Here is a 91,949-nt window from a genome sequence, read left to right as displayed (position 1 = left end):
GATCGACTGGTTGGCGATGCGGTCGCCTTCGGAGGCGCCCTCGTCGGCCATCGACTTCTTCGGGGCGGCCTTCTCCTTGGCGGGCTTGGCCGCTTCCTTCGCAGCGGGCGCAGGAGCCGGGGCTTCGGCGGCCGGCGCCGGCGCAGCCTCGGCCTTGGCAACAGGCGCGGGCGCTTCGATCGCGGTCTCGCGGAAGGCGCGCTCGAGCTCGTCGAGCGAGACTTCGCCGGGGCGCAGCGGACGCTCCAGGGTCTGGTCGATCAGCGTGCCCGTGGTCAGGTCTTTGGCGGGCGCGGCAGCGGCAATAGGTGCCTCCGGCACCAGCGGCGGGGCCTCGGCAACAGGAGCAGCAGCACCCGCCGCCATTGCGGCCATGCCCTGCTCGACCATCGCTTCCAGCTTGTCGATGAGATCGCGGTCGTTCCCCTCGGGCTCGGCCTCGGTTGCCTCCAGGCCTGCCAAAATCTCCTTGATGCGGTCGATCGAGGACAGGATCACCGTCACCGCCTGGCCCGTCACCGGCATGCCGTCGCGGAATTTGCCCATCAAGGTCTCGCCGGCATGGGCCAGCGCTTCGAGCCGGGGCAGTCCGAGGAAGCCGCACGTGCCCTTGATGGTGTGGACCAGGCGGAAGATGTTATCCAGGATCTTGGCGTTGTTCGGCTCCTGCTCGAACTTCACCAACTGATTGTCCACGGTGTCCAGGCTCTCGCTGGTCTCCGTCAGAAACTCCCGCAACAGATCATCCATGAGCTACGCCTTACTGACCTGAACCCTGGGACCTCGACGCCTGAACCACCCCTGGCACGGACGGAAGCCCTCCTCTGGATCGTTAGACATCCCCTTTCACAGTCCCGTTAATTTCATCCTCCGTGCTAATACGGATATTGAAGAGAAGTTTGCGGTTCGGCGGCATGCGGCAGCGCTTTTCGGCAAACCCGGCTCCGTGCCGCCGCAGCTTGGAGGCGCGCAGTAAACGCGCCGATAACAGGGAGACGGCGCGCGCGGGAAAGCCCTGCCCATGAAGGGCGATAGGCACGGCCTGCGGGACGTCGGCCCGAGCCGTCCGCAATCGGGAGCGCACCCGGGCCCCCTGTTTCGCGTGGTCGCCGCGACCTGCGAGGTCCGCACATGCGGTAAACGAACGGTTACCCTGTCGCCATGGCGGCCCGCGCCGCGCTAACCCAACCGCGCGGCCGAGGTCATGCCGCCGTCGGGACGACGCTCCGCCAGGCAATCGTTGATGGCGGCGAGCAGCGCATGCGGCGTGAACGGCTTGCGCAGGCAGCGTGCGGCACCGAGCTCAAGCGCCATCCGGAGAAAATCCGGTGCAGGCGAATTCAGGTTGGCGAAAGCGTAGCCGGACATCGCGATCAACGGAACGACCGGCGCACGCTCGTGGAAGATCCGGATCGATTCGAACCCGCGCATGTTCGGCATGAAGATATCGATGATCATCAGATCGAATTGTCCATGTTCGAGGGCACGCAGGCCGGCTTCGCCTCCCTCGGCAATCGTCACTCGAAAATTGTTGCGCTGAAGATAGACATCGATGGCCATGCATACCATCGGGTCGTCGTCGACAACGAGAATATGGCGTAGACTTTCGGTCCCCGTATGAGCTTCCGGTTTCGGCGATTCAATAATTGAACCGTGGGACACGCCGTTCTCCTTTGCTTTCGATCAAGAGAGGGATGGTCGCAAACGTCATTGGCGGAACGAGCAAGACGGAGACGACGGAGATAAAATCCGCGGTCGTCAGGCGCCAAGGTTCAAGGCAATGCCGGATGATCGTAAGCGCTCGTCCGGCGGACGAGACGGGGCGGGTGACCGGCATCCGATGCCAGCACGGGTGCAATGCTTCCGGCTCATGAAGGCCCCCTTACCGCTCTTTCCTGCATGCCCTTGCAGGACACGCGCACCGTCGCGAGCGAATCAGCGCGCCATTCTTATTTCCGTCGCAAATGAAACAGGCTGTCTGCCCGCTAACGGGTATATGGACGACACCACAACCTTTACAATAGTATTTATTCGCCGTGCAACTGAACGACGAACGGACGCCGCGCCGATGTCGATCGAACCCGTCGGATTGACCTGCATGACCGCAAGCGGGCGCCCGCCCAATCAGCTCCTGCAATTGCTCGACGTGGCGGGTTTCGATCTGCTGCGTCCGCATCTCGCGACGATCGAAATGGTCAGGAAGTCTGTCTTGGGCGAAGCCGGGACTGCGCTGAGATATGTGTACTTTCCGCATGGCGGATCGGTTTCGATCACGGTGGGCCTGTCCGAGGGACAGATTATCGAGGTTGCGATGCTGGGCCGCGACAGCGTCGTGGGCGGAGGTGCGGCGCTTGCCGACGGCATCGCGCCGACGGACGCGGTCGTGCTGTTCCCCGGCGCGGCTTCCACCCTTGAAATAGCGGCTTGCCGCGCGGTCGCCGCCGCAAGCGCGCCGTTCCGCGAGCTGATAGTCCGGCACGAGCAGTCGTTGCTCGCGCATGCGCAGCAGTCGCTGCTCTGCAATACGTTGCACCCGGTCGAAGCGCGGCTCGCACGCTGGCTGTTGCGTGCACGCGACCTGTCCGACAGTGAAGTCCTGCCGCTGACCCAGGAGGCGCTGGCGCAGATGATGGGCGTACGGCGCAATGCCGTATCACTGGTCGCGCACGCGCTGCAGCGCGCCGGCATCATCCATTACAGCCGGGGCCAGATCGAAATCCTCGATCTGCGGGCATTGGAGAAGACGTCCTGCGACTGCTATGCGGCGGTAAAGGCCCAACATCTGCGCCTGGTGGGAGCCGTGCCGTGGGGATGACTCCAGCCCTCTATCGTGTGCCGGCGTGAATGCAGCATCCGGGGAACGGTCGCCGGGGCGGACATCTTGTCCCAATTGCCAATATATCCCGACGAGAACATGATGGAACCTACCCGTGCAGGACGTGATGTCGCTTGTCGCGAAACGAGCACGCGGGAAACGGGAGGCAGCTTTGGAAACGATGGTGCGCTCGTCCAACGGTTTCCTGTCCGCACTGCCGGCAGACGACTACGAATTGATCCGCCCGCATCTGCGAACAGTCGATCTGCCCCATGAAGCGGTGCTGGTCGAGACCGGCGAGACGCTGAAGCGCGCTTATTTTCCCCACCGCGGCGTCATCTCGCTGGTGGTGAAACTCGCCAAGGGCGAACATGTCCAGGTCGCCATGATCGGCCGCGACAGCCTGCTCGGGGCGCTCTCGACCATGGGCGATGCATGTGCGTTGAGCACCGCCATCGTGCTGGTGCCGGGCCTTGCGTCGGTGATGGACCTCGACCGGCTGCGGATCGCCGCCGATCAGAGCAGCACCCTGCGCACCTCGCTGACGCGCCACGGACTGGCGGTCTACGTCCAGGTCCAGCAGACCGCGGGCTGCAACGCGGCCCATCCGGTGGAGTCGCGGCTGTCGCGCTGCCTGTTGCACACGCACGACCTGTCGGGCGACTACCGCCTGCTGCTGACCCAGGAGGCCATGGCGCAGATGATCGGGGCGCGGCGCAACAGCGTGTCGCTGGTGGCCAATACCTTGCAGCAGGCCAATTTCATCCATTACAGCCGCGGACACATCCAGCTCGTCAACCTCGACGGCCTGCGCCAGACGGCGTGCGAGTGCTACGCCACCGTCAAGGCCCAGTACGACCGGCTGCTCGGCGCGCGCTGACCGCAGCCCGCATGGTGAACCGCCGGCTAATGCCGGCCTGCAAACACCTGATGTCCCGCTACCGGAACTGAAATTCGAATGTCGTAGACACGGCGAGGTGCCCTCGCGCCGGGACGTGCCGCGCGACAACGACCAATGATCAAGGCAAGGCCATGTTTGACGTCACCATCGCGCCCGCGCAGCAAGTGCTCGATGCCGAACCCGCACGCGAGCCGCGCGCCTACGAAGCATTGGTGCGCGAGATCGGCGAGGACGGTGCGAGTGAAGTGCGCGACGTGTTCTGGAGCGAGACCTGCGCGCGCCTGCGGCTCTTCCGCACGCTCTCGCTCGCCCAGCACCACGCCAGGATCGCGCGCGAAGCGCATTCGCTGAAGAGCGCGGCCGGAACGTTCGGCTATGTCAGGCTCGCGGCGCTGGCGCTCGCGCTGGAGAAGACCGCGGACAGGCTCGGCGATGTCGAATTCCGCGACCTGCTGGACCTGATGGATGCCGCCTATGCCGCCGCGCGCGCACAGGAGCCGCCGCGCTAACCACTCGGGCGTGCATTCCCGCCGTACTTCTACGGCGTGCGATTTTTAGAGATGGCTAATCATAGGTGGCGATAGTCCCGGAAAACCAGGAGGGTTTTCCATGTTCACCTACGAGACCGCGGACCAGAAAGAGGTTCGCCGCTTCCGCATCGCTCAGTTCAACGGCCGCATGGCGACGGTGAAGGCTGGCGAGTCGACGGTGACCGGCTTCGTGCGTTCGGTGCTGGAGCAAGAATCGACCATGCCTCCCCGCTGGACCATCACGATCATCCCGAACGGACCGAGGGAAGAGATCAAGCCGCTGCGCCCCGCCTCGCGCGCGCGTCCCTTCGCCGAGGACTATTTCTGAGCGCGATCGGGCTTTCCGGACTTCCGGGGAGAGATCTCGGGTCTTGCCGGCGCCGCCTGCCGGCAATGCAACACGCCAGCCTCAGTCGATTGAATGCAGCAGCGCCGCACGGACGAGGTCCGCGGTGTTGCGCGCACCGAGCTTGCGCATCGCCTCGGCCCGATGGCTCTCGAAGGTGCGCGGACTGATCTGCATCCGAAGCGCGCCCTGCTTGTTCGAGTAACCTTCGCTGATCAGCCTCAGCACCTCGCGCTCGCGCTTGGTCAGGCGCTTCTGGCCCGCCAGGCCGAGCAGCTCGGCGCTCGGCACGCGCTGGGCGGGCTGTGCGCGCATCGCCTTGGTGTCCGCGTCCTCGACGCTGGACGGGATCGGCAAGCCGCCCTTGCCAGGGCCGGCAAGCTGCTTGACCAGGCCGCAGACGCGCTCGGTCTGCGCCAGCGCATTCTCGACCACCCGCTGCAGATAGGCACGGTCGCCGGTCACAGGCGCGAGCTGATCGCTGTGATGCTTGATCTCGCCCATGTAGAGCAGCAGCGCGGTCAGGGGGCCGTTGAGCTCGCGGGCGATGGCAGCGGCCATTTCGTCGGCCGCCTTGGCCCGGGCGGCGCTCAGGCGGACGAAATCGAGCTCTTCAGTTGGAGCAGCGCTGCTTTCGTACCATTCCGACGGCCGCGAATCGGTGGCCGTATCATTCTGTGACCCCATGTCACTCATTTAGCGGAACCCGGGGCGCTCTGTGGTTAACTTTTTGCTCCGTAAGACTACGGTGATTTTGACGGTTTTGCGCTAAAACGGCGGCGGCGGCACAATTTGTGCTTGAGTCATGTTGCCCTCGACCGCGCAGAGGTTGAGTTTCCCGCCGAGTTCCTGGCTAATTCTTAGGCAGTCAGGCGAAAACTCCTTAACCGCGGCCTTCGCCGCGAGGGCGCCCCCCGGTTTTTACGGAATAATTAACGGCGACTTGCTTCTCTTGGGGTTGAGAGCGCGCAAATGCCTCCACGCATTGGGCCCGCACGCCCGCGGGAAACGCTGCGAAAGATTGCGTGCCATGAACGAGATCGATCGGCTGTCGGAATTCCTGCAGAGGCTGACGCCGCTGTCGCGCAGCTGTCTGCTCAGCGAACTCGAGCGGCTCGAGCTTTGCGGCATCGACATGCCGGGCTCGGCGGAGATCCAGTCGCGACTGCGCGCCGAATTTCGCAAGGACGGATCGACCCAGGCGCGCGCCACCAGCCCTTCGCGCTACTTCTTCGCGCCGCTCGAGCTGCTGCTGATCGACGGCGCGCCCGAGCACGCCAACATGGGGCGGATCTCGCGCAACACCCTCACGCCGATCTGGGAGTGGATCTGCCGCGATCTGCTGCCGACCATGGCACGCGACTACATCAAGGCGATCGGCGACCAGGTCGTCGCCAACAACCCGAAGGAAGTCCTGAAGATCGCGTCGACCTTCCAGACCAAGGTCGTCAAGGTTCTCGAGAGCACGTTCGCTTCGGCGGAGAGCACCGAATTCGCTCGCGGCAAGCTCGCGCAATACACGGCCTCACGCAGCGCCTTCGACGACGTCAAGAAGATGCTGCATGTGCTGCGCGCCGGCAATGCGCTGCCGAAATTCAACGAGAAACTGCCCGAGAAGATCGCGAAGTTCGGCGACGGCCAGGTCGTCCAGATCACCGCGCAACTCGACGCCTTCAAGAAGGCCCATCCGGAAGCACTGCCCTTCGCGCTGGCGCTGGTGGCGCGGCGCCTCGCGACGTCCTGGCAATTGGCGCGCCTCGCCACCAAGGCTGCCGCGAGCAAGAGCGCCGCTGACGTCGCCGCCACGCCCTATGCCTGCGTCATCCCCATGGTGCTCGACCGGCTCGACGACAAGCGCCTCGCGCTTCGTGTCGCGCTCCGGCACAACCGGGTGCTGGTGGCGCGCGATCTGCTCGCCGAGATCTACGACACCGAATATGCGCTCAAGGTGCGCATCGACGGCATCGAGAATTGCGAATGGGGCGTCCGCCTTCAACAATTGATGGACGCGATCGCGGCCCTGGTGTCCGCCGAGGTCAGCCGCTTCCCGTCCAATGTCGGCCATATTCTCGGCTCGCGCCGGCTGCGCAGCCACGACACGATCGGCGGCAAGCTGACTTATCTGGCCTGGAAGGGGCGCGACGCGATGCAGGACGGCGCCGCAGCGTTTCGCAAATTGATCGGGCAGAGCTGATATCGCACGTCGCGCTTAATTCGCGCGAGGCAGGCACAGGAAGCGATCGAGAAATCGCCCTGACATCACGACCCTAAACCACCAATACATCAACCGCCGCGTCGTCATTGTCGCAAATCCTCGACAGCCCACCACCGGCTACGCGGAGCAATAGCGCAAGTGCAGCAATACGCGTGTGATGCGTTTCACATTCGCGGCGGCACGCGCGGCCGCGTTGTCGCAGCACCTCCGCGCGCGCTGGCGAAACATGCCCGCACCGCGCGAACGCGAACCGTCCCCTGCCCACCCTCGCTCGTTGGTTAGGGTGGACGACTGACACACTGTCCGCGGACGGCGCTCCGTTCACCATCGTCGTCGCGCATGGTCGGTCGCGCATCGCAAAATGGCGCCTTAAATTAATCTTCCGATGGTGTTGCAGGTGCTTCGAAAGGATACATCACGTCATCGCTCACCAGCGTCCGCCGGCGCGCAGGTCGCGCCCATGTTGCGCGATCGAAGATCTGCATGCGCGTGCAGCGGTTGCGCGTGAGGTGCTGGGGTATGCGAGTTGTTTTCGAAGAATTCGTCGAAAAATTAGCTCGAGTTGCAGGGTTTAACGTTACTCAAATAATTCAACAACGATGTGAAGCTCACCTTATTTGGACCCACGCTCGCCGTTTAAGAAACCGTCACGGAACGGGAGTGGTATACGATGAACGATGGGATGGTTGAGCTCGTCGGACGAAGGCCTGTGACCTTCGGACGGCGAAAGGTGACCCCGCGCGCCTGCGTGGCCGACAGCAAGCGTCACTTGCGCGCCTTCCTCAGCGAAGTGCTGGAGGATCTCGGCTTCGTCACCAGCGAATGCGCCAGCGCGGACGAGCTGCAGACCGTGCTCGCCACCGAATTGCCGGATCTGATCCTGCTCGGCGTCGCCACCGACGGCATCGAGCCGGGACGGTTTCTGGAGATATTGGTGCGTGAAGCCTTCGCCGGGAAAGTTTTGGCGGTCGGCGCGCGCGAATCCATCATCGTCAGGGCCGTGCGGCAGGTCGGCGAAGAATATGGCCTTGCCATGCTGCCGCCGCTGACCACGCCCTTTGCCGCGGAGACGCTGCGCGAGCGTGTCGCGATGCTGCTGCCGGACGAACCGGCGCCGAGCCCAGCCGTGCATGTCGGCGAAGCCCTGCATGCCGGCTGGCTGGAGCTCTGGTACCAGCCCAAGATCGATGCGCGTACGCTGGTCCGCAGCGGCGCCGAAGCGCTGGTGCGGATGCGGCATCCGACCTGGGGCGTGGTGCCGCCGGCCTATTTCATTCCGGAGCCGCACGATCCGCATTTGCGCGACCTGTCGGAGTTCGTGATCGATCGCGCCATGCAGGACTGGCACTATCTTCTGGAGCATCAAAGCCCGGTCGATCTGTCGATCAATCTTCCCGCCTCCTACCTCAGGGAGCCGCAGGCGGTGCGCGATCTCTGTCGCCGCGTTCCGACGCATCCGGCCTTCGGCGGGCTGACGGTCGAGATCGACAGCGAGGAGGCGATCCGCGACCTCGATCTCCTGACCGAGGTCGCGCGCGAGGTGGGCCTGCACAACATCGGCCTGTCGGTCGACAATCTCGGCGCCAACTGGCCGGCGCTGATGGAGCTCGACAGAATTCCCTTCGTGAAGCTGAAGGCCGACCGGCAATTCGTCACCGGCAGCGGCAATGACCGGCTCAAGCGCACGGTGTGCCGCCACATCGTCGAGCTCGCGCAGGGCTATGGCGCGCGCAGCGTGGCGCAAGGCGTCGAGAGCCGCGCCGACCTCGTCGTGGCCAACGAGCTCGGCTTCGACCTCGTGCAGGGCTTCCTGTTCGGCAAGCCGATGCCGCTGAAGAAGTTCGCCCGTTCGACGCTGACGAAAACGGTGATGGAGTAAGCTCGCCTGCGGCTCACGTCGTTGAAGGCGCGCGAGACTTGTCGATCGCGCGCGCCTTCGCCGGCCTGCCCTTGCAATCTTCGCGTTCAGGCTTTCGCGGCGCAGGCATCCACCGGCAAGTGAGCACGCGCCTCTCTCGTCGAGTCTCTCGGCGAGATGCTGGCCTCGGGCGCGAGGTGGATCGCAAAGCCGCTCGCCGCGGGAGGCTCGAGCCCGGCGCGCAGCTGCATGCTTGGAATCAGGTAGTCACCGCCGTTTTGGCGCCGATACGGAATGGGCAAGGCCGTCGCAAGCGTCCTGATCCTCTCCCGCAAACGTTCGGCCATCGCGTCGAAACCGGCTTCGTCGAGCTTGTCGGCCTTGTAGACGACGAACGGCGGAAGGACATCGTATCCCGGGTAGTAGAGAATGCCGTGATGGATCGGAAACAGGAGGTCGTCGATCGGGCCGTTGATTCCGCGAGCCGAGTAATGCTCCTGCCAGCCGCCGGTCGTCACGATCAGCATCGCCCGTTTGCCCGCCAACTTGCCTTCGCCATAGCGATCGCCCCACCGCCTGTCGCTGTGCTCGCCGACACCATATGCGAAGCCATAGGCGAACACGCGATCGACCCATCCCTTGAGGATCGCAGGCATGCTGAACCACCACAGCGGGAATTGCAGAATCAGCGTGTCTGCCCATAGCAACTTCTCGATCTCGCCCCTGACGTCGGGGGTGAGCGTGCCGCTTTCGAAAGCCTGCTTGGATGCAGCAGCGGGCGCAAGCCGCGCATCCGTCGGCAGCGCCGGGAAGTCGGCGCGGCCGATGGCCGAGGTCCAGCCCTGCGCATAAAGGTCCGACACTCGCACGTCGTGGCCCTGCGCCTCGAGCTCTCGGACCGCAACATCCCGCAGCGAGCCGTTGAGCGAACGCGGCTCCGGATGCGCAAAAACTATCAATACCTTCATGATCGGCACCATTCGTTGAGGATGTCCCGCAGCTAGCGCGGCCCCCTGCAATCCGCTAGATGACGGTAATGGATAGGATCATGCCGAAAAATGGATAGATCGGAGGTCAGCCTCGAGCGCATGCGCAGCTTCGTGAGGGTCGCCGAGCGGGGAAACCTGTCGGCCGTCGCGCGCGAGCTCGGTGTTGGGCAGTCCAGCGTGACGCGGCACATTCGGGAACTGGAGCAGGCCGTGGGCGTGCCGCTGCTCACGCGGACCACGCGCAGCGTGACGATGACCGAGGAGGGGCGCCGCTATTATGCCGATTGCGTGCAGATCCTGCGCCTGGTCGAGCACGCCGGCGACGAGGCGCGCAGCGCCCGCGGCGCGCCCGCCGGAACGATACGGATATCCTGCACCGCGGCGTTCGGCGTGCTCCATGTCAGCCGTCTCATCTTCGCTTTCCAGGACCGCTATCCCGATGTGTCGGTGGATCTCAACCTGACGGACGAACGGGTCGACCTCGTGAGGGAAGGTGTCGATGTCGCGCTCCGCCTGGGGCCGCTCGCCGAGAGCTCGATGAAGCTCAGATCCCTAGGGCAGTCGCGGCGGCTGCTTGTTGCCGCGCCCGACTATCTGGCGAGGTGCGGCACGCCCGCGCGTCCGCAGGACCTCGCAAGCCACCAGGGAATCAGAATGTCCAACGTCGCCGGCAGTGATGTGCTCGTGCTGCAAGGCCGCCGCGGCGGACGCCAAGAGGTCCCGTTCACGGGGCGATTGCGCGTGGATCACGGACTTGCCGCGCGAGAGGCGTTAGCGGCCGGCCGCGGGATCGGACCCACGCATCTCTGGCTCGTCCACGATCTTCTCGCGGCCGGCAAGCTCGAACGCGTGCTCGCAGACTATTCGCCGCCTCCCGTCCCGCTGAGCCTACTGATCGTACCGGAGCGCTCCGGCGTCGCACGGGTACGGCTGCTGGTCGATTTCCTCGCCGAGCAGATCGCGCGAATTCCCGGAATCGAAAAGGCTCAATCGGGCAGGCGACAGAGCTGACGTTGCCGTCAGGCAAACCGCCGCGCGAAGAACACGCAGGCGACCACGAGCACGGTCGCGGCGATCATGCTCCAGGCGACGGGCTCGTGCAGCAGAAGCCCCGCGAGCGCGAGGCCGAAGAACGGCTGGAGCTGTTGCAACTGGCCGACCCGCGCGATGCCGCCGAGCGCGAGGCCGCGGTACCAGAAGATAAAGCCGACGAACATGCTGAAGATCGAGACATAAGCGAGCCCGATCCAGGCGGGCACGCTGATGCCGCTCCAGGCGGACGGCCAGGTGAGAAGCGCGACCGGCAGCATCAGCGGCAGCGCAAGCAGCAGCGCCCAGGAGATCACCTGCCAGCCGCCGAGCCGGCGCGACAGCGCCGCACCTTCGGCATAGCCGAGGCCGCACAGCACGATCGCCGCCACCATCAGGAGATCGCCGGTGAACGAAGCCGATCCGTCACCGGACAAGGCAAAGCCGGCCACCGTGGCACTGCCGAGACCGGCGAACAGCCAGAACAGCGGCTGCGGTCGCTCGCCGCCGCGCACGACGGCGAAGACCGCTGTCGACAATGGCAACAGGCCGATGAAGACGATCGAATGCGCGGAGGTGATGTGCTGGAGCGCGAGCGCGGTCAGCAGGGGAAAGCCGACCACGACACCGGCGGCGACGATCGTGAGTGAGACGAGATCCTTGCGCTGCGGCCGCGCCTGACGGAGCAGACCGAGCACGGCAAGACCAATCAACGCCGCGATGACCGCGCGCACCGAGGTCAGGAACAGCGCGGAGAAGCCGCCGACCGCGACGCGCGTCGCCGGCAAGGAGCCGCTGAAGATGATGACGCCGAGAAGTCCATTGCCCCAGCCGCTGCCCGCAGATTGCATCGCCGTCCCATTCTCCTGTGTCGCGACACTGAGCCCTCGGCGGTGGCGAGACCAGCGACAATCCAGTACAATCCGGCAAAACTGTGTGGGTATGGAAGGTCATACACTTTGGACAGCGACGCGCAAACCAGGGGACGCGGCGGCACGCGGACCATCGACGTGATGAGCGCGATCCGCGCCAAGGTCGCCGGCCGCGCGCTCGGTGCCGGCGACCGACTGCCGTCGATCCGCAGCTTCGCCGCAGCGATGAACGTCTCGCCCTCCACGGTGGTGGAAGCCTATGACCGCCTCGCCGCCGAAGGCCTGATCCGCGCCCGCCGCGGCTCGGGCTTCTATGTTGCGCCGGCGATCATGCCGCCGCTTGCGCTTGCCGAAGCCGGGCCGCGGCGCGACCGGGAGGTCGATCCGTTCTGGGTCTCCCGGCAATCGCTCGATGCCGAAGCTGGCGTGCCAAAGCCCGGCTGCGGCTGGCTGCCGGCGAGCTGGATGCCGGAGGCTGGCTTGCGCCGCGCGATCCGTGCGCTGGCGCGGACCGATGCGGATCTGTTGACCGACTATGGCAGCACGCGCGGCGGACTTGTGCTGCGCCGGCTGCTGCTCGCGCGCCTCGCCGAGGATGCGATTCACGCGTCCGTCGATCAGCTCATGCTGACGGGCTCGGGGACGCAAGCCACCGACCTCGTCTGCCGCTTCCTGCTGCGTCCCGGCGACACGGTGCTGGTCGACGATCCCTGCTACTTCAATTTCCGTGCGCTGCTGCGGGCGCATCAGGCCAGGATCGTCAGCGTGCCCATGACGCCGACGGGCCCGGACATCGCGCGCTTCGAGCAGATCCTCGCCACTGAGCGTCCCAGGCTCTACATCACCAATTCGGCCCTGCACAATCCGACCGGCGCGACGCTGTCGCTTCAGACGGCGCACCGGCTGCTGACGGCCGCCGCCGCGCACGACCTCACCATCATCGAGGACGACATTTTCGGCGACCTCGAGCCGGAGCGCTCGCCACGGCTTGCCGCGCTCGACGGGCTCAATCGCGTGATCCGCATCGGCAGCTTCTCCAAGACGCTGTCGGCCTCGGTCCGCTCGGGCTACATCGCCGCGCGGGCCGATTGGATCGAGCATCTCGTCGACCTCCAGGTCGCAACCAGCTTTGGCGGTCCCAGCCCGGTCGCGACGGACATCATCGCAAAAGTGCTGGCCGGCGGCGGCTATCGCAAGCACATGGACGAGCTCCGGCAAAAGCTCGCGAGCACCCGCCGTGACGTCGCGCGAAAACTTGGCGCGATCGGCATCGAACCCTGGCTGATGCCGCGCGGCGGCTTCTTCCTGTGGTGCCGCCTCACGGGCGGGCAGGACGCCGCACAACTCGCGCGCGCGGCGCTCGAGGACGATGTGGTGCTGGCACCGGGCAACGTGTTCAGCGTGGCGCAGACCGCCTCGCATTTCATGCGCTTCAACGTGGCGCAGATGAACGATCCCCTGGTGTGGGACGTGCTGCGGCGGGCGTTGAAAAAGCAGGCCCGGAACAATGGCGCCTGATCCGCGGAAACGGAATTAAGCAAACTGAAAGGCCGATAGTCGCCAATTGGACAGAAAGAGGTTGCGGCACAGTTGCGCTGGTTTAAGCTGCGAACTGCAAATTTTTAGCCGGCCACGGGTCCGGTCCCATCATTAGTTAAACGACGTTCATGCGCACCTTCATTCTCGCGGCGATTGCCGTTCTTGGACTCTGCTATTTTCCGGCCCAGGCCGAGACCCTGCAGAAGAAGCACGGTCCCGGATGGAACTGCAGCTACATCTCCGTCGAACTGCAGGGCCTGTATAAGAAATGCATGGACTGCGACAGAGAGGGGAAGTACGTCGCGCGCACCGGCTACGATGAAGGAGAATGCATTCACAAGAACTCGTTGAGAGAAAATCTCACGACCCGGCCGGACTACGAAAGTCCCCAGGAGGAGAGGATGCGGCTGAACAGCGCTGCCGCCGCCGCTCGCGAGTTGCAGGAGTTTCAGCGCTGGCGAAATCAGCGCACGCCGCTTGAATCGGACGTGTCAGGTGACGGTGGCGGGCGCGTGGCTCCCAGTGCCAGGAAGCCAAATTCCTCCCCGAGCGGACATTCCTTCCCAACCAGAGAGTCGGGCGTCAGCGGCTCCGGCGAGCCGGCTGGCTCGAGCTCGAATTCACCTGGAATCGGTTCGAAGCCATCCGGGGCAAACGTCGGCGGCCCAGCTCATCCGTCAGCCTCGGCGCCCGTCGGCGGTGTGCACATCGGAGCGGCTCCGACGGGGACGGAAAGCGACCTGAGCGAGCTCAGACGCAAGGTCCTCAATTTGCGGAAGCCGGATACTTAACCTCAACATTTGTCGAGCGGGGGAAACAGAGCTCCATGATGCACAGGGTGCTTGTCGATCGGCGCGGTTTTCTGGCGTCAGGAGTGAGCGCGTTAGTCCTGCAAAAGCCCCTGGCTGCGATGGCGGCGGACAAGACCTGCAGCGTTCCCGCCACGGTTTCGAAAACGGACATAAGGGCGGAGGTCGCCGTCTCGCTGCGCGAAGCCTTGAAGCGGGCGAAAGCGGGCGGGTCGAAGCGGCTCACCGGATTGACCCGGATCGATACCGTCTGCCAGGACGACGATTACGACATCCTGCTCTGCGGCGTTGCCGAGAAGGGCCAGCCGGATCTTTATCTCGACGATCTCATCGTCGCGATCAGGTCGGCCGCCAGGAAGTACGGCAACATCGAGCCGGGAATCTCGCTGGATCCGGACAGAGATCAAACGCCGAATCTCGACCAGATTTCGGGGCGGGATGCAGCCGCGAAGCAACAATATTTGCGGATGTGCTCTCAACAGCCGCAAAAGGTTCGCGTCGACTCCCTACCCAGGCATTGTCGCGTGACGAAGGTGCTGGTCGAAGCCGACTATCGCATGAAGCAAGTCTCGCAGGGCACGCTGCAATTGCCTGTCGATCCGCCCCTGCCCGGCACCTTCGCGCGCCGGCTCAATCAGTCGCGGCAGATGCTGCGGGCCGGCACGTCCATGGGCGATTGGAGCAGCCGGCGCCGGTTCTGGTTCGAGCCCGGCAAGTTCGAATATGCACACGACTATCAAGTCGCGTCGCTGCAATCAGCCCAGGTGATCCTCAGCGACGCCGATGCCAACGCGGATGCAGGTGCCAAGAACGGCAACGAAGATCCCATCGCCAGGGAGTTCGCCTGCGACTGGACCGCCCGCATGGAGGAGACCATCCGGGCCGAGCCGATCTGGCGCGACATGTACAATATCTACCGGCATTTCGCGATCGCACACATGCTGAAGGAGCGGAGCCTCCACCACTATGAACTCACGCGGCTGATCGACGCTCATCAGATCGATCACGTCGAATTGCCCGACACACTTCCGGGCCTTGGGCGTTGGGAAACCATCGAGGAGACCAAGGGCAACCGTCGGATGACGCTGGTCTCATCGGTGTGCGGCGGGGTGTCGCTCGGACTCGCATCGCGCGTGACGGCAACCCGGGTCAGCTCTGAAAGCAATTCGCCGTCGCAGATGGCGTTGCTGTCGCGGGCGGTCATGCTCTCACGGCCGGAAAAGACATCGGTGAGCTGGACCGTTCCGACGACGGCCCTTCAAGCCGCCGCGAAATGGTATGTGGAGCGAGAAGAGCAGCGCCAGCAGGCGGCCAGAGAGTCCGAGGAGCGGGACCGCAAGCAGGCTAACGACACCAAGATGGGAATAGCGATGCTGGGCGGTTTCGTGGTGACCGCATTATTCGTCGGGTGGCTGTTGAACCGCCGAAACGCACCGACCCCGGCAATGGCGACCGCGGGTTCGGACGCCTCATCGGCTTCGCTCTCGAAGATGCCCGAGGAAGCCGAGACGTCGGGGGAGTTTGCAGGCTTGCGACGCAACGATCCTTGCCCGTGCAATTCAGGAAAGCGCTACAAGCATTGCCACGGCGCGCACGAGGCGACCTAATACAGCGGCTCCTCGTACACCGGCTGCCCGTCGAGCAGCAGGCGCTTGATGGCGGCGCGGCCTGAGGGCAGCACGGCGGCGACGATGCGCAGCTTCTGCTGGTTGCGGGCCTGCTCGAGCTTGCCGCCCTCGCCTTCCGGCACGAAATAGCTTTCGAGACCGTATTTGATCGTCAGCTTGTCGCAGAAGGTGCGGATGTTCGATCCGCAGGAATAGCTGACGCGGCCGCGGATGAGCACCTCGGGCGCGGTGACCGGCACCGGCTCGGCATGCGCGGAAACGGCGGCGTAAACGCCCTCGGCATTGGGCGCGAGCTTGACGAACACGGCGGGGGTGCGCGACTCCGCCGGCTTGCCGGCGAGCGCGCCGGCCGCGACCTGCGAGATGTCGTAGCGCAGCACGACATAATCGCCGCGCAAGAGATCGCGCGGATCGACCGGCTGGGTCTGCAGCGTGACCTCGGTGCCTTCGCGCAGGATCTGCACGCGGTCGACGACCATCAGCACCAGCAGCAGGCATTGCAGCAGCACAGCGACGCCGAACAGCACGGGCTTCGGGATACGCTGCCAGAGCGCGGATATGGATGTGACCAGCTGGTTCATCGTGCACTCCTCGGCAGCGCGCGGTTGAGCGCCGTTGCGAAGACGACGGCGACGATGCCGGCCGCCGCAAGGAACGCCGAGCGGGCGAGCAGCGAGCCCTTCACCGCCCAGGTGATGCCGGCGATGACGCCGGCAATGCCGAGCCAGCCGGCCACGATGCGCGGCCGCACGTCGTCGAGCACGCCGGAGACGACGAGACACAGCATGGCGCACAGCAGCGCGGCATAAGCGAGCCACGGCTCGCCGCCTGTCGAGACCGGCCAGAGCGGCGCGGCGAGCAAGACGAGCCCGATCGCGCAGGCTGCGAGGATCTCACCTTTGCGCCTGGTGAGCGTGGCGGAGACGAGCGCGAGGACCACGCCGGCCGCTCCGCACAGGATCGCCCACGGCGGCTGGGCGGATCCCGCGCCGGTGCGGAAGCGGATGATGTCGTCGACCGTCGTGACCTCCAGGATTGCGGCCGCGGCGAGCGAGAACGCGCCATAGATCGACAGCACGCTCCCGAGCTGCAGCGCCCGCGGCGAGGACCTGGCGGCGATCGCAAGCCCGGCGCCGAACAGCAGGGCCGCGCCGTTCGCGAGCACGAAGGACGGCTGCGGCCCGTCGAAATCGAAGCGCAGCGAGGTGGCGATCCACCACGGCAGCGCCGCGAGCGCGACGAGGTGGGCCGCGACGCGGGAATTCCACGCGAACGCAAGCCCCGCGGCAATCAGCCAGACCGCCAGATACGGAAGATGCAGGATGTCGGGCGAATCTTGGATTCGCATGCAGGTCCAGATGCCGGCGGCGACGAGGCCGACCGCGAGCGCCCCGCGCGAGCCGGTGAGCAGCGCCGCGACCAACGCGCCGATCGACCACAGCAGCATGCCGCCGGCAAAGTCGTCGCCGAGATGATACATCTGGCCGACCAGCGCGATGCCCGCGCCGAAGATGATCGCACCGATGCTGGCGCAGAGATCGGCGAGAACCTCGCGCCCCCGCGCAGCGAACCAGGCGCCGAGGGCAGAGGTCACGACCATGCCGGCGATCAGGATCGCAAACCGCAGCAGCCGCGCGATCTCCGTCCAGTGCGCGGCGACGAAGGCGAGGAACGCCGCCGCGATCAACAGCCCGCCGACGATGCCGACCACCATTGCGATGTTGATGCCCGCCGGCAGCGGCGGCAGCGCATGGCGGATCGCGGCGGCAGCCGCCGGCGCAATCACGCCGTCGGCCTCCCATCGCGCAAGATCGGCGTTGAGGCGGTCGCGGTAGGTCTTCTCGAACATCGGGGTGGGTTACCTCGGGGCCGCCTGATGGCGGGGCATTGCTGGGTCGGTGCGGGCGGGGAGTGGGTTCAAGGGGATGGGGCGGCCGGGGTCTTATGCCCCGGACAATAAAAAATGCAAAAAACAACCCCATGCACAGTAGGCGGGGGCTGTGAGATCAATGGGTTACGGGGGGCCGATTTGCTGTCCCGTCGGGCAAATTTTGGGGAAGCGATGCGCGCGGCGTCTTCGCCGAAGGCAACTCATCGACCGCCGGCATCAAGCTGACCCACGTGCCCTACAAGTCTGGCGCGAGCCAGATGACCGACATGATGTCGGGCATCCCTCAACGTTTCCTTCGACGACCTCACCGTGCTGAGGCCGCTGATCGACACCGGCAAGGTCAAGGTGCTCGGCACCACCGGCGCGGCGCGGATGGCCGCGCTGCCCGACGCACCGACGGTGCTCGAGGCCGGCTCGCCCGACGCCATCAATGCCGGTGCGACCTGGGTCTCGCTTCCCGCCGGCACCGACCCGAAAATCGTGAGCAAGCCCTCCGACGCGCTCGCCGCCGTGCTCGCCGACCCCGGCATCGCCGCCGACCTCGCCGCCAACGGCCAGGTCTCGATCGCCGACAAGGGGCAAGCCGAGCTGGTGCCGTTCATTGTGGAGGAGACGGCGCGAAACAAGCGGGTGGTTGAGAGGGCGGGGATTGGGGAACGGTAGTGGGGGCGCTTGCCTTCGACCCCGAAGTAATTTGCACGACGATAGGCGGGTTGCGGCCAGTCCTCTCGAAGGCGCGACGGAGTTGCGCGGTCGACGCTAGCTCGGGCTTTTATGTGCCCCGAGGTTCGCCATCGAGACAGTGCGCGCGGTTCGACTGTTATGGAACATCTCGCGCAACTGTTAGGATGTGCAGCCAAATTTTATCAGCTGGCCGATTTCTTCAGCCGGCTCAAAGTCAATCAATGGCGCGCTAGGCTCTTCCTTAGAAGCGGCACAGTTTGTCCCGCCTCCCCGTTCCAGCAAACCAGCGATGGCACGCAAGATCGGTCGCAATGAGCCTTGTCCGTGCGGTAGCGAGCTGAAGTACAAAATGTGCTGCTTGGCGCGCTAGGCCGGCTACATTGCCGCTTTACCAATTAACCGCTTCCGAACTTTTGAAGTCGGATCAACCCACGCACTAGTGCACCATTCGGGCAGGTAAACGTCATGACGACTATTCATAAATGGGCCTCCATCAAGGAGCAGTTCACGCAAGGGGTTCTCATCGGGAATGGGGCCAGCATAGCGGTGAGCGGCAGCTTCAATTACGGATCCCTCTACCAGGCCGCAAAAGACGCCAAATTTCTCACTGATGACACGCAAGAGGTCTTCTCCTCGTTCAAGTCTCAGGATTTCGAGCTGGTGCTTAGGCGACTTTGGCAGGCCACCCTTGTCAACAAAGCCCTGCAGATTGACAACAAGCGCGTCGATGCAGCCTACGTTGAAGTGCGCAAATCCCTCATCTCAACAGTCCATGCGATCCATCCGGCCTACGAGGACGTCAAAAAGCACTTCTCCGCGATCGGGGCCTTCTTGATGGAATTTCAGACGGTGGCATCGGCGAACTATGATCTGCTGCTCTATTGGGCCGCAATGTGGAACAACGACAATGGCTTCGGCTCGTGGTTCAAAGACGGCTTCGGCAACGCGACCTTTCGGGACGACTGGCAGACCCTCAGGGAACCCTACAGGGCCGAGGGCGCTACCCTTTACTTTTACCCGCATGGCAACCTCTGCCTGGGCACCCAGGCCGAAGGCGGCGAGATAAAGATCGCGGCCGGCGGTGAGAACCTGCTCCAGACAATTACCGAGCAGTGGGAGCAAGGGGTGGTCACCCCGTTGTTTGTGAGCGAGGGGACCACCGAGCAAAAGCTGACAGCGATCCGCCGATCGAATTACCTATCTCGGGTGCACATCGAGGTGCTTGGCGCTCTCGGCGATGCCGTTGTCTTCTACGGGTTGGGATTCTGGCCTCAGGATGAGCACCTGATCCAGCGCGTCGCGACGAAAGCCAAGAGCGCAGCGGTGAGCGTCTACAAGGGTGAGCAGAAGATGATCGATAGAGCGTCAAGCATGCTCGAAAAAGCAGGCATTAAGAACGTCGCTTTCTTTGATGCGGAAAGTTCCGGCGCTTGGATTTACACTTAGCGCCCCATCTGTTCACCGAAGCGTCAAAGTACGGACAGCGGCGCAGAATTCGAAGGTCTGATAATAGCAACCCGCTGGCGTGCGCGGGTAATCGCAACGCGCAGCAATCGTCGGCTCTGCGGGAATGGCGGTTTTTCGCTGCGGTCGTCGAAGAAGAACGACTTGAACGCCCCTTCGACGAGGATCACACCGTCAAACTCCTTCCCCTTCGACTTGTGAATGTTCATAACTAACACGCCTTGGGGATCTTGCTCAGCTGATATGAGCCGTTCCTTGTCAAGCACTTTCTTCACCAGCACGGTCGTGCCCGCGTAGCCACCGGTGGCGACCCATGAGTCAGCCAAGCCTTGCCCGAGCGCGTCCGTAGCACGGAACAGCCGAATGAGCCGGACTTGACGCTGTATCTCGACAAGCGCTGGCGTCTGCGCAAGCACCCGGCTCGCCGCCCGCCAGTCGGTGACCGGATCGCCGACTAGATGGACGCCAGCCTCGACCGCTGCGGCGACTTCTTTTGTCTTCTTTGTCCTGAGCTTACCGCCGATCGATATTGCAGTTGCGGCCTCACCGAATTGGCGCCCGAGGTTCTTGGCCAACAGAGTGCCATCAGTCGCCGCCTTTAACCGGTAATAAGCTGAAACGAGCCTGAGCGTCTGCGCCTGAGCGTCCCTTACATTTTGGCGTGGCCACTCTAGGATAGAGGCGAGCACCACAGCCGCTGCAGCCGACAGTTCGGCGTCCCAAATCACCTCGTGCGAGATCGGCTTGAGGGTCTGGTCCTTGTAGGTGTGCTGTTGCCCCAGGATTATCGAAATGTCTGCCACGAGTGGGTTACTGCGTGTCAGTACGGCGATGGTCGGATTGGTGATCTTTGCCTTTGCCAACTTACTGAACATCCAGATCACTGCGGCATGCACCGTGGCGCCGAACCCTCTGGGCGGGTAACTGTGCTGGGTGACCTCACCACATGGCGACGGCAGAGCCGTGTTATTCATCACCGCGTCGGCGAAGGCCAGAATTCCCCCGTTCGGGCTGCGATGATTGTCCCCAGCCAAATCGACTGCTTTCGGTTTCAAAAACGCCTGCGCTTTCTTCAACCGCAGCGGATCTACCTTTGGGTCATACTGAAAAATGCTTTGATCAGGATCCGCAAGGCAGAAGATATTCGTTACCTGCGACAGTGCGGCGACGATGCGCCATTGGTCATCATTGGTATCTTGGAATTCGTCAACGATGACCAGAGGATATTTGCGACCCAGCAGTGCCCGAACAGCAGCGCAGCCCTCGACGATATCGGCCATCGCCCCAGCAAACTGGTCAAAGACGAAAATCCCCTCGGCCTCCGCCCGGCGCGCTAGTTCCTGAGACCAATCGCCATCGAACTCGGCGCGTTCGAGCCGCTCGACATCAGGATAAATGATACGCGTCTGCAGGCCGTTCAATAGGCGCCCATAGGACCGAAGGCATTCCAGGCAGAACGAATGATAGGTTTGTACTTCGATAACCTGGCGCTCATTGCGGGTCAGGATTGACTTGCAACGCGTCAACACCTGCCGGACGGCGGCTCGGGAGAAGCTCAGGAAGAGGACTTCCTGACCGGCCGAAAGTGTCGGAATAATCTTCTGAGCCTTCAGCAGCGCAATCGTCGTCTTTCCAGAACCTGGCCCGCCCATGACGAGCAAATGTCCTGGCTCCGCAAGAATATCAAGCCGCTTCTGGTCAAGATCGATCTTCAGAGCATATCACCGAACAAATCGTTATCATCTTTAAGCGAAGGCGACTTCATCGCCGCATCGATGCTCAGCAATACCTTCTTGATGGTCGCTGGAAGCTGGTCGCCCGACTCACACTGCCGGATGAATAGAGCCGTATATCCATAGGCGTCTCCCTTGCGGGCCTTAAGAACGGCGGTCGCTAACGCGCGCACAGCGTCATCACTATCGACCGTTGGCTTGTAAACGCCGCATTGGCTCGGATAATCGTCTCGTGCGCCTGCTGCTTCTAGAAAACGACGATGAACTTTCGACTCAGTCTCAGAAACGAGCAGAGCCTCAATGCCTTTGGTTGGCGACTGCCAATGTGCAGCATAGTCGCCAAGCTTGGAATCGGCCTCTGCGCCAAAGGGCTTATTCGGGGTGTCGTAGAAGGCGTAGGCGGGCTTGTTGAGCGCCTTAAACACCGGTCCATACTTTGGCACTGCATTGTCGCCATCGGCGCTGAAAAGGCTGATGCCTGCGAAATCGAGATGCATGTAAGCATCGGGGCCGAGCGTCCTTTCCAGGATAGTTGAGGCCTCAGGAAATAGTGCCGCTTCAGAAGCACCTTCAACTACGAGCACAGCGCGCCCTAGGATTGCTTCTGCGAATTGCCTGCGTTCGGTCTTGAAACTTTTGGTCTTGAAGTCGCCAAGGTCAATGGGCTCACCATCCAGCACACCGTTCGACTGGCGAGAAAGGATCACGATGTCCTGCGGCTCAAACTGCTCGATCACATAGGGCGAATGCGACGTGACGATCGCCTGCCCCATCTCCGTGAGCACAAAGCGGCTTACCCTTCTTTGCGTATGGGGCGGCAGCGCGATTTCCGGCTCCTCCATTGCAAAGATGACTGATTGCTTTTCCTTCAGCTCGGCGATCACCGTTAGCAGCGCGAATACCAGCAGGTTTATCGAGCCGGTGCCCAGGCGCGCAAACGGTACGCTGTGACCGACAGGGTCGGCGGCGATGAACAACCGCACGACCTCACGCAAATTTTCCCGCGTGAGTTCTGACGCGAAAAAGGCGGTGGCATTATCACCTGGCGCCAGGGACACGAAGCGCGCCATACGCTCCCTGATGTCGGCTCGGATTTGCTTTAGCTGGGGCACTTCCCCAATCGCCGGTGTTAGCCCGTGCAGTCTGTCGAGCGTATCTTGCCACATGTCCGCCAACCCGGTTCCACCGAGGCGGAGCACTGTATCGAGCAAAGACCCACGTTGGAGGCTCAGCGCGCGCGCTCCAGTGCGCAGCGTGCGCAGGAAGACGAACCCGCAAAGCCGCTTGTGTTCTCGCCCGAACAGTCTGCGGCCAGTACCCAGCGCTGGCTCGGCAGGTTCATCGTCCTCGATAAGCTCGATTGGATGATCAAAGAACGTGTTACCGACGAAATCGTCTTCCGCCTTATCGTAGCGGCCAATGAACACTACGGGTAGAGCCCAGCGCTTCTGGCCGCCGTCGCCAGCAGCCGGGCCGCCCTCCCCTTGATCCGCAAAGTCTCGAGCATCGTCGTCCCATCGCCGAAGATGACGATGGAAGCGAAGTTCAGCCTCTTGTGGAAGATCGATGAGAACCGCTTCGATGCGGACTTCGATTGGTTCTTTCTCGTTATCAAGATATCGGCCGCAATGGAAATCGTGTTCGTCGATGACAGGCCGCCGATAAAGGCGCTCCGGCCCCAGAACGAGATCAAGGGCCTCGCACACAGTCGATTTTCCGACGTTGTTTCCACCGACCAGAAGTGTGTGCCCTGCCAGGTGCACAACGCCGCGGGCCACACCTCTGAAATTTGATATCGTCAGACGACTTACTTTCACCTCGCCCCCCAACAAGCCGGCCCTGCTTCCCCCGGTTGCGGCGCCACCACTGTCAGCATACATCAAGCTGAACGACACGGATAGATTGCGCTGCAGCACACCCGATGCTTCTCCCGCGAAATTCGCCGTAGGCTGGGGTCAACGTTGAGAACCTGCGGGTCATCGTGGATAGCGCTGATTGCACTGAGACCACCGGAAGCTCTTACGCTAAGTCTTGCACGCTAGATGGTACGAGGTGGGCCGTGGAATCTATCGCATCACTGATCCGCATGCTGATTGATAGCAGCTGGCGTCTCGGCATCCCGATGGCGATTGCGGGAGCAGCAATCGTCCTATTGCACAGGTTCTCGTTGCCCGAGCAGGGCGTGCTCACGTCATATCTTGGATGGGCTACCCTCGGTATCGCTGCCGGCGCGAGCTTCACAATCGTCTCGATTGTTGCTGGCATCATCAACGCGATCAAGCGAGCCCGGCATCGGCGACGTGCCGGCGCTCGGGAGATGGAGGAGCTGAGAGCTAACATCAGCTCCCTGTCGCCCCGCGAGTTCGAACTTCTCTGCGAAATTCTACAGAGCGGAGTGACCCGATTGAAGATCCACATCCTCAGCGATGCTCACTCGCTTCTGGACAAGGGGGTTCTTTATCGGGTCGACCACTCACTCACCGAACCGATGTGCGAGATTCCGGCCCCATTGCGCGAACATAAAAACGCGATCTTGTCCGGACTGCCCAAGGCCCAAAGACTGCAAGCAGAGCGGTCTGGCGCAAACTACTGAGGCTGTGCATGTCCTTGGGGTTACCAAGCTCGACCGCCTTGGCCGAAACGCGATGGATGTGCGCCAGTCAGGCAAGCCAACTCAAATACTGGCGGAGAGGGAGGGATTCGAACCCCCGATAGGCTTGCACCTATGCCGCATTTCGAGTGCGGTGCATTCAACCACTCTGCCACCTCTCCTGAAGGCGCCATGTAGAGGCAGGGCCCCTGTGGTTGGGGGCGTTAATAGGCGAGGATGGCGGGCCAGACAAGGCGCGAAAGGGGAAAATCCGCTGCCTGTTTCGGCCGCGGCCCGGGCTTCCCGGCACGAATGCTCCGGAAAGGTGGTGCGGATTGCCGGGTTGAGGCGTTTTGTCGGGCGAATCGGAGGCCCACTTGAGCGACAACGCTTCTGCCTTGGGGGAGGAACTGCGAGGGAGCATCGGACGATCTCGGCCAATGGGGCAAATGCCATCGGCAATCCCAGCGCAGAAGAGACCCTCTCCCCAGCCCTCCCCCGCAGGCGGGGGAGGGGGCGCAGCGCCGGTGGGGCGGAGGCCGGATTCAGAACATGCTTGGAAAAAACGGGGTGGGACCGCCAGACGCGGTAAACACTGGCGGTCCCGGTGCCGCTCATTGAAATTCTGGCTGGGAAGGGCGGCTTCGCCGGCCAGGTGGAAGCGACGGTTCGACCCTAGCGTGCGGCGGGCGCGCCGCAACGCAATCCGGTCCTTAACCTAACCGGTCAAGGTTACTCGGGGGGACGGTTCGGCGGTCGCGCCGACGGCGCGGCGGGCGCTTTTGTCCGGAGGGGGCCCCAACGCGGAGGCACCCTCTCCCCGGCCCTCTCCCGCAGGCGGGAGAGGGAGTGGACCTCCGCCGTGGCGGCGATCGCACCCAGGGAGAAGGAGCGGCTAGTCGCCCTTCTTGCTGTCCTTGTCCTTTTTCTTCCCGTTGTCCGCGTCCTTGCCGTTCTCCTTGCGGCGGTTGGTGAAGCGGGCATTGCCGAGGCCGGTGCCGATGGTGAGCACGCCCCAGCGATCGACGTCCTGCATGAACGGCACCTCGGAGAGGCCCTGCACCACGCCGTCATTGTGCATCAGGATCGCGGTGTCGTGCTCGCCGATCTGCGGGATGCCCTCGAGCAGGCTCGCCGGCAGGTTGAACTTGCTGCTCTCCCAATTGCCCGGCAGGTTCTGCGCGCCCTTCTCGATCGAGCCGTCCGCGTTGATCACGCCGGGACAGGCGATGCCGATGAAGGGCGCGAGCTTGAAGCCGTCCTTCTCGGCCTCCGTGATCAGCCCCTTCAGCATCTTGGTGAGCCGCTTCACCGCGCCTTCGCGCGTCGGCTCGTCGTCGGCATGACGCCACAGCTCGGATTTCACCACCTTGGCCTTCGACAGGTCCTTTGCCTTCTTCCAGGCCGTTTCGACCAGGCCGCAGCGGATATTGGTGCCGCCGATGTCGACGGCGAGGATGCTGTCATGGGCCTCGAAGATCCAGGACGGCGCCAGATGCAGCGCGCCGATCAGGCCGGCTTCATCCGGGTGATGGCGGATCGGCATCATGTCGATCTTGAAGTCCTCGGATTTGAGGATGATCTCGGTGCGCGCGATCGCGAGCTCGCCGAGCCGGGAATCGCGGAAACCGCCGCCGACCACGATGCGCTCGGTCTTGGCCCAGGCTTTTGTCTTCAGGAAGCGGCGGGTGACGTAAGCGAGCTCCTGGGCGAAATCCTCGATGGCGCTATGCACCAGCGCGGAGGCCTCGGTGTCGTCACCGACCAGGATCGCATCCAGCGTCTTCTTGCTGATGTTCTCCGACGGCTCCTTGCCGAACGGGTCCTCGCCGGTCTTGCGCAGCGGCTTGCGCCAGCGGTCGAGGATGTCGCGGAACGCGCCCTTGCTGGCGCGGTCGCCGAGAAAGCCGTCCTCGTCCTTCATCTCGATGTTGAAGCTGTCGATGTCCACCGACGGCAGCCGCTCGGCGCCGTGATGGGCGATGCCCGTCGTCGTCTTGACCAGTTCGTCCGTTGCCATTGAAGAGCCCTTGCCCGCTGACCTGTTCCGGCCTGACTAACGGCGCGGGAACCGGTTTGTTGCAAAGCCAAATCGAGATTCGGCTGAAGGCCGCGAGAGAGCCAAATCCTTCAAATCCGGGCGCTTTTCGCCCGCTTTTCCCTGACTCTTGCTTGACTCTTGGCTGATCGCGGCTATAAGTCCCACAACCGGCGCGGGGCGTTTCTCGCGCCGCTTGTTTTTGCGTGGGTTTTCAAAGGGATAAACCTGCCCGCACAAAACTCGTATAAACCCCTAGCGACTGACAAAAAGCCGGCCCCGACGTAGCAGTCGCGAGGCCGGGATTGAACACGGAGAAAAAAACGATGTTCGCAGTCATCAAAACCGGCGGCAAGCAATACCGCGTCGTGCCGGATGATGTTCTCGAAGTAGGCAAGATCGAAGGCGAAGTCGGCTCGATCGTGCAGCTGAATGAAGTTCTGGTGGTCGGCGGCGACTCGCCGGTGCTGGGCGTTCCGACGGTGGCAGGCGCCTCCGTTGCGGTCGAGGTGCTCGACCACAAGCGCGGCCCCAAGGTCATCGCGTTCAAGAAGCGCCGCCGCAAGAATTCGCGCCGCAAGCGCGGCTATCGCGACGAGATCACTGTCTTGCGCATCAGCGAGATCCTGACCGACGGCGCCAAGCCCACCAAGGGCCCGCGTCCGAAGAAGGAAAAAGTGGCGAAGGAGCCGGCAGCGGAAGCCGCCGAATAGCTGAAATCGATCACGCCAATTCACGAATTGATGCGTGAGAAATTTTGAAATGATTCCGTCAAGGAATTGACCTAGAACTACGCAGGATTTCGGAGACGAGCCATGGCTCACAAAAAAGCAGGCGGTTCATCGCGTAACGGACGCGATTCCAAGGGCAAGCGCCTCGGTATCAAGGCGTTCGGCGGGGAGGTCGTCACTCCCGGCAACATCATTGCGCGTCAGCGCGGCACCACCTGGCACCCCGGCCTTAATGTCGGCATGGGCACGGACCATACTCTGTTCGCCAAGATCGAGGGTCGTGTTGCGTTCCAGGCCAAAGCCAACGGCCGCACCTTCGTATCGGTACTCCCGATCGCAGAGGCTGCTGAATAGACGGTGGATCAAATTGGAGTCCGCCGGTCCCGACTGAACCGGCGGAGTCCAGATCATAGAGATCGAAGGCTCCAGGGGGAGGCGGGAAACCGGCCTCCCCTTTTCTTTTGACTTGCTCACTTTGACTTAGTGACTTTCTAGCGGAGCCGGACATGTTGCAGGATTTCTCGAGCGTGACCTTGGCTGAGGCGAGACCTGGCGTCGTCGCCACCGAACGGCTGACCTTGCGGCGGCCGACGCTTGCCGATGTCAGGACCATCGCCCGGCTCGCCAACGACCGCCGCGTCGCGGAAAACACCCGCCGCCTGCCGCATCCCTATTCGCAGGACGACGCCGTCGCATTCATCCGCGCCACCGCCGCGCTCGGAGCTGAGACCGTGTTCCTGATCGAGCACGATACCAATCCGGTCGGCATGGTCGGCATCGACTGCTCCACGCCCGGCAATGCCGAGCTCGGCTATTGGCTCGGCGTCGAGCATTGGGGCCAGGGCTTTGCCACCGAGGCCGCGCGCGGCGCGATCGACTTCTTCTTCGAGGAATTCGAGGACGAGCATCTCTATGCCGGCGCGCGCGTCACCAACCCGGCCTCGCGCAAGGTGCTGGAGAAGTGCGGCTTCCAATGGAGCGGCGTGCAGCTGCATCGCTTCCTGGCGCTGGGCTCCTCGACGCCGGTCGACTGCTTCCGCCTGTCCCGCGGCGTGTGGGCCTCGCTGAAGAGCTGGAGCAGCGCGCGGCGGATGAGATAGGCAGGGCGGCGCTTACCCTCCCCGTCCAGGGGAGGGTGGGCATCACGCCGGCGGATTCACTTCGGCGCTCTCGCGCCCGAGATCCCTCTCGCGCAGATAGATGTAGAACCCGGCGCCGATGATGATCGCCGCGCCGATCAGCGTGGCGACCGAGGGCACGTCGCCGAACACGACGAAGCCGAAGATCACAGCCCAGACGATCATCGAATATTGATAGGGCACGACGACGCTGGCCGGCGCCAGCTTGAGCGAGCGGTTGACGCAGAACAATGCCGTCACCGAGACGACCCCCGCCAGCGCGAAGAACACCAGGCTGCCTGGGGTCGGCGGCACCCAGTTGAACGCCGACAACACGGCGCCGAGCGAGAACGTGCCGACGAATTGCGAGGACGCCATCACGATGTCGGGCGTCTTGCGCAGGCTGCGCGTGATCAGCATCAAGGTCGCGAACGACAGGCTGCCGCCGAGCGCGATCAGCGCCGGCAGGCTGACGGTCTGCGCCGACGGCCGCAGCGCGATCAGGACGCCGCAGAAGCCGATCAGGATCGCGGTCCAGCGCCGCCAGCCGACCTTCTCGCCCAGAAAGATCGCCGACATCGCGGTGACGAAGATCGGGCCGGCGAGATAATAGGTGATGACGTCGGCGAGCGGCAGATAGACGGTCGCAAGGAAGAAGGCGGCAACCTCCAGCGTCGACAGCACGACGCGAAACAGCTGCAGGCGCGGTCGCTCCAGATGCAGGAACTGGTGACGCTGCGTCCAGATCAGCGGCGACAACAGCAGCAGCGCCGCGCAGGCGCGCAGGAACAGCAGCTGCCCCACCGAATAAGTCCCGACCAGGAACTTGCCCATGGCGTCGCCGAACGAGAACATGAAGATCGACAGCACCATGAGCGCAATGCCGGCGAGGCGCGCGGAGCGATCGTCATAGGCGGAGAGGTTCTTGAAGATGGGCATTGGCGCCGTTGTAATGGCATGAGCAATACGGACAAGCCCGCCACGCTGAATTGAACGGATTGTCGCACTCTTCGCATCGCAGTAGCGATAAACGCCACATCGACAAAACGAGCTTTGACATGACCGATTTCGACCCGACCCGGCATCGCATGATCCCCACGCAACGCTGGTTTGAGGATTTCGTCGTCGGCGAACGCTTCGTGCTGCCGAGCCGCACCCAGACCTCGGCGATCTTCGCGGCGTTCCAGACCGCGAGCGGCGACACCCATCCGGTGCATTATGACGTGGAATATTGCCGCAGCCGCGGCATGCCGCATCTGCTCGCCCACGGCTTCCAAACCCTGATCCACACCGCGCCCGGCGCCGGCCTGTTTCCGTTCATGGTCGAGGACTCCCTGGTCGGCTTCCTCGAGCAGTCGAGCCGGTTTCTCAAGCCGGTCTTCGCCGACGACACGATCTATCCGGCGCTCGAAGTCATCGAGCTGGTGCCGGGCCGCACGACCGGCGCGGTGACGCTGCGCAGCACCGTGTTCAACCAGCGCAAGGAGCTGGTGCTGGAGGGAACGCAGAAATTCCTGATCCGGAAGCGACCGGCGGGTTAAGCAAGGGCCGCAATTCGCGGAATTTCGGCCGATTTGCGGGTCTATCCGGGTTGCCGCAGGGGGCCGGCTGGCCTACCTATGGCCCATGAAATTCCTCGACGAAGCAAAGGTCTATATCCGCTCCGGTGACGGCGGGAACGGCTGCGTGGCGTTCCGCCGCGAGAAGTTCATCGAATTCGGCGGCCCCTCCGGCGGCAATGGCGGGCGCGGCGGCAATGTCATCATCGAGGTCGCCGACGGCCTCAACACGCTGATCGACTACCGCTATCAGCAGCACTTCAAGGCCCAGAAGGGCGAGAACGGCTCGGGCTCGGACCGTCACGGCGCCAACGGCAAGAACATCGTGCTGAAGGTGCCCATGGGCACGCAGATCTTCGACGAGGATCGCGAGACGCTGATCCACGACTTCACCAAGGTCGGTGAGAAGTTCGTGCTGGCCGAGGGCGGCAATGGCGGCTTCGGCAATGCGCATTTCAAGTCCTCGACCAACCGCGCGCCGCGCAACGCCAATCCCGGCCAGCCGGGCGAAGAGCGCTGGATCTGGCTGCGGCTGAAATTGATTGCGGATGCCGGCCTCGTCGGCCTGCCCAATGCCGGCAAGTCGACCTTCCTCGCCAAGGTCAGCGCGGCCAAGCCGAAGATCGCCGACTATCCCTTCACCACGCTGCATCCGCAACTCGGCGTCGTGAATGCCGACGGCCGCGAATTCGTGCTGGCCGACATTCCCGGCCTGATCGAGGGCGCGCATGAAGGCGCCGGCCTCGGCGACCGCTTCCTCGGCCATGTCGAGCGCTGCCGCGTGCTGCTGCATCTGGTCGATGCGACCTGCGAGCATGCCGGCAAGGCCTACAAGACCGTGCGCACGGAGCTCGACGCCTATGCCGGGCAGCTCACCGACAAGATCGAGATCGTCGCGCTGAACAAGATCGACGCGGTCGAGCCGGACGAGCTCAAGAAGCAGAAGGACCGGCTGAAGCGCGCGGCGAAGAAGACGCCGCTCTTGATCTCCGGCGTGACAGGCCAGGGCGTGACGGAAGCGTTGCGCGCGCTGGCCGAGGTGATCGGCGAGGCCCCGGTATCGGCCAAGGCGAAGAGCGCGGCCGAAGCGGAGCCGTGGTCGGCGTAGTCTCATTGTCGTCCCTGCGAACGCAGGGACCCATACCGCGTGATCTCTCGATTGCGGATGGTCGCAGTACCGAACGACAAGTCTTCGCCAAACTACTCCCTGGGGTTATGGGTCGCTGCGTTCGCAGGGACGACAGCGGTGCGTGCGGCTGGGGCATGCACCTCACTGTCTTGTCTTCGCGCCTCCAATATCGCAGCATCACACCATCAAGAAACGGCAGGGATGACGCATGGCGCGCGCGAAGAACGTTCTCTGGATCATGTGCGACCAGCTTCGCTATGACTATCTCGGCTGCACCGGCCATCCCACGCTGAAGACGCCGAACATCGACGCCATGGCCAAGCGTGGCGTGCTGTTCAGCAAGGCCTATGTGCAATCACCGATCTGCGGGCCCTCGCGGATGTCGTTCTACACCGGCCGCTACATGCGCTCGCACGGCTCGCACTGGAACGGCTGGCCGCTGCGTGTCGGCGAACCCACGCTCGGTGATCACCTCAACAAGATCGGCGTGCGCAACGTGCTGGTCGGCAAGACCCACATGGCGCCCGATATCGAAGGCATGAAGGCGCTCGGCATTCCCCCGGAATCGATCATCGGCGTGCACGTCGCCGAATGCGGCTTCGAGCCTTATGAGCGCGACGACGGCCTGCATCCCACGGGGCGGCCGCGCCCGAAATATGACGAGTATCTGCGTCAGCACGGCTTTGAAGCCACCAATCCCTGGGAGCACTGGGCCAATTCAGGCGCGGCTGAAGATGGCTCATTGCAGAACGGCTGGCTGCTGGTGCATGCCGACAAGGCCGCGCGCGTGCCGGAGGAGCATTCCGAGACGCCCTATATGACGCGGCGCGCGATGGACTTCATCAGCGAAGCCGAGACCGACGGCAAGCCGTGGTGCCTGCATCTGTCCTACATCAAGCCGCACTGGCCCTATATCGCGCCGGAGCCCTATGCCAGCATGTATTCGACGGATGACATGATTCCGGCGACCCGCTCCGAGCGCGAGCGGCAAAATCCGCATCCGGTGTTCGGCGCCTATATGGACATGCGCTACTCCCGCAACATGGCGCGCGACGATGCCCGCGAGAAGGTGATCCCGACCTATATGGGCCTGATCACCCAGATCGACGACCAGATGGGCGTGCTGATGAAGTTTCTGGAGGCGCGCGGCCTGCTGGATACCACCATGATCGTGTTCACGTCGGACCACGGCGATTATCTCGGCGATCACTGGATGGGCGAGAAGGATCTATTCCACGAGCAGTCGGCGAAGATCCCGCTGATCATCATCGATCCCTCCAGGGAAGCCGACGCCACGCGCGGCACACGCAGCGACGCGCTGGTGGAAGGCATCGATCTCGCGCCGACCTTCGTCGATTATTTCGGCGGCAAGGTGCCGGGCCACATCCTCGAGGGGCGCTCGCTGCTGCCGCTGCTGCGCGGCGAGAAGCCGTCAGACTGGCGCAAGGTCGCGTTCTCCGAATACGACTATGCCATGCAGGACGTCAGGTTGAAGCTGAACCAGCCGATCGAACGCTGCCGCCTGTTCATGGTGTTCGACGGCCGCTGGAAATACATCCATGCCTCCGGCTTCCGTCCGATGCTGTACGACCTCGAAACCGATCCGAAAGAATATCTGGATCGCGGCGACGACCCCGAATGTGCCGGCATCATCGCGCGGCTACAGGCCGAGCTGTTCGACTGGGCGCTGCATCCGAACGACCACATCACCACGCCGCGCGAGAAGATCGCGGCTTATGCCGACAACCAGCTCCAGGTGAAGAACGGCGTTTTGATCGGCATCTGGGATGAAGCCGAGCTCGCGGCGATCAAGGACGGCATCGCGCAGCGCGGGAAGATGTGAGCGAGCGGAACGAGGCCCTCTCCATTCGCCAAGCCCGGCCATGACGGCTGAGTGTGTGGCGCCGCAGGAGACTCAATTCTCGATCTTGTAGCCCGTCGCCTTCACGATCGGCTGCCACAGCGCGATGTTCGCGGCGAGCTCCTTGGTCAATCCATCCGGGGTCGACCCGACCGGGATCAGCCCGATCGCCGTGAGCTTCTCCTTCACCTCGGGCTTGGCGAGCGCCGCGCTCGCGGCCGCACCGAGCTTGCTGGCGAATTCCGGCGGGCTGCCGGCGGGAAGCCACATGCCGTACCAGGCGTCCGCGACGAGATCGATGCCGTTCTCCTTCAGCGTCGGGACTTCAGGCGCGAACGGCGAACGTTCCGCGCTCGAGGCCGCGATGATCTTCACACCCTTGGCACGATGCTGCGGCAGCGCGTCGGCCAATGTCACGATGCCGAACGAGATATGGCCGCCGACGAGATCGTTGAGGATCGGCGCGCTGCCGCGATAGGGCACGCGGGTCAGGGGGATGCCGAGGTCCTTTTCGAGCTTGGAGCCCATGAAGTGCGGAATGGTGCCGTTGCTCGGCACGCCGAACGAGGTCTTGTCCGGATGCGCCTTCAGCCAGGCCACGAAGCTCCTGAAATCGGAGGCCTCGACCGCCGCATTGATCACCAGCGCGAATTCGAACCGCGCCAGCAGCGACACCGGCATGAAATCCTTCGCCGTGTCGAAGCTCGGCGTCGTCTCCACCATCGGCAGCAGGTACATGGTGGGGCCTGTCGTCACCAGCACCATGCTGCCGTCGGGGCTTGCGCCCTTCACCGCCTTGATGCCGATCAGTCCGTCGCCGCCGGTGCGGTTCTCGACCACGATGGTCCGCTGCAGCGCCGGCGCCATCTCTTGCGCGATCAAGCGGCACAGCGTGTCGCCGCCGGCCCCCGCGGCGAACGGGAAGATGATCTTGCTCAGCCCGGCCTGCGCGTGCACGTCGCCGGCCTGCGCCAGCAGCGGCAGAGCGACACATCCGGCCATGAATTCGCGGCGATCCATGCGTTTCCCCTTTTGGCCCCATTTTAGTTGGCATCAATTAGAACCAGAGCAGCGTCCCGGACAAGGCCGACCTTCGCCGTTTACCATCCGTTGCCATCTCGGCCGCCTTGCGCCGGCCATCGTCCTGCTGCAAAAGCAGGCCCATCGGCGCCGCTTTCTCGCTCCGCCGTCTCCAATGCAGAGCAGATCGTCCAGGCGCCCTAGTACACATAGACACATGGCCAGCCCCGAACTCAGTCAATTCCGCCGCATCGTCGTCAAGGTCGGCTCAGCGCTGCTGGTCGATTCCGACAAGGGCGAGGTGCGGGCGTCCTGGCTCGCCGCGCTGGCCGACGACATGGCCAAGCTGCATAGGGAAGGCCGCGACGTCCTCGTCGTCTCCTCCGGCTCGATCGCGCTCGGCCGCAGCCGCCTCAAGCTGCCGCGCGGCCCGCTGAAGCTGGAAGAGAGCCAGGCCGCCGCCGCCGTCGGCCAGATCGCGCTGGCGCGGATCTGGTCGGAGGTGCTCGGGGCGCACGGCATCGGTGCCGGCCAGATCCTGGTGACCTTGCAGGACACGGAGGAGCGCCGCCGCTATCTCAACGCGCGCTCCACCATCGGCAAGCTGCTGGAATGGCGCGCCATTCCCGTGATCAACGAGAACGACACGGTGGCGACCAACGAGATCCGCTACGGCGACAACGATCGCCTCGCCGCGCGCGTCGCCACCATGGCGAGCGCCGACCTGCTCGTGCTGCTGTCCGACATCGACGGGCTTTACGACGCGCCGCCGAAGAACAACCCGAACGCCAAGCTCATTCCGGTGGTCGAGAGCATCTCCTCGGAGATCGAGGCGGTGGCTGGCGACGCCGAATCCGAGCTGTCGCGCGGCGGCATGCGCACCAAGGTCGAGGCCGCCAAGATCGCCACGACAGGCGGCACCCATATGCTGATCGCCTCCGGCAAGATCGAGCATCCGCTGCAGGCGATCGCCGATGGCGGCCGCTGCACCTGGTTCCTGACGCCCGCCAATCCCATCACGTCGCGCAAACGCTGGATTGCCGGCACGCTGGAGCCTAAGGGCACGCTGACCATCGATGCCGGCGCCGTGACGGCACTGCGCGCCGGTGCCAGCCTGCTGCCGGCCGGCGTGATCAAGGTCGAGGGCCAGTTCGCCCGCGGCGATGCCGTGATCGTGCGCGGCCCCGACACCAGCGAGATCGGCCGCGGCCTGATCGCCTACGATGCCGACGAGGCCGAGCGGATCAAGGGTCGCTCCTCCCCCGACGTGATGACCATTCTCGGCATCAGTGGCCGCGCCGAGATGATCCACCGCGACGATCTGGTGGTGGGCGGGTAAGAGCGGGCAGGCCGCTAACTATTGTATGTCGTCAGCGCCGATATCCTGCCGGCCATGCATGACCCGGACGACCTCAACACCGTCGGGTGTGGGTACGTAGAAAACCAGGTAGTTGCCGACCGGAAAGCTACGTAACTCGGCGCGCAATTCGCTGCGATCACGGCCGGCAAACGGCGTCTCTGCCAGCATATCGAATGTTGCATCGATGCGATCGATCAGCGTATCGGCCGCTCTCAAACTTTCCGCGGCGATGTAGTCCCAGATCGCCGTAAAGTCGACTTCTGTCTGCGGACTCTTAAGTGGTCTTTTTGGCATTTTTAGCCGCCAGACGCTTCCGACCCTCTGACTTGATCCGCTCGAACATGTCGCCGATCTCCTCCATCGGCCCGCTGTCAAAGCCCTTCTGGATTTCCTCCCGCAGCGCTTGCAGCTTGAGCTTGCGCTGTTCTTCGCGCTCCTCAATCAAGCGAAGACCTTCGCGCATCACCTCGCTCGCACTGGCATAGCGCCCGCTCTCGACCAGACCATCGATCAGGTCCTCGAAATGCTTGCCGATGCTGTAGCTGCTGGCCATAGGGGGCTCCGATATCAAATAATGATAATTGTTGATATTTTGAATATTCGCAAGGATCGATCGAGCATTCGGTGCACAACCCGGCCACTGGCCGACCGGCGGCGAACCGAGGCCCTGCCATACCCGCCCCGCCCTTCGCAGGCCCGGGATTTCCGTGCTAGGACACCGCCTTAGCAGAAGGTTGAAACTCCCATGGCCGCCCCCCTCAAAGCCGTTGACGGCACTGCCGATCTTCAGGCGCTGATGTCCGATCTCGGAACCCGTGCCCGCGCTGCCGCGCGCGTGCTGGCGCTGGCGCCGCCGGAGCAGAAGAACCTGGCGCTGGAGGCCATGGAGCGGGCGATCCGCGGCAACGCGGCCGCCATTCTCGCCGCCAATGCCGAGGACGTGGCGGAGGCCCGCGCCTCCGGCAATGCCACCTCCGCCTTCATCGACCGCCTGACGCTGACCCCGGCGCGCATCGAGGGCATGGCCGAGGGCATCGGCATCGTGCGCGGCATCGCCGACCCCGTCGGCATCGTCACCGAGAGCTGGCAGCGGCCGAACGGCATGACCATCGAACGCGTGCGCGTGCCGCTCGGCGTCGTCGGCGTGATCTTCGAGAGCCGGCCGAACGTCGCGGCGGACGCCGGCGTGCTGTGCCTGAAATCCGGCAATGCCGTGATCCTGCGCGGCGGCTCCGACAGCTTTCGTTCGTGCCGCGCGATCCATGAATGCCTGGTGCAGGGCCTGCGCGAAGCCGGCCTGCCCGAAGCTGCGATCACGCTGGTGCCGACGCGCGACCGCGCGGCGGTCGGCATGATGCTGTCGGGGCTGAACGGCGCGGTCGACGTGATCGTGCCTCGCGGAGGAAAAAGCCTCGTCGCGCGCGTCGAGCAGGAAGCGCGCGTGCCTGTCTTCGCGCATCTCGAAGGCGTCAATCACGTCTATGTTGACGCCAGCGCCGACCTCGCCATGGCGAAGTCGATCGTGCTCAACGCTAAAATGCGCCGCACCGGTGTCTGCGGCGCAGCCGAGACGCTGCTGGTCGATCGCGCCGCTGCCGGCAAGAATCTCAAGCCGCTGGTCGAGATGCTGCTCGAGGCGGGCTGCGAAGTGCGCGGCGACGACGCCGTGCAGAAGGCCGACGCGCGCGTAAAACCTGCCAGCGACGACGATTGGGACACCGAATATCTCGATGCGATCATCGCGGCGAAGGTGGTGGACGGCGTCGACGGCGCGATCGCGCACATCCAGAACCACGGCTCGCATCACACCGATGCGATCGTGAGCGCGGATGAGGCGGCTGCGAACAAATTCCTGAGCGAAGTCGATTCCGCAATCGTGCTGCACAATGCCTCGACGCAGTTCGCCGATGGCGGCGAGTTCGGCTTTGGCGCCGAGATCGGCATCGCCACCGGCCGCTTCCACGCCCGCGGACCTGTCGGCGCCGAGCAATTGACGAGCTTCAAATATCGCGTTCGCGGCACCGGGCAGACGCGGCCGTAACCGACGCAAGGCGCGGGGCATTGAGCAACAATTTCGTCGCGCCACGCTTCTTCGCGCAGGCCATACCAGCCCACACGTCGGGCATGCGTATCGGCTTGCTCGGCGGTTCGTTCAATCCGCCGCACCAGGCCCATCGCGCCATCAGCCAGTTCGCGCTGAAGCGGCTTCAGCTCGATCGCGTGTGGTGGCTGGTGACGCCAGGCAATCCGCTGAAGGAGAACGGCACGCTGTATGAGCTCGGCGAGCGCATGCAGGCGGCGCGCGACGTCGCCGACGACCCGCGGATCGAGGTGAGCTGTCTCGAATCCGTCATTCGCACCCGCTATACTATCGACACGATCAACACCTTGCGCCGCCGCCTCTCGGACTTGCGCTTTGTCTGGATCATGGGCGCCGACAACCTCGCTCAATTCCATCGATGGCAGGACTGGCGGCGCATCGCCGGCCAGGTGCCGATGGCGGTCATCGACCGTCCGCCGCAGAGTTTTCGCGCCCTCGCCTCGCCTGCCGCCAAAGCCCTAGCGCGTTACCGCCTGCCCGAGAACAAGGCAGCGCTGCTCGCGGATGAACCGGCGCCGGCCTGGGTGTTCCTGACCGGATTGAAGCTGAATCTGTCCTCCACGGGCCTGCGGAACCCGGACGGGAGCTGGAAAGGTACGAAGTGAGACAGAGTGTGCGGACGGGGGTGTCTCCGCCTCTCTGGCATATTGAAACCCTTAACCCCACATGATGTAGTGTAACCGGTGGGCGCCGGATTCGGCGTTCGCGATACAGTGAAAGGAATGGTCCCTGACCACATCTGTATTGTCCAAGTCAACTTCAGCGAAGTCAGCTTCAACGAAGTCTGTTTTACCCAAGGCAAAACCGGCGCGTAAAACACCGACCAAAGCTGCGGCCTTGAAGGCGCAACCCGACGCCGACAAGACGCTGAGCCTGATCCTCTCCCGCCTCGACGACATGAAGGCGGAAGAGACGGTCACCATCGACCTTCGCGGCAAATCGGCCTACTCCGACTACATGATCGTCACCACCGGCCGGGTGAACCGGCACGTCGGCGCGATCGCGGAGAACGTCGCCAAGGGCCTCAAGGAAAACGGCATCAAGAACATCCACGTCGAGGGCTTGCCCAATTGCGACTGGGTGCTGATCGATTCCGGCGATGTGATCGTGCACGTGTTCAGACCCGAGGTCCGCGAGTTCTACAATCTCGAGCGGTTGTACACGCAGGGCCCAGGGGCGGCGAAGGCGATCTAGGCTCATCGGGCCGATTTCGAATCGGCTGACGCGCATGCTAGCGTCGTGCGCGCGCTCGTTGCGCGCGGTCTTGAAACACGGCTCCGAAGAATCCATGCGTGTGGCTGTCATTGCGGTGGGCCGGCTCAAGCAGGGCCCCGAACGGGAGCTCGCCGACCGCTATTTCGAGCGGTTCGACGAGGCCGGTCGCAAGCTCGGATTCCGCGAGCTCGTCGTCCACGAAATCCCCGAGAGCCGCGCGCGCGACACCGCGACGCGGATGGCCGAGGAGGCCACGGCGATCTCGGCCCACATTCCGGAAAAATCGATCCTGGTGGCGCTCGACGAGCGCGGCCAGAATCTCGATTCTACCGTATTCGCACGGCATCTCGGCCGCTGGCGCGATGAAGGTGCCGGACATACTATCTTCGTGATCGGAGGGGCGGACGGACTTTCGCCCGAATTGCGCCGTAAGGCCAAGCTCGCGATCGCGTTCGGCTCTGCGACCTGGCCGCACCAAATGGTCCGCGTCATGCTTCTGGAACAGCTTTACCGGGCCGCCACCATTCTGGCCGGCCACCCCTATCACCGCGCGTGATGCGCGCCATAACGAGCATCTTTGCCGACACGATGCGAGCGCCGCTCCTCAACCTGCTGCTGATCACTGGCGTTGCCGGCGCAAGCCTCGCGCAAGCAAGCACAAGCCTCGCGCAAGCTCAAACGGCAACGCCGGCGCCACAGACCGCGGCCGTCTCGCCCGATGCCATCAAGCAGCGCGAGCAGGAGCTGGAAGCCGCCCGCGCCAGGCAGAAGAGCGCCGAAGAGGCGCAGGCCAAGCTGAAGGCCGAGATCACCTCGCTCGGCAGGGACCGCACCCAGCTCAACCAGCAGCTGATCGACACCGCCGCCAATGTGCGCGGGGTCGAGAGCAAGATCGACGACACCGAAGCGCGGCTGCGAAGCCTGAACGGCCGCGAGCAGCAGATGCGCGCGTCGCTGGATTCGCGCCGCGCCGACATCGTCGAGGTGCTGGCCGCCTTGCAGCGCGCCGGCCGGCGTACGCCGCCGGCGCTGCTGGTGCGGCCCGAAGACGCGTTGCAATCGCTGCGCACCGCGATGCTGCTCGGCGCCGTCGTGCCGGAATTGCGCGGCCGCGCCGAGAAGATCGCAGGCGAGCTCGGCGAGCTCGTGGCCTTGCGCAAGACCATCGCGACCGAGCGCGACCAGCTCGCCGCAGACCGCGACAAGGTCCGCAGCGACCAGACCCGGCTCACCGCCCTGGTCGAGGAGCGGCAGCGCCAGCAGGCGGCGCGCGAAAAGGATCTCGACGCCGAGAACACGCGCGCGATCATGCTTTCAAAGCAGGTCGGCGATCTCCAGGGCCTCATCACCAAGATGGAGCAGGATCTGCAAAGCGCCGCCAAGGCCGCCGAGAAAGCCGCCGAGGCCGCAAAGCAGGCCGAGGCCAAGGAAGCCAAGCTGGCAGCCGCCAGCGCCAAGTCGGGCCCGGGCGCATTCAAGGATCGGTCCCGCACCACCCCCGCAATCGCGTTTGCCTCCGCCAAGGGTCTCCTGCCGCTTCCGGTTAACGGTAACAAGATCAGGGATTTTGGCGGTTCCGACGGTGTCGGCGGGGTCCAGAAGGGCATTTCGCTGGCGACCAAGCCCGGCTCCCAGGTCACGACCCCGTGTGACGGCTGGGTGGTCTATTCCGGCCCGTTCCGCAGCTATGGACAACTCTTGATCCTCAACGCCGGGGGCGGGTATCATGTCCTGATCGCCGGGATGGAGCGCATTTCGGTCAACATCGGACAGTTTGTGCTCACGGGGGAGCCGGTCGCGACCATGGGGTCGACATCTCAAGTCGCCTCCATTCTCGCGACGAACGCGAGTCAACCTGTGCTGTATGTCGAGTTCCGTAAGGACGGCACTCCAATCGATCCAGGCCCATGGTGGGCCGCAAATGAAGGCGAGAAGGTTCGCGGATGATGCGCAAGACTTCAGTAATCCTCCTCAGCGCAGCCACCGGTGCGGCGCTGACGCTGTTCGTGACCCAGCCGCGCGCGGTGTTCATGGGCTCCAGCGCGCGAGCCGCCACCGCGGACACCTATCGCCAGCTCAACCTGTTCGGTGACGTCTTCGAGCGCGTGCGCTCCGACTATGTCGAGAAGCCCGACGACACCAAGCTGATCGAATCCGCCATCAGCGGCATGCTCACCGGTCTCGATCCGCATTCGAGCTATATGGACGCCAAGAGCTTCCGCGACATGCAGGTGCAGACGCGCGGTGAGTTCGGCGGCCTCGGCATCGAGGTCACGATGGAAGACGGCCTCATCAAGGTGGTCTCGCCGATCGACGACACGCCAGCCTCGCGCGCCGGCGTCATGGCCAACGACATCATCACCAACCTCGACGACGAGGCGGTGCAGGGCCTGACCCTGAACCAGGCGGTCGAGAAGATGCGCGGCCCGGTCAACACCAAGATCAAGCTGAAGATCATCCGCAAGGGCCAGGACAATCCGATCGACGTCACCCTGGTGCGCGACAACATCCGCGTCCGCTCGGTGCGCGCGCGCGTCGAGCAGGACGATATCGCCTATATCCGCATCACCACCTTCAACGAGCAGACCACCGAAGGCCTGAAGCGTGAGGTCGCCAACCTCTCGAACCAGATCGGCGACAAGCTCAAGGGCTACATCATCGACCTCCGCAACAATCCGGGCGGCCTGCTCGAGGAAGCCGTCACCGTCTCCGACTCCTTCCTGGAGAAGGGCGAGATCGTCTCGACCCGCGGCCGCAATGCCGAGGAGACCCAGCGCCGCACCGCGCATTCCGGCGACCTCACCAAGGGCAAGCCTGTCATCGTGCTGGTCAATGGCGGCTCGGCCTCGGCCTCGGAGATCGTCGCCGGCGCGCTGCAGGACCACAAGCGCGCGACCATCGTCGGCACGCGCTCGTTCGGCAAGGGCTCGGTGCAGACCATCATCCCGCTCGGAAGCGGCAACGGCGCGCTGCGTCTGACCACGGCGCGCTATTACACGCCGTCGGGCAAGTCGATCCAGGCCAAGGGCATCGTGCCCGACATCGAAGTGCTGCAGGACGTGCCGGACGAGCTGAAGTCGCGCACCGACACCAAGGGCGAGGCTTCGCTGCGCGGCCATCTCAAGAACGACGGCGACGAGAAGACCGGCTCGCAGTCCTACGTCCCGCCGGACGCCAAGGACGACAAGGCGCTCAAGCTCGCCGGCGACCTGCTCCACGGCATCAAGAACAGCGCCTCGGCCGCGCCCACGCCTAGCGGCGACAACAAGGCCACGACCGACAAGCCGAAAGCGGCGAACTAAGTCGGAATCACACGATCCCAACGCAAGGGGCGGCTCCTGGAGCCGTCCTTTTTGCTTGGGAACTCGCATTGAACAGTGGCATCCCCGGCCTATCCCGGCCTGCCGCCGCTTGACCTCGGCGTGGTATCGTCCGTCGCAGTGATTCGGGATCGCGCATGACTGAAACGGCCGATGATCTGAGCGCCCCGCTCGGACAGGACAAGCCGCGCCGGAAACGCCGGCTGCGGCTGCCGTTCTCGGCCATGCAGCTGATCGCCGTGCTGCTCGGCCTGTTCCTCCTCACCTTTGCCGGCTTCGCCATCTTCAACAAGGATCCGCTCGGCGGCGAGCCGCTGACGCGGATCGCGATCAAGCCGGCGGACAAGGCCGCGGATGAGAAGCCGGCGGCCTCGAGCCATGCCGGCGACGGCAAGCAAGAGAGCAAGCACGAGACCAAGGAGACGCCGAAGCCGCCGGGCGAGCAAAAGACCGTCACCATGATCGACGGCTCCACCGGCGCGCGCCACGACGTGGTGATCGGCGGCGATGCCGCGGGCAAGAGCGAGGCAGCGGCAGCTTCGGCGCCGCCGGCGGTGATGGCCGGGATTGACCAGAAGCTGCTGGAGAAATCGCGCTACGGCATGATTCCAATGGTCGCCGGCGACCTCAAGCCGTTCAACGTCTACGCGGCGGAGGCCGATCGCGCCAAGGCGGCCAAGATGCCGGTGGTCGCCATCGTGATCGGCGGTCTCGGCGTCGGCGCCGCCAAGACAACCGACGCCATCATGAAGCTGCCGGCCGCGGTGACGCTGGCCTTCACGCCTTACGGCGCCGATCCCGGCAAGCTCGCCGAACGGGCCCGGGCGCAGCGCCACGAGATCTTCCTGCAGATCCCGATGGAGCCCTACGACTTTCCCGACAACGACCCGGGACCGCAGACGCTGCTGACCTCGCTCAGCGCCGACCAGAACATGGACCGCCTGTACTGGCACCTCAGCCGGATGCAGGGCTATGCCGGCATCGCCAACTTCATGGGTGCGCGCTTCGTCGCGACCGAGCCGGCGATGCAACCGATCATCCGCGAGGCAGCCAAGCGCGGCCTCGGCTTCTTCGACGACGGCTCCTCGCCCCGCAGCATCGCAGCCCAGGCGGCGGCGAACCAGGCCATGCCGTTCCGCAAGGGCGACCTCGCGATCGACGTGGTGCCGACGGCGACCGAGATCGACCGCGCCCTGAACAAGCTCGAATCGACGGCCCGCGAGCGCGGCATCGCCGTCGGCACGGCCTCCGCCCTGCCCGTCTCGATCGACCGCATCAGTGCCTGGACCAAGACATTGGGCGACCGGGGTATTCTTCTGGTGCCATTGACAACCGCGATGCTGAAATCAAAATCCAGCTAAATCAACGGATTGGTACGGCACGGGTCCTGGCGGGGGGCCGGTTAAGCCGTACCGGCAGCATGCGAGAGGTCTGGCGGAATGGCGCGTTATGAGGATCTGCCCTACCGGACCTGTGTCGGCGTGATGCTGATCAACACAGCGGGACTGGTGTTCATCGGCCGCCGTGCCGGCGGCATCGAACATGTCGACGACACCCATGTCTGGCAGATGCCGCAAGGCGGCGTCGATCCCGGCGAGGACACCTGGGAGGCCGCCAAGCGCGAGCTCTATGAGGAGACCAGCGTGCGCTCGGTCGAGCGGCTCGGCGAGGTCCCGGACTGGCTGACCTACGACATTCCGCGCACGGTCGCCGGGCGCGCCTGGAAAGGCCGCTACCGCGGCCAGCGCCAGAAATGGTACGCGGTGCGCTTCACCGGCAAGGACAGCGAGATCAACGTCGAAAAGCCCGGCGGCGGCGGCCACAAGGCCGAGTTCGTCAGCTGGCGCTGGGAGCCGATGAAGAACCTGACCGGGCTGATCATCCCGTTCAAGCGCCCGGTCTATGAGCGCGTGGTGCAGGAATTTTCCGCGCTGGCGGAGGAATGATTTGCATCGTCATTCCGGGGCGTGCGAAGCACGAACCCGGATGACGACGAAAGACCTGCAAGTGACGCCTGAAAAACCCTACCGTCCCAATGTCGGCATCGCCCTCTTCAACACCGAGGGCCGCGTGCTGATCGGCCACCGTTTCAAGGGCGACGGCCCCGAGATCATCCTGCCCGGCCTCGACTGGCAGATGCCGCAGGGCGGCGTCGACGAGGGCGAGAACCTCCGCGATGCGGCGATGCGCGAGCTCTGGGAGGAGACCAGCGTCGTCAGCGCCGACTATCTCGGCGAGACCGACTGGCTCACCTACGAATTCCCGCCTTACGACGGCCCGCAGACCCATCGCCTCGCGAAGTTTCGCGGGCAGCGGCAAAAATGGTTCGCGCTGCGCTTCACCGGCAAGGACGACGAGATCGACCCGCTGACACCGCGCAACGGCCAGCCCGCCGAGTTCGACGCCTGGCGCTGGGAGCGCCTCGACCGGGTCGCGGACGTCGTGGTGCCGTTCCGGCGCGAGGTTTACCTCGCAGTGGCGCGGGAGTTTGCGGTGTTCGGAAACTGAAATCGCGAAAACAACCCCATGCACAGTAGAATGGGGTTGTAATCGTTGAAGAAATTTCACCGGAAGTTTCTAATTGATCGGGCCCACCGTGAATGGGCCGATGGCGATGACGTGGCAGTCGCTGTCGCGCTTGGCGCAGTCGGCGAGGGCCGAGGTGACGGCGGCCTGCTCGGCGGCGGCTTTGAGGCCGAGGCCCGGCCGGCCGGCGGTGCCGACGGCGACCGCATTCCAACCCATGGCGTCGCCGAGCTTGCGCACCACCTCGTCGCGCGCATCGGCCACGATCGAGGCGTTGGAGGCGGCATTGAAGAAGCCGGTGATCCTGAACAGGGTCGGGATCGGCACGACGAAATTGTCGTCGACCGCAACGACGAGGCAGGCGACGCCGGCGATCGCGCCGCAGGATTCCAGCGAGCGTCGCGCCGCGTCCTCGGCGGATGAGGCGCCGAGCACCATGAAATATTGCCCGCCCGGACCGAGCGCGACCGAGCGGGATTTCGCCGCCGGCACGAAGATGTTCTCGAGCCGGACTTTCTGCGGCTCGCGCACGATCGGAAAATCCTTCGACGCGAAGGCTCGCTCCGTCATCGCATCATGCCGGAAGTAGGGAGACGGCGGCATCGGCGGCTTGCCGTGCGCGTAGACGACGGTGTCGCCGACCGCGTAGAGCTCGCAGCGCCGCGGCGATTGCGCGGCATCGGCGCGCTTTTGGCACTGCTCGAGCGCGGTGTTGCGCGCGGCCTCCTCGCTTGCCTGGTTCAGCGCCGAGCCGGTGAAGCCGCCGACATTGAGCGCGAAGGCCTTGTGATCGCCGGAAGCGACATATTCGCTTGCCAGGAAGCTGCGCACGCGCTCGTTGATGAAGGGCACGCTATCGGCGGAGAACTTGCCTGACATCGCTGATGCCGACGGCGTCGGCGCCATCGCGGCGCTGACGCTCGGCGATGCCATTGGGGCCATCGGCGCCTTGGCGAGCTGGGTCGGTGACGGGCTCGGCGATACGGCACTTGCCGTTGGCGCCGTGCTGGAGGCTGCGTTCGGCGTCGCGGCTAGCGGCGCCACGACATTCGCCGCCTGCTTGAGCTTGGTGTTGTAGAGAAAGCCTGTGACGCCGATGCCGACGATCGAGACCACCGCGACCACCAGCGGCCACATCCACACCGGAGCGGCGGCCAGCTTGGCGGCCGGCTTCTTCAGCTGCGGCTTGCCATAGGTCCCGTCCTCGCGCCGCATCGCCACCATGTAGGCGTGAACGGGCGTCGGGATATTCTTCACCTCCTGCGCGCCGATATCGGCGAACTGCACCGACAGCTTGTTGGCGACCTGCTCGTGTACCGCGCGGGAGACGCAGATGCCGCCGACCTCGGCGAGCCCCTCCAGCCTTGCCGCGATGTTGACGCCGTCGCCCAACAGATCGCCGTCGCGCTCGACCACGTCGCCGATGGTGATGCCGATGCGGAACGACATCTGCCGGCTCGGCGGATAGGCCATGTTGCGGGTCCGCAGGGATTCCTGGATGTCGATCGCGCAGCGCACCGCATCGACTGCGCTCGGGAATTCCGCGAGCACGGCATCGCCCGCCGTGTTGAAGATGCGCCCGCTGGCCTTGGCGATGAAATCGTCGACGACCTCGCGATAGGAGGCCAGACGCCGCAACGTCTCCTCCTCGTCTTCCGCGACCAGCCGCGAGTAACCGGCAATATCGGCTGCGAAGATCGCTGCGATCTTGCGTTTCATCTGCACCCTGCCCCGGGAACAAAATTCACCGGGGAGAATGCCGCTATCGCAAGCGCGGTGCAACAAAGTTTCAGCGCCCGCCACCGGCCGGTGACGAGCGCTGAACCTGTTCAGGAATCCTAGGCCCAATGCCCCGGAGCAGTGCCCCGGGGCTTAGTGCATAGCCGTCGCGTTGAGCTGATGCTGAATGCTCTTGTAATGGTCGAGCCGCTCGATGGCGTGATCGAGCTCGCCGCCTTCATGCTCCTTCAGGTTCTCTTCCATCTCCGAGATGGTCTCGGCGAACTGCGCACGGTCGAGCTCGGCGAGCGACGTCGCGACGTCGGCGAGCACGGTCAGGCCCTTTTCGGAGACTTCGGCGAGGCCGCCGAGCACGATGATCTTCTCGTGCTTGCCGCCGGTGGTGATGGTGAGAATGCCGGGGCGGATCGCCGCCACGACCGGCGCATGCCCTGCCAGCACGCCGAAATCACCCTCGACGCCGGGAATGTCGACCTGATCGACCTCGCCCGAGAAGGCGAGCTTTTCCGGAGAGACGAGATCGAAATGGAAGGTGGCCATAAGAAACCTGCGAATGGTGAGTGGCGAGTGGTTGAAGCAGGGAGCAGCTATTCGCCACTCCCTATTCGCTATTCGCCAGCTTAGGCGGCTTCCGCCGCCAGCTTCTTGCCCTTCTCGACGGCTTCTTCGATGGTGCCGACCATGTAGAAGGCGGCTTCCGGCAGGTGGTCGTACTTGCCTTCCACCAGGCCCTTGAAGCCCTTGATGGTGTCGGCGAGGTCGACGAACTTGCCCGGCGAGCCCGTGAAGATTTCGGCGACGTGGAACGGCTGCGACATGAAGCGCTCGACCTTGCGGGCGCGGGCCACGGTCAGCTTGTCCTCTTCCGAAAGCTCGTCCATGCCGAGAATGGCGATGATGTCCTGCAGCGCCTTGTAACGCTGCAGCACCTGCTGGACCTGACGGGCGACCGCGTAGTGCTCCTCGCCGACGACGAGCGGGGAAAGCATGCGCGACGTCGAGTCGAGCGGGTCCACCGCCGGGTAGATGCCCTTTTCGGCGATCGAGCGCGACAGCGTGGTGGTCGCGTCAAGATGCGCGAACGAGGTCGCGGGCGCCGGGTCGGTCAAGTCGTCGGCCGGAACGTAGATGGCCTGCACCGAGGTGATCGAGCCCTTCTGGGTGGTGGTGATGCGCTCTTGCAGCGCGCCCATATCGGTGGCGAGCGTCGGCTGATAACCCACCGCCGAAGGAATACGGCCGAGCAGCGCCGACACTTCCGAGCCGGCCTGCGTGAAGCGGAAGATGTTGTCGACGAAGAACAGCACGTCCTGGCCCTTGTCGCGGAAGTCTTCCGCGATGGTCAGACCGGTGAGCGCGACGCGGGCGCGGGCGCCCGGGGGCTCGTTCATCTGGCCGAACACCAGCGCGCACTTCGACTTCACGCTCGGATCCGGATTCTTCGGATCGGCGTTGACCTTGGATTCGATGAACTCGTGATAGAGGTCGTTGCCCTCGCGGGTGCGCTCGCCGACGCCGGCGAACACGGAGTAACCACCGTGCGCCTTCGCGACGTTGTTGATCAGCTCCTGAATCAGCACGGTCTTGCCGACGCCGGCGCCGCCGAACAGGCCGATCTTGCCGCCCTTCGCATACGGAGCAAGAAGGTCGACGACCTTGATGCCGGTGACGAGAATTTCAGCTTCGGTGGACTGGTCGGTGTAGCTCGGCGCTTCCTGGTGGATTGCGCGCAGGCCTTCCGACTTCACCGGACCGGCTTCGTCGATCGGCTCGCCGATGACGTTGATGATGCGGCCGAGCGTGCCTTCACCGACGGGAACGCGGATCGGAGCGCCGGTGTCGGTCACTTCCTGGCCGCGGACCAGACCTTCGGTGGTGTCCATCGCGATGGTGCGGACCGTGGACTCGCCGAGATGCTGGGCGACTTCGAGCACCAGGCGGTTGCCGCCGTTCTTGGTCTCGAGCGAATTGAGAATGGCCGGGAGGTGGCCTTCGAACTGCACGTCGACGACGGCGCCGATGACCTGGGTGACGCGACCGACCTGGGCTGCCATTGAATGTCTCCTTCGATCCGAACTTCTAGACCACGGTCAACGACCGGGATGATGGGTTGAATGGGTGCCGACGCGTCCTTAGACGGCTTCGGCGCCCGAGATGATTTCGATCAGTTCCTTGGTGATCTGCGCCTGACGCGTGCGGTTGTAGACCAGCGTCTGCTTGCGGATCATCTCACCGGCGTTGCGCGTCGCGTTGTCCATCGCACTCATCTGCGCGCCGTAGAACGAGGCGTTGTTCTCGAGCAGCGCGCGGAAGATCTGGACCGCGAGATTGCGCGGCAGAAGACGGGTGAGAATCTCGTCCTCTTCCGGCTCGTATTCGTAAGACGTCGTGTTGGCGGCAGCGGCCGTCTCGACCACCAGCGGAATGATCTGCTGGGCGGTCGGGATCTGCGCGATCACCGAGCGGAAGCGCGAATAGAACAGCGTGCAGACGTCGAACTCGCCGTTGTCGAACCGCGCCAGCACCTTCTTGGCGATCTCCTCGGCATTGACGAAGCCGAGCTGGCGGACGCTGCGCAGGTCCATGTGCTCGACGATCTGCTTGTCGAACAGGCGGCGGAGCTGCTCGTAACCCTTGCGTCCGACGCAGAAGAATTTGACTTCCTTGCCTTGCGCCATCAGCGCCTGGGCGCGCTCGCGGGCGAGACGCACGATCGACGAATTGAAAGCGCCGGACAGGCCGCGCTCGCCGGTGCAGACCAGCAGCAGGTGAACCTGGTCCTTGCCGGTGCCGGCCAGCAGAACCGGCGCGCCGGGCGAGCCCGCCGCGGCGCTGGCGATGTTGGAGATCACCGCGCTCATCTTGTCGGCGTAGGGACGCGCGGCTTCCGCCGCGGTCTGCGCGCGGCGCAGCTTGGAGGCCGCGACCATCTGCATGGCCTTGGTGATCTTTTGCGTCGCCTTGGTGGAGGCGATGCGGACGCGCATGTCTTTAAGTGACGCCATTCTTCGTCCCCGACGGTTCGATCCCTCGGATCAAGCCGCTAGCCTATCTCTGTCGTCATGCCCGGGCTCGTCCCGGCCATCCACGTTCTCGTCTGCCACGCGGTAACACGTGGATGGCCGGGACTTCAGTTGCGAAGACGCGCTTCGCGCTTTGGCCCGGCCATGACGGCGTTCTTCTTACGCGAAGCTCTTCGCGAAACCTTCGACCACCGACTTCAGCTTGGCAGCGGTGTCGTCGGTGAGGTCGCGGGTGTCGCGGATCGAATTGAGGATGTCGGCGTTCTTGCCGCGCAGCAGCGACAACAGGCCATCCTCGAACGCGCGCACCTTGTTGACCGGGAGCGGATCGAGATAGCCGTTGGTGCCGGCCCAGATCACGCAGACCTGCTCTTCCATCTTCAGCGGCGAGAACTGCGGCTGCTTCAGGAGCTCGGTCAGGCGCGAACCGCGGTTCAGCAGGCGCTGGGTCGAGGCGTCGAGGTCGGAGCCGAACTGCGCGAACGCCGCCATTTCGCGGTACTGCGCGAGCTCACCCTTGATCTTGCCGGCGACCTTCTTGGTGGCCTTGGTCTGCGCCGACGAACCGACGCGCGACACCGACAGACCGACGTTCACCGCGGGACGGATGCCCTGGAAGAACAGGTCGGTTTCCAGGAAGATCTGGCCGTCGGTGATCGAGATGACGTTGGTCGGGATGTAGGCCGACACGTCGTTGGCCTGGGTTTCGATGACCGGCAGAGCGGTCAGCGAGCCGGAGCCCTGGTCCTTGTTCAGCTTCGCCGCGCGCTCGAGCAGGCGGGAGTGCAGATAGAACACGTCGCCGGGATAGGCTTCGCGGCCCGGCGGGCGGCGCAGCAGCAGCGACATCTGGCGATAAGCGACGGCCTGCTTGGACAGATCGTCATAGATGATGACGGCGTGCATGCCGTTGTCGCGGAAGTACTCGCCCATGGTGCAGCCGGTGAACGGCGCGATGTACTGCATCGGCGCCGGATCGGATGCGGTGGCGGCGACGACGATCGAATATTCGAGCGCGCCCTGCTCTTCCAGAACCTTCACGAACTGGGCGACGGTCGAACGCTTCTGGCCGACCGCGACGTAGACGCAGTACAGCTTGATGTTCTCGTCGGGCTGCGCGTTGAGCGGCTTCTGGTTCAGGATGGTGTCGAGCGCGATCGCGGTCTTGCCGGTCTGACGGTCGCCGATGATCAGCTCGCGCTGGCCGCGGCCGATCGGGATCAGGGCGTCGATCGCCTTGAGGCCGGTCGCCATCGGCTCGTTCACCGATTTGCGCGGAATGATGCCGGGCGCCTTGACGTCGACGCGCATGCGCTTGTCGGCCTGGATCGGACCCTTGCCGTCGATCGGATTGCCGAGACCGTCGACAACGCGACCGAGCAGGCCCTTGCCGACCGGCGCGTCCACGATGGCGCGGGTGCGCTTGACGGTCTGGCCTTCCTTGATCTCGCGGTCGGCACCGAAAATAACGACGCCGACGTTGTCGGTTTCGAGGTTCAGCGCCATGCCGCGGGTGCCGTTCTCGAACTCGACCATTTCACCGGCCTGGACGTTGTCCAGACCGTAGACGCGAGCGATACCGTCGCCGACGGACAGCACCTGTCCGACTTCGGAGACTTCAGCTTCCTGGCCGAAATTCTTGATCTGGTCCTTGAGGATCGCGGAAATTTCCGCGGCGCGGATGTCCATCAGCCTGCCTCTTTCATCGCGTGCTTGATCGAATTGAGTTTGGTGCGAAGCGAACCATCGACCATGCGGCTGCCCAGCTTGACGACGAGGCCACCGATGATCGCGGGATCGACTTTCACGTTCAGCGCGACGTCCTTGCCGGTCACCGACTTCAGAGCAACCTTGAGGGCGTCGAGATTCTTGTCAGAGAGCGCTTCCGCCACCGTGACGTCGGCCGTCGTCTCGCCCTTGAACTTGGCGACGAGGGCGCGGTAGGCGCGGATGACGTCCGTCACCGCGAACAGGCGGCGGTTGGCGGTCAGCACTTTGAGGAAATTGGCGGAGATGCCGGCGATGCCGGCCTTGGCCAGCACGGCCGACAGGGCCCTGGACTGGGCGTCGGCCGCGAACACCGGGCTGCGAACGAGGCGCGTGAGATCGGCGCTTTCGTTCAGCAAGCCCTCGAATTTCTCGAGGTCGGCCTTGACCTCGTCGACCACTTTCTGGTCGCGGGCCAGGTCGAACAATGCCGTTGCATAACGGCCGGACACACCGGAAACGGACGTATCTTCTGCAGCCACAGACGCGCTCTTTTTGCTGTCAAACTCGCAAGGGAAAAACCGTCGCCACAAAGCGGCGCCTAGCGATCCAAGCCCTTGGAATTCAAGCGGGACTTCGATTTTCGACCAGCACGGGACGTGCCGGGCTCGTTAAAATCGCGGCTTTGCTAACATAGCAGGCGCGCAGGTGCAACATGACGCCAAATTAAAGGCACGAGGTTCTGTCGCCAGTTCGTCGCACGCTGCGAGACACCGAACACTGCCTGATCCAAGGATCGATCACGAAGGGATCAGGACTTGGGTGACAGGCTACCGTGTCGCGGAATGGTTTGAGCCGGGCCGCCCTTAACTCCCCCGTTGGTTCCTGCCTCCAGCGCATAGCGGCCATGAACACGGATCGCTGAGGCGTGATTCCGACGTCCGTTGCTCCCCGCCCCGAATACTTACCCAATTCTAAACAATGAAAGCGATAACTTCGTTTTACAGTATTTCTAAGTAATCACCTGCTTAACAAATCGTTAAAAACGAAGATTTGGAGATGCGAGCTGAATATCCTGCGCCGGTAACAAGATGTTTCATGGCGACACGGAACGGATTTACTGCCCAATTCACGCCGCATTGGGAATCGAAACGCGAACCCGCTCACAAACTGATGGGGGCTCCACTAGCCACATATGTGGCAATACTAGCTTAGGGACCAGTAAATGCTGTCTTTGAAGACGCTGGGCTTTGTGACCCGGCCGCGTACGGCGATCGCTTTCGTTGCCGCAACTCTCCTCATCGGTGGAACTGCCACCGAAGCTTCCGCCAAATCCCGGCATCACCGGCATCATCACCACCGCCACCACGCCCAGACCGATACCAACGCGACCTCCGATTGGCGCAACGCCAACGCGTCGATGAACCCGACCTCGGGCGGCGGCCACAGCTTCTCCGGCATGGCCTCCTATTACGGCAACGAGTCCGGCAGCCGCACCGCCTCGGGCCAGCGCTTCAACCAGAACGCCCTGACCGCGGCGCACCGCTCGCTGCCGTTCGGCACCAAGCTGCGCGTCACCCACCGCGGTTCGAGCGTCATCGTCACCATCAACGACCGCGGCCCGTTCATTCGCGGCCGGGTTCTCGACCTCTCCACGGGTGCGGCCCGCGCCATCGGCCTCACCGGCGCCGGCGTCGGCCGCGTCACCGCGGAAGTCGTCTCCTAAGGCGCGTTAGCGCCTCAGTGATCGCGCAGTTTTCCATCAGTTTGCTGCGCGGATAAAACAAGCCCGCGGTCTTGGGGGACCGCGGGCTTTTTTCGTGCTGTCATTGCCGCTGGTGTCCCGGACAAGCTGCAACGCGTGCGCGTTGTGGCGCAGAGCCGGGGCACGAGACCATTTCCTACAAAAAGCTCTGCGGATCGACGTCGACTTCGAGCTTCTGATTGCCCGTCGGCTTCGGGCACACGGCGAGCCAGTTGCGCAAATAGTCCGACAGGTCGAAACCGCGGGCCGATTTCACCAGGATGCGGAAGCGGTAGCGGCCCTTGATCACGGCGAGCGGGGCTTCCGCGGGGCCGAGCACCACGACGCGCTCGTCGCGCGGCGCGAGCGCGACGAGACGGCGGCCGAGACCTTCGGCGCTCGGGCGGTCGCCGGCGGAGATGATCAGGCTCGCGAGGCGGCCGAACGGCGGATAGAGCGTCCTCTCGCGCAGGTCGATCTCGCTGTCGTAGAAGGCCTCGCGGTCGCAGGCGATCAGCGCCTTCATCACGGGATGGTCGGGCTGGTGCGTCTGCAGATAGCCGACGCCGCGGCCCTGCTCGCGACCGGCGCGGCCGATCACCTGGTTGAGCAATTGCCAGGTGCGCTCCGCCGCGCGCGGATCGCCGTTGCTGAGGCCGAGATCCGCATCGACCACGCCGACGAGGTTGAGCCGCGGAAAATTGTGGCCCTTGGCGACGAGCTGCGTGCCGATGATGATGTCGACGCGACCCTCCGCGATCTCGGCGAGTTCGGAGCGCATCGTCTCGATCGAGGTGATGAGATCGCTCGACAGCACCATGGTGCGGGCCTGCGGGAACAACGCGGCCGCCTCCTCCTGCAGGCGCTCGACGCCGGGCCCGACCGCAACCAGCGATTCCTCGGCCGCGCAATGCGGACAGGTCGGCGGCCGCGGCATCGAGAAGCCGCAATGGTGACAGACGAGGCGCTGGCGGAAACGATGATCGACCAGCCAGGCATCGCAGATGGTGCAGGCGAAGCGATGGCCGCAAGCCCGGCACAGCGTCAGCGGCGCATAGCCGCGGCGATTGAGGAACAGCAGCGCTTGCTCGCGCTTTTCGATCGCGGTCCTGATCTCGCCGGCAAGCCGCGGCGAGATGAAGCGGCCGCGCGCGGGCGGCTCGCGGCGCATGTCGATGGCCTCGATATGCGGCATGTGCTGGCCGCCGAAGCGCGAAGGCAGCGCGATCCGCTGATAGCGGCTCTTGCGCGCATTGACCTCGGACTCGACCGACGGCGTCGCCGACGCCAGCACGACCGGGATCCTGGCGATATGCGCGCGTACCACCGCCATGTCGCGGGCGTGATAATGCACGCCCTCGTCCTGCTTGTAGGCCTGGTCGTGCTCTTCATCGACGACGATCAGCCCGAGATTGGCGTAAGGGAGAAACAGCGCCGAGCGCGCGCCGACCACGACCGGCGCGGTGCCGGAGGAGATCGCCGCCCAATTGCGCGCACGGGTGCGCGGGGTCAGCTCGGAGTGCCACTCGATCGGGCGCACGCCAAAGCGCTGCGCGAAGCGATCGAGGAACTGGCCGGTGAGCGCGATCTCCGGCATCAGGATCAGCGATTGTTTTCCGCGGCGGATGGTTTCAGCGACGGCCTCGAAATAGACCTCGGTCTTGCCCGAGCCGGTGACGCCGTCGAGCAATGCGACATGGAAGGTGCCGTTGGCCGCGAGCGCGCGCATCGCATCCACGCCGGCCCGTTGCAGCGACGAAAAATCCGGCCTGCCGAACTCCGGATCGGGACTAGGTGGCGGCGCAGGCGGCGGCATCGGCTCGACCGTGAGCGTACCTTCGTCGACGAGGCCGTCGATCACGCCCGAGGAGACGCCGGCTTCCTTGGCAGCTTCCGACTTGCCGTGCAGCAGCCGGTCCGACAGCACCTCGAGCAAGCGCGCCCGTGCCGGCGTCAGCCTCTTCGGCGGATCGCCGACCAGGCGCACGCCGGGACGCACCCGCTCAGGACCGAGATTCTCGCCCATCCGCAGGCACATGCGCAGCACCATGCCGCGCGGGCTCAGCGTGTAATTGGCGACCCAGTCGACCACGGACCGCAGCTCGGGCTTGAGCGGCGGGATGTCGAGCTTCTCGCTGACCTCCTTGAGGCGGTTGTGCAGGCGCGGATCGGGATTGGCGTTCTCGCCCCAGACCACGCCGAGCACCTCGCGCGGCCCGAGCGGCACGCCGACGAGATCGCCCGCCTTCAGCTCCATCCCGCGCGGCACCTTGTAGGAATAGGTCTGGTCGAGCGCGACCGGCACCAGCACGTCGACCATGCCGGTCGCGTTGGTAGGGGCGGCGTTGCTGCGCGACGAATGGTCCATCAACGGTCTTTGCAGGGAGAATCGGAACCTGGAGCGCCAAGGCTAGCGCCCTGGGGCGGCCTTAGCGAACAGTAAACGGGTGTGATGCGATATACTGAGTGGAATCAATCCGTCCAGAGCGATGAGCAAAGCCGCCGCACCCCAAATCGAGCTCGCCAGCGCCGATCCCTCGGTCGCGCAGGAGATGACGCGCTGGCTGTCGCATCTCGGCGCCGAGCGACGGCTGTCGCCGAAGACGCTGGAAGCCTATGGCCGCGATTTGCGGCAATGCCTGGATTTCCTCTGCGCCCATTGGGGCGAGCGCGTCACGCTGAAACGTTTCGCCGCGCTGGAAGCAACCGACGTGCGCGCCTTCATGGCGATGCGCCGGGCCGACGACATCGCCGGCCGCAGCCTGATGCGCGCGCTGGCGGGCCTGCGCTCGTTCGGTCGGTTTTTGGAGCGCGAGGGCAAGGGCAAGGTCGGCGCGCTCTCCGCGATCCGTGCGCCGAAGGTCGCAAAGAGCCTGCCGAAGCCGCTGCCGATGGCATCCGCCAAACGTCTTGCCGATGCCGACGAGCGCGCCGGCGAGGATCGCGAGACCTGGATTCTCGCGCGCGATGCAGCCGTGATGGCGCTGCTGTATGGCTCGGGCCTGCGCATCTCCGAGGCCTTGGGGTTGAAGCGCCGCGAGGTGCCGAAGCCCGGCGAAGGCGACGTGCTGATCGTCACCGGCAAGGGCAACAAGACCCGTATGGTGCCGGTGCTGCAGAACGTGCTCGAGCTCGTTCAGGAATATGTCTCGATGTGCCCCTATCCGCTGCCGGCAGAGGGCCCGATCTTCGTCGGCGCGCGCGGCGGTCCCTTGAGCCCGCGCATCATCCAGCTCGCGATGGAGCGGCTGCGCGGCGCGCTTGGTCTGCCCGACAGCGCCACGCCGCACGCGCTCCGTCATTCCTTCGCCACGCATCTGCTCTCGCGCGGCGGCGACTTGCGCGCCATCCAGGAATTGCTCGGCCATTCCTCGCTCTCGACCACCCAGGTCTATACCGGCATCGATTCCGAGCGCCTGCTGGAAGTCTATGCCAGCGCCCATCCGCGGCGCTGAAGTCTCACGATTTCTCGTGCCCCGGACGCAGCGCAGCGCTCCTTAGCGGTGCGCTACAGAGCCGGGGCCTATCCCACCGCGTGATCGCCTAGCTTCTGGGTCCCGGCTCAGCAGCGCAGCGTTGCACGCTGCGCTGCGTCCGGGACACGAGAGCTGCTGACACGCCGACGTCACAACGCGCGTGCCTCTTGCGCAGGCCGCGCGGTTCGGTCAATCGTTGCGGAACCGAAGCGGAGGGGAATCATGAGCGCACACGAAAGCATGGAGCATGCCGAGCACGCCGAACACGCGTCCGGCTCCAACAAGAAGATCGCGCTCCTGATCGCGGTGCTGGCGCTGTTCCTGGCGGTCTCGGAGACGCTCGGCAAGGGCGCCCAGACCGAATCGATCAGCAAGAATGTCGAGGCCGCCAACCTCTGGGCGTTCTTCCAGGCCAAGAGCATCCGCCGCACCGTGGTGGTGACCGCGGCCGAACAGGGCAAGCTCACGCTCGCCGCCGTGGACGAGGCGCAGAAGCCCGCCGTGCAGAAGCAGGTCGAGGACTGGACTAAGACGGCGCAGCGCTACCGCTCCGAGCCCGAGACCGGCGAAGGCACCGAGCAGCTCGCCGAGAAGGCCAAGCATGCCGAGCACGACCGCGACGAGGCGACCGCGAAATACCACCATTTCGAGCTGGCCTCGGCCGCCTTCCAGATCGGCATCGTGCTGGCCTCGGCCACCATCATCACCGGCATGTTCGCGCTGGCCTATGTCAGCGGCATCCTGACGATCGCCGGCCTCTTCATGACCGCGCTCGGCCTGTGGTGGCCGCATCTGCTGCATCTGCATTGAGGGCTGAGGGACGCTTGTCGCCCGCATGAAGCGTAGCGGAATGCGGGAACGGCTGTCCCGGATTGCGCTGCGCTCCATCCGGGCTACGAAACCGCAAACGTGACGGCGCTCACCGCGCCTGGTGCACGCTCTTCCTGAAGCGCTGGATCAGACGCAGCGTACGGGCGGACCAGCCTTCGCCGTTGCCGGCGATCAGCTCGCGGATGCGCTGCTTGATGGGATCGACCAGCTCAGCCGCCTTGGCGCGGATCTTCAGCACGAGATCGTAGATCCGCTCGAACCAGTGCATCTCCAACAGCTTGTCGCGCGTGACGTCGAACACGAAGGCAGTGACGCCGACGCCGAGCAGTTTTGCGAACAGGAACGTGGATACGCCGGTCATCCAATATTCGTGGGTGAGCAGCCACAGGCCGATCAGCTTGAGCGGAAACAAGGGGATGATCGGCACGGCGAAGATGATCAGCGTCGCCGCCGGCGACAACGCGTCGACGCGCTCCGTCAGCCACTGCTTGAAGCGCGCCAGCGGAATCGCCGCGACAACGCGCGCGACGATCGGCTCGAGATGGTCCCACAGCCAGGCTTCGATCAGGAAGACGATCGCAAGCAGGACCCAGACCGGTTGAAGAAGGCGGCGCAACATGTGTTTCCCGCCCGATTCGGCGCTGGGCGCTTGCTACATATGGATGGCCCGCTTGCCGACTGCAAGCGCGGCTTCCTTGATGGCCTCCGAGCGGGTCGGATGGGCGTGACAGGTGCGCGCGAGATCTTCCGCGCTGCCGCCAAACTCCATGAGAACGGCCGCCTCGTGGATCATTTCGCCGGCTTCGCGGCCGATAATGTGCACGCCGAGCACGCGATCGGTCTTCGCATCTGCGAGAATCTTCACGAAGCCGTCAGTGGTCTGATTCACCTTGGAGCGGCCGTTGGCGGTGAACGGAAACTTTCCGACGGTATAGGCGGTGCCCGCCTGCTTCAGCTCCTCCTCGGTCTTGCCGACGGAGGACACTTCCGGCGTGGTATACACGACGCCCGGAATCACATCGTAATTCACGTGGCCCGCCTGGCCGGCGATGATCTCGGCGACCGCAACGCCTTCATCCTCGGCCTTGTGCGCCAGCATGGGCCCAGCGACGACGTCGCCGATGGCATAGACGCCCTTCAGGCTGGTGGCGAAATGCGGATCGATCTGCACCCGCCCGCGCGCGTCGAGCGCGACGCCGGCTTCCTTCAGCCCGAGCGCCTCGGTGTAGGGCACGCGGCCGATGCAGACGAGCACGACATCGGCGTCCAGCGTCTCGGCGGCGCCGCCGGCGGCCGGCTCGATCGTCGCCTTCAGCGACTTGCCGGAGGTGTCGACGCCGGTGACCTTGGCGCCGAGCTTGAACGCAAAGCCCTGCTTCTCGAGGATGCGCTGGAATTGCTTGGCGATCTCGCCGTCCATGCCGGGCAGGATGCGGTCCAAGAATTCGACGACGACGACTTCGGCGCCGAGACGGTGCCACACCGAGCCGAGCTCGAGGCCGATCACGCCGGCGCCCACGATCAGGAGCTTGCCGGGGACCTTGTCCAGCGACAGCGCGCCCGTCGAGGACACGATGCGCTTCTCGTCGATCTCGATGCCCTTGAGGCGCGCGATGTCCGAGCCGGTGGCGATCACGATGTTCTTGGTCTCGACCACCTGCGACTTGCCGTCGGCGGAGACTTCGACCTTGCCGGTGCCCAGGATCTTGCCGGTGCCCTTGAGCACGTCGATCTTGTTCTTCTTCATCAGGAACTCGACGCCCTTGACGTTGCCGTCGATGCCCTGCTGCTTGAAGTTCATCATCGCGGGCAGATCGAGCTTCGGCGCGGAAACGCTGACGCCCATCTTGGCGAAGGAGTGGCCGGCTTCCTCGAACATTTCCGACGCGTGCAGCAGCGCCTTCGACGGCATGCAGCCGACATTGAGGCAGGTGCCTCCGAGGGTGGCGTTCTTTTCGACCACGGCGACTTTCATGCCGAGCTGGCTGGCGCGCACCGCGCAGACATAACCGCCAGGTCCGGTGCCGATGACGACGAGATCGTAGGTAGCCATGAGAGAAAGTCCCGTGAGTTTAACGTGATGAGGATGCGTCAGCGTCCGCGCGGCGCCTCAGCGTCCGCCGGACACATCGAGAGTGGCTGCGGTGATGTAGGAGGCCTCGTCCGACATCAGCCAGATGATGGCGTTGGCGATCTCGTCGGCGGTGCCGACGCGCTTCATCGGCACCATATGGGCCAGGCGATGGTGCCGGTCGGGCTCGCCGCCGGAGGCGTGGATTTCGGTGTCGATCAGGCCGGGGCGAATGCCCGCGACGCGAATGCCTTCGCCAGCGACCTCATAGCCGAGGCCGGTGGTGAAGGAATCGATCGCGCCCTTGGACGCGGCGTAATCGACATAGGTGTTGGGCGCGCCGAGCTTGGCGGCGACCGACGACAGATTGACGATCACGCCGCCCTGGCCGCCGTGCCTGGTCGACATGCGCTTGACGGCTTCGCGTGCGCAGAGGATGGAGCCGGTGACATTGACCGCCAGCACGCGCTGGATGCGCTCGGCCGACATCTCGTCGACCCGCACGCCGCTGGTGCCGACGATGCCGCCATTGTTGACGAGCGCCCCGAGCGTGCCGAACTTGTCGGCCTCCTTGAACAGGTCGATGATGTCGCGCTCCTCGGCGACATCGCATTTCACCGCAACGGCCTTGCCGTTGCTGGCCTCGATCGTAGCGACCACCTCGTCGGCGGCCTTCTTGTTGCTGGCGTACCCGACCACGACGCGGTAGCCGCGCGCGGCCGCCGCAAGCGCAGTCGCCCGCCCAATGCCGCGGCTGCCGCCGGTGATGACAACGACTTTATCGGTCACGCGCGCCTCCATGGTTCGACACGCGCCGTCGCGACTAGCGACGGCGCTCGCAAAGCATCAGGGATCAGAGATCGAGCACCAGGCGCGCCGGATCTTCCAGGCTCTCCTTGACGCGCACCAGGAAGGTGACGGCTTCCTTGCCGTCGATGACGCGGTGATCGTAGGACAGCGCCAGGTACATCATCGGGCGGACCTCGATCTTGCCGCCGACGACCATCGGACGCTCCTGGATCTTGTGCATGCCGAGGATGCCGGACTGCGGCGCGTTCAGGATCGGGGTCGACATCAGCGAGCCGTAGATGCCGCCATTGGTGATGGTGAAGGTGCCGCCCTGCATCTCGTCGATCTTGAGCTGGCCGTCACGGGCGCGGCGCCCGAAATCGGCGATGCCCTTCTCGATGTCGGCGATCGACTTGTGGTCGCAGTCGCGCACCACGGGCACGACGAGGCCCTTGTCGGTGCCGACGGCGACGCCGATGTGGTAGTAGTTCTTGTAGATCAAATCGGTGCCGTCGATCTCGGCGTTGACGGCCGGGATGTCCTTCAGTGCCTGCACGACGGCCTTGGTGAAGAAGCCCATGAAGCCGAGCTTGGAGCCGTGCTTCTTCTCGAACGCATCCTTGTAGTGGGCGCGCAGCGCCATCACGTTGGTCATGTCGACCTCGTTGAAGGTCGTGAGCATGGCCGCGGTGTTCTGCACGTCCTTGAGGCGGCGCGCGATGGTCTGGCGCAGCCGGGTCATCTTGACGCGCTCCTCGCGGGCGGCGTCGTCGGCCGGCGACGGCGCACGAACCTGCACGGCGGCAGCGGGCTGGTTGACCGGCGTCGGCGCGGAGGCGGCGCGCTCGATCGCAGCCAGCATGTCGCCCTTGGTGACGCGGCCGTCCTTGCCGGAGCCCGGAACGGTGGAAGCGTCGACGCCGCTCTCGGCCGAGAGCTTGCGCACTGACGGGGCGAGCGGCGCATCGGCCGGCGCGGCCTTCGCGGCCGGAGCCGGTGCGGCAGCGGCGGGCGCCGCAGCCGCGGCAGGCTTGGCGGGCGCCGCTGCAGGCTTCGCAGCACCGGCACCATCCGTGATCTGGCCGAGCAGCGCGCCGACCGCAACGGTCGCACCATCAGCGGCGATGATCTCGCTCAGCGTGCCGGCGGAGGGCGCGGGGACTTCGATGGTGACCTTGTCGGTCTCGAGCTCCACCAAGGGCTCGTCGACAGCGACGGGATCGCCGGCCTTCTTGAACCAGCGGCCGATGGTGGCCTCGGTGACGGATTCGCCGAGCGTCGGCACACGAATTTCAGTCATGGTCTTTTCCTTAAGGGATCGCCAATGCGGTCATAGGTCGGTCGTCAATGGCCCGCGAAAAGCAAGCCATCCAGCAAGCCGCGACGTTTGCAGTCACGGCGTACCGGGTGCCCCGCCTCGCGCGCGTTGCGCACGAGGCGGGGCATGACGCAGTTCAAAAAGTTCAGCTCAGTGCTTCGTCCAGGAACGCCTTCAGCTGAGCCTGATGCTTGGACATCAGACCCGTCGCGGTCGCGGCGGAAGCGGCGCGGCCGACATAACGCGGACGCCGGCTCGCGCCGTTCACCTGATTCAGCACCCATTCCAGATAGGGCTCGATGAAGTGCCAGGCACCCATGTTGCGGGGCTCTTCCTGGCACCACACCACTTCGGCCTTCTTGAAGCGCGACAGCTCGGCCACCAGCGCCTTCAGCGGCACCGGATAGAGCTGCTCGACGCGCATCAGATAGATGTCGTCGATGCCGCGCTTCTCGCGCTCCTCGTAGAGGTCGTAATAGACCTTGCCCGAGCACAGCACGATGCGGCGGACCTTCTCGTCCGGAACGAGCTTGATCGCCTCGTTCGGCAGCATCTGGGCGTCATCATAGAGGATGCGGTGGAAGGTCGTTCCCTTCGCCAGCTCTTCGAGGCGCGACACCGCCCGCTTGTGACGCAGCAGCGACTTCGGCGTCATCATGATCAGCGGCTTGCGGATCTCGCGGTGCAGCTGGCGGCGCAGCGCATGGAAGTAGTTCGCCGGCGTGGTCGGGTAGACCACCTGCATGTTGTCTTCCGCGCACATCTGCAGGAAACGCTCGAGGCGCGCCGAGGAGTGCTCCGGTCCCTGACCCTCATAGCCGTGCGGCAAGAGGCAGACGAGGCCGGACATGCGCAGCCATTTGCGTTCGCCCGAGGAGATGAACTGGTCGAACACGACCTGCGCACCGTTGGCGAAGTCGCCGAACTGCGCTTCCCACAGCGTCAGCGTGTTCGGCTCGGCGAGCGAATAGCCGTATTCGAAGCCGAGCACGGCTTCTTCCGACAGCAGCGAGTTGATGACCTCGTAATGGCCCTGCTCGTTGCCGAGATGGTTGAACGGCGTGTAGCGGTTCTCGGTCTCCTGATCGATCAGGACCGAATGGCGCTGCGAGAAGGTGCCGCGCTCGGAATCCTGCCCGGACAGACGGACATGGTGGTTTTCCTGCAGCAGCGTGCAGAACGCCAGCGCTTCGCCGGTCGCCCAGTCGATGCCGGCACCGGTATCGATCGCCTTGGCGCGATTGTCGAGGAAGCGCTGGATGGTGCGGTGGACGCGAAAACCGTCCGGCACCTTGGTGATCTTCCGGCCGATGTCCTTGAGAACGGGCAGGTCGACACCGGTGACGCCGCGACGGGCGTCCTCTTCCTGATCGGCGATCTTGAATCCGGACCACTTGCCGTCGAGCCAGTCGGCCTTGTTCGGCTTGTATGAGGTGCCGGCCTCGAACTCGGCATCGAGCCGGGCGCGCCAGTCGGCCTTGAGCTTGTCGACCTCGCCCTCGGTGACCACGCCTTCGGCGATCAGGCGCTTGGAGTAGAGCGTCAGCGTCGACGGATGGGCCGCGATCCGCTTGTACATCACCGGCTGGGTGAAGGCCGGCTCGTCGCCCTCGTTGTGGCCGTAGCGGCGATAGCACCACATGTCGATGACGACCGGCTTGTGGAACTTCTGCCGGAATTCGGTCGCGACCTTCGCCGCGAACACCACGGCTTCGGGATCATCGCCGTTCACGTGGAAGATCGGCGCGTCGATCATCTTCGCGACGTCCGACGGATAGGGCGAGGAGCGCGAATAGCGCGGATAGGTGGTAAAGCCGATCTGGTTGTTGACGATGAAGTGCACGGAGCCGCCGGTGCGGTAGCCCTTCAGGTCCGACAGGCCGAAGCACTCGGCAACCACGCCCTGGCCGGCGAACGCGGCGTCGCCGTGCATCAAGAGCGGCATCACCGAGATGCGCATGTCGGGCGGATCGCCGTGCTGGTCCTGCTTCGCGCGCACCTTGCCGAGCACGACGGGGTCGACGATCTCGAGATGCGAGGGGTTGGCGGTCAGCGACAGATGGATGCGGTTGCCGTCGAACTCGCGGTCCGAGGAGGCGCCGAGGTGATACTTCACGTCGCCCGAGCCTTCGACCGCGTCGGGATTGGCCGAGCCGCCCTTGAATTCGTGGAACAGCGCGCGGTGGGCCTTGCCCATCACCTGCGTCAGCACGTTGAGGCGGCCGCGATGCGGCATGCCCAGCACGATCTCCTTCACGCCGAGATTGCCGCCGCGCTTGATGATCTGCTCGAGCGCGGGGATCAGCGCTTCGCCGCCGTCGAGGCCGAAGCGCTTGGTGCCGGTAAACTTGGTGTCGCAGAATTTTTCGAAGCCTTCGGCCTCGACCAGCTTCATCAGGATCGCCCGGCGGCCTTCGCGGGTGAACGAGATCTCCTTGTCGGGTCCCTCGATGCGCTCCTGGATCCAGGCCTTCTGCGCGGCGTTGCTGATGTGCATGAACTCGACGCCGAGCGTCTGGCAGTAGGTACGCTCGCAGATCGCGGTGATCTCACGCAGCGTGCCGTATTCGAGACCGAGCACGTGATCGAGGAAGATCTTGCGGTCGAAATCCGCTTCACTGAAGCCGTAGGTGCGCGGATCGAGCTCCTCGCGGTTGCGCTGGGCTTCGATGCCGAGCGGATCGAGCTTGGCGTGGAAGTGACCGCGCATGCGGTAGGAGCGGATCAGCATCAGGGCGCGGACCGAGTCGCGCGTCGCCTGGAGCAGGTCGCCAGAGGAGAGGCCGGCGCCGCCCTTGTCACCGCCCTTGGCCTGCGCCTTGGCGGCGATCTTGGCACCGACAGCCTTCTCGACTTCCGCCCAATTGCCGTCGAACGCGGAGGTCAGGTCATCCTGCGGGGTGAGCGGCCAGTTGTCGCGCTCCCAGGACGGGCCTTCCGCGTTCTTGCTGATGTCAGCAGGCGCGTCGTTCAGGCTCTTGAAGAACTCCTGCCACTCGGCGTCGACCGAGGAGGGGTCCTTCTGGTAGCGGGCGTAGATTTCGTCGATGTAGGTGGCGTTGGTGCCCTGCAAAAAGGATGACAAGGCAAAGGCTGCGTTCGCGTCCTGGCGAGACATACTTGAGTTCCTGGCGATTTCGGTTCGCGCATAACAAACGGCGCTGGCACCGAGCTCCCCGGCAGAGGCTCGGCGCGACAGGCACCCTTTACCCTATTTGCTGCGAAACTTCGCCCGGAAAAGTACGAAGAAGTGAATTAGCCTTTCAACTTTTCGGCAAGCGTGTGGCCGAGGCGCGCGGGCGACGGAGACACTGTAATCCCTGCCGATTTCATCGCTTCGGTCTTGGAACCGGCGTCGCCCTTGCCGCCCGAAATGATCGCGCCGGCATGGCCCATGCGGCGGCCGGGAGGGGCCGTGACGCCGGCGATGAAGCCGACCATCGGCTTCTTGCGGCCGCGCTTGGCCTCGTCCTTGAGGAACTGGGCGGCGTCCTCCTCGGCGGAACCGCCGATCTCGCCGATCATGATGATCGATTCGGTCTTGGGGTCGGCCAGGAGCATTTCGAGGACGTCGATGAACTCGGTTCCCTTGACCGGGTCGCCGCCGATGCCGACCGCGGTGGTCTGGCCGAGGCCTTCCTGGGAGGTCTGGAACACGGCTTCATAGGTCAGCGTGCCCGAACGGGAGACGATGCCGACCGAGCCGGTCTTGAAGATGTTGGCGGGCATGATGCCGATCTTGCACTCGCCGGCGGTCATGACGCCCGGGCAGTTCGGCCCGATCAGGCGCGACTTGGAGCCGACCAGCGAGCGCTTGACCCGCACCATGTCGATGACGGGAATGCCTTCGGTGATGCAGACGATCAGCGGGATCTCGGCGTCGATGGCTTCGCAGATCGCGTCCGCCGCGCCCGGCGGCGGCACGTAGATCACCGACGCGTCGGCGCCGGTCTTCTCACGCGCATCGCGCACGGTGTCGAACACCGGCAGGCCCAGATGCGTCGAGCCGCCTTTGCCCGGCGAGGTGCCGCCGACCATCTTGGTCCCATAGGCAATCGCAGCCTCCGAATGGAAGGTGCCGTTCTTGCCGGTGAAGCCCTGGCAGATGACCTTGGTGTTCTTGTCGATCAGGATGGACATGAGGTCTGCTTTCGCGAAACTAACGGAGTGAGAGGGTCAGTGGATGCGGCGGTAGACGCCGGTGAGCACGTCGGCCCAGCCTTCCGCATCCGGCGAGAACTGGATCTTCAACGAGTAGGAATTCTCATCGATGATTTCGTAGACATGGCGCGCATTGCCGCGGAGCGAGCCGCGCACCAGCGTCAGGGTCTGGCCGACCCACCCGCCGGAAGCGGGCGAGGGCGGCGTGTAGCCGAGCGAGTCGTACCAGAACAGTTTGTAGGTCCGGTCGTCGCGGTCGTAGGTGAAGAGGCCGTGCGTGGCGAAGAGCTGCTTGCCGTCGCGCATCTGGACACTGTCCTGGATCAGATAGAACCCATTGAGGTCCATGCGCGCGACGGTGCGCGAGGTCGCCGGCCCGCCCGCCGTCCAGCGCGACGGGAAGACCACCTCCTCGCCATCCCATTCGCCGGCGAACGCGGCGAGGCGCGCATGCTCGGGAAGCGGAGATGATGCGGCGAGATGGTCCTGGGCCATGGCCTTAGCCTCCCTTGACGGCCTTCACGATCTTCTGCGCGGCGTCGTCGAGATTGTCGGCGGGCACCACGTTCAGTCCGGATTCACGGATGATCTTCTTGCCGAGCTCGACATTGGTGCCTTCGAGGCGGACCACCAAGGGCACGCTGAGGCCGACTTCGCGAACCGCAGCCGTGACGCCCTCGGCGATCACGTCGCACTTCATGATGCCGCCGAAGATGTTGACCAGGATGCCCTTCACGTTGGGATCGGCGGTGATGATCTTGAACGCGGCTGCGACCTTCTCCTTGCTGGCGCTGCCGCCGACGTCGAGGAAGTTGGCGGGCGACATGCCGTAGAGCTTGATGATGTCCATCGTCGCCATGGCCAGACCGGCGCCGTTGACCATGCAGCCGATGTTGCCGTCGAGCGTGACGTAGTTGAGGTCGTATTTGGACGCCTCGATCTCCTTGGCGTCCTCCTCGGTCTCGTCGCGCAGCGCGAGCACCTCGGGGTGACGGAACAGCGCGTTGTCGTCGAACGACACCTTGGCGTCGAGCACGCGGAGCTGGCCCTGCTTGGTCACGACCAGCGGGTTGATCTCCAGCATCGCCATGTCCTTGGCGACGAAGGCGGTGAACAATTGCGCGGTGAGCTTCTCGGCCTGCTTGGCGAGATCACCGGACAGCTTGAGCGCATTGGCAACCGTGCGGCCGTGATGGCCCATGATGCCGGTGGCGGGATCGACGGAGAAGGTCACGATCTTCTCGGGATTGTTGTGCGCGACGTCCTCGATGTTGACGCCGCCTTCGGTCGAGACGACGAACGACACGCGCGAGGTCTCGCGGTCGACCAGGAGCGAGAGATAGAATTCCTTGTCGATGTCCGAGCCGTCCTCGATGTAGAGGCGGTTGACCTGCTTGCCGGCGGGGCCGGTCTGGATCGTCACCAGCGTCGCGCCCAGCATCTGCTTGGCGAATTCGGAGACCTCTGCGGCCGACTTGGCGATGCGGACGCCGCCCTTGTCGCCGGCCGAGGCTTCCTTGAACTTGCCCTTGCCACGGCCGCCGGCATGGATCTGGCTCTTCACCACGTAGACCGGACCCGGCAGCGCCTTGGCGGCGGCTTCGGCGTCGGCGGCCTTGAGGACCGGCACGCCCTTGGAGATCGGCACGCCGAACTCACCCAGCAACGCTTTGGCCTGATATTCATGGATATTCATATGGTCGCTCCCTGAACCCGCGGGCGGTGACCTCTTGGGCCCACCTCAGTCTTGTGGCTGGCATACCATATACCACAGGAACTGCAACCCGGATTCTTTGACATCGATCTCTGGACTGCCGACCCGGAGCCTGTCCCGACAACCGGGCCCCGGAAATGAAACCGCCGAAGACCGGTTTTCGGGCTTCGGCGGGAATTGCTAGGCTTAGCGGCCGAGAAGATCGGGGGCGATCTTCTTGCAGGCGTCGACCAGGCCCTGCACGGCACCGACCGACTTGTCGAAGGCCTCGCGATCCTTGCCGGCGAGCTCGATCTCGACGACGCGCTCGACGCCCTTGGAGCCGATCACGACGGGCACGCCGACATACATGTCCTTCACGCCGTATTCGCCGTTGAGATACGCAGCCGAGGGCAGCACGCGCTTCTTGTCACGCAGATAGCTCTCGGCCATCGCGATCGCCGAGGCGGCGGGCGCGTAGAAGGCCGAGCCGGTCTTGAGCAAATTGACGATCTCGGCGCCGCCGTTGCGGGTGCGGTCGACGATCTCGTCGAGGCGCGCCTGCGAGGTCCAGCCCATCTTGACGAGGTCGGGCAGCGGGATGCCGGCAACGGTGGAATACTTCACCAGCGGCACCATGGTGTCGCCATGGCCGCCGAGCACGAAGGCGGTGACGTCCTCGACCGAGACGTTGAACTCGTCGGCGAGGAAGTAGCGGAAGCGGGCCGAATCCAGCACGCCGGCCATGCCGACGACCTTCTTGTGCGGCAGGCCGGAAGCCTTCTGCAGCGCCCACACCATCGCATCGAGCGGGTTGGTGATGCAGATGACGAACGCGTCGGGCGCATACTTCTTGATGCCGGCGCCGACCTGCTCCATGACCTTGAGGTTGATGGAGAGCAGGTCATCGCGGCTCATGCCGGGCTTGCGCGGCACGCCGGCGGTGACGATGCAGACCTTGGCATTGTCGAGCGCTTCGTAGGAGTTGGCGCCGGTGTAATGCGCGTCAAAGCCGTCGACCGGCGAGGACTGCGCGATGTCGAGCGCCTTGCCCTGCGGCACGCCCTCGGCGATGTCGAACATCACGACGTCGCCCAGCTCCTTCAAGCCGATGAGGTGAGCCAGCGTTCCGCCGATCTGACCGGAGCCAATCAAAGCAATCTTGTCGCGCGCCATGTGAGCCTGTCCTTTAGACACGTAAGGAGGGGAAAACTGAGACGGGTGGTTATCCCTTTCGCCTCCCCCGTTCAAGTCGCCCAATGCCCAATTGTCGGGCTTGGCGCGGCCGCGGGCACGCAGCCCTGTCATTCCGGGGCGCGACGAAAGTCGCGAGCCCGGAATCCGTCGGTCGGCAGAGCGCGCTGAGCAATGGATTCCGGGCCCTCGCTTCGCGACGCCCCGGAATGACAGCGCTGGCAAATAGGACTTAAGTCTCCACCAGGCCCTTGGTGGAGCCGCTGGCGGTGGAATCCTTGCGGCCGTGAGCCAGCGCCAGATAGGATTCCGAGCTCATCTCGATCAGGCGCGAGGCGGTGCGCTTGAACTCCATGGCCTCGACACCCTCGTTGGCGAGGTAGAGCGAGATCGGATTGGCGTCGGCCGAGGCCATCAGCTTCACCGCATTGTCATAGAGCGCGTCGATCAGCGTGATGAAGCGCTTGGCGGCATTGCGCTGGGAGAGATCCATCACTGGAATATGGTCGACCAGGATGGTGTGATAGTCGTGCGCCAGCCTGAGGTAGTCCGATGCCCCCAGCGGCTTCTCGCAGAGATCGGCGAACGAAAAGCGCGCCACGCCATGGGCCGAGCACGGCACGTGCAGGATGCGGCCCTTGATCGAGATGTCGCGCGAGCGGCAGGTGGCGCCGCCCGACATCCGCTTCCAGGCGCGGTCGAGGGCGGCGTCCGCATCGGCATCCGCCGGCGTCAGCCACATCGGCACGCCCTGCAGTTTCTCCAGCCGGAAATCGGTGCGCGCATCGAGCCGCGCGACGTCCATGTGGTCGGTGATCTGCTTGATGAAGGGCAGGAACAGCGAGCGGTTCAGGCCGCCCTTGTAGAGATCGTCAGGCGCGACGTTGGAGGTCGCGACCACGACGGTGCCGAGCTCGAACAATTTTGCGAACAGGCGTCCGAGGATCATCGCGTCCGCGATGTCGGTGACGTGGAATTCGTCGAAGCAGAGCAGCCAGCTCTCCTCGAAGATCGCATTCGCGGTCAGCGCGATGACGTCGCCGTCGGCGATCTCGCCGCGCGCGATGCTCTGGCGATAATCGTAGATGCGCTCATGCACGTCGGCCATGAATTCGTGGAAATGCGCGCGCCGCTTGTGCTCGACGGTCGCGTGCTGGAAGAACAGGTCCATCAGCATGGTCTTGCCGCGGCCGACCTCGCCATGGATGTAGAGCCCGCGCGGCGCCTCGTCCTTGTCGCTGCTGAACAGGCGGCTGAGCAGCCCCTGCTTGCGGACAGGCTTGTAGCTTGCGAGCCGCAGGTCGAGCGCCGCATAGGCCTCGGCAACCTCGGCCTGCGCGGCATCCGGCTCGATCGCGCCTGACGCGATCTGGGCCTGATAGGCTTCGCTGAATGGGGAACTGGGGGTCGAGAGCATGGCCCTTTACCGCCAGAGACCGGGGGAAATTGCAAGCCGTCATTTGGTGGACGGGGTATGCGGTTTCGTGTCCCGGACGCGCTGCAGCGTGCAACGCTGCTGCGCAGAGCCGGACCCACTGTTTCGTCATTGCCCTTAGAGAGATGGGCCCCGGCTCTGCTGCGCACCGCTTTGCGCTGCGCAGCGTCCGGGGCACGAGAGTTGCGCGACCGCTACTCACACAGCTCGTAGGCGTCCTCGACCACATACGGTCCGCCGCCAGTGGAGGCGCGCGAGGAGAACAGCACGAAGCGCTCGGCCATGAATGCCTTGCTCGGGAAATAGCCGCGCAGCGAGAGATAGTCGGCGACGTCGCGGTCGGTGGCGTCGTGCAGCCGGGCGAGCGTGACGTGCGGGATGAACTTGCGGCCCTCCGGGTTGAGACCGATCCGCTGCATCATGCGTTCGAGCTCGGCCTGCAACTCCATCAGCGGCTTGCTCGGCGCGATGGTCGCAACGACAGCGCGCGGCTTGCGGCCGCCAAAACTGGTGAGGCCCTGCACCTTCACTTCGAACGGCTTGCGATCGACGCGAAACAGCATCGAGGCGATCTCGTTGGCGGAGACGCCGTCGATGTCGCCGATGAAGCGCAATGTGACGTGGTAATTTTCGGGATCGATCCAGCGGGCGCCGGGAAGGCCACCCCTCAAGTTGGAAAGCGACTGGCCGATCTCGGCCGGAATTTCCAGACCTGTGAACAAACGCGGCATCGTTTCGCACTCCCGATGCTTGGGTACGATCCTTCGAGCAGGATCATATCCAAATTAGAGCCGGCGACGAATCACCGGTACCCTGATTCCTATCGCAGTTGTGTGACTCTGCGAAGCATCGCACGCCTGACCCCGGGAAAACCCTGGGTATGAAGGTGGCGCTGCATGCTTTTCAACGTCGTTGCTCAGCGATCGTGCCAAGGAATGCCTCGACGGTGGGCATGATGTTGCCCACGATGATGTCGACGCCTTGAGCGGTCGGATGAATGCCGTCGGCCTGGTTGAGCTTGGCGTCGGCCGCAACTCCTTCGAGGAAGAAAGGATAGAGCGGCACGTCGAATTTTTTCGCCAGATCCGGATAAATCGAATTGAAGCGAGCGGCATAATCGGCGCCGTAGTTCGGCGGCGCCAGCATGCCGCAGAGCATGACCGGAATCTTGCGCGTCTTGAGCCGCTGGATGATGTCGGTGAGCGCGGCGCGCGTCAAATCGGGATCGATGCCGCGAAGTGCATCGTTGGCGCCGAGCTCGACGATGACGCCGTCGGTTCCGTCAGGCACCGACCAGTCGAGCCGGTCACGGCCGCCGGAGGTGGTGTCGCCGGACACCCCGGCATTGGTCATGTCGACTGCTATGCCTTTGGCCTGCAAGGCTTTTTGAAGCTTCTGGGGGAATGCCTCCTGGGCCGGAAGGCCGAGACCGGCGCTCAGGGAATCGCCGAGAACGACCAGCTTGACCGGTTTTGTCGCGTCCGCCCAAGCCGGGTTCGCTATTGTCATGAAGGCGAGCATCAACACGGCTATGTGCATGAACAATCCGTAACGCCTCTCGACCGCGCTATCGGAGTTGCCATATGACCGGACCATGGACACTCGCATCGATCCCTCTTCGCTCGCCGTCACTACGGCGGACACCATCGCCATCTCCAACGTCAATCTCTCATTGGGCACGGGCGCGGCACGCGTTCACATTCTCAAGGATATCAGCTTGCGAGTCGGCCGTAGCGAGACGATCGGCCTGATCGGCCCGTCAGGCTCGGGCAAATCCACGCTGCTGATGGTGATGGCGGGGCTGGAGCGTCCTGATAGCGGAGAGGTGGTGGTGAATGGCACGCCTTTCAATGCCCTCGACGAGGACGCGCTGGCGCGCTTCCGCGGACGCCAGGTCGGCATCGTCTTCCAGTCCTTTCATTTGATCCCGACCATGACCGCGCTCGAGAATGTCGCGGTGCCGCTCGAGCTTGCCGGCAATCCCGACGCGGCCAAGCGCGCGGCGCAGGAGCTGCAATCGGTCGGGCTCGGCGACCGCCTGCATCATTATCCGACACAGCTCTCGGGCGGCGAGCAGCAGCGCGTGGCGCTGGCCCGCGCGCTGGCGCCCGATCCCGCGATCCTCGTCGCCGACGAGCCGACCGGCAATCTCGACGAGGCCACCGGAAAACAGATCGTCGATCTGCTGTTCAGCAAGCACGCCGAGCGCGGCATGACCCTGGTGCTGGTGACGCACGATTCCTCGCTCGCGCATCGCTGCGACCGCGTGATCCGCCTGCGCTCGGGCCGCATCGACACGCGGTCGGCGCCGGCATGAGCGCGGCTGCCGAACCCTTCGCGAAGCCGGGCGGCGTCGCGCTCTCGCTGCGTTATGCGCTGCGCGAATTACGCGGCGGCCTGCGCGGCTTCTACGTCTTCATCGCCTGCATCGCGCTCGGCGTGATGGCGATCGCCGGCGTTGGCTCGGTGTCGGCGAGCCTGTCCGACGGCCTGGCCCGCGAGGGCCGCACGCTGCTCGGCGGCGACGTCTCCTTCGTGCTGTTCCAGCGCGAAGCGAAACCCGACGAGGTCGCTTTCCTGCGCTCGCGCGGCGCCGTGTCGACCGCCGCCACCTTGCGCGGCATGGCGCGCGCGGCCGACGGCCAGCTCGCTTTGGTCGAGATGAAGGCGGTCGACGACACCTATCCGATGCTGGGCCAGCTGACGCTGAAACCGCAATTGCCGATGTCGGACGTGCTCGCGGAGCGCGACGGCGCGTTCGGTGCGGCCGCCGATCCGACGCTGCTGGCGCGGCTGTCGCTGAGGAACGGCGACCGCGTCACCATCGGCGCGGCGACCTTCCAGATCCGCTCCACGGTCGAAGCCGAGCCCGACAAGCTCGCCGGCGGCATCGGCTTCGGGCCGCGCTTCCTGATCAGCCAGGAGGCCTTGCGCGCCACCGGCCTGATCCAGCCCGGCAGCCTGGTGCGCTGGGTCTACCGGGTGAAGCTGCCCGACGTCGCCAACAACGAGCGCGCCACCGAAACCTTCATCGCGGATGCGCGCAGCGCAGCGCCGCAGGCCGGCTGGGAGATCCGCAGCCGCTCCAACGCCTCGCCGCAGCTCGAGCGCAACATCAACCGCTTCACGCAGTTCCTGACGCTGGTCGGACTTGCCGCGCTGCTGGTCGGCGGCGTCGGCGTCGCCAATGCCGTGAAGAGCCATATCGACCGCCGGCTCGAAGTGATCGCGGCCCTCAAGGCCGTGGGCGCCACCGGGCGCGACGTGTTCGGCATCTATCTCGCTCAGGTCCTCCTGCTCGCTGCGATCGGCTCGGTGATCGGCCTTGCGCTCGGCGCGGCGATGCCATTCGCCATCGTTGGCCTGTTCGGCAAGCTGCTGCCGCTGCCGGTGGTGCCGGCCGTGCATGCCGACGAGCTCGCGCTGTCCTTCATCTACGGCCTCCTGACGGCGCTGGCCTTCGGCCTGTGGCCGCTCGGACGCGTCCACGACGTGCCGGTGGCCGCGCTGTTCCGCGACACCATCAGCTCGGAATGGCACCGGCCACGCGCGGGCTATGTCGTGTTCATGGGCGTGGTGATCGCGCTGCTGATCGCGGTTGTCATCGGGCTCTCCTTCGACAAGCGCATCGCCGCGGTGTTCGTGGCCTCCTCGGTCGTCGTGTTCGCCCTGCTGCGCGGCATCGCCGCGCTGCTGATGGCCATCGCGCGGCGGCTGCCGCGGACGCGGCTGCCGATGCTGCGGCTTGCGATCGCCAACATCCACCGGCCGGGCGCCCTGACGCCCTCGGTCGTGCTGTCGCTGGGACTCGGGCTCGCCGTGCTCGTCACCATCACCCAGATCGACGGCAATCTGCGGCGGCAGTTCCTCGCGGCCCTCCCCGACCAGGCGCCATCCTTCTTCTTCATCGACATCCCGAGCGCGCAGGCCGAGCAGTTCGACCTTTACTTGCGCAAGATCGCGCCCGGTGCGACGGTCGAGGACGTGCCGATGCTGCGCGGACGCATCGTCGCCGCGCGCGGGCTGCGCGCCGAGGAGCTCAAGCCGTCCACCGATTCCGAATGGGTGCTGCAGAGCGACCGCGGCCTGACCTACACCGGCGAGCTGCCGAAAGGCTCCAAGGTGGTCGAGGGCGAATGGTGGAGCGCCGATTATTCCGGCCCGACGCTGGTGTCGATGGAGAAGAAGATCGCCGACGGCCTCGGCCTCAAGCTGGGCGACGAGATCGTGGTCAACGTGCTCGGCCGCGACATCCCGGCCAAAATCGGCAATCTGCGCAGCATCGACTGGCAGGGCCTCGGCATCAATTTCGTTCTCGTGTTCTCGCCGAACGCCTTCAAGGGCGCGCCGCACACCCATATCGCGACGCTGACGGAACCGGGCGGAAATGCGGCAGGCGACGGCAAGATCATCAAGCAGGTGGCCGACGCCTATCCGATGGTGACCAGCGTGCGCGTGCGCGAGGTGATGCAGACGGTCGGCGCGGTGGTGACCAATCTGGCGCTGGCGATTCGCGGCGCCAGCGCGGTGACCCTGATCTCGGCGATCCTGGTGCTGGGCGGGGCGCTCGCCGCCGGCCATCGCCACCGGGTCTACGATGCCGTGATCCTGAAGACGCTGGGCGCGACGCGGCTGCGGCTGCTGGGCGCCTATGCGCTCGAATATCTCCTGATCGGGCTCGCCACCGCATTGTTCGGCGTGATCTCCGGCAGCTTGGCTGCCTGGATGATCGTGACGCGGCTGATGACGCTGAGCTTCGTCTGGCAGGCCGGCAGCGCGGCCGGCGTCGTCGCGGCCGCGCTCGTCGTCACGGTCGGGCTCGGGCTCGCAGGCACGCTGCTGGCATTGAACAAAAAGCCCGCCACGGTGTTGCGGAATTTGTGACAAATGGTAGCGGCTGGCCGCATTGATGCGGAATCGCACGATTCCCGCGATTAACCACGACTGCTCGTCAGGTTCGCGTCAGGATTGCCGCCAAGGGCGACATTCAGCCGCGCGTGGAAGGTTGCAGCGAATGTGTTAGTTTCCCACATATCGAGTGGGTTCGGAGCCCCGATTGTTAGCCAAAATTTAGTCGGTTGGCATCGGTATCCGAGATAGAGTTTGACGAACCGGCGGCACGGCGACCCCAGTGCCGGACCGGACCAACCAACGGGAATTCGACCATGTCGGACCTAGACCGTAACTACGCTTCTCCTTTCGGCAGGGCCGCCGGGCGTGTTGACGCCGCGACGGTCGATGCCGGCCTGCGCGCCTACATGCTGCGCATCTACAACTACATGAGCATCGGCCTCGCCATCACCGGCCTGGCCGCGCTCGGCGTCTACATGGCTGCCGTGACCGACGTTCCGACGGCGGAATCCGTCCGCGTCGGCAAGCTGTTCCTGACGCCGTTCGGCTACGCGATGTTCGTCAGCCCGCTGAAATGGCTGTTCATGCTCGCGCCGCTGGCCATGGTGTTCGTGATCTCGGCGGGCATCAACCGTCTCGCGCCCTCGACGGCCCAGATCCTGTTCTGGGTGTTCGCGGCGCTGATGGGCATCTCGCTGTCGTCGATCTTCCTGGTGTTCACCCACACCTCGATCGTGCGGGTGTTCTTCATCACCGCGGCGACCTTCGGTGCGCTGAGCCTCTACGGCTACACCACCAAGCGTGACCTGACCGGCATGGGCTCGTTCCTGTTCATGGGCCTGATCGGCATCATCATCGCGAGCCTGGTGAACCTGTTCCTGGCGAGCTCGATGCTGCAGTTCATCGTGTCGGTGGTCGGCGTGCTGGTGTTCGCGGGCCTCACCGCCTGGGACACCCAGCGGCTGAAGAACGACTACATCTACGGCTATGCCTCGGCCGGCGGTGACATCGCAGAGCGTGCGGCCATCACCGGCGCCCTGTCGCTGTACCTGAACTTCATCAACCTGTTCACGCTGCTGCTGCAGCTGCTCGGCCAGCGCGACTAAGCGACGGACAGAGCGAACGACACGAACCCCGGCCGAAAGGCCGGGGTTTTTGTTTGGGCGGGAGCACCGTTCCCGTAGCCCGGATGAAGCGCAGCGCAATCCGGGAACGTCGCATCAGCCGATATACCTGTCCCGATTTCGCTGCGCTCCATCCGGGCTACAAGAGATGCCTTTCCCTTCATTACGAAGTCCGCGAAGCAATCCAGAGTCCCTCCGCAGATGCATTTCTGGATTGCTTCGCTTCGCTCGCAATGACGACGTGGAAAGGCCGTTCGCCCCTTCCAGCCGTCCCGGGAACGCTTTAATCTTCGCCCCATGACTGCAGCAGACATCCGGCCCACAACCGAGGCCGACCTTCCCGCCATCACCGCCATCTACCAGCAGGCCGTCCGCGAGGGCACCGCCACGTTCGAGCTGGAGCCGCCCGACCTCTCGGAGATGACGCGCCGCTATCGCGCGCTTGTCGATGGCGGCTATCCCTATTTCGTCGCCATGCTCGACGGCCGCGTTGCCGGCTATGCCTATGCCGGCGCCTACCGGCCGCGGCCGGCCTATCGCTTCACGGTCGAGAACTCGATCTATCTCGATCCCGCCTTCCATCGCCGCGGCGTCGGCTCAGCGTTGCTGGAGCGGCTGGTCGCCGAATGCGAGGCGCGCGGCTTTCGCCAGATGATCGCGGTGATCGGCGATTCCGCCAATGCCGGCTCGATCGGCGTGCACACCAAGGGCGGCTTCAAGATGATCGGCACGCATCGCAATGTCGGGCTGAAATTCGGCCGCTGGCTGGACACGGTGATGATGCAGCGCGACCTCGGCGAGGGCGCGAGCACGGTGCCGGGGAAGTAGGAAGCTCTTGTAGCCCGGAGGGAGCGAAGCGCAATCCGGGACAGGTCCATCCGCTGCTACAACGGCCCGGATTGCGCTTCGCTCCATTCGGGCAACGGGGTCAGTGGCTACACCACCGCCAGTTTCCGGTCGATCACCAGCAGCACGCGCTCGAGCTCGTGGCCGCGGCGCAGGATCAGGCCCGTCGCCGAGATCACGCTGTACATGCCCTGCTTGCGCGCCAGCCGTGGATCCTTCTCGATGCGATAGATCGGCACTTCCGAGGCACGGCGATAGACCGAGAACACCGCGCGGTCCTTCAGGAAGTCGATGGCGTAATCGCGCCACTCGCCGTCGGCGACCATGCGGCCGTAGAGATTGAGAATGCGGTGCAGCTCGAGCCGGTTGAACGTCACCCGGCTCAGTTGTTGCGCATTCGCAGCGGCGGGGCGCGCCGCCGCGCGCTGCTCGCTCGGATCGGCATCCTCCGACATCAGACTCATGGAGAGCCTCCTCATCGCATGACTTGAACCCGTCCGCGAACCGTCCCCGGAACCGGATCATGACAATGGTATGATTGCGCCATCCGTCCCTCGCCGCAAGGCTCTTGATGGAACTCGTCCTTCCTTCATTCAACCGATCGAATCAGGTGCGATGCCGGGCACACGCAAAGGTGGAACTCTGTCGCGGCAAACCGTCACGGGATCGTTAGAAGGAATCATAGTCTCGCCGCTTTTCCGCCTAGCGACTGCCGCCCTGCACTGCGAAAAGATTCATGTGCGTTGACCCGGTCCTTTCGGTTCCGGATTCCTCAGCCCCCAGCCCCCCGGGGTCGAACAGGATCGGGTCTGTACGCACGACAAGGAGGGCCAACGCAAGTTGGTCCTTTTTTGTTTGTGTCGGGATGTTGCTGGCGCGCTGTCATTCCGAGGCGCGCCTCTTGCGCGAACTACGATGCGCAATTGCGCATCTGAGAATCCATTCCTCAGCTTGTCCATGGATAGATGGATTCTCAGGTGCGCAATTGCGCACCCTAGCTCGCGCTTCGCGTGCCCCGGAATGACGAGCAACAATTGCCGAGATGCTGTGCTTACTTCAATGCAGCGACGTGTACGCCGCGCCGAGCATCGGACCCGGCCGCTCGCGGCTGCCGTCCTGGACGTAGACCACCGCGCCGTCGACGCCGTCGCGCGTCAAATTCTCGATCGGCACCGTCCAGCTTTCCGAACGTCCGGTCCAGTCACCGACCTTGAGCAGGTTGCGCACCACGTTGTGATAGGTGACCTGCTGCCCGCGATTCTCGCCGCGGGTGATTGCGATCGGGACCGACTTGGCGATCGAGCAGATCCAGACCTCGCCATGCGAGACGGCCGGCTCTTTGCTCGCGGCCACCGAGACGTTGATCTGCTTGCCCGCGAGCGACATCGTCACCGGCACGCTCATCACGCCCACACCCTTGTCGGTCTTGCCGATCGCATTCTCGATGCTGGTACGGTCGCTGCCGATGACATGGGTCGAGCCGTTGACCACGACCTGCGGGGTGTAGACCTCGCGGTCGCCGCGCATCTTCGAATAGGCACGCTGTCGTGCAGAGAAGCGCGAATCCGCCAGCGTGTCCTTCCAGCCGAGATAGTCCCAATAATCGATCGGCATGCTCAGCGCGATGATCGACGGATCCTTGGAGAGATCGCCGATGATCTGATCGGCGGGCGGACAGGAGGAGCAGCCTTGCGAGGTGAACAATTCGACAACGGCGCGGGGATCGGCAGAGGCGGGAACGACGACGGCGACGATGGCACAAAGGCCGAGAGCACTCGACCAGAGGGCACCGGACCAACGTGAAACCAGATGAGAAGCCGTCATTGTTGTCATGTCGAACGTCACACACCGTCACTCGTGGAGGGGGATCTTATCGCCTGATGGTCACCGTAGTCTTACGGGGCACGATACTTCATCCGTCCAGATAACCGTCCAAAGACCGTTTTCCGCCGCGCGGGTCCATCCGAACGTGCCGCAAACGCATGAAAGGCGGCCTTGTGATAGGCCGCCTTCATTTAACCTTCTACTCACTTCGCAGTGAGCCACCGTTCACAAATCCGCGCTTAGGCCGCGAGCTTGCGCAGCACGTAGTGCAGGATACCGCCGTTGCGGTAGTAGTCGAGCTCGTCCAGCGTATCGATGCGGCAGAGCAGCGAAACGCGCTGCAACGAGCCGTCGCCGGAGACGATCTCCGCGGTGAGCTTCTGACGCGGCTTGAGGTCGCCCTGCAGGCCGCGCAGCGTGACCTTCTCGTCGCCCTTCAGGCCGAGCGACGACCAGGAGGTGCCTTCCTCGAAGGTCAGCGGCAGCACGCCCATACCGACCAGGTTGGAGCGATGGATGCGCTCGAAGCTCTGGCAGATCACGGCGCGCACGCCGAGCAGGCGCGTGCCCTTGGCAGCCCAGTCGCGCGAGGAGCCGTTGCCGTATTCGGCGCCGGCGAACACCACCAGCGGCACCTGCTCCTGCTGGTACTTCATCGCGGCGTCGTAGATCGACATCTGCTCGCCGTCGGGCCAGTGCTTGGTGAGACCGCCTTCCGGAATGTTGCCGTCAGCGCCCTTCAGCATGAAGTTCTTGATGCGGATGTTGGCGAAGGTGCCGCGCATCATCACTTCGTGGTTGCCGCGGCGCGTGCCGTACTGGTTGAAGTCGGCGGGACGCACCTGGTGCTCGCTGAGATATTTGCCCGCGGGCGAGGTGAGCTTGATCGAACCGGCCGGCGAGATGTGGTCGGTGGTGATCTTGTCGCCGAACATGGCGAGGATGCGCGCCTCGACGATGTCGGTGACCGGCTCCGGCTCCTTCTTCATGCCGTCGAAATAGGGCGGGTTCTGCACGTAGGTCGAAGACATATTCCAGCGATAGGTCTCGCTCTCGACCGTCTTGATCTTGCGCCAGTTGGCGTCGCCCTTGAACACGTCGGCATACTTCTTCTTGAAGATCGTCGAGGTCACGAACTTCTTCATGAAGGCGTTGATTTCCTTCGTCGTGGGCCAGATGTCCTTGAGGTACACCGGCTTGCCGTCCTTGCCCTCGCCGATCGGCTCGACCGCGAGATTCTTGGTGACGCTGCCCGCGAGCGCATGGGCGACGACCAGCGGGGGCGAAGCGAGATAGTTCGCCTGCACGTCGGGCGAGACGCGGCCTTCGAAGTTGCGGTTGCCGGAGAGCACGGCGGCGGCGACGATGCCGTTGTCGTTGATCGACTTCGATATCTCCTCGGGCAGCGGACCGGAATTGCCGATGCAGGTGGTGCAGCCGAAGCCGACAAGGTTGAAGCCGACCTTGTCGAGATCCTTCTGCAGGCCGGAATCGGCGAGATAGCCCGCGACGACCTGGCTGCCCGGGGCGAGCGAGGTCTTCACCCACGGTTTTGCCTTCAAGCCCTTCGCGGCGGCGTTACGGGCCAAGAGGCCGGCGCCGATCAGCACGCTCGGGTTCGAGGTGTTGGTGCAGGAGGTGATGGCGGCGATCACGACGTCGCCATGGCCGATCTCGAAATCCTTGCCCTCGACGGCAAAGCGCTTGTTGGGCTCCTCGGCCTTCTTGTATTCCGTGCCGAGCGCGAGCGAAAAGCCTTCGGCGACCGAGGGCAGCGCGATGCGGCCTTCGGGGCGCTTCGGACCGGCCATCGACGGCACGACGTCGGCAAGATCGAGCGTCAGCGTTTCCGTGAACACCGGATCGGGCGACTTGGCGGTGCGGAACAGCCCTTGCGCCTTGGCATAGGCCTGCACAAGCGCGACGCGCGGCGCGGCGCGCCCCGACGTCTTGAGGTAGTCGATCGCGGCGGCATCGACCGGGAAGAAGCCGCAGGTCGCGCCATATTCGGGCGCCATGTTGGCGATCGTCGCCTTGTCGGCGACCGAGAGATTGTCGAGACCGGGGCCGAAGAACTCGACGAACTTGCCGACCACGCCGAGCTTGCGCAGCATCTGCGTGACTGTCAGCACGAGGTCGGTCGCGGTGACGCCTTCCTTCATCGCACCCTTCAGCTTGAAGCCGACGACGTTGGGCAGCAGCATCGACAGCGGCTGGCCGAGCATGCAGGCTTCCGCCTCGATGCCGCCGACGCCCCAGCCGAGCACGGCCAGACCGTTGACCATTGTGGTGTGGGAGTCGGTGCCGACCAGCGAGTCAGGGTATGCGACCTCGAAGGTGCCGGTCTTCTTGCCGACCGTCATCTTCTCCTTCTTGGTCCACACCGTCTGGGAGAGATATTCGAGATTGACCTGGTGGCAGATGCCGGTGCCGGGCGGCACGACGGAGAAGTTCGAGAACGCCTTCTGGCCCCACTTCAGGAACTCGTAGCGCTCCTGGTTCTGCTTGTACTCTTCGGTGACGTTCTTGCCGAAAGCCTTGTTGTCGCCGAAGAAGTTCACGATCACGGAATGGTCGATGACGAGGTCGACCGGCACCAGCGGATTGATCTTCTCGGCGTCGCCGCCGAGCTTCTGCATCGCGTTGCGCATCGCGGCGAGATCGACCACCGCGGGCACGCCGGTGAAGTCCTGCATCAGCACGCGCGCCGGGCGGAACGCAATTTCATGCTCCAGCGACTTCTTGCGCAGCCATTTCGAGACGGCGACGATGTCCTCTTTCTTGACCGAACGGCCGTCCTCGTTGCGCAGCAGGTTCTCGAGCAGGACCTTCATCGAGTAGGGAAGTTTGGAAATTCCCTTCAGACCATTCTTCTCGGCCGTGGGCAGGCTGTAATAGACATAGGTCTTGGCGCCGACCTTGAGGGTCTTTTTGCATTTGAAGCTGTCGAGCGAGGTCATGTAGGAAATCCCAATTGTTAGTTATACCCGGCAGGGTATTTTAACACCGTCAGCACATCTAGGCTGGGCCGCTTGCGGGGGCAGGTTGAGTTGCTGCATCAAGTAGTTCCGGGCTTATAGAAGCTTTCTAACCGCGCCGCCACAGCCACAATCGTGCCGCAGCAACCGCCAGCCAAAAATTCCCATGCGCTACCCCAAGTTTTCCTGAGGCCCGGCTTTGAGTGACCTGAAACGAGGCGAGATGCAGCTCTCCGGACACGGGGTCGCCTGCGTGCGGGGCGGCCGCCAGGTGTTCGCCGGGCTCGATTTCGCCGCGGTCTCCGGCGAGGCCGTGGCAGTCGTCGGCCGCAACGGATCGGGCAAGACCTCGCTGCTGCGGCTGATCGCCGGCCTGCTCGTGCCGGCGGATGGCAAGATCGCGCTGGCGGGCGGCGATCCCGAGCTGACGTTGCCCGAGCAGTGCCACTATCTCGGCCATCGCGATGCCCTCAAGCCGGCGCTCAGCGTGGCCGAAAACCTGACCTTTTGGGCCGAATTTCTCGGCGGCGAGCGTTTTGACTTCGCCGAGAGCCTCGCCATCGTCGGCCTCGCGCACGCCACCCACCTGCCCGCCGGCTTCCTGTCGGCCGGCCAGCGCCGCCGCCTGTCGCTGGCGCGCCTGCTGACTGTCCGCCGCCCGGTCTGGCTCTTGGACGAGCCGACCAACGCGCTGGATGTGGCGGGACAGGACATGTTCGGCGGCCTGATGCGCGAGCACCTGTCACGCGGCGGCATGATCGTCGCGGCGACCCACGCGCCGTTGGGGATTGAGTCGCGGGAGCTGCGGATTGGGGGTGTGGCGTGATGCGGCCCCACCCTCAGCTTTCCAAGCGGCCAGGTGGCGGCCGCTCCGTCCCCTCGCCTTCCCTGCTTGCGGGAGAGGCCGGCATAGGCGGCCCCTGGCCGGCGTCCCTAGAAAACGCCGATGCTTTGCATCGGCCATGGCGCCGGGTGAGGGTTCTATCCTCAGGGGGAATCTTCGTTGCCGAGATACCCTCTCCCCACCCCTCCCCCGCAGGCGGGGGAGGGAGCGCACCGTCCCCGCAGCGCCAGCCCGACTCCCATGGCCGCTTCGCCAGAAGGGCCACCTCATGACCGCCCTGTCCGCCATCATCCGCCGGGACATCCGGATCGCGCTCCGCGTCGGCGGCGGGGCGCTGATCGGGGTGCTGTTCTTCCTGACCGTGGTGGTGCTGATGCCGTTCGCAGTGGGGCCCGATCTGGCGCTGCTATCGCGGCTGGGGCCGGCCATCCTCTGGCTCGGGGCGCTGCTGGCGAGCCTGCTCACCCTCGACCGGCTGTTCATGGCCGACCACGAGGACGGCTCGCTCGACCTGATTACAATGAGCCGGACGCCGCTGGAACTCGCCTGTGCCGCCAAGGCACTGGCGCATTGGCTGGCCGCCGGCCTGCCGCTGATTGTCGCAACCCCCGTGCTCGGCCTCCTGCTCAACCTCGACATGGTCGCGACCGGCGCGGTGGCGCTGACGCTTCTGGCGGGTACCCCGGCGCTGACGTTTACCGGCATGATCGGCGCGGCGCTGGCGGTGACGCTGCACCGCGGCGGGCTGCTGATGGCGGTGCTGGTGCTGCCGCTGTCGATTCCCGTGCTGATTTTCGGCGTGGCGGCCTCGCAGGCCGTGATCGTCGGCCCGATGACCTTCGGCGCGCCGTTCTCGATCCTGTGCGCGCTGTCGCTGGTCAGCCTCGTGATCGGCCCCTTCGCAGCCGCGGCGAGCCTGCGGCATGGACTTGATTAGGATGGGCTCGGCCGACCTTGACCCCGATCAACTTTCGTCCCTCGCTTTCGTGCTGATTGCCTGAGCGGCCATCGACGATTATCAGGGTACCATGACACTGATCGACCTCGCCAACCCCACGCGGTTCCTCGCGCTGACAGCGCGGGTCCTGCCGTGGCTTGCGGCCGCAACCGTCGTCCTGCTCGCGATCGGTCTCTATCAAGCCGCGCTCGCACCCGACGACTACCAGCAGGGCGCGACGGTGAAGATCATGTTCATCCACGTGCCCAATGCCTGGCTGTCGATGTTCGTCTGGGGCGTGATGAGCATCGCCTCGCTGGGCACGCTGGTGTGGCGTCATCCGCTCGCCGACGTCGCCGCCAAGGCGGCCGCGCCGATCGGCGCCGCCTTCACCTTCCTCGCGCTGCTCACGGGCTCGCTGTGGGGCCGGCCGATGTGGGGCACCTATTGGGAATGGGACGCGCGGCTCACCTCGGTGCTGATTCTATTTTTGATGTATCTCGGCCTGATGGCGCTGTGGCGCGCGGTCGACGATCCCTCGCGCGCGGCCCGCGCCGCCGCGGTGCTGACCCTGGTCGGCGCTATCAATTTGCCGATCATCAAATTCTCCGTCGACTGGTGGAACACGCTGCACCAGCCCGCCTCGGTGATGCGCATGGGCGGATCGGCCCTCGACAAATCCTTCCTGATTCCGCTGCTGGTGATGGCGATCGCCTTCACGCTGCTGTTCGTCACGCTGCATCTGGCCGCGATGCGCAACGAGATCCTGCGCCGCCGCGTCCGCTCGCTGCAGATGATGCAGGCGAGCCGTGTCGCGTTCTCGAGCGAGATCGGTGCCGGCGCGCGCGGACAAAACGCGTCGAACGAAGTCGGGGCCGCATGATCATGTCGCTGGGTCCCTATGCCTCCTTCATCGTGACGTCCTATGCCGCCGCGGCCCTCGTGGTCGCGATCCTGATCGGCTGGATCGCGCTCGACCATCGCAACCAGACGCAGCGCCTGCGCGAGCTGGAGGAGCGCGGCATCACGCGCCGTTCCGGCCGCAGCGCGACGGAATTGCGATGACTGATCAACCTGCCTCCGCGCCGCCGCAGCGCCGCACCTTCCTGATGGTGCTGCCGCTGATCGCCTTCATCGGACTTGCGCTGCTGTTCTGGTTCCGGCTCGGCAGCGGCGATATCTCGCGGATCCCCTCCGCGCTGATCGGTCGTCCGGTGCCGCAGACCGTGCTGCCGCCACTCGAGGGATTGCAGGCCGACAACGCGCACGTGCCGGGGCTCGATCCCGCCGCGTTCAAGGGCAAGGTCAGTCTCGTCAATGTCTGGGCGTCCTGGTGCGTGCCGTGTCATGACGAAGCACCGCTTCTGACCGAACTGGCAAAAGACAAGCGCTTCCAGCTGGTCGGCATCAATTACAAGGACACGGCCGACAATGCGCGCCGCTTCCTCGGCCGCTACGGCAACCCGTTCGGCCGCGTCGGCGTGGACGCCAACGGCCGCGCCTCGATCGAATGGGGCGTCTACGGCGTGCCGGAAACCTTCGTCGTCGGCCGCGAGGGCACGATCGTCTACAAGCTGGTCGGCCCGGTCACCGCGCAAAACCTCAAGACGGTGCTGATGCCGGAGCTGGAGAAGGCGCTCAAGGCAGGAAGCTGACCTGGCGCGGACAAGCTGCCCGAGGGCGTGAGTTCACGGCACGTTGTCGCGACGATGGGCCGGGTCCGTGTGGCCCGCGAGCAGGCCAGCCACGACATCCCAGCCCTTCTCGAAGATATGGCCGACCTTGTGGCCGAAGGAATCGTCCGGGCGCAGCCGCGGCGATTCCAGAATGTGCGTCAGGTGCCGGTGATCGCCGGGAATGCTGCTGACCTCCGCGTCGACGGCGGCTTGGACATCCGTCATCAGCTCATCGAGGCGCTGGGCCCAGCCGGATCCCTTGAGTTCGATCTGCGTTCGCAGCGCCTGCTCGATCCGGTAGATCTCGCTCACGATCTCCCTGGCCCGCACCGGGCGATTATTCCTGAGCGCGAAGAGCAGGAGGTGGTGCTTCTGCTCGATCTGATCGAGCACCATCGAAACCGCGATCGCGAAGGGGCCCGCCGCGATCCGCGCCGCAGCCCGGTCGTCTGATGTCGCGGTCGCGAGCGACAGCAGCTCCCACGGACTTTCCAGGCGCCTTGCGACGATCGTGAGCGCGAACGGCACCGCATCGGCGCGCCTGGACTTGAGCGTGCTGAGGAGGCCAAGGACCTTGTCGAGGCTGGCGCCCTCGAGCCGGGCGATCTTCGGCGCAAGCGCACGGGCAAACTCGTCGAGCTCCCGCTGCAGGTCGAGACAGCGCAGCATCTTCTTGAGGTCATCGAACGTCGCATGGGAGCTGGTATAGGCCATCAGCCCCTCGCGAATGCCGGCTGCGCCCTCGGCAGACCCAAGCTGGCCGTTGAGAGAGGTCAGCACCTTCTTCTGGAACGTCTGGGCCATCTGCCGCGCTTCGGACTGCTTGTCGGCAGAGATGGCCTTCGTCGCGTTGGCGATGTAGTCGGCGGCCATGCTGCGCAGCAATTGCTCGGTCACGAGGCTCCAGATCGGTGCGAGCGATCCACGGGCGATCTGTCCGCTATTGGCCCGTTCCGGCGCGCTGTCCACCAGCACCGGCTCGAGCGGCTCGAAGAAGTAACGTGAGGGATTTCCGACGCGGTAGTGGTTCGGGCCCGTGTTGCGAAACTCGGCACGCAGCGCCGCGATCAACGGCTCGGAATGCGGGATGTCCTCGCCGAGGAGGTGCAGCCGCTCCAGTTCGGCAAGCAGGCGGCGCCGGACCTGCGGAGCGAGTTGCCGGAGGTACTGAATCAGGTGTTCGGCGGTCTGGTCCTGTTTTGCACTCATCACCGGGCCCTCCGGCGTGCCAACCTCTCTTCACGACCAGAGGCTATCGCCTGCGACCGTTCGGACAAGGTCCGGAGCTGAAGAATCTCAGCTTGCGGTTACAGAGCGATGAAGGAACCCGCCGGACGCGTGGCTCGATCCGGGCAGTTGCGCGCGTGAAGTGCACGTCAGCGTGAATAGAGGGTGGTGACTGGAGGCCCCGGCCGGAGCCGGCCGCTACCCCTTGCTCACGTCCCCCGCTTCGGCTTCGCTGGCCTCCAGTGACACCGGCTCGAGGTGATAGCGCTTGGTCAGCGGCATCTGGGCGACGGCGAAGATCATGGTCAGCGGGGTGACGCCGAACACCTTGAAGTTCACCCAGAAGTCGGTGCTTTGCGTGCGCCAGATGATCTCGTTCAGCACGGCCATGCCGGCGAAGAACAGCGCCCAGCGCAGGGTCAGGATGCGCCAGCCCTGCGGCGTCAGATTGAACATCTGGTCGAACATCACGGCGATGAAGGAGCGGCCGAACAGCAGGCCGCCGCCGAGGATCGCGGCGAACAGGCCGTAGATGATGGTCGGCTTGAGCTTGATGAAGGTCTCGTCGTGCAGCACCAGCGTCAGCGTGCCGAACACCAGCACGATCACGCCGGTGACGATCGCCATGATCGGGATATGGCGCGTCACCACATAGGACGCCGCCATCGCCGCCACGATCGCGACCATGAAGGCGCCGGTTGCCGCGAACAGATTGAACTTCGCATTGACGAAGAAGAACACGAGCAGCGGACCGAGCTCGGTCGCCAGCTTGAACAGCGGATGCGGCTGGGTCTTGTCCATCTCTAGCTTTCGATTCCGGCGATGGCGCGGGCGAAGTCGCGCGCGGTGAACGGCGCGAGATCGTCGACGCCTTCGCCGACGCCGATGAAGTGCACCGGCAGTTTGAATTTCTCCGCGAGCGCCACCAGGATGCCGCCGCGCGCGGTGCCGTCGAGCTTGGTCATCACGAGGCCGGTGACCCCGGCGGTGCGATGGAACGCCTCGACCTGCGACAGCGCGTTCTGGCCGACGGTAGCATCAAGCACCAGCAGGACGGCATGCGGCGCAGTGTCGTCCACCTTGCGGATGACGCGCACGACCTTTTCGAGCTCGTTCATCAGCTCGGCCTTGTTTTGCAGACGCCCGGCAGTGTCGATCAGGAGCACGTCGATGCCCTGCTCCTTCGCCGCGGTGAGCGCGTTGAAGGCGAGGCTCGCCGAATCCGAGCCCTGCGCCCCCGCGATGACGGGCGTCTTCGTCCGCTCGCCCCACACCTTGAGCTGCTCGATCGCTGCCGCGCGAAACGTGTCGCCGGCGGCCAGCATCACCTTGCGGCCTTCGGAGGCGAATTTCTGCGAGAGCTTTCCGATCGTGGTGGTCTTGCCGGAGCCGTTGACGCCGACCACGAGGATGACGAACGGCTTTCTCGCCGCGTCGATCACGAGCGGCTTTGCCACCGGCGACAGCACCTTCTCGACCTCGGTCGCGACGACGTCCTTGACCTCGTCGGCCGAGATCGCCTTGTCGTAGCGACCGGTGCCGACGGCGTCCGCGATCCGCACTGCGACTGACGTGCCGAGGTCGGCGCGCAGCAGCACGTCCTCGATGTCGTCGAGCATGGCGCGGTCCAGCTTGCGCTTGGTGACGAGGTCGGCGACCGCGGTCCCGAGCGAGGACGAGGTGCGCTTCAGCCCGTTGGACAGGCGGCGCCACCAGCTCAGCTTGGGGGGATCTGACGTGGTATCGTTCATGGTGGCGGTGTGTTAGCCGTTCCGGCTTCCAAACGAAAGACTTGACCGAAAGTCCTGCAATTGCTCGATGTTCCCCAATTGTCCGCCGACGAGATCATGGCCCGCGTGCTCCATCGCGACGGCCTGATGCTGATCATCGACAAGCCGGCCGGCCTTCCCGTGCATCGCGGCCCCAAGGGCGGCGCCAACCTGGAGGATTCCTTCGACGCGCTGCGTTTCGGCCTGCCGCGGCCGCCGGTGCTGGCCCACCGGCTGGACAAGGACACCTCCGGCTGCCTCGTGCTCGGCCGCCATCGCAAGGCGACCGCCTCGCTCGGCCTGCTCTTCAAGCATGGCAAGATCGGCAAGACCTACTGGACCGTGGTCGAGGGCGGCCCCACTGAAGACGAAGGAACCATCGACATGCCGCTCGGCCGGCTCAATGCCGAGCGCGGCTGGTGGCAGAAGCCGGACCCGGAAGGGCAAAAGGCGATCACCAATTGGAAGGTGATGGGCCGCGGCGACGGTTTCACCTGGCTCGCCATGGAACCGGTCACGGGGCGGACCCATCAATTGCGGGTACATTCGTCAGCGACAGGCTGGCCGATCTTCGGCGATAACATTTACGGCAACGGCCCGCGCTTCGGCGAGCCGAAGCTGCATTTGCATTCCCGCGAGATCGTGGTGCCGATCTCCCGGAACAAGGAGCCGGTCCGCGTCGTGGCGCCGGCGCCGCCGCATATGCACGAGAAGCTCAGGGCCTGCGGCTGGAATGGGGAATAGGCGCCGCAAGGTGCACCTCTCCCGCAAGCGGGGGAAGGAGCGCACCGACGCCGCGGCTGCATCTTGCGGACGCTCGCCGCTCCCGCCCATGGTTTACGAAACCTTCAGTCCTCGTCCCTCATGATGACGGTTGCTTAGAACAAGCTTCTGTAACCGCTCAGGACGAGCAACGCGTCATGTCCACGGCCGGGCTATCGATCATCGACGAGGTCGAATCCGCAATTCGCGCGGGCTCGCCGGAAAAGGGCCTTGCGACAGCCCGACGCGTCACCGACCTGTTCCTCTCCTCCGCCGGCAGTTTCGACGACGAGCAGATCGCGCTGTTCGACGAGGTGCTCGATCGCCTGATCGGCACCATCGAACTGCGCGCGATTGCCGACATGGGCGCTCGCATCGCGCTCGCCGAGATCAGCGCGCAACTGGCGCCGGTAGCTCAAGCGCCGCCCTCCGTGATTCGCCGCCTCGCCAGCAATGACGAGATCCGCATCGCCGGTCCCGTGCTGCAGGAATCCGCCCGCCTCGACGACGGCGAGCTGGTGAAGATCGCCTCAGCCAAGGGCGAGCCGCATCTGCTCGCGATCGCCGGCCGCTGGTGGCTGAAGGAGATCGTCACCGACGCATTGCTGGCGCGCCGCTATCCGAGCGTCAGCCGCAGGCTCGCCGCCAATCCCGGCGCGCGAGTCTCCGGACATGGATTCGCGCTTCTGGTTGGACAGGCCGAGGCGGATCCCGAGCTTGCCGTCAGCGTCGGCGTCCGCGTCGACCTGCCGTCGGAGCTGCGCCGCGGATTGCTGCGCTCGGCGACCGATGCCGTCCGCGCCCGCCTGTTGTCGCGCGCGCCGCCCCATCTGTTCGAGGAGATCCAGAGCGCGATCGCGGCCATCGCCGTCGGCGTCGAGCGCGAGATGTCCGGTGTCCGCGATTTCGAGGGCGCCAAACGCGCGATTGCGATGCTCAAGGCAACCGGCCAGCTCAATGAGGCCACGTTGCTCGGCTTCGCCAGGCAGCGGCGCTATGAAGAGACCGCAGCCGCCCTGGCGGCGCTGTCCGGATCGACCGTCGAAGTCATTCGTCCGCTGATGCAGAGCCTGCGCGACGACGGCCTCCTGGTGCCGTGCAAGGCCGCGCAGCTGAGCTGGGAAACCACCACCGCCGTGCTCGAATGCCGTTTTGCGACCGGCGCGATGAAGCCGGCGGACCTCGCGCGGGCGCAGGGACACTACGCGCGGATGACGCAGGAGAATGCAAAGCGGACGCTGCGGTTCTGGCAGGTGCGGGCGTCGTAGCTTCCGTTTGACGTGAATGCGGCGCTTCGCGTTTCTTCCCTCTCCCCTTGTGGGAGAGGGTGGCTCGCCGCGATAGCGGCGAGACGGGTGAGGGGTTTCCATCAGCGGGTGACCTCTCGCACAGGAATTCGCTGAAGCAACCCCTCATCCGGCGCTTCGCGCCACCTTCTCCCGCAAGGGGAGAAGGGAACAGTCACACCGTCAGCCGCTCGCCATCGCTGCCGGCAATCACGAGCGGCACGACGCTGCCCACACGCTCGCCCGCAATCGCCACCGGCAAATAGTGCTCGGTGCGCCCCTGTCCCTCGCTCTCGATCAGCACATCACACGTCGTGCCGATCTCGGCTTGCAGCCTTCGCCGCAGCGCCGCCTCGCCTGCCGCACGCAGCCGTCGCGCACGCTCTTTGATCGCACGGCCCGCAACCTGGGGCATCCTTGCAGCCGGCGTGCCGGGGCGCGACGAATAGGGGAAGACATGCAGGAATGTCAGCCCGCACGCCTCGACGAGGTCGAGCGATCGCAAAAACATCTCGTCCGTCTCGGTCGGGAAGCCCGCGATGATGTCGGCACCGAAGACGACGTCGGGGCGCAGGCGGCGGACCTGGTCGCAGAATGCGATCGCATCCTGCCGCGAATGCCGCCGTTTCATGCGCTTCAGGATCATGTCGTCGCCGGATTGCAGCGACAGGTGCAGGTGCGGCATCAGCCGCGCATCATCGGCGATGGCATCGAGCAGATCGGCATCCGCCTCGATCGAATCGATCGAGGATATGCGCAGGCGCTTCAGCTCCGGCACATGCCGCAATATCTGCTTCGTCAGCATGCCGAGTTTCGGCGCGCCGGGCAGATCACCGCCATAGCTGGTGAGGTCGACACCGGTCAGCACGATCTCGGCATGGCCGCGCTCGACGAGGTTGCGGACTTGCTCGACCACCGCGCCCATCGGCACCGAGCGCGAATTGCCGCGGCCATAAGGAATGATGCAGAAGGTGCAGCGATGATCGCAGCCGTTCTGCACCTGCACGAACACGCGCGGCAGGCCGCTGGCAAAGCCGTCGATCAGATGCGGCGCCATCTCCTTCACCGCCATGATGTCGCTGACGGCGATTTTTTCGCTGGCGCCAAGGTCAAAGGCGCTGCGGGTCTCGTGCCACGCTTCGCTGCGCATCTTGTCGTCATTGCCGACGATTCGATCGACCTCGGCCATACGAGCGAACATGCCGCTTTGCGTCTGCGCCGCGCAGCCGGTGACGACGATGCGCGCTGAGGGGCGCTCACGCTTCAATTTGCGGATCGATTGCCGCGCCTGCGCCACCGCCTCGTTGGTGACGGCGCAGCTGTTGATGACGATGGTATCTTCGAGCCCCGCAGCTTCGGCTTCGCGGCGGATCACCTCGGCCTCGAAGGCGTTGAGGCGGCAGCCGAAAGTGACGATGTCGACGGCCATCAGGCGGCCGGCGCAAACAGCGCCGGATCGAAGCGGCCCTCATATTCGAAGGTCGCCGTGCCCGTCATCAGCACGTGGTCGTCGCGCTCGCGCCATTCGATGCCGAGCTTGCCGCCGGGCAGCGTGATCTCGACATTGCGCTCGGCCCGCTTCAGGCGGGCCGCGGCGACCGCCGTGGCGCAAGCCGCCGAGCCGCACGCCCTGGTCAGGCCGGCACCGCGCTCCCAGGTGCGGATCGTGATGTGCTCGGGATCGACGATATGGGCGAGCGTGATGTTGGCGCGCTCCGGGAAGATCGGGTGGTTTTCCAGCAGCGGACCGAAGCGGCCGAGATCGTAGGCATTGACGTCGTCGACCCAGAAGATCGCGTGCGGATTGCCCATGCTCACCACGGAAGGCGAATGCAGGATCGGATGGTCGATCGGCCCGATCTGCAATTCGATGTAGCGGGTGTCGCGGAACTCTTCGGCCAACGGGATGTCCTGCCAGCCGAACTTCGGCATGCCCATGTCGACGGTGTAGAGATCGGGCGCCGGGCCCTGCCAGGCATTGAGCAAGCCGGCCGCGGTCTCGAACGTCGCATTGGTCTGCCCGTTCTTCTCGAAGATGCGCCGCACCACGCAGCGCATGCCGTTGCCGCAGGCGCCGGCTTCCGAGCCGTCATTGTTGTAGATGCTGATGAAGGCCTCGGTGCCGTCGAGCCGGGGCTTCTGCAGCACCATGAGCTGGTCATAGGCCACGCCGCCATTCGCGGAGGCCACCGCGCGGGCGTCGTCGGGCGTCACCCGGCCTGCGGAATCGCGCATGTCGACAACGACGATCTCGTTGCCGATGCCGTTCATCTTGGCAAATGCGTGATTGGCCAGCGCGCTCATGAAAATTCCCGAATTTCGCCTGTCTTATATGGCGATCCTTGCCGGCTTGGCCAGTGTTTTGCCGGCGGTCGCCAGAGGTCTGGCAAGAGATCCGCCAAGAGACCTGCCGGGAGATCTGCCATGACGCATCTGTCATGGGACGAATTTGGCGCCCGCGTGTTAGAACGGCGCGTTCGCGCGAACCGGGCGCGGTCGGGCGCAAAGACGGATTTAGGCCTTGGTGGTTAAGGCCTTGGCAGTTGAGGCCTTAGCAGTCGAGGCCTTGGGGAGAATAAAATGTTCAGGTTTCGTCGTCTCGCTCTGGCCGCGCTGATCCCGGTCGCGGCCTTGTCGCTTGGCCTGCCTGAGGTTCTGGCGCAGACGCCGAGCCCGGCAACGCCAAGCCCGGCGCCGGCCGCCTCGGCAAGTCCCTCGCCGGCCCCATCGGCCTCCCCCGCGCCGGCCGCAAGCGCCTCGCCTGCCCCTGCG

At 64.7% G+C, this 91,949-nt stretch carries 85 protein-coding genes, 1 tRNA gene and 1 pseudogene; 45 read left to right on the top strand and 42 right to left on the bottom strand.

Annotation, left to right across the window (positions count from 1 at the left end):
* Together RPS27_RS10500 and RPS27_RS10495 are read right to left on the bottom strand one after the other, a co-directional pair.
* A partial coding sequence (locus RPS27_RS10500; protein ID WP_313753989.1) for an Hpt domain-containing protein occupies window positions 1-750 on the bottom strand: 750 nt, incomplete at its 3' end.
* 429 nt (window positions 751-1,179) lie between these two features.
* On the bottom strand, window positions 1,180-1,662 hold the full coding sequence (locus RPS27_RS10495; RefSeq protein ID WP_212068981.1) for a response regulator: 483 nt from the start codon (window positions 1,660-1,662) through the stop codon (window positions 1,180-1,182).
* 436 nt (window positions 1,663-2,098) lie between these two features.
* On the opposite strand from RPS27_RS10495, the gene RPS27_RS10490 reads away from it, so the two are divergent.
* From RPS27_RS10490 to RPS27_RS10475, 4 genes are all read left to right on the top strand, one after another.
* The gene (locus RPS27_RS10490; protein WP_212068988.1) at window positions 2,099-2,815 is read left to right on the top strand and encodes a Crp/Fnr family transcriptional regulator; all 717 of its coding nucleotides are present in this window, start codon (window positions 2,099-2,101) and stop codon (window positions 2,813-2,815) included.
* A 181-nt stretch (window positions 2,816-2,996) separates the two neighbouring features.
* Window positions 2,997-3,695 carry a Crp/Fnr family transcriptional regulator gene (locus tag RPS27_RS10485; RefSeq protein WP_211416554.1) on the top strand — a complete coding sequence of 233 codons (699 nt, stop codon included), beginning with the start codon at window positions 2,997-2,999 and terminating at the stop codon, window positions 3,693-3,695.
* Between the two features lie 152 nt (window positions 3,696-3,847).
* Entirely contained in the window at window positions 3,848-4,225 is a 378-nt protein-coding gene (locus tag RPS27_RS10480; RefSeq protein ID WP_211415043.1) for an Hpt domain-containing protein, read from the top strand.
* Window positions 4,226-4,325: 100 nt separating this feature from the next.
* On the top strand, window positions 4,326-4,574 hold the full coding sequence (locus RPS27_RS10475) for a hypothetical protein (protein WP_194405482.1): 249 nt from the start codon (window positions 4,326-4,328) through the stop codon (window positions 4,572-4,574).
* A gap of 81 nt (window positions 4,575-4,655) precedes the next feature.
* Here the strand turns inward: RPS27_RS10475 and RPS27_RS10470 are convergent, their stop codons facing one another.
* The gene (locus RPS27_RS10470; protein WP_211415044.1) at window positions 4,656-5,279 is read right to left on the bottom strand and encodes a helix-turn-helix transcriptional regulator; all 624 of its coding nucleotides are present in this window, start codon (window positions 5,277-5,279) and stop codon (window positions 4,656-4,658) included.
* 343 nt (window positions 5,280-5,622) lie between these two features.
* Here RPS27_RS10470 and RPS27_RS10465 point away from each other — a divergent pair, with 343 nt between their 5' ends.
* Both RPS27_RS10465 and RPS27_RS10460 read left to right on the top strand, forming a co-directional pair.
* Window positions 5,623-6,786, top strand: coding sequence for a hypothetical protein (locus RPS27_RS10465; protein ID WP_212068980.1), 1,164 nt, complete (start codon window positions 5,623-5,625; stop codon window positions 6,784-6,786).
* A 691-nt stretch (window positions 6,787-7,477) separates the two neighbouring features.
* Window positions 7,478-8,686: an EAL domain-containing protein gene (locus tag RPS27_RS10460; protein WP_211415046.1), complete on the top strand. Its 1,209-nt coding sequence runs from the start codon at window positions 7,478-7,480 to the stop codon at window positions 8,684-8,686.
* Window positions 8,687-8,772: 86 nt separating this feature from the next.
* Here RPS27_RS10460 and RPS27_RS10455 read toward each other — a convergent pair whose 3' ends face one another.
* Window positions 8,773-9,633 (bottom strand): NAD(P)H-dependent oxidoreductase, encoded by an 861-nt coding sequence (locus tag RPS27_RS10455; protein WP_249132430.1) that lies wholly within the window; start codon window positions 9,631-9,633, stop codon window positions 8,773-8,775.
* A gap of 90 nt (window positions 9,634-9,723) precedes the next feature.
* On the opposite strand from RPS27_RS10455, the gene RPS27_RS10450 reads away from it, so the two are divergent.
* Window positions 9,724-10,665: a LysR family transcriptional regulator gene (locus RPS27_RS10450; RefSeq protein WP_212068979.1), complete on the top strand. Its 942-nt coding sequence runs from the start codon at window positions 9,724-9,726 to the stop codon at window positions 10,663-10,665.
* A gap of 8 nt (window positions 10,666-10,673) precedes the next feature.
* On the opposite strand, the gene RPS27_RS10445 is transcribed toward RPS27_RS10450, so the two are convergent.
* The gene (locus RPS27_RS10445) at window positions 10,674-11,534 is read right to left on the bottom strand and encodes a DMT family transporter (RefSeq protein WP_212068978.1); all 861 of its coding nucleotides are present in this window, start codon (window positions 11,532-11,534) and stop codon (window positions 10,674-10,676) included.
* Between the two features lie 162 nt (window positions 11,535-11,696).
* Between RPS27_RS10445 and RPS27_RS10440 the strand changes: the two genes are divergently transcribed.
* From RPS27_RS10440 to RPS27_RS10430, 3 genes are all read left to right on the top strand, one after another.
* The gene (locus RPS27_RS10440; protein WP_374762369.1) at window positions 11,697-13,073 is read left to right on the top strand and encodes a PLP-dependent aminotransferase family protein; all 1,377 of its coding nucleotides are present in this window, start codon (window positions 11,697-11,699) and stop codon (window positions 13,071-13,073) included.
* Window positions 13,074-13,222: 149 nt separating this feature from the next.
* A complete protein-coding gene (locus RPS27_RS10435) occupies window positions 13,223-13,885 on the top strand; it encodes a hypothetical protein (protein WP_212068976.1) in 663 nt (220 codons plus the stop codon).
* A gap of 83 nt (window positions 13,886-13,968) precedes the next feature.
* Entirely contained in the window at window positions 13,969-15,510 is a 1,542-nt protein-coding gene (locus tag RPS27_RS10430; RefSeq protein WP_313753988.1) for an SEC-C metal-binding domain-containing protein, read from the top strand.
* On the opposite strand, the gene RPS27_RS10425 is transcribed toward RPS27_RS10430, so the two are convergent.
* Window positions 15,507-16,112, bottom strand: coding sequence for a GDYXXLXY domain-containing protein (locus tag RPS27_RS10425; RefSeq protein ID WP_212068974.1), 606 nt, complete (start codon window positions 16,110-16,112; stop codon window positions 15,507-15,509). The genes RPS27_RS10430 and RPS27_RS10425 overlap by 4 nt on opposite strands.
* The gene (locus RPS27_RS10420; RefSeq protein WP_212068973.1) at window positions 16,109-17,380 is read right to left on the bottom strand and encodes a DUF2157 domain-containing protein; all 1,272 of its coding nucleotides are present in this window, start codon (window positions 17,378-17,380) and stop codon (window positions 16,109-16,111) included. The genes RPS27_RS10425 and RPS27_RS10420 overlap by 4 nt, the downstream gene beginning before the upstream one ends.
* A 351-nt stretch (window positions 17,381-17,731) precedes the next feature.
* Between RPS27_RS10420 and RPS27_RS10415 the strand changes: the two genes are divergently transcribed.
* The 3 genes from RPS27_RS10415 to RPS27_RS10410 all read left to right on the top strand — a co-directional run bounded on the left by RPS27_RS10415 (window position 17,732) and on the right by RPS27_RS10410 (window position 19,552).
* Window positions 17,732-18,085 carry a tripartite tricarboxylate transporter substrate-binding protein gene (locus RPS27_RS10415; RefSeq protein WP_313753987.1) on the top strand — a complete coding sequence of 118 codons (354 nt, stop codon included), beginning with the start codon at window positions 17,732-17,734 and terminating at the stop codon, window positions 18,083-18,085.
* A gap of 310 nt (window positions 18,086-18,395) precedes the next feature.
* A complete protein-coding gene (locus tag RPS27_RS39710; protein ID WP_409517546.1) occupies window positions 18,396-18,476 on the top strand; it encodes an SEC-C metal-binding domain-containing protein in 81 nt (26 codons plus the stop codon).
* Window positions 18,477-18,571: 95 nt separating this feature from the next.
* Window positions 18,572-19,552, top strand: coding sequence for a DUF4917 family protein (locus tag RPS27_RS10410; protein ID WP_212068971.1), 981 nt, complete (start codon window positions 18,572-18,574; stop codon window positions 19,550-19,552).
* A 23-nt stretch (window positions 19,553-19,575) separates the two neighbouring features.
* Here the strand turns inward: RPS27_RS10410 and RPS27_RS10405 are convergent, their stop codons facing one another.
* Complete coding sequence (locus RPS27_RS10405; RefSeq protein ID WP_313753990.1) at window positions 19,576-21,252, bottom strand: ATP-dependent helicase; 1,677 nt, start codon at window positions 21,250-21,252, stop codon at window positions 19,576-19,578.
* A gap of 29 nt (window positions 21,253-21,281) precedes the next feature.
* Complete coding sequence (locus tag RPS27_RS10400; RefSeq protein WP_313753986.1) at window positions 21,282-23,219, bottom strand: AAA family ATPase; 1,938 nt, start codon at window positions 23,217-23,219, stop codon at window positions 21,282-21,284.
* Between the two features lie 143 nt (window positions 23,220-23,362).
* On the opposite strand from RPS27_RS10400, the gene RPS27_RS10395 reads away from it, so the two are divergent.
* Complete coding sequence (locus tag RPS27_RS10395; protein ID WP_212068970.1) at window positions 23,363-23,896, top strand: hypothetical protein; 534 nt, start codon at window positions 23,363-23,365, stop codon at window positions 23,894-23,896.
* 89 nt (window positions 23,897-23,985) lie between these two features.
* Here the strand turns inward: RPS27_RS10395 and RPS27_RS10390 are convergent.
* Both RPS27_RS10390 and RPS27_RS10385 read right to left on the bottom strand, forming a co-directional pair.
* Window positions 23,986-24,075: transfer RNA gene (locus tag RPS27_RS10390), tRNA-Ser, on the bottom strand.
* Between the two features lie 713 nt (window positions 24,076-24,788).
* Window positions 24,789-25,913 carry an ROK family protein gene (locus RPS27_RS10385; RefSeq protein WP_194405468.1) on the bottom strand — a complete coding sequence of 375 codons (1,125 nt, stop codon included), beginning with the start codon at window positions 25,911-25,913 and terminating at the stop codon, window positions 24,789-24,791.
* Between the two features lie 344 nt (window positions 25,914-26,257).
* Between RPS27_RS10385 and rplU the strand changes: the two genes are divergently transcribed.
* From rplU to RPS27_RS10370, 3 genes are all read left to right on the top strand, one after another.
* Window positions 26,258-26,644 (top strand): 50S ribosomal protein L21, encoded by a 387-nt coding sequence (rplU, locus tag RPS27_RS10380; RefSeq protein ID WP_194405467.1) that lies wholly within the window; start codon window positions 26,258-26,260, stop codon window positions 26,642-26,644.
* Between the two features lie 102 nt (window positions 26,645-26,746).
* The gene (gene rpmA, locus RPS27_RS10375; RefSeq protein WP_024338898.1) at window positions 26,747-27,016 is read left to right on the top strand and encodes a 50S ribosomal protein L27; all 270 of its coding nucleotides are present in this window, start codon (window positions 26,747-26,749) and stop codon (window positions 27,014-27,016) included.
* A 152-nt stretch (window positions 27,017-27,168) separates the two neighbouring features.
* A complete protein-coding gene (locus RPS27_RS10370) occupies window positions 27,169-27,762 on the top strand; it encodes a GNAT family N-acetyltransferase (RefSeq protein WP_211415054.1) in 594 nt (197 codons plus the stop codon).
* Window positions 27,763-27,804: 42 nt separating this feature from the next.
* Here the strand turns inward: RPS27_RS10370 and RPS27_RS10365 are convergent, their stop codons facing one another.
* On the bottom strand, window positions 27,805-28,719 hold the full coding sequence (locus RPS27_RS10365; RefSeq protein ID WP_212068969.1) for a DMT family transporter: 915 nt from the start codon (window positions 28,717-28,719) through the stop codon (window positions 27,805-27,807).
* A 119-nt stretch (window positions 28,720-28,838) separates the two neighbouring features.
* On the opposite strand from RPS27_RS10365, the gene RPS27_RS10360 reads away from it, so the two are divergent.
* The 3 genes from RPS27_RS10360 (at window position 28,839) to RPS27_RS10350 (ending at window position 32,311) form a co-directional block, all read left to right on the top strand.
* On the top strand, window positions 28,839-29,321 hold the full coding sequence (locus RPS27_RS10360) for a MaoC family dehydratase (protein WP_212068968.1): 483 nt from the start codon (window positions 28,839-28,841) through the stop codon (window positions 29,319-29,321).
* Between the two features lie 85 nt (window positions 29,322-29,406).
* The gene (gene obgE / locus RPS27_RS10355) at window positions 29,407-30,447 is read left to right on the top strand and encodes a GTPase ObgE (protein WP_212068967.1); all 1,041 of its coding nucleotides are present in this window, start codon (window positions 29,407-29,409) and stop codon (window positions 30,445-30,447) included.
* 229 nt (window positions 30,448-30,676) lie between these two features.
* A complete protein-coding gene (locus tag RPS27_RS10350) occupies window positions 30,677-32,311 on the top strand; it encodes an alkaline phosphatase family protein (RefSeq protein WP_313753985.1) in 1,635 nt (544 codons plus the stop codon).
* A gap of 72 nt (window positions 32,312-32,383) precedes the next feature.
* On the opposite strand, the gene RPS27_RS10345 is transcribed toward RPS27_RS10350, so the two are convergent.
* On the bottom strand, window positions 32,384-33,349 hold the full coding sequence (locus tag RPS27_RS10345) for a Bug family tripartite tricarboxylate transporter substrate binding protein (protein ID WP_212068965.1): 966 nt from the start codon (window positions 33,347-33,349) through the stop codon (window positions 32,384-32,386).
* Between the two features lie 217 nt (window positions 33,350-33,566).
* On the opposite strand from RPS27_RS10345, the gene proB reads away from it, so the two are divergent.
* On the top strand, window positions 33,567-34,688 hold the full coding sequence (gene proB, locus RPS27_RS10340) for a glutamate 5-kinase (RefSeq protein WP_212068964.1): 1,122 nt from the start codon (window positions 33,567-33,569) through the stop codon (window positions 34,686-34,688).
* Between the two features lie 18 nt (window positions 34,689-34,706).
* Here the strand turns inward: proB and RPS27_RS10335 are convergent, their stop codons facing one another.
* Both RPS27_RS10335 and RPS27_RS10330 read right to left on the bottom strand, forming a co-directional pair.
* Window positions 34,707-35,003 (bottom strand): type II toxin-antitoxin system RelE/ParE family toxin, encoded by a 297-nt coding sequence (locus tag RPS27_RS10335; RefSeq protein WP_313753984.1) that lies wholly within the window; start codon window positions 35,001-35,003, stop codon window positions 34,707-34,709.
* Complete coding sequence (locus tag RPS27_RS10330) at window positions 34,984-35,262, bottom strand: type II toxin-antitoxin system ParD family antitoxin (RefSeq protein WP_194405459.1); 279 nt, start codon at window positions 35,260-35,262, stop codon at window positions 34,984-34,986. Before RPS27_RS10330 ends, RPS27_RS10335 begins: the two co-directional genes overlap by 20 nt.
* A gap of 192 nt (window positions 35,263-35,454) precedes the next feature.
* On the opposite strand from RPS27_RS10330, the gene RPS27_RS10325 reads away from it, so the two are divergent.
* From RPS27_RS10325 to RPS27_RS10285, 9 genes are all read left to right on the top strand, one after another.
* Window positions 35,455-36,750, top strand: a complete 1,296-nt coding sequence (locus RPS27_RS10325; RefSeq protein WP_212068963.1) for a glutamate-5-semialdehyde dehydrogenase — start codon at window positions 35,455-35,457, stop codon at window positions 36,748-36,750.
* 20 nt (window positions 36,751-36,770) lie between these two features.
* Window positions 36,771-37,415: a nicotinate-nucleotide adenylyltransferase gene (locus tag RPS27_RS10320; protein WP_212068962.1), complete on the top strand. Its 645-nt coding sequence runs from the start codon at window positions 36,771-36,773 to the stop codon at window positions 37,413-37,415.
* A gap of 232 nt (window positions 37,416-37,647) precedes the next feature.
* On the top strand, window positions 37,648-38,004 hold the full coding sequence (rsfS, locus tag RPS27_RS10315) for a ribosome silencing factor (RefSeq protein WP_027515020.1): 357 nt from the start codon (window positions 37,648-37,650) through the stop codon (window positions 38,002-38,004).
* A 94-nt stretch (window positions 38,005-38,098) separates the two neighbouring features.
* Entirely contained in the window at window positions 38,099-38,581 is a 483-nt protein-coding gene (gene rlmH / locus RPS27_RS10310; RefSeq protein ID WP_194405456.1) for a 23S rRNA (pseudouridine(1915)-N(3))-methyltransferase RlmH, read from the top strand.
* Window positions 38,582-38,613: 32 nt separating this feature from the next.
* Window positions 38,614-39,972, top strand: a complete 1,359-nt coding sequence (locus RPS27_RS10305) for a murein hydrolase activator EnvC (RefSeq protein ID WP_285809440.1) — start codon at window positions 38,614-38,616, stop codon at window positions 39,970-39,972.
* Entirely contained in the window at window positions 39,969-41,327 is a 1,359-nt protein-coding gene (locus RPS27_RS10300) for a S41 family peptidase (protein WP_194405454.1), read from the top strand. The genes RPS27_RS10305 and RPS27_RS10300 overlap by 4 nt, the downstream gene beginning before the upstream one ends.
* A gap of 155 nt (window positions 41,328-41,482) precedes the next feature.
* Window positions 41,483-42,706: a divergent polysaccharide deacetylase family protein gene (locus RPS27_RS10295; RefSeq protein ID WP_212068960.1), complete on the top strand. Its 1,224-nt coding sequence runs from the start codon at window positions 41,483-41,485 to the stop codon at window positions 42,704-42,706.
* Window positions 42,707-42,784: 78 nt separating this feature from the next.
* Window positions 42,785-43,291, top strand: a complete 507-nt coding sequence (locus RPS27_RS10290) for an RNA pyrophosphohydrolase (RefSeq protein ID WP_194405452.1) — start codon at window positions 42,785-42,787, stop codon at window positions 43,289-43,291.
* 61 nt (window positions 43,292-43,352) lie between these two features.
* A complete protein-coding gene (locus tag RPS27_RS10285; RefSeq protein ID WP_212068985.1) occupies window positions 43,353-43,853 on the top strand; it encodes an RNA pyrophosphohydrolase in 501 nt (166 codons plus the stop codon).
* Window positions 43,854-43,922: 69 nt separating this feature from the next.
* Here the strand turns inward: RPS27_RS10285 and RPS27_RS10280 are convergent, their stop codons facing one another.
* The 6 genes from RPS27_RS10280 to RPS27_RS10255 all read right to left on the bottom strand — a co-directional run bounded on the left by RPS27_RS10280 (window position 43,923) and on the right by RPS27_RS10255 (window position 50,883).
* Complete coding sequence (locus RPS27_RS10280) at window positions 43,923-45,590, bottom strand: adenylate/guanylate cyclase domain-containing protein (protein WP_212068959.1); 1,668 nt, start codon at window positions 45,588-45,590, stop codon at window positions 43,923-43,925.
* A gap of 153 nt (window positions 45,591-45,743) precedes the next feature.
* Window positions 45,744-46,151: a F0F1 ATP synthase subunit epsilon gene (locus RPS27_RS10275; protein WP_194405450.1), complete on the bottom strand. Its 408-nt coding sequence runs from the start codon at window positions 46,149-46,151 to the stop codon at window positions 45,744-45,746.
* 80 nt (window positions 46,152-46,231) lie between these two features.
* Window positions 46,232-47,665, bottom strand: coding sequence for a F0F1 ATP synthase subunit beta (atpD, locus tag RPS27_RS10270; protein WP_212068958.1), 1,434 nt, complete (start codon window positions 47,663-47,665; stop codon window positions 46,232-46,234).
* A 78-nt stretch (window positions 47,666-47,743) separates the two neighbouring features.
* Window positions 47,744-48,616 carry a F0F1 ATP synthase subunit gamma gene (locus RPS27_RS10265; RefSeq protein ID WP_194405449.1) on the bottom strand — a complete coding sequence of 291 codons (873 nt, stop codon included), beginning with the start codon at window positions 48,614-48,616 and terminating at the stop codon, window positions 47,744-47,746.
* A gap of 177 nt (window positions 48,617-48,793) precedes the next feature.
* Window positions 48,794-50,323 (bottom strand): F0F1 ATP synthase subunit alpha, encoded by a 1,530-nt coding sequence (atpA, locus tag RPS27_RS10260; RefSeq protein WP_194405448.1) that lies wholly within the window; start codon window positions 50,321-50,323, stop codon window positions 48,794-48,796.
* Window positions 50,323-50,883: a F0F1 ATP synthase subunit delta gene (locus RPS27_RS10255; RefSeq protein WP_211415071.1), complete on the bottom strand. Its 561-nt coding sequence runs from the start codon at window positions 50,881-50,883 to the stop codon at window positions 50,323-50,325. Before RPS27_RS10255 ends, atpA begins: the two co-directional genes overlap by 1 nt.
* Before the next feature lie 683 nt (window positions 50,884-51,566).
* Between RPS27_RS10255 and RPS27_RS10250 the strand changes: the two genes are divergently transcribed.
* On the top strand, window positions 51,567-52,067 hold the full coding sequence (locus RPS27_RS10250) for a septal ring lytic transglycosylase RlpA family protein (RefSeq protein WP_212068957.1): 501 nt from the start codon (window positions 51,567-51,569) through the stop codon (window positions 52,065-52,067).
* 175 nt (window positions 52,068-52,242) lie between these two features.
* Here the strand turns inward: RPS27_RS10250 and RPS27_RS10245 are convergent, their stop codons facing one another.
* On the bottom strand, window positions 52,243-54,453 hold the full coding sequence (locus RPS27_RS10245) for a primosomal protein N' (RefSeq protein ID WP_212068956.1): 2,211 nt from the start codon (window positions 54,451-54,453) through the stop codon (window positions 52,243-52,245).
* Between the two features lie 121 nt (window positions 54,454-54,574).
* On the opposite strand from RPS27_RS10245, the gene RPS27_RS10240 reads away from it, so the two are divergent.
* Window positions 54,575-55,540: a tyrosine recombinase XerC gene (locus tag RPS27_RS10240; protein ID WP_212068955.1), complete on the top strand. Its 966-nt coding sequence runs from the start codon at window positions 54,575-54,577 to the stop codon at window positions 55,538-55,540.
* 243 nt (window positions 55,541-55,783) lie between these two features.
* Window positions 55,784-56,371: a DUF4337 domain-containing protein gene (locus tag RPS27_RS10235; RefSeq protein ID WP_212068954.1), complete on the top strand. Its 588-nt coding sequence runs from the start codon at window positions 55,784-55,786 to the stop codon at window positions 56,369-56,371.
* 109 nt (window positions 56,372-56,480) lie between these two features.
* Here the strand turns inward: RPS27_RS10235 and RPS27_RS10230 are convergent, their stop codons facing one another.
* The 12 genes from RPS27_RS10230 to RPS27_RS10175 form a co-directional block, all read right to left on the bottom strand.
* Window positions 56,481-57,011: a hypothetical protein gene (locus RPS27_RS10230; protein WP_212068953.1), complete on the bottom strand. Its 531-nt coding sequence runs from the start codon at window positions 57,009-57,011 to the stop codon at window positions 56,481-56,483.
* Window positions 57,012-57,044: 33 nt separating this feature from the next.
* Window positions 57,045-58,445 (bottom strand): dihydrolipoyl dehydrogenase, encoded by a 1,401-nt coding sequence (lpdA, locus tag RPS27_RS10225; RefSeq protein ID WP_194405441.1) that lies wholly within the window; start codon window positions 58,443-58,445, stop codon window positions 57,045-57,047.
* Window positions 58,446-58,502: 57 nt separating this feature from the next.
* A complete protein-coding gene (locus RPS27_RS10220) occupies window positions 58,503-59,264 on the bottom strand; it encodes an SDR family oxidoreductase (RefSeq protein ID WP_194405440.1) in 762 nt (253 codons plus the stop codon).
* A gap of 52 nt (window positions 59,265-59,316) precedes the next feature.
* Window positions 59,317-60,552 (bottom strand): 2-oxoglutarate dehydrogenase complex dihydrolipoyllysine-residue succinyltransferase, encoded by a 1,236-nt coding sequence (gene odhB, locus RPS27_RS10215; protein WP_211415077.1) that lies wholly within the window; start codon window positions 60,550-60,552, stop codon window positions 59,317-59,319.
* A 163-nt stretch (window positions 60,553-60,715) separates the two neighbouring features.
* Window positions 60,716-63,688, bottom strand: a complete 2,973-nt coding sequence (locus tag RPS27_RS10210; RefSeq protein ID WP_212068952.1) for a 2-oxoglutarate dehydrogenase E1 component — start codon at window positions 63,686-63,688, stop codon at window positions 60,716-60,718.
* A 137-nt stretch (window positions 63,689-63,825) separates the two neighbouring features.
* Window positions 63,826-64,710: a succinate--CoA ligase subunit alpha gene (gene sucD, locus RPS27_RS10205; RefSeq protein WP_194405437.1), complete on the bottom strand. Its 885-nt coding sequence runs from the start codon at window positions 64,708-64,710 to the stop codon at window positions 63,826-63,828.
* A gap of 36 nt (window positions 64,711-64,746) precedes the next feature.
* On the bottom strand, window positions 64,747-65,226 hold the full coding sequence (locus RPS27_RS10200) for a DUF1579 family protein (RefSeq protein ID WP_212068951.1): 480 nt from the start codon (window positions 65,224-65,226) through the stop codon (window positions 64,747-64,749).
* 4 nt (window positions 65,227-65,230) lie between these two features.
* Window positions 65,231-66,427, bottom strand: coding sequence for an ADP-forming succinate--CoA ligase subunit beta (gene sucC / locus RPS27_RS10195; protein WP_211415078.1), 1,197 nt, complete (start codon window positions 66,425-66,427; stop codon window positions 65,231-65,233).
* A 204-nt stretch (window positions 66,428-66,631) separates the two neighbouring features.
* A complete protein-coding gene (gene mdh, locus RPS27_RS10190; protein ID WP_008145224.1) occupies window positions 66,632-67,600 on the bottom strand; it encodes a malate dehydrogenase in 969 nt (322 codons plus the stop codon).
* Between the two features lie 250 nt (window positions 67,601-67,850).
* Window positions 67,851-69,035, bottom strand: a complete 1,185-nt coding sequence (gene zapE, locus RPS27_RS10185; RefSeq protein ID WP_212068950.1) for a cell division protein ZapE — start codon at window positions 69,033-69,035, stop codon at window positions 67,851-67,853.
* 212 nt (window positions 69,036-69,247) lie between these two features.
* Window positions 69,248-69,784 carry an RNA 2',3'-cyclic phosphodiesterase gene (gene thpR, locus RPS27_RS10180; protein ID WP_194405433.1) on the bottom strand — a complete coding sequence of 179 codons (537 nt, stop codon included), beginning with the start codon at window positions 69,782-69,784 and terminating at the stop codon, window positions 69,248-69,250.
* 172 nt (window positions 69,785-69,956) lie between these two features.
* Entirely contained in the window at window positions 69,957-70,592 is a 636-nt protein-coding gene (locus tag RPS27_RS10175; protein ID WP_212068984.1) for an arylesterase, read from the bottom strand.
* Window positions 70,593-70,647: 55 nt separating this feature from the next.
* Here RPS27_RS10175 and RPS27_RS10170 point away from each other — a divergent pair, with 55 nt between their 5' ends.
* The 4 genes from RPS27_RS10170 (at window position 70,648) to RPS27_RS10155 (ending at window position 75,856) form a co-directional block, all read left to right on the top strand.
* Complete coding sequence (locus RPS27_RS10170) at window positions 70,648-71,370, top strand: ABC transporter ATP-binding protein (protein ID WP_212068949.1); 723 nt, start codon at window positions 70,648-70,650, stop codon at window positions 71,368-71,370.
* Window positions 71,367-73,937 (top strand): ABC transporter permease, encoded by a 2,571-nt coding sequence (locus RPS27_RS10165; protein WP_212068948.1) that lies wholly within the window; start codon window positions 71,367-71,369, stop codon window positions 73,935-73,937. Before RPS27_RS10170 ends, RPS27_RS10165 begins: the two co-directional genes overlap by 4 nt.
* 281 nt (window positions 73,938-74,218) lie before the next feature.
* Complete coding sequence (locus RPS27_RS10160) at window positions 74,219-75,010, top strand: Bax inhibitor-1/YccA family protein (protein WP_018318880.1); 792 nt, start codon at window positions 74,219-74,221, stop codon at window positions 75,008-75,010.
* Window positions 75,011-75,325: 315 nt separating this feature from the next.
* Window positions 75,326-75,856: a GNAT family N-acetyltransferase gene (locus tag RPS27_RS10155; RefSeq protein WP_211415081.1), complete on the top strand. Its 531-nt coding sequence runs from the start codon at window positions 75,326-75,328 to the stop codon at window positions 75,854-75,856.
* 107 nt (window positions 75,857-75,963) lie between these two features.
* Here the strand turns inward: RPS27_RS10155 and RPS27_RS10150 are convergent, their stop codons facing one another.
* The 3 genes from RPS27_RS10150 to acnA all read right to left on the bottom strand — a co-directional run bounded on the left by RPS27_RS10150 (window position 75,964) and on the right by acnA (window position 80,658).
* On the bottom strand, window positions 75,964-76,338 hold the full coding sequence (locus RPS27_RS10150) for a DUF2794 domain-containing protein (protein ID WP_194405428.1): 375 nt from the start codon (window positions 76,336-76,338) through the stop codon (window positions 75,964-75,966).
* Window positions 76,339-76,930: 592 nt separating this feature from the next.
* Complete coding sequence (locus tag RPS27_RS10145) at window positions 76,931-77,707, bottom strand: DUF1223 domain-containing protein (RefSeq protein WP_194405427.1); 777 nt, start codon at window positions 77,705-77,707, stop codon at window positions 76,931-76,933.
* 230 nt (window positions 77,708-77,937) lie between these two features.
* Window positions 77,938-80,658 (bottom strand): aconitate hydratase AcnA, encoded by a 2,721-nt coding sequence (gene acnA, locus RPS27_RS10140; RefSeq protein ID WP_212068947.1) that lies wholly within the window; start codon window positions 80,656-80,658, stop codon window positions 77,938-77,940.
* 241 nt (window positions 80,659-80,899) lie between these two features.
* Between acnA and ccmA the strand changes: the two genes are divergently transcribed.
* The 5 genes from ccmA to RPS27_RS10115 all read left to right on the top strand — a co-directional run bounded on the left by ccmA (window position 80,900) and on the right by RPS27_RS10115 (window position 84,112).
* Window positions 80,900-81,502, top strand: coding sequence for a heme ABC exporter ATP-binding protein CcmA (ccmA, locus tag RPS27_RS10135; RefSeq protein WP_211415084.1), 603 nt, complete (start codon window positions 80,900-80,902; stop codon window positions 81,500-81,502).
* A gap of 286 nt (window positions 81,503-81,788) precedes the next feature.
* A complete protein-coding gene (ccmB, locus tag RPS27_RS10130; protein WP_211415085.1) occupies window positions 81,789-82,457 on the top strand; it encodes a heme exporter protein CcmB in 669 nt (222 codons plus the stop codon).
* Window positions 82,458-82,548: 91 nt separating this feature from the next.
* On the top strand, window positions 82,549-83,340 hold the full coding sequence (locus tag RPS27_RS10125; RefSeq protein WP_194405424.1) for a heme ABC transporter permease: 792 nt from the start codon (window positions 82,549-82,551) through the stop codon (window positions 83,338-83,340).
* On the top strand, window positions 83,337-83,522 hold the full coding sequence (ccmD, locus tag RPS27_RS10120; protein WP_194405423.1) for a heme exporter protein CcmD: 186 nt from the start codon (window positions 83,337-83,339) through the stop codon (window positions 83,520-83,522). The genes RPS27_RS10125 and ccmD overlap by 4 nt, the downstream gene beginning before the upstream one ends.
* A complete protein-coding gene (locus RPS27_RS10115) occupies window positions 83,519-84,112 on the top strand; it encodes a DsbE family thiol:disulfide interchange protein (protein WP_211415086.1) in 594 nt (197 codons plus the stop codon). Before ccmD ends, RPS27_RS10115 begins: the two co-directional genes overlap by 4 nt.
* A 33-nt stretch (window positions 84,113-84,145) precedes the next feature.
* On the opposite strand, the gene RPS27_RS10110 is transcribed toward RPS27_RS10115, so the two are convergent.
* From RPS27_RS10110 to ftsY, 3 genes are all read right to left on the bottom strand, one after another.
* Window positions 84,146-85,342, bottom strand: a complete 1,197-nt coding sequence (locus tag RPS27_RS10110; RefSeq protein ID WP_212068946.1) for a hypothetical protein — start codon at window positions 85,340-85,342, stop codon at window positions 84,146-84,148.
* Between the two features lie 216 nt (window positions 85,343-85,558).
* Window positions 85,559-86,161, bottom strand: a complete 603-nt coding sequence (locus RPS27_RS10105; RefSeq protein ID WP_194405420.1) for a septation protein A — start codon at window positions 86,159-86,161, stop codon at window positions 85,559-85,561.
* A 2-nt stretch (window positions 86,162-86,163) separates the two neighbouring features.
* Complete coding sequence (gene ftsY, locus RPS27_RS10100) at window positions 86,164-87,111, bottom strand: signal recognition particle-docking protein FtsY (RefSeq protein ID WP_212068945.1); 948 nt, start codon at window positions 87,109-87,111, stop codon at window positions 86,164-86,166.
* A 60-nt stretch (window positions 87,112-87,171) separates the two neighbouring features.
* Here ftsY and RPS27_RS10095 point away from each other — a divergent pair, with 60 nt between their 5' ends.
* Together RPS27_RS10095 and RPS27_RS10090 are read left to right on the top strand one after the other, a co-directional pair.
* Window positions 87,172-87,873: an RluA family pseudouridine synthase gene (locus tag RPS27_RS10095; RefSeq protein WP_249132412.1), complete on the top strand. Its 702-nt coding sequence runs from the start codon at window positions 87,172-87,174 to the stop codon at window positions 87,871-87,873.
* Window positions 87,874-88,049: 176 nt separating this feature from the next.
* Entirely contained in the window at window positions 88,050-89,159 is a 1,110-nt protein-coding gene (locus RPS27_RS10090; RefSeq protein WP_313753983.1) for a DUF2336 domain-containing protein, read from the top strand.
* Window positions 89,160-89,352: 193 nt separating this feature from the next.
* Here RPS27_RS10090 and mtaB read toward each other — a convergent pair whose 3' ends face one another.
* Window positions 89,353-90,606 carry a tRNA (N(6)-L-threonylcarbamoyladenosine(37)-C(2))-methylthiotransferase MtaB gene (gene mtaB / locus RPS27_RS10085; RefSeq protein ID WP_212068943.1) on the bottom strand — a complete coding sequence of 418 codons (1,254 nt, stop codon included), beginning with the start codon at window positions 90,604-90,606 and terminating at the stop codon, window positions 89,353-89,355.
* Window positions 90,606-91,481, bottom strand: coding sequence for a diaminopimelate epimerase (dapF, locus tag RPS27_RS10080; protein WP_212068942.1), 876 nt, complete (start codon window positions 91,479-91,481; stop codon window positions 90,606-90,608). The genes mtaB and dapF overlap by 1 nt, the downstream gene beginning before the upstream one ends.
* Before the next feature lie 276 nt (window positions 91,482-91,757).
* Between dapF and RPS27_RS10075 the strand changes: the two are divergent.
* A pseudogene (locus tag RPS27_RS10075) lies at window positions 91,758-91,949 on the top strand (AraC family transcriptional regulator); the annotation flags it as partial.

Origin of the sequence: Bradyrhizobium sp. WYCCWR 12699, from assembly GCF_032144035.1 — a bacterium.
GTDB lineage: Bacteria > Pseudomonadota > Alphaproteobacteria > Rhizobiales > Xanthobacteraceae > Bradyrhizobium.
Note: the sequence above shows the minus strand (reverse complement) of the source record. Positions and strands in the feature narration are given on the sequence as shown.

Coding starts and splice junctions, on each gene's coding strand:
- RPS27_RS10490 (WP_212068988.1), top strand. CDS start 2,099: ATGACCGCAAGCGGGCGCCCGCCCAATCAGCTCCTGCAATTGCTCGAC.
- RPS27_RS10485 (WP_211416554.1), top strand. CDS start 2,997: ATGGTGCGCTCGTCCAACGGTTTCCTGTCCGCACTGCCGGCAGACGAC.
- RPS27_RS10480 (WP_211415043.1), top strand. CDS start 3,848: ATGTTTGACGTCACCATCGCGCCCGCGCAGCAAGTGCTCGATGCCGAA.
- RPS27_RS10475 (WP_194405482.1), top strand. CDS start 4,326: ATGTTCACCTACGAGACCGCGGACCAGAAAGAGGTTCGCCGCTTCCGC.
- RPS27_RS10470 (WP_211415044.1), bottom strand. CDS start 5,279: ATGGGGTCACAGAATGATACGGCCACCGATTCGCGGCCGTCGGAATGG.
- RPS27_RS10465 (WP_212068980.1), top strand. CDS start 5,623: ATGAACGAGATCGATCGGCTGTCGGAATTCCTGCAGAGGCTGACGCCG.
- RPS27_RS10460 (WP_211415046.1), top strand. CDS start 7,478: ATGAACGATGGGATGGTTGAGCTCGTCGGACGAAGGCCTGTGACCTTC.
- RPS27_RS10455 (WP_249132430.1), bottom strand. CDS start 9,633: ATGAAGGTATTGATAGTTTTTGCGCATCCGGAGCCGCGTTCGCTCAAC.
- RPS27_RS10450 (WP_212068979.1), top strand. CDS start 9,724: ATGGATAGATCGGAGGTCAGCCTCGAGCGCATGCGCAGCTTCGTGAGG.
- RPS27_RS10445 (WP_212068978.1), bottom strand. CDS start 11,534: ATGCAATCTGCGGGCAGCGGCTGGGGCAATGGACTTCTCGGCGTCATC.
- RPS27_RS10440 (WP_374762369.1), top strand. CDS start 11,697: ATGAGCGCGATCCGCGCCAAGGTCGCCGGCCGCGCGCTCGGTGCCGGC.
- RPS27_RS10435 (WP_212068976.1), top strand. CDS start 13,223: ATGCGCACCTTCATTCTCGCGGCGATTGCCGTTCTTGGACTCTGCTAT.
- RPS27_RS10425 (WP_212068974.1), bottom strand. CDS start 16,112: ATGAACCAGCTGGTCACATCCATATCCGCGCTCTGGCAGCGTATCCCG.
- RPS27_RS10420 (WP_212068973.1), bottom strand. CDS start 17,380: ATGTTCGAGAAGACCTACCGCGACCGCCTCAACGCCGATCTTGCGCGA.
- RPS27_RS39710 (WP_409517546.1), top strand. CDS start 18,396: ATGGCACGCAAGATCGGTCGCAATGAGCCTTGTCCGTGCGGTAGCGAG.
- RPS27_RS10410 (WP_212068971.1), top strand. CDS start 18,572: ATGACGACTATTCATAAATGGGCCTCCATCAAGGAGCAGTTCACGCAA.
- RPS27_RS10385 (WP_194405468.1), bottom strand. CDS start 25,913: ATGGCAACGGACGAACTGGTCAAGACGACGACGGGCATCGCCCATCAC.
- rplU (WP_194405467.1), top strand. CDS start 26,258: ATGTTCGCAGTCATCAAAACCGGCGGCAAGCAATACCGCGTCGTGCCG.
- rpmA (WP_024338898.1), top strand. CDS start 26,747: ATGGCTCACAAAAAAGCAGGCGGTTCATCGCGTAACGGACGCGATTCC.
- RPS27_RS10370 (WP_211415054.1), top strand. CDS start 27,169: ATGTTGCAGGATTTCTCGAGCGTGACCTTGGCTGAGGCGAGACCTGGC.
- RPS27_RS10365 (WP_212068969.1), bottom strand. CDS start 28,719: ATGCCCATCTTCAAGAACCTCTCCGCCTATGACGATCGCTCCGCGCGC.
- RPS27_RS10360 (WP_212068968.1), top strand. CDS start 28,839: ATGACCGATTTCGACCCGACCCGGCATCGCATGATCCCCACGCAACGC.
- obgE (WP_212068967.1), top strand. CDS start 29,407: ATGAAATTCCTCGACGAAGCAAAGGTCTATATCCGCTCCGGTGACGGC.
- RPS27_RS10350 (WP_313753985.1), top strand. CDS start 30,677: ATGGCGCGCGCGAAGAACGTTCTCTGGATCATGTGCGACCAGCTTCGC.
- RPS27_RS10345 (WP_212068965.1), bottom strand. CDS start 33,349: ATGGATCGCCGCGAATTCATGGCCGGATGTGTCGCTCTGCCGCTGCTG.
- proB (WP_212068964.1), top strand. CDS start 33,567: ATGGCCAGCCCCGAACTCAGTCAATTCCGCCGCATCGTCGTCAAGGTC.
- RPS27_RS10335 (WP_313753984.1), bottom strand. CDS start 35,003: ATGCCAAAAAGACCACTTAAGAGTCCGCAGACAGAAGTCGACTTTACG.
- RPS27_RS10330 (WP_194405459.1), bottom strand. CDS start 35,262: ATGGCCAGCAGCTACAGCATCGGCAAGCATTTCGAGGACCTGATCGAT.
- RPS27_RS10325 (WP_212068963.1), top strand. CDS start 35,455: ATGGCCGCCCCCCTCAAAGCCGTTGACGGCACTGCCGATCTTCAGGCG.
- rlmH (WP_194405456.1), top strand. CDS start 38,099: ATGCGTGTGGCTGTCATTGCGGTGGGCCGGCTCAAGCAGGGCCCCGAA.
- RPS27_RS10305 (WP_285809440.1), top strand. CDS start 38,614: ATGCGAGCGCCGCTCCTCAACCTGCTGCTGATCACTGGCGTTGCCGGC.
- RPS27_RS10300 (WP_194405454.1), top strand. CDS start 39,969: ATGATGCGCAAGACTTCAGTAATCCTCCTCAGCGCAGCCACCGGTGCG.
- RPS27_RS10295 (WP_212068960.1), top strand. CDS start 41,483: ATGACTGAAACGGCCGATGATCTGAGCGCCCCGCTCGGACAGGACAAG.
- RPS27_RS10290 (WP_194405452.1), top strand. CDS start 42,785: ATGGCGCGTTATGAGGATCTGCCCTACCGGACCTGTGTCGGCGTGATG.
- RPS27_RS10280 (WP_212068959.1), bottom strand. CDS start 45,590: ATGAAACGCAAGATCGCAGCGATCTTCGCAGCCGATATTGCCGGTTAC.
- RPS27_RS10275 (WP_194405450.1), bottom strand. CDS start 46,151: ATGGCCACCTTCCATTTCGATCTCGTCTCTCCGGAAAAGCTCGCCTTC.
- atpD (WP_212068958.1), bottom strand. CDS start 47,665: ATGGCAGCCCAGGTCGGTCGCGTCACCCAGGTCATCGGCGCCGTCGTC.
- RPS27_RS10265 (WP_194405449.1), bottom strand. CDS start 48,616: ATGGCGTCACTTAAAGACATGCGCGTCCGCATCGCCTCCACCAAGGCG.
- atpA (WP_194405448.1), bottom strand. CDS start 50,323: ATGGACATCCGCGCCGCGGAAATTTCCGCGATCCTCAAGGACCAGATC.
- RPS27_RS10250 (WP_212068957.1), top strand. CDS start 51,567: ATGCTGTCTTTGAAGACGCTGGGCTTTGTGACCCGGCCGCGTACGGCG.
- RPS27_RS10245 (WP_212068956.1), bottom strand. CDS start 54,453: ATGGACCATTCGTCGCGCAGCAACGCCGCCCCTACCAACGCGACCGGC.
- RPS27_RS10240 (WP_212068955.1), top strand. CDS start 54,575: ATGAGCAAAGCCGCCGCACCCCAAATCGAGCTCGCCAGCGCCGATCCC.
- RPS27_RS10235 (WP_212068954.1), top strand. CDS start 55,784: ATGAGCGCACACGAAAGCATGGAGCATGCCGAGCACGCCGAACACGCG.
- RPS27_RS10230 (WP_212068953.1), bottom strand. CDS start 57,011: ATGTTGCGCCGCCTTCTTCAACCGGTCTGGGTCCTGCTTGCGATCGTC.
- lpdA (WP_194405441.1), bottom strand. CDS start 58,445: ATGGCTACCTACGATCTCGTCGTCATCGGCACCGGACCTGGCGGTTAT.
- RPS27_RS10220 (WP_194405440.1), bottom strand. CDS start 59,264: ATGGAGGCGCGCGTGACCGATAAAGTCGTTGTCATCACCGGCGGCAGC.
- odhB (WP_211415077.1), bottom strand. CDS start 60,552: ATGACTGAAATTCGTGTGCCGACGCTCGGCGAATCCGTCACCGAGGCC.
- RPS27_RS10210 (WP_212068952.1), bottom strand. CDS start 63,688: ATGTCTCGCCAGGACGCGAACGCAGCCTTTGCCTTGTCATCCTTTTTG.
- sucD (WP_194405437.1), bottom strand. CDS start 64,710: ATGTCCATCCTGATCGACAAGAACACCAAGGTCATCTGCCAGGGCTTC.
- RPS27_RS10200 (WP_212068951.1), bottom strand. CDS start 65,226: ATGGCCCAGGACCATCTCGCCGCATCATCTCCGCTTCCCGAGCATGCG.
- sucC (WP_211415078.1), bottom strand. CDS start 66,427: ATGAATATCCATGAATATCAGGCCAAAGCGTTGCTGGGTGAGTTCGGC.
- mdh (WP_008145224.1), bottom strand. CDS start 67,600: ATGGCGCGCGACAAGATTGCTTTGATTGGCTCCGGTCAGATCGGCGGA.
- zapE (WP_212068950.1), bottom strand. CDS start 69,035: ATGCTCTCGACCCCCAGTTCCCCATTCAGCGAAGCCTATCAGGCCCAG.
- thpR (WP_194405433.1), bottom strand. CDS start 69,784: ATGCCGCGTTTGTTCACAGGTCTGGAAATTCCGGCCGAGATCGGCCAG.
- RPS27_RS10175 (WP_212068984.1), bottom strand. CDS start 70,592: ATGCACATAGCCGTGTTGATGCTCGCCTTCATGACAATAGCGAACCCG.
- RPS27_RS10170 (WP_212068949.1), top strand. CDS start 70,648: ATGGACACTCGCATCGATCCCTCTTCGCTCGCCGTCACTACGGCGGAC.
- RPS27_RS10165 (WP_212068948.1), top strand. CDS start 71,367: ATGAGCGCGGCTGCCGAACCCTTCGCGAAGCCGGGCGGCGTCGCGCTC.
- RPS27_RS10160 (WP_018318880.1), top strand. CDS start 74,219: ATGTCGGACCTAGACCGTAACTACGCTTCTCCTTTCGGCAGGGCCGCC.
- RPS27_RS10155 (WP_211415081.1), top strand. CDS start 75,326: ATGACTGCAGCAGACATCCGGCCCACAACCGAGGCCGACCTTCCCGCC.
- RPS27_RS10150 (WP_194405428.1), bottom strand. CDS start 76,338: ATGAGTCTGATGTCGGAGGATGCCGATCCGAGCGAGCAGCGCGCGGCG.
- RPS27_RS10145 (WP_194405427.1), bottom strand. CDS start 77,707: ATGACAACAATGACGGCTTCTCATCTGGTTTCACGTTGGTCCGGTGCC.
- acnA (WP_212068947.1), bottom strand. CDS start 80,658: ATGACCTCGCTCGACAGCTTCAAATGCAAAAAGACCCTCAAGGTCGGC.
- ccmA (WP_211415084.1), top strand. CDS start 80,900: ATGCAGCTCTCCGGACACGGGGTCGCCTGCGTGCGGGGCGGCCGCCAG.
- ccmB (WP_211415085.1), top strand. CDS start 81,789: ATGACCGCCCTGTCCGCCATCATCCGCCGGGACATCCGGATCGCGCTC.
- RPS27_RS10125 (WP_194405424.1), top strand. CDS start 82,549: ATGACACTGATCGACCTCGCCAACCCCACGCGGTTCCTCGCGCTGACA.
- ccmD (WP_194405423.1), top strand. CDS start 83,337: ATGATCATGTCGCTGGGTCCCTATGCCTCCTTCATCGTGACGTCCTAT.
- RPS27_RS10115 (WP_211415086.1), top strand. CDS start 83,519: ATGACTGATCAACCTGCCTCCGCGCCGCCGCAGCGCCGCACCTTCCTG.
- RPS27_RS10110 (WP_212068946.1), bottom strand. CDS start 85,342: ATGAGTGCAAAACAGGACCAGACCGCCGAACACCTGATTCAGTACCTC.
- RPS27_RS10105 (WP_194405420.1), bottom strand. CDS start 86,161: ATGGACAAGACCCAGCCGCATCCGCTGTTCAAGCTGGCGACCGAGCTC.
- ftsY (WP_212068945.1), bottom strand. CDS start 87,111: ATGAACGATACCACGTCAGATCCCCCCAAGCTGAGCTGGTGGCGCCGC.
- RPS27_RS10090 (WP_313753983.1), top strand. CDS start 88,050: ATGTCCACGGCCGGGCTATCGATCATCGACGAGGTCGAATCCGCAATT.
- mtaB (WP_212068943.1), bottom strand. CDS start 90,606: ATGGCCGTCGACATCGTCACTTTCGGCTGCCGCCTCAACGCCTTCGAG.
- dapF (WP_212068942.1), bottom strand. CDS start 91,481: ATGAGCGCGCTGGCCAATCACGCATTTGCCAAGATGAACGGCATCGGC.